110 protein-coding genes and 3 tRNA genes (1 of these 113 cut by a window edge) are annotated in these 113,167 nt (G+C 62.2%); 43 read left to right on the forward strand and 70 right to left on the reverse strand.

The genetic code is table 11. The annotated features are described in order from the left end of the window. Positions 1–189: 189 nt before the first annotated feature. The 3 genes from I6E73_RS00005 to I6E73_RS00015 all read right to left on the reverse strand — a co-directional run bounded on the left by I6E73_RS00005 (position 190) and on the right by I6E73_RS00015 (position 3,411). Entirely contained in the window at positions 190–924 is a 735-nt protein-coding gene (locus I6E73_RS00005) for an NAD(P)H-hydrate epimerase (RefSeq protein ID WP_197122005.1), read from the reverse strand. An 11-nt stretch (positions 925–935) separates the two neighbouring features. Continuing rightward, positions 936–1,718 carry a DUF427 domain-containing protein gene (locus I6E73_RS00010; protein WP_197122008.1) on the reverse strand — a complete coding sequence of 261 codons (783 nt, stop codon included), beginning with the start codon at positions 1,716–1,718 and terminating at the stop codon, positions 936–938. 124 nt (positions 1,719–1,842) lie between these two features. Further along, positions 1,843–3,411 carry a carbohydrate-binding domain-containing protein gene (locus I6E73_RS00015; protein ID WP_197122011.1) on the reverse strand — a complete coding sequence of 523 codons (1,569 nt, stop codon included), beginning with the start codon at positions 3,409–3,411 and terminating at the stop codon, positions 1,843–1,845. 161 nt (positions 3,412–3,572) lie between these two features. Here I6E73_RS00015 and I6E73_RS00020 point away from each other — a divergent pair, with 161 nt between their 5' ends. Continuing rightward, complete coding sequence (locus I6E73_RS00020) at positions 3,573–4,388, forward strand: dienelactone hydrolase family protein (RefSeq protein ID WP_197122014.1); 816 nt, start codon at positions 3,573–3,575, stop codon at positions 4,386–4,388. Positions 4,389–4,408: 20 nt separating this feature from the next. Here I6E73_RS00020 and I6E73_RS00025 read toward each other — a convergent pair whose 3' ends face one another. The 3 genes from I6E73_RS00025 to I6E73_RS00035 all read right to left on the reverse strand — a co-directional run bounded on the left by I6E73_RS00025 (position 4,409) and on the right by I6E73_RS00035 (position 6,164). Beyond that, positions 4,409–4,801, reverse strand: coding sequence for an HsmA family protein (locus tag I6E73_RS00025; RefSeq protein WP_197122017.1), 393 nt, complete (start codon positions 4,799–4,801; stop codon positions 4,409–4,411). A 110-nt stretch (positions 4,802–4,911) separates the two neighbouring features. Beyond that, entirely contained in the window at positions 4,912–5,214 is a 303-nt protein-coding gene (locus I6E73_RS00030; RefSeq protein WP_197109042.1) for a P-II family nitrogen regulator, read from the reverse strand. Between the two features lie 5 nt (positions 5,215–5,219). Further along, positions 5,220–6,164 carry a sodium-dependent bicarbonate transport family permease gene (locus I6E73_RS00035; RefSeq protein ID WP_197122020.1) on the reverse strand — a complete coding sequence of 315 codons (945 nt, stop codon included), beginning with the start codon at positions 6,162–6,164 and terminating at the stop codon, positions 5,220–5,222. Between the two features lie 134 nt (positions 6,165–6,298). Between I6E73_RS00035 and I6E73_RS00040 the strand changes: the two genes are divergently transcribed. Then, positions 6,299–6,583, forward strand: coding sequence for a winged helix-turn-helix domain-containing protein (locus tag I6E73_RS00040; RefSeq protein WP_197122023.1), 285 nt, complete (start codon positions 6,299–6,301; stop codon positions 6,581–6,583). Positions 6,584–6,975: 392 nt separating this feature from the next. Here I6E73_RS00040 and I6E73_RS00045 read toward each other — a convergent pair whose 3' ends face one another. From I6E73_RS00045 to I6E73_RS00105, 13 genes are all read right to left on the reverse strand, one after another. Continuing rightward, entirely contained in the window at positions 6,976–8,088 is a 1,113-nt protein-coding gene (locus I6E73_RS00045) for a Fic family protein (protein WP_231600488.1), read from the reverse strand. Between the two features lie 183 nt (positions 8,089–8,271). Further along, positions 8,272–8,643: a hypothetical protein gene (locus I6E73_RS00050; RefSeq protein WP_197122026.1), complete on the reverse strand. Its 372-nt coding sequence runs from the start codon at positions 8,641–8,643 to the stop codon at positions 8,272–8,274. Between the two features lie 187 nt (positions 8,644–8,830). Further along, positions 8,831–9,274, reverse strand: coding sequence for a lipoprotein (locus I6E73_RS00055; RefSeq protein WP_197122030.1), 444 nt, complete (start codon positions 9,272–9,274; stop codon positions 8,831–8,833). Positions 9,275–9,968: 694 nt separating this feature from the next. After that, a complete protein-coding gene (locus tag I6E73_RS00060; RefSeq protein ID WP_197122033.1) occupies positions 9,969–10,388 on the reverse strand; it encodes a hypothetical protein in 420 nt (139 codons plus the stop codon). A gap of 638 nt (positions 10,389–11,026) precedes the next feature. Then, positions 11,027–15,025, reverse strand: a complete 3,999-nt coding sequence (locus I6E73_RS00065) for a fibronectin type III domain-containing protein (protein ID WP_197122036.1) — start codon at positions 15,023–15,025, stop codon at positions 11,027–11,029. A gap of 186 nt (positions 15,026–15,211) precedes the next feature. After that, entirely contained in the window at positions 15,212–15,724 is a 513-nt protein-coding gene (locus I6E73_RS00070; RefSeq protein WP_197122039.1) for a hypothetical protein, read from the reverse strand. Positions 15,725–16,235: 511 nt separating this feature from the next. After that, positions 16,236–16,311, reverse strand: a tRNA-Arg gene (locus I6E73_RS00075). Positions 16,312–16,397: 86 nt separating this feature from the next. After that, positions 16,398–17,147 carry an SDR family NAD(P)-dependent oxidoreductase gene (locus I6E73_RS00080; protein WP_197122042.1) on the reverse strand — a complete coding sequence of 250 codons (750 nt, stop codon included), beginning with the start codon at positions 17,145–17,147 and terminating at the stop codon, positions 16,398–16,400. Continuing rightward, positions 17,144–17,992, reverse strand: coding sequence for a fumarylacetoacetate hydrolase family protein (locus I6E73_RS00085; RefSeq protein WP_197122045.1), 849 nt, complete (start codon positions 17,990–17,992; stop codon positions 17,144–17,146). The genes I6E73_RS00080 and I6E73_RS00085 overlap by 4 nt, the downstream gene beginning before the upstream one ends. After that, positions 17,989–19,095, reverse strand: a complete 1,107-nt coding sequence (locus tag I6E73_RS00090) for a Gfo/Idh/MocA family protein (RefSeq protein ID WP_197122048.1) — start codon at positions 19,093–19,095, stop codon at positions 17,989–17,991. Before I6E73_RS00090 ends, I6E73_RS00085 begins: the two co-directional genes overlap by 4 nt. A 208-nt stretch (positions 19,096–19,303) precedes the next feature. Further along, positions 19,304–20,332, reverse strand: coding sequence for an isopenicillin N synthase family oxygenase (locus I6E73_RS00095; RefSeq protein ID WP_197107069.1), 1,029 nt, complete (start codon positions 20,330–20,332; stop codon positions 19,304–19,306). A 90-nt stretch (positions 20,333–20,422) separates the two neighbouring features. After that, positions 20,423–21,877 carry a glyceraldehyde-3-phosphate dehydrogenase gene (locus I6E73_RS00100; RefSeq protein WP_197122051.1) on the reverse strand — a complete coding sequence of 485 codons (1,455 nt, stop codon included), beginning with the start codon at positions 21,875–21,877 and terminating at the stop codon, positions 20,423–20,425. 201 nt (positions 21,878–22,078) lie between these two features. Then, the gene (locus I6E73_RS00105) at positions 22,079–22,441 is read right to left on the reverse strand and encodes a DUF1801 domain-containing protein (protein WP_197122054.1); all 363 of its coding nucleotides are present in this window, start codon (positions 22,439–22,441) and stop codon (positions 22,079–22,081) included. A 62-nt stretch (positions 22,442–22,503) separates the two neighbouring features. Between I6E73_RS00105 and dgoD the strand changes: the two genes are divergently transcribed. Continuing rightward, positions 22,504–23,649 (forward strand): galactonate dehydratase, encoded by a 1,146-nt coding sequence (dgoD, locus tag I6E73_RS00110; protein WP_197122057.1) that lies wholly within the window; start codon positions 22,504–22,506, stop codon positions 23,647–23,649. 48 nt (positions 23,650–23,697) lie between these two features. Here the strand turns inward: dgoD and I6E73_RS00115 are convergent, their stop codons facing one another. The 11 genes from I6E73_RS00115 to I6E73_RS00165 form a co-directional block, all read right to left on the reverse strand. Next, a complete protein-coding gene (locus tag I6E73_RS00115) occupies positions 23,698–24,438 on the reverse strand; it encodes an SDR family oxidoreductase (RefSeq protein ID WP_307784185.1) in 741 nt (246 codons plus the stop codon). Further along, positions 24,438–25,187, reverse strand: a complete 750-nt coding sequence (locus I6E73_RS00120; protein WP_197122060.1) for a FadR/GntR family transcriptional regulator — start codon at positions 25,185–25,187, stop codon at positions 24,438–24,440. The genes I6E73_RS00115 and I6E73_RS00120 overlap by 1 nt, the downstream gene beginning before the upstream one ends. Positions 25,188–25,228: 41 nt before the next feature. Then, complete coding sequence (locus tag I6E73_RS00125; RefSeq protein ID WP_197107063.1) at positions 25,229–26,587, reverse strand: DUF1501 domain-containing protein; 1,359 nt, start codon at positions 26,585–26,587, stop codon at positions 25,229–25,231. Between the two features lie 78 nt (positions 26,588–26,665). Then, positions 26,666–28,561, reverse strand: a complete 1,896-nt coding sequence (locus I6E73_RS00130; protein ID WP_197122063.1) for a DUF1800 domain-containing protein — start codon at positions 28,559–28,561, stop codon at positions 26,666–26,668. Between the two features lie 180 nt (positions 28,562–28,741). Further along, positions 28,742–29,278 carry a redoxin domain-containing protein gene (locus I6E73_RS00135; RefSeq protein ID WP_197122066.1) on the reverse strand — a complete coding sequence of 179 codons (537 nt, stop codon included), beginning with the start codon at positions 29,276–29,278 and terminating at the stop codon, positions 28,742–28,744. 57 nt (positions 29,279–29,335) lie between these two features. Further along, entirely contained in the window at positions 29,336–29,875 is a 540-nt protein-coding gene (locus I6E73_RS00140) for a YaeQ family protein (protein WP_197107060.1), read from the reverse strand. A gap of 44 nt (positions 29,876–29,919) precedes the next feature. After that, positions 29,920–30,525, reverse strand: a complete 606-nt coding sequence (locus tag I6E73_RS00145) for a nucleoside/nucleotide kinase family protein (protein WP_197122069.1) — start codon at positions 30,523–30,525, stop codon at positions 29,920–29,922. A gap of 81 nt (positions 30,526–30,606) precedes the next feature. Then, positions 30,607–30,695: transfer RNA gene (locus I6E73_RS00150), tRNA-Ser, on the reverse strand. A 65-nt stretch (positions 30,696–30,760) separates the two neighbouring features. Next, entirely contained in the window at positions 30,761–32,050 is a 1,290-nt protein-coding gene (locus I6E73_RS00155; protein WP_197122072.1) for an LCP family protein, read from the reverse strand. A gap of 45 nt (positions 32,051–32,095) precedes the next feature. Then, positions 32,096–32,180: transfer RNA gene (locus I6E73_RS00160), tRNA-Ser, on the reverse strand. An 88-nt stretch (positions 32,181–32,268) separates the two neighbouring features. Beyond that, complete coding sequence (locus I6E73_RS00165) at positions 32,269–33,870, reverse strand: PucR family transcriptional regulator (RefSeq protein WP_197122075.1); 1,602 nt, start codon at positions 33,868–33,870, stop codon at positions 32,269–32,271. A gap of 131 nt (positions 33,871–34,001) precedes the next feature. On the opposite strand from I6E73_RS00165, the gene I6E73_RS00170 reads away from it, so the two are divergent. Continuing rightward, on the forward strand, positions 34,002–35,321 hold the full coding sequence (locus I6E73_RS00170; RefSeq protein WP_197122077.1) for an aspartate aminotransferase family protein: 1,320 nt from the start codon (positions 34,002–34,004) through the stop codon (positions 35,319–35,321). 82 nt (positions 35,322–35,403) lie between these two features. Here I6E73_RS00170 and I6E73_RS00175 read toward each other — a convergent pair whose 3' ends face one another. Beyond that, positions 35,404–36,225, reverse strand: a complete 822-nt coding sequence (locus I6E73_RS00175; RefSeq protein ID WP_197122080.1) for an HAD family hydrolase — start codon at positions 36,223–36,225, stop codon at positions 35,404–35,406. Continuing rightward, a complete protein-coding gene (serS, locus tag I6E73_RS00180; RefSeq protein WP_197107055.1) occupies positions 36,222–37,487 on the reverse strand; it encodes a serine--tRNA ligase in 1,266 nt (421 codons plus the stop codon). The genes I6E73_RS00175 and serS overlap by 4 nt, the downstream gene beginning before the upstream one ends. A 37-nt stretch (positions 37,488–37,524) precedes the next feature. Between serS and I6E73_RS00185 the strand changes: the two genes are divergently transcribed. After that, complete coding sequence (locus I6E73_RS00185) at positions 37,525–38,640, forward strand: diacylglycerol kinase family protein (RefSeq protein ID WP_197107054.1); 1,116 nt, start codon at positions 37,525–37,527, stop codon at positions 38,638–38,640. Here I6E73_RS00185 and pheA read toward each other — a convergent pair. After that, positions 38,624–39,589 (reverse strand): prephenate dehydratase, encoded by a 966-nt coding sequence (pheA, locus tag I6E73_RS00190; protein ID WP_197122083.1) that lies wholly within the window; start codon positions 39,587–39,589, stop codon positions 38,624–38,626. The two genes, I6E73_RS00185 and pheA, sit on opposite strands and share 17 nt — an antisense overlap. A 24-nt stretch (positions 39,590–39,613) precedes the next feature. Beyond that, positions 39,614–40,426, reverse strand: a complete 813-nt coding sequence (locus I6E73_RS14540; RefSeq protein WP_197122087.1) for a M15 family metallopeptidase — start codon at positions 40,424–40,426, stop codon at positions 39,614–39,616. A 76-nt stretch (positions 40,427–40,502) separates the two neighbouring features. Here I6E73_RS14540 and I6E73_RS00200 point away from each other — a divergent pair, with 76 nt between their 5' ends. Continuing rightward, the gene (locus I6E73_RS00200) at positions 40,503–40,787 is read left to right on the forward strand and encodes a GNAT family N-acetyltransferase (protein WP_197122089.1); all 285 of its coding nucleotides are present in this window, start codon (positions 40,503–40,505) and stop codon (positions 40,785–40,787) included. Positions 40,788–40,821: 34 nt separating this feature from the next. Here the strand turns inward: I6E73_RS00200 and I6E73_RS00205 are convergent, their stop codons facing one another. Genes I6E73_RS00205 through I6E73_RS00225 form a run of 5 tightly spaced genes read right to left on the reverse strand, consistent with a single transcriptional unit; the run spans position 40,822 to position 45,082 of the window. After that, the gene (locus I6E73_RS00205; protein ID WP_197107050.1) at positions 40,822–41,577 is read right to left on the reverse strand and encodes a heme ABC transporter ATP-binding protein; all 756 of its coding nucleotides are present in this window, start codon (positions 41,575–41,577) and stop codon (positions 40,822–40,824) included. Then, positions 41,574–42,632 carry an iron ABC transporter permease gene (locus tag I6E73_RS00210; RefSeq protein WP_197107049.1) on the reverse strand — a complete coding sequence of 353 codons (1,059 nt, stop codon included), beginning with the start codon at positions 42,630–42,632 and terminating at the stop codon, positions 41,574–41,576. The genes I6E73_RS00205 and I6E73_RS00210 overlap by 4 nt, the downstream gene beginning before the upstream one ends. Continuing rightward, a complete protein-coding gene (locus I6E73_RS00215) occupies positions 42,611–43,660 on the reverse strand; it encodes a biotin/lipoate A/B protein ligase family protein (protein WP_197124984.1) in 1,050 nt (349 codons plus the stop codon). The genes I6E73_RS00210 and I6E73_RS00215 overlap by 22 nt, the downstream gene beginning before the upstream one ends. A 33-nt stretch (positions 43,661–43,693) precedes the next feature. Beyond that, positions 43,694–44,155, reverse strand: a complete 462-nt coding sequence (locus I6E73_RS00220; RefSeq protein ID WP_197122092.1) for an HIT family protein — start codon at positions 44,153–44,155, stop codon at positions 43,694–43,696. Then, the gene (locus I6E73_RS00225; RefSeq protein ID WP_197122095.1) at positions 44,156–45,082 is read right to left on the reverse strand and encodes an alpha/beta fold hydrolase; all 927 of its coding nucleotides are present in this window, start codon (positions 45,080–45,082) and stop codon (positions 44,156–44,158) included. Between the two features lie 109 nt (positions 45,083–45,191). Here I6E73_RS00225 and I6E73_RS00230 point away from each other — a divergent pair, with 109 nt between their 5' ends. Both I6E73_RS00230 and I6E73_RS00235 read left to right on the forward strand, forming a co-directional pair. Then, positions 45,192–45,608: a MarR family winged helix-turn-helix transcriptional regulator gene (locus tag I6E73_RS00230; protein WP_197122098.1), complete on the forward strand. Its 417-nt coding sequence runs from the start codon at positions 45,192–45,194 to the stop codon at positions 45,606–45,608. Beyond that, a complete protein-coding gene (locus I6E73_RS00235) occupies positions 45,605–46,942 on the forward strand; it encodes an MFS transporter (protein WP_197107045.1) in 1,338 nt (445 codons plus the stop codon). The genes I6E73_RS00230 and I6E73_RS00235 overlap by 4 nt, the downstream gene beginning before the upstream one ends. Here the strand turns inward: I6E73_RS00235 and I6E73_RS00240 are convergent. From I6E73_RS00240 to I6E73_RS00250, 3 genes are read right to left on the reverse strand one after another with little or no spacing between them, the layout of a single operon-like run. Next, positions 46,939–47,787, reverse strand: coding sequence for a transglutaminase family protein (locus I6E73_RS00240; RefSeq protein WP_197122101.1), 849 nt, complete (start codon positions 47,785–47,787; stop codon positions 46,939–46,941). The two genes, I6E73_RS00235 and I6E73_RS00240, sit on opposite strands and share 4 nt — an antisense overlap. Beyond that, the gene (locus I6E73_RS00245; protein WP_197107043.1) at positions 47,784–48,716 is read right to left on the reverse strand and encodes an alpha-E domain-containing protein; all 933 of its coding nucleotides are present in this window, start codon (positions 48,714–48,716) and stop codon (positions 47,784–47,786) included. The genes I6E73_RS00240 and I6E73_RS00245 overlap by 4 nt, the downstream gene beginning before the upstream one ends. Next, the gene (locus I6E73_RS00250; protein ID WP_197122104.1) at positions 48,710–50,377 is read right to left on the reverse strand and encodes a circularly permuted type 2 ATP-grasp protein; all 1,668 of its coding nucleotides are present in this window, start codon (positions 50,375–50,377) and stop codon (positions 48,710–48,712) included. The genes I6E73_RS00245 and I6E73_RS00250 overlap by 7 nt, the downstream gene beginning before the upstream one ends. Before the next feature lie 85 nt (positions 50,378–50,462). On the opposite strand from I6E73_RS00250, the gene I6E73_RS00255 reads away from it, so the two are divergent. Beyond that, on the forward strand, positions 50,463–51,107 hold the full coding sequence (locus I6E73_RS00255; RefSeq protein WP_197122107.1) for an alpha/beta hydrolase: 645 nt from the start codon (positions 50,463–50,465) through the stop codon (positions 51,105–51,107). 36 nt (positions 51,108–51,143) lie between these two features. Here I6E73_RS00255 and I6E73_RS00260 read toward each other — a convergent pair whose 3' ends face one another. Both I6E73_RS00260 and I6E73_RS00265 read right to left on the reverse strand, forming a co-directional pair. Next, positions 51,144–51,842 (reverse strand): TrkA family potassium uptake protein, encoded by a 699-nt coding sequence (locus I6E73_RS00260; RefSeq protein WP_231600489.1) that lies wholly within the window; start codon positions 51,840–51,842, stop codon positions 51,144–51,146. Then, positions 51,835–53,193: a TrkH family potassium uptake protein gene (locus I6E73_RS00265; RefSeq protein ID WP_197122110.1), complete on the reverse strand. Its 1,359-nt coding sequence runs from the start codon at positions 53,191–53,193 to the stop codon at positions 51,835–51,837. Before I6E73_RS00265 ends, I6E73_RS00260 begins: the two co-directional genes overlap by 8 nt. Positions 53,194–53,428: 235 nt before the next feature. Here I6E73_RS00265 and I6E73_RS00270 point away from each other — a divergent pair, with 235 nt between their 5' ends. Then, on the forward strand, positions 53,429–53,902 hold the full coding sequence (locus I6E73_RS00270) for a CrcB family protein (protein ID WP_197122113.1): 474 nt from the start codon (positions 53,429–53,431) through the stop codon (positions 53,900–53,902). Beyond that, on the forward strand, positions 53,899–54,273 hold the full coding sequence (locus I6E73_RS00275) for a CrcB family protein (RefSeq protein WP_197109071.1): 375 nt from the start codon (positions 53,899–53,901) through the stop codon (positions 54,271–54,273). The genes I6E73_RS00270 and I6E73_RS00275 overlap by 4 nt, the downstream gene beginning before the upstream one ends. Positions 54,274–54,304: 31 nt before the next feature. On the opposite strand, the gene I6E73_RS00280 is transcribed toward I6E73_RS00275, so the two are convergent. Further along, positions 54,305–54,745, reverse strand: a complete 441-nt coding sequence (locus I6E73_RS00280; RefSeq protein ID WP_197122116.1) for a nitroreductase family deazaflavin-dependent oxidoreductase — start codon at positions 54,743–54,745, stop codon at positions 54,305–54,307. A gap of 94 nt (positions 54,746–54,839) precedes the next feature. Between I6E73_RS00280 and I6E73_RS00285 the strand changes: the two genes are divergently transcribed. Continuing rightward, the gene (locus I6E73_RS00285) at positions 54,840–55,331 is read left to right on the forward strand and encodes a hypothetical protein (protein WP_197109072.1); all 492 of its coding nucleotides are present in this window, start codon (positions 54,840–54,842) and stop codon (positions 55,329–55,331) included. Between the two features lie 36 nt (positions 55,332–55,367). Here I6E73_RS00285 and I6E73_RS00290 read toward each other — a convergent pair whose 3' ends face one another. Further along, positions 55,368–57,938 (reverse strand): LuxR family transcriptional regulator, encoded by a 2,571-nt coding sequence (locus I6E73_RS00290; RefSeq protein ID WP_197122119.1) that lies wholly within the window; start codon positions 57,936–57,938, stop codon positions 55,368–55,370. 90 nt (positions 57,939–58,028) lie between these two features. On the opposite strand from I6E73_RS00290, the gene I6E73_RS00295 reads away from it, so the two are divergent. After that, a complete protein-coding gene (locus I6E73_RS00295) occupies positions 58,029–58,985 on the forward strand; it encodes an NAD(P)-dependent oxidoreductase (RefSeq protein ID WP_231600491.1) in 957 nt (318 codons plus the stop codon). A gap of 66 nt (positions 58,986–59,051) precedes the next feature. On the opposite strand, the gene rhaS is transcribed toward I6E73_RS00295, so the two are convergent. Genes rhaS through I6E73_RS00315 form a run of 4 tightly spaced genes read right to left on the reverse strand, consistent with a single transcriptional unit; the run spans position 59,052 to position 63,681 of the window. Then, positions 59,052–60,077: a rhamnose ABC transporter substrate-binding protein gene (rhaS, locus tag I6E73_RS00300; protein ID WP_197107033.1), complete on the reverse strand. Its 1,026-nt coding sequence runs from the start codon at positions 60,075–60,077 to the stop codon at positions 59,052–59,054. A gap of 60 nt (positions 60,078–60,137) precedes the next feature. Continuing rightward, the gene (locus tag I6E73_RS00305; protein ID WP_197122122.1) at positions 60,138–61,181 is read right to left on the reverse strand and encodes an ABC transporter permease; all 1,044 of its coding nucleotides are present in this window, start codon (positions 61,179–61,181) and stop codon (positions 60,138–60,140) included. Then, positions 61,178–62,167, reverse strand: coding sequence for an ABC transporter permease (locus tag I6E73_RS00310; protein ID WP_197107031.1), 990 nt, complete (start codon positions 62,165–62,167; stop codon positions 61,178–61,180). Before I6E73_RS00310 ends, I6E73_RS00305 begins: the two co-directional genes overlap by 4 nt. Beyond that, entirely contained in the window at positions 62,164–63,681 is a 1,518-nt protein-coding gene (locus I6E73_RS00315) for a sugar ABC transporter ATP-binding protein (protein WP_197122127.1), read from the reverse strand. The genes I6E73_RS00310 and I6E73_RS00315 overlap by 4 nt, the downstream gene beginning before the upstream one ends. A 223-nt stretch (positions 63,682–63,904) precedes the next feature. On the opposite strand from I6E73_RS00315, the gene I6E73_RS00320 reads away from it, so the two are divergent. Beyond that, positions 63,905–64,243, forward strand: coding sequence for an L-rhamnose mutarotase (locus tag I6E73_RS00320; RefSeq protein ID WP_197122130.1), 339 nt, complete (start codon positions 63,905–63,907; stop codon positions 64,241–64,243). Here I6E73_RS00320 and I6E73_RS00325 read toward each other — a convergent pair. Then, the gene (locus I6E73_RS00325; protein WP_197122133.1) at positions 64,240–65,262 is read right to left on the reverse strand and encodes a LacI family DNA-binding transcriptional regulator; all 1,023 of its coding nucleotides are present in this window, start codon (positions 65,260–65,262) and stop codon (positions 64,240–64,242) included. The two genes, I6E73_RS00320 and I6E73_RS00325, sit on opposite strands and share 4 nt — an antisense overlap. A 210-nt stretch (positions 65,263–65,472) precedes the next feature. Between I6E73_RS00325 and rhaI the strand changes: the two genes are divergently transcribed. From rhaI to I6E73_RS00345, 4 genes are all read left to right on the forward strand, one after another. Beyond that, positions 65,473–66,639 carry an L-rhamnose isomerase gene (gene rhaI / locus I6E73_RS00330; protein WP_197122136.1) on the forward strand — a complete coding sequence of 389 codons (1,167 nt, stop codon included), beginning with the start codon at positions 65,473–65,475 and terminating at the stop codon, positions 66,637–66,639. A gap of 66 nt (positions 66,640–66,705) precedes the next feature. Continuing rightward, positions 66,706–67,467: a DeoR/GlpR family DNA-binding transcription regulator gene (locus I6E73_RS00335; RefSeq protein WP_197122139.1), complete on the forward strand. Its 762-nt coding sequence runs from the start codon at positions 66,706–66,708 to the stop codon at positions 67,465–67,467. A gap of 76 nt (positions 67,468–67,543) precedes the next feature. Further along, complete coding sequence (locus I6E73_RS00340; protein ID WP_197122141.1) at positions 67,544–69,580, forward strand: bifunctional aldolase/short-chain dehydrogenase; 2,037 nt, start codon at positions 67,544–67,546, stop codon at positions 69,578–69,580. Beyond that, complete coding sequence (locus tag I6E73_RS00345; RefSeq protein ID WP_197122144.1) at positions 69,577–70,974, forward strand: rhamnulokinase family protein; 1,398 nt, start codon at positions 69,577–69,579, stop codon at positions 70,972–70,974. Before I6E73_RS00340 ends, I6E73_RS00345 begins: the two co-directional genes overlap by 4 nt. 86 nt (positions 70,975–71,060) lie before the next feature. Here I6E73_RS00345 and I6E73_RS00350 read toward each other — a convergent pair whose 3' ends face one another. Continuing rightward, positions 71,061–72,053, reverse strand: coding sequence for a Gfo/Idh/MocA family protein (locus tag I6E73_RS00350; protein WP_197122147.1), 993 nt, complete (start codon positions 72,051–72,053; stop codon positions 71,061–71,063). Positions 72,054–72,172: 119 nt separating this feature from the next. Between I6E73_RS00350 and I6E73_RS00355 the strand changes: the two genes are divergently transcribed. The 3 genes from I6E73_RS00355 (at position 72,173) to I6E73_RS00365 (ending at position 75,523) form a co-directional block, all read left to right on the forward strand. Beyond that, entirely contained in the window at positions 72,173–72,823 is a 651-nt protein-coding gene (locus I6E73_RS00355) for a GntR family transcriptional regulator (RefSeq protein ID WP_197122150.1), read from the forward strand. 8 nt (positions 72,824–72,831) lie between these two features. Beyond that, positions 72,832–74,184 (forward strand): alpha-hydroxy acid oxidase, encoded by a 1,353-nt coding sequence (locus I6E73_RS00360; protein WP_197122153.1) that lies wholly within the window; start codon positions 72,832–72,834, stop codon positions 74,182–74,184. A 112-nt stretch (positions 74,185–74,296) separates the two neighbouring features. Further along, the gene (locus tag I6E73_RS00365) at positions 74,297–75,523 is read left to right on the forward strand and encodes an MFS transporter (protein WP_307784186.1); all 1,227 of its coding nucleotides are present in this window, start codon (positions 74,297–74,299) and stop codon (positions 75,521–75,523) included. An 18-nt stretch (positions 75,524–75,541) separates the two neighbouring features. Here I6E73_RS00365 and I6E73_RS00370 read toward each other — a convergent pair whose 3' ends face one another. From I6E73_RS00370 to I6E73_RS00385, 4 genes are all read right to left on the reverse strand, one after another. Continuing rightward, entirely contained in the window at positions 75,542–76,390 is an 849-nt protein-coding gene (locus tag I6E73_RS00370; RefSeq protein WP_197122156.1) for an endo alpha-1,4 polygalactosaminidase, read from the reverse strand. Between the two features lie 10 nt (positions 76,391–76,400). Continuing rightward, a complete protein-coding gene (locus I6E73_RS00375; protein WP_197121950.1) occupies positions 76,401–76,658 on the reverse strand; it encodes a hypothetical protein in 258 nt (85 codons plus the stop codon). A gap of 143 nt (positions 76,659–76,801) precedes the next feature. Continuing rightward, the gene (locus tag I6E73_RS00380) at positions 76,802–77,638 is read right to left on the reverse strand and encodes a M56 family metallopeptidase (RefSeq protein WP_197107013.1); all 837 of its coding nucleotides are present in this window, start codon (positions 77,636–77,638) and stop codon (positions 76,802–76,804) included. Positions 77,639–77,640: 2 nt separating this feature from the next. Continuing rightward, positions 77,641–78,003 carry a BlaI/MecI/CopY family transcriptional regulator gene (locus tag I6E73_RS00385; protein ID WP_197122159.1) on the reverse strand — a complete coding sequence of 121 codons (363 nt, stop codon included), beginning with the start codon at positions 78,001–78,003 and terminating at the stop codon, positions 77,641–77,643. 121 nt (positions 78,004–78,124) lie between these two features. Between I6E73_RS00385 and I6E73_RS00390 the strand changes: the two genes are divergently transcribed. The 6 genes from I6E73_RS00390 to I6E73_RS00415 all read left to right on the forward strand — a co-directional run bounded on the left by I6E73_RS00390 (position 78,125) and on the right by I6E73_RS00415 (position 85,460). Beyond that, on the forward strand, positions 78,125–79,723 hold the full coding sequence (locus I6E73_RS00390) for a cytochrome ubiquinol oxidase subunit I (protein ID WP_197122162.1): 1,599 nt from the start codon (positions 78,125–78,127) through the stop codon (positions 79,721–79,723). Positions 79,724–79,741: 18 nt separating this feature from the next. Further along, the gene (cydB, locus tag I6E73_RS00395; protein WP_197122165.1) at positions 79,742–80,803 is read left to right on the forward strand and encodes a cytochrome d ubiquinol oxidase subunit II; all 1,062 of its coding nucleotides are present in this window, start codon (positions 79,742–79,744) and stop codon (positions 80,801–80,803) included. A 15-nt stretch (positions 80,804–80,818) separates the two neighbouring features. Then, positions 80,819–84,193, forward strand: a complete 3,375-nt coding sequence (gene cydD, locus I6E73_RS00400; RefSeq protein WP_197122180.1) for a thiol reductant ABC exporter subunit CydD — start codon at positions 80,819–80,821, stop codon at positions 84,191–84,193. Between the two features lie 61 nt (positions 84,194–84,254). Further along, on the forward strand, positions 84,255–84,806 hold the full coding sequence (locus I6E73_RS00405) for a hypothetical protein (protein WP_197122183.1): 552 nt from the start codon (positions 84,255–84,257) through the stop codon (positions 84,804–84,806). Positions 84,807–84,922: 116 nt separating this feature from the next. Next, on the forward strand, positions 84,923–85,087 hold the full coding sequence (locus I6E73_RS00410; RefSeq protein WP_197122186.1) for a hypothetical protein: 165 nt from the start codon (positions 84,923–84,925) through the stop codon (positions 85,085–85,087). Further along, positions 85,071–85,460, forward strand: a complete 390-nt coding sequence (locus tag I6E73_RS00415; protein ID WP_197122189.1) for a hypothetical protein — start codon at positions 85,071–85,073, stop codon at positions 85,458–85,460. The genes I6E73_RS00410 and I6E73_RS00415 overlap by 17 nt, the downstream gene beginning before the upstream one ends. Positions 85,461–85,470: 10 nt before the next feature. Here I6E73_RS00415 and I6E73_RS00420 read toward each other — a convergent pair whose 3' ends face one another. From I6E73_RS00420 to I6E73_RS00455, 8 genes are all read right to left on the reverse strand, one after another. Next, positions 85,471–86,574 carry an acyl-CoA dehydrogenase family protein gene (locus I6E73_RS00420; protein WP_197122192.1) on the reverse strand — a complete coding sequence of 368 codons (1,104 nt, stop codon included), beginning with the start codon at positions 86,572–86,574 and terminating at the stop codon, positions 85,471–85,473. A 9-nt stretch (positions 86,575–86,583) separates the two neighbouring features. Continuing rightward, on the reverse strand, positions 86,584–87,525 hold the full coding sequence (locus I6E73_RS00425) for a nucleotidyl transferase AbiEii/AbiGii toxin family protein (protein ID WP_197122195.1): 942 nt from the start codon (positions 87,523–87,525) through the stop codon (positions 86,584–86,586). Continuing rightward, on the reverse strand, positions 87,522–88,055 hold the full coding sequence (locus tag I6E73_RS00430; RefSeq protein ID WP_197122198.1) for a type IV toxin-antitoxin system AbiEi family antitoxin domain-containing protein: 534 nt from the start codon (positions 88,053–88,055) through the stop codon (positions 87,522–87,524). The genes I6E73_RS00425 and I6E73_RS00430 overlap by 4 nt, the downstream gene beginning before the upstream one ends. 53 nt (positions 88,056–88,108) lie before the next feature. Next, a complete protein-coding gene (locus tag I6E73_RS00435) occupies positions 88,109–88,375 on the reverse strand; it encodes a HigA family addiction module antitoxin (protein WP_231600643.1) in 267 nt (88 codons plus the stop codon). 38 nt (positions 88,376–88,413) lie between these two features. Continuing rightward, positions 88,414–88,827: an antitoxin HicB gene (locus I6E73_RS00440; protein ID WP_197122204.1), complete on the reverse strand. Its 414-nt coding sequence runs from the start codon at positions 88,825–88,827 to the stop codon at positions 88,414–88,416. Positions 88,828–88,836: 9 nt separating this feature from the next. Beyond that, complete coding sequence (locus I6E73_RS00445) at positions 88,837–89,046, reverse strand: type II toxin-antitoxin system HicA family toxin (RefSeq protein WP_010204756.1); 210 nt, start codon at positions 89,044–89,046, stop codon at positions 88,837–88,839. Between the two features lie 149 nt (positions 89,047–89,195). Further along, positions 89,196–89,585, reverse strand: a complete 390-nt coding sequence (locus I6E73_RS00450) for a VOC family protein (protein WP_197122207.1) — start codon at positions 89,583–89,585, stop codon at positions 89,196–89,198. 133 nt (positions 89,586–89,718) lie between these two features. Then, positions 89,719–90,084 carry a DoxX family protein gene (locus tag I6E73_RS00455; protein WP_010204754.1) on the reverse strand — a complete coding sequence of 122 codons (366 nt, stop codon included), beginning with the start codon at positions 90,082–90,084 and terminating at the stop codon, positions 89,719–89,721. A gap of 107 nt (positions 90,085–90,191) precedes the next feature. Here I6E73_RS00455 and I6E73_RS00460 point away from each other — a divergent pair, with 107 nt between their 5' ends. The 3 genes from I6E73_RS00460 to I6E73_RS00470 all read left to right on the forward strand — a co-directional run bounded on the left by I6E73_RS00460 (position 90,192) and on the right by I6E73_RS00470 (position 92,416). Further along, complete coding sequence (locus tag I6E73_RS00460; RefSeq protein WP_231600492.1) at positions 90,192–90,611, forward strand: helix-turn-helix domain-containing protein; 420 nt, start codon at positions 90,192–90,194, stop codon at positions 90,609–90,611. Positions 90,612–90,713: 102 nt separating this feature from the next. Next, on the forward strand, positions 90,714–91,976 hold the full coding sequence (locus tag I6E73_RS00465) for an MFS transporter (RefSeq protein WP_307784187.1): 1,263 nt from the start codon (positions 90,714–90,716) through the stop codon (positions 91,974–91,976). After that, complete coding sequence (locus I6E73_RS00470; protein WP_197122227.1) at positions 91,973–92,416, forward strand: nitroreductase/quinone reductase family protein; 444 nt, start codon at positions 91,973–91,975, stop codon at positions 92,414–92,416. Before I6E73_RS00465 ends, I6E73_RS00470 begins: the two co-directional genes overlap by 4 nt. Before the next feature lie 155 nt (positions 92,417–92,571). Here the strand turns inward: I6E73_RS00470 and ddaH are convergent, their stop codons facing one another. Next, the gene (gene ddaH / locus I6E73_RS00475; protein ID WP_197122230.1) at positions 92,572–93,408 is read right to left on the reverse strand and encodes a dimethylargininase; all 837 of its coding nucleotides are present in this window, start codon (positions 93,406–93,408) and stop codon (positions 92,572–92,574) included. A gap of 104 nt (positions 93,409–93,512) precedes the next feature. Here ddaH and I6E73_RS00480 point away from each other — a divergent pair, with 104 nt between their 5' ends. The 12 genes from I6E73_RS00480 (at position 93,513) to I6E73_RS00535 (ending at position 105,751) form a co-directional block, all read left to right on the forward strand. After that, the gene (locus I6E73_RS00480; protein WP_197122233.1) at positions 93,513–93,950 is read left to right on the forward strand and encodes an Lrp/AsnC family transcriptional regulator; all 438 of its coding nucleotides are present in this window, start codon (positions 93,513–93,515) and stop codon (positions 93,948–93,950) included. 184 nt (positions 93,951–94,134) lie between these two features. After that, on the forward strand, positions 94,135–95,376 hold the full coding sequence (locus tag I6E73_RS00485) for an ABC transporter ATP-binding protein (RefSeq protein WP_307783737.1): 1,242 nt from the start codon (positions 94,135–94,137) through the stop codon (positions 95,374–95,376). A gap of 13 nt (positions 95,377–95,389) precedes the next feature. Next, positions 95,390–96,571 (forward strand): spermidine/putrescine ABC transporter substrate-binding protein, encoded by a 1,182-nt coding sequence (locus I6E73_RS00490; RefSeq protein WP_197122236.1) that lies wholly within the window; start codon positions 95,390–95,392, stop codon positions 96,569–96,571. Positions 96,572–96,594: 23 nt separating this feature from the next. Beyond that, positions 96,595–97,545 carry an ABC transporter permease gene (locus I6E73_RS00495; protein ID WP_231599610.1) on the forward strand — a complete coding sequence of 317 codons (951 nt, stop codon included), beginning with the start codon at positions 96,595–96,597 and terminating at the stop codon, positions 97,543–97,545. Then, positions 97,542–98,384 carry an ABC transporter permease gene (locus tag I6E73_RS00500; protein ID WP_197122239.1) on the forward strand — a complete coding sequence of 281 codons (843 nt, stop codon included), beginning with the start codon at positions 97,542–97,544 and terminating at the stop codon, positions 98,382–98,384. The genes I6E73_RS00495 and I6E73_RS00500 overlap by 4 nt, the downstream gene beginning before the upstream one ends. A gap of 55 nt (positions 98,385–98,439) precedes the next feature. Continuing rightward, positions 98,440–100,101: an amidohydrolase gene (locus I6E73_RS00505; protein WP_197122242.1), complete on the forward strand. Its 1,662-nt coding sequence runs from the start codon at positions 98,440–98,442 to the stop codon at positions 100,099–100,101. A 34-nt stretch (positions 100,102–100,135) separates the two neighbouring features. Next, positions 100,136–101,563, forward strand: coding sequence for an FAD-binding oxidoreductase (locus I6E73_RS00510; protein WP_197122246.1), 1,428 nt, complete (start codon positions 100,136–100,138; stop codon positions 101,561–101,563). A 124-nt stretch (positions 101,564–101,687) separates the two neighbouring features. Further along, the gene (locus I6E73_RS00515) at positions 101,688–102,413 is read left to right on the forward strand and encodes a TetR/AcrR family transcriptional regulator (RefSeq protein ID WP_197122248.1); all 726 of its coding nucleotides are present in this window, start codon (positions 101,688–101,690) and stop codon (positions 102,411–102,413) included. Between the two features lie 20 nt (positions 102,414–102,433). Beyond that, complete coding sequence (locus I6E73_RS00520) at positions 102,434–103,120, forward strand: hypothetical protein (RefSeq protein ID WP_307784188.1); 687 nt, start codon at positions 102,434–102,436, stop codon at positions 103,118–103,120. Continuing rightward, complete coding sequence (locus tag I6E73_RS00525) at positions 103,117–104,976, forward strand: YhgE/Pip domain-containing protein (protein ID WP_197122253.1); 1,860 nt, start codon at positions 103,117–103,119, stop codon at positions 104,974–104,976. The genes I6E73_RS00520 and I6E73_RS00525 overlap by 4 nt, the downstream gene beginning before the upstream one ends. A 4-nt stretch (positions 104,977–104,980) precedes the next feature. After that, entirely contained in the window at positions 104,981–105,337 is a 357-nt protein-coding gene (locus I6E73_RS00530) for a cupin domain-containing protein (RefSeq protein WP_197122254.1), read from the forward strand. Between the two features lie 45 nt (positions 105,338–105,382). After that, positions 105,383–105,751, forward strand: a complete 369-nt coding sequence (locus tag I6E73_RS00535) for a hypothetical protein (protein ID WP_197122001.1) — start codon at positions 105,383–105,385, stop codon at positions 105,749–105,751. A 35-nt stretch (positions 105,752–105,786) separates the two neighbouring features. On the opposite strand, the gene I6E73_RS00540 is transcribed toward I6E73_RS00535, so the two are convergent. The 4 genes from I6E73_RS00540 to I6E73_RS00555 form a co-directional block, all read right to left on the reverse strand. Continuing rightward, entirely contained in the window at positions 105,787–106,974 is a 1,188-nt protein-coding gene (locus tag I6E73_RS00540) for an MFS transporter (RefSeq protein ID WP_197122256.1), read from the reverse strand. 33 nt (positions 106,975–107,007) lie between these two features. After that, positions 107,008–107,517, reverse strand: coding sequence for a hypothetical protein (locus I6E73_RS00545; RefSeq protein WP_197122258.1), 510 nt, complete (start codon positions 107,515–107,517; stop codon positions 107,008–107,010). 164 nt (positions 107,518–107,681) lie between these two features. Beyond that, the gene (locus tag I6E73_RS00550; RefSeq protein ID WP_197122260.1) at positions 107,682–108,143 is read right to left on the reverse strand and encodes a hypothetical protein; all 462 of its coding nucleotides are present in this window, start codon (positions 108,141–108,143) and stop codon (positions 107,682–107,684) included. Positions 108,144–108,901: 758 nt separating this feature from the next. After that, complete coding sequence (locus tag I6E73_RS00555) at positions 108,902–109,105, reverse strand: hypothetical protein (RefSeq protein ID WP_197122262.1); 204 nt, start codon at positions 109,103–109,105, stop codon at positions 108,902–108,904. A gap of 511 nt (positions 109,106–109,616) precedes the next feature. Here I6E73_RS00555 and I6E73_RS00560 point away from each other — a divergent pair. Next, on the forward strand, positions 109,617–112,388 hold the full coding sequence (locus tag I6E73_RS00560; RefSeq protein WP_197122264.1) for a cell wall-binding repeat-containing protein: 2,772 nt from the start codon (positions 109,617–109,619) through the stop codon (positions 112,386–112,388). Between the two features lie 98 nt (positions 112,389–112,486). Here I6E73_RS00560 and I6E73_RS00565 read toward each other — a convergent pair whose 3' ends face one another. Further along, on the reverse strand, positions 112,487–113,167 hold the 3' portion of the coding sequence (locus I6E73_RS00565) for a hypothetical protein (protein ID WP_197122266.1). It continues 417 nt past the right edge of the window; only the last 681 of its 1,098 coding nucleotides appear in the window; its start codon lies beyond the right edge, outside the window — the gene reads right to left on this strand; the stop codon is at positions 112,487–112,489.

Genomic DNA, 113,167 nt, shown 5'->3' on the forward strand with positions numbered 1-113,167 from the left:
CGACCCAAACCTAAAAGATTTCGGAGGATGGTGGCCCCCACTTGAGGCCGGAAACCTAGCAGCAGAACTGCCCGGGACTTCCGCACCTTTGGGGTGACAAGAGGAAACATTACGTGCATTTCGCCCCCCTCGCCAACACCGCGTGCATCCCGGGCGTGTCGCAAAAATGAGGCCCCCAAAACACTGTGTTCAGGATGCTCGAAGTCGCACCCGGTATCCCGGAGCGAAGAGAGCAGGAGGCAGCTCGATACCTACGCGCCGATAGACCTCGCGAGGAATCCCAATGTCGGCTAGCCAGAGCGCGCCGACGGCTTCGGCATCCAACCCCGTCTTCGGAGCAGCGAGGGTCATCGTGTGGGTGGCGGTGACGTGATCCCCTGGCGCTACGCCGGTCGTGGAGTCGACCCCGGATGGGATGTCGAGAGAGACGACCGGGGCGGGGTGGCGCGACATCCATCTGATGAGTTCAGCAGCTGCCCCGTGCGGTGCACCACCGAGGCTGTAGCCCAACACGGCATCGACGAGCAGGTCAGCATCCACGGTGTCGAGGTCAGCGACCGTCGCAGCTCGTGCGCCAGTGGCGCGGTAGAGCGCGAGTTGGTCAGCAGGAACGCCCTTGAGATGAGACGGGTTAGAGATCACCAGAGTGACATTGCCACCGTGGTTGGCCAGATGACGGGCGGCGCAGATTCCGCCGCCACCATTGCCGCCGGTTCCCGCCAGCACCACGATCGGCGCTGACGGCCAGCGATCTCCGAGGAGCTCCATGCACAGCGACGCCAGATTGCGGCCCGCGTTCTCCATCATTTGATAGAGATTCGGCCCCAGCTCCTCGACCGCAATCCGATCGACCTCGCGCATCTGCGTCGTCGTAATAGCGGGCACGACAAGCCCGCTGTTCGTTCGAAAGCTGTTCGCTGCCATAACGCGCGCTGTTAGCTCGCAGAAGCCGACGGGAAGAAGTGCGTTTTGGCCTGCGTGAGCTCGACGCCATCGATGAAGATGTCGAGCTTCTCGTTGTAGAACGCCACGAGGCCGGCAATTGGCAACAGCTGTCGCGTGGGGAAGGAGTACGACCACGCCAAATCCTTGTGAACCGTGTCGCCCACCTTTACCGACCAATAATCGGTAGTGGTTCCCTTATAGGGGCACTCGGTGACGGTGTCGTTAGGCACGAGATGCTCAAAGTTGACCTCCGTACGATTGAGGTAATACCGCGTCGGCAAACCGGTTTCATAGACCATGACCGGAGACGACGACTCGGCAAGAACGGCCCCGTCGAGTTCAACCCGAACTGTGCGGGTCGAACGTACGGCATCCACTCGCGTATAGGGGTTGCGCGGGTGCACGAACACCTGCTCGTCTTCTTCGAACCACGAGTCGAGAGCATCCCACTCGAATCGAACCATGTCGGCAAGGCCCTCAAGCCCATCGCCAACATAAACCTTGGCGGCGGCCGGATGCTCGCGCTCCCCCACCGCGAGGCCCTTGCGGTGATAGCTGCCACGGGTCTCGTGATTCTCCTGCGCCTCGTCAACGAGGAACTCGGACTTCACGTCGGCGAGCGGAATATAAAACTGCGGATACGGTGCCCACTCCCACACGTAGAGCGCTGCCGTCGTGTCAAAGATGAGCTCGCCCGCGAAATAGCCGCGGATGCGACGCGGGACAGGCTGGATGAGGTTCTTCTCGGAAATCATTCCTGGATAGTCGTTCATCAGAACCCTCTCTCGTCAGTGGGTCCAGCCTGTCACCGTCGCCTGTGAGGGACAACAAAACAGCGGCTGCCGCTCAGCGAACGCCGCGACGGCGAACTCTGGCGGCAACCGCTGCTGCGTCAGATTACGGGCGAGGTGCTCCCCCGCCTCCGCCGCCGCTTTCGCTTCCCGCTGCTGCGACTCCGGCGGTCACGGTTCCGGCCGAGTCGCCGTCAACCGTGATCGTGTAGGTGTCGCCGTTCGTGATGGCGGCATCCGACAGCACGACCGACTGGAACGACTTGATCGACGTGAACTCGGCGACCACCGTGCCGCTGCTATCGAGCACCTGAACGGTCTGGTCGGCGCCGTACGCCTGCTCGAGCGAAGCGCTCACCCAGCCCTGCGAGGAGGACGTTTCGGGCGCGGTTGCCATGAAGGTCATACCGACCGCCAGGACCGTTCCGCCGTCGACCACGATGGTGCCGTTCGCATCGAGCGCACCCTCACGGTCTTCTGACGAACCGAACACCGTGGTCATACCGCCCGTGACGAGCATCGACCCGTTGGAGTCGATTCCGTCGCCGGCAGAGTTGACCGTAGTCTCGCCGCCGGTGATCGACACCATTGCTCCGTCATCCGCTTCGACGATGCCGCCGATGTCGGTCGTGGTGCTGGTGCCGCTCGTGGCGTTGATGCCGTCATCGCTCGCGTTGACCGCGAGAACGCCGCCCTCGATCGTGATGTAGTACGACTCAATTCCTTCGTAAGAATCGGTGACAGCGGTTCCACCGCCCGAGATCACGATGTTGACCTCAGACTTGAGCCCGTCGTCTTCCGCCGCGAGCGTGGTCGAACCACCGGCGATCACAATGTCGGTTTCTGCCTGGACCCCGTCATCCGCTGCCGTGAGCGCAACCGTGCCGCCCGCGATGTAGACGTAGCCGCGGGTCTCGTCTTCGTCGTTGTCTGACTTGAGAGCGTCGCCGCCGGCATCCACCGTGACCGTGCCGCCTTCGATGGTCAGCGAGTCTTTGCCGCGCAGACCGTCATCGCCGGCGGTGACCGTGATGTCACCGGAGAGGATGACGAGGTCGTCGTGGCTTGTGATGCCGTCGTTGACCGCGCTGCTTACCGTGAGCGATCCGTCGCCCGAGATGGTGAGGTCGGCGTCGCTGAAGAGCGTGGCGTTGTAGTCGGCGTCGTCTCCGGTGGAGGAGAGTGAGTTCGTTCCGCTGAGCGAAACGACGACATCCTCGGCGTTGGCGACCGCGATCGCGGCGCTCGTTGAGCTAGAGATTTCGGCACTATCGAGCACGAGGGCAACGACGTCTTCATCGTCGGTGTCGACGACTACTTGGCCATCGAACTGTCCCGAGAGAACGTAGGTGCCGGCCGCCGTGATGGTAATCGTGGAACCCGAGACGCTGACGCCATCGCCGTCGGCGGTCGCAGTGGATCCGTCGAGGGCAATCGAAACTGCGCCATCGAGGGTCCACTCGTCATCGTTCGTGGTCGTGGAGTTCGCGTTTGCCGCAAGAACTTCTGTCGCCACCGGGCCGAGGCTAAGCTCGACGCTCGCATCGCTGATCTCGGCGGTCACGCTGGAGGTGACGGCGGGAGTTTCAACGGCGGTCGAGCATCCGGCCAACAGCACTCCGCCAATCAAGAACGTGCTGACTGCGGCGGTAAGAGTGAAGTGATTTCGCTTCATGATCAAGCTCCTCTGGTGGGTGACGTGTTCCACTACACCGGGCTTCCCTATGACATTCCTATGAGCGAGATATGCGTGAGCCGTGGATGTCGAAACGGCGCGACTACCGCGTCTTCTCCTCGCTCAGGAGGGATCACGGTTTCGTGAGCGAAGATGTACGCATGACAGCCGTTAGCGCTTCCGCCGCACCGGTCGGCAACCTCCGTGGTTGGGTTCGCGCGCCGTTCGCCGCCGCGGGCCTGACCTATGAATGCTTCGAAAAGGGTTCGGGGCCAGGAGTGGTGCTCATCCCAGAGATCCCCGGAATCACACCAGAAGTGCTTGGCCTAGCCGAGCACCTCGTCGCTGCCGGTTTCACGGTCGTCGTGCCCTCACCATTCGGCCAGCCAGGCAAAGCAAAGACCGTGGGCTACATGACGCGGACCGTGCTGCGGTTGTGCGTGGCCGCCGAGTTCCGTGCATTTGCGACGAACTCATCTCGGCCCATCACCGACTACTTTCGAGCCGTTGCCTCCGACCTCGCTGCCCGCACTCCCGGGCGAGGTGTTGGCGTGATCGGGCAGTGCTTCACAGGCGGATTCGCCTTAGCCGCGGCGATCGACGACTCGGTGGCGGCATCCGTTCTCAGCCAGCCCGCCATCCCTTTTCCCGTCGGACGCGCGCGCCAGCTCGATGCGGGAGTCTCTACCGACGAGTTCGACCGCATTGCTGCCCGAGCGGATGCCGGCGATGTCTGCGCGCTCGGCTTGCGGTTCAGCGAAGATACCGCCGCCCCGCGCGCCCGCTTCGACACCATCAAGGCTCGTCTCGGCGATGCTTTCGAGATCATCCAGTTGGACTCGTCGCCGGGAAACCCTAACGGCTACGCCGCGACCGCCCACTCGGTGCTCACCGGCGAAGTGCGCGAGAATCCGGCCAACTCGGCGGCGGCGGCCCGCGACCGGGTGGTCACGTTCTTGCGCGAACGAATCGGGTGAGCGGCGTCTGCTGATCTGATCTAGCCGAGGCTCGATCCCAGGGCACCGACGATGTACGGGATAAGCCAGATTCCCCACACGATGACAGAGAACCGGTGAAAGCTGGTCTTCTCGGCTTCACGGTTGCGCACCAGCACGACGATTGCCCAAGCGAGGTGCACGGCCATGAGAACGATCGCGATAACTCCTGTGACGCCCATCAGCTGGTTCAAAGCGCTCTGCTCGATGCCGGCCGCACGACTCTCGGTCGCGATCAGGTTCATCAAGAACGTGCCCGTGGCATCCGCCGCCAATCCCAGCCCGAATAGCACGACGTGCCACGGCTTGAGCACCTTCTGCACTCGCTCGCTCCACACCCCGACGGTGTACAACACGAGGGCAAGAGTGATGAGGATGATCGCGGGAAGCAGCATCCCTCTAGTGTGGCCTGCTCACAGCTCGCGAGCGAAAGTGGTTCGGGCCATTCAGCACCGAACCTGCTCGAGCTCAGAGTGCGCCGTTGCGCGAAAGTTCGAACGGCGGCTTAGAATTTCGTGGGTCGCAGCACGTCGATATCGCTCATGAACAGGATCATGGCGTAGTCGGCGTAGTAGTGCTCCTGAAGGTACGCGGCGATTGCTTCGGCCGTCTCCGCGTCGCACACCACCTCGATGCGGATGTTGCTACTGGCCTCCCAGCCAGCATCGCGAACGCCGCGGTTACCTTTGCCGCGGGCATCTGTAATGGTGTACCCGTGGGCATTCAGCTGGTCGAGATCTCGAACAAGGGTGCTCTCGAGTGCGGCTTCAGTGATGACGGTTAACAACCTGCGGTGATAGCTCTGCATGGCTCTCATCCTCTCGCGAATGTATGTGCCCACACGGCAAGTGCGTGGTAGATCGGGATGCCGAGCAAGACGTTGAAGGGGAAGGTGATTCCCAGCGCCGCGGCGAGCGACAGCGTGGGGTTCGCCTCGGGCACGGAAATGCGCATGGCCGCCGGCACCGCGATATATGAGGCACTCGCCGCCAGCGTCGCCAGGATTGCTGTTCCGCCAACGGAGAGGTCAAGAACCCAGCCCAGCCAGGTGCCCACCAGCGCTGAGAAGAGTGGCATCCCGATTCCGAAGGCGACCAGAAATGGCCCGTAGCGGCGAAGGCTGCCGATCTGCTTCGCGGTGATCAACCCCATCTCCAGCAGAAACACGGCGAGGAATCCCTTGAAGAGATCGAAGAAGAACGGCTCTATCGGCTTCAACCCCTCCGCCCCGGCTGCCCAGCCAATGAGCAGGCCACCCAGCAGCAAAACAATTCCCTTGCCCAGGAATACCTCGTGGGCCACCGTCCGCCAGCGCGTCTCGCGCGAAAGGCCTCGAGCCAGCACGATTCCCACCAGGATGGCCGGCACCTCCAGCATGACCAGAAGCAGCGGCATGTGTTCTTCGAAGGGGATCTGCCTGCTGCCCAGATAGGCGACCGCCACCGCGAACGTGCCGACGCTCACGGAGCCGTAATGGGCCGCGATAGAGGCGGCATCCGCGCGCGCGAAGCGTCCCAGATAGCGCAGGACGGGGAAGGCGAGCAGTGTGAGGACGAAGCCCATGACTATCACTGCCCCCATGTGTGGCAACAGGGTGGAAAAGGGCTGCTTGGCGAGTTCGACGCCACCCTTGAGCCCGATGGAGAGCAGCAGCACGATGCTGACGAACTCGTACACTGCTGCCGGTAGACGCAATTCCGACCTCAGCAGGCCCGCGACGGCTCCGAGCAGGAAGAACAGGATGATGGGATCGATCACGCGGTGACTCTCTGGTTCGCTTACGGTCCGTAGCCCCCAGGAGGAGCCCAAGGGCCAACCTCCTGAATATACGCTGTGCAATACACGATAACCATAGCGTGTATTGCACAGCGCGTGTCGCCTAGGATGGAAAGATGAACAGCTGGACCTTCCTGACCAATCACGCACACGTTCTGTTGTGTGTTTCCAGGGATCCCACTATGCGGTTACGGGACATCGCCGAAGCTGTGGGCATCACCGAACGAGCCGCCCAGCGCATCATCGCCGAACTTGTCGAAGACGGGTACCTCACGCGCAAGCGGGATGGACGACGCAACAGCTACGAGCTCTACCCGGATCTGCCGCTTCGACACCCTCTAGAGCACCACCACCAGATCGGCGAACTACTCAAGACACTGGGGTCCGAACACCGCGCGTAGGTGCATGGCAGCCGAGGGCCTGCCTGTTCGCCCTGGCGCCGGGAGCCTTCGCCGCGGAGACTGGCCAAACAAAAAAGAAAGACCCCGCCAAAACAGGCGGGGCCTTTCTCGAGTGGTGCGCCCGGAGGGATTTGAACCCCCGGCCTATTGATCCGTAGTCGAAAGCCGTTCTCCCAGACCTATGCGGAAGTGCCCGAGATCCATGCAAAACAGTGGTGACTGGGCGCGACAGCGATGACTTGCGCTGACCACGATGGTCTCCAAGTGTGGGTGAAATGTGGGCACGCCCAGACTTCAGATCACCCTCACCCAGTGCCCCTGGTCGCGCCCTCCAAACGCGCGAAGCGCTCACAATAATCTGTGCCTAAGTGAAGCGGCCTCCCACTCTTCCGCTAGAAGAGTGTCTGCTCCGACTCTGGGGCACTCTCAGATTTCATCAAGAGCTCAAAGAACTTGGAGTTGATAAAGAGGCGCTCTCGCCCGGCCTTGACATCGACGAGTACACCCTCTCGGACCAGCGCATTCAACCAGTTGGTCGCTGTGGGCCGAGAAACACGGCAGTGTGAAACCACATTCGCGATACGACAATAGGGCTGCTCGAAGAGGACAGCCAAGAGATCCGCATTGGCAGCGGAAGTGATCTCTCTTATGGTGCTGAGTGTCTCATCTTGCAAGACTTGAATTCGGTCAATTTTCGATACCGTGCTCAAAGCTGTGAGACGGATTCCTTCAAGAACGAAGAGTATCCATTCTTCCCAGTTGCCGTCTCTCGTCACCTCAAGCAGCAATCGGTAGTACTTATCTTTGTTTTCGATGATGTACCGGGATAGATAAAGAATTGGCTGGTCGATTAGCCCCGCGCTCATCAGCATCAGCACGTTTAATATTCGACCGGTTCTGCCATTGCCGTCCTCGAAGGGATGAATGGCTTCGAATTGGTAGTGGGCAATTGCCATCACCACTAGTGGATCTAAGCCGCGCGACTCATGAAGAAAGCTCTCCCAATTGCCAAGCTTGTCGCGTATTACAGTTTCACCGGACGGTGGAGTGTAGATGGCAGCCCCTGTTGCCGGGTTACCGATGTAAGTTCCGGGCAGCCGTCGAACGTCCATCTCGCGGCCGTTGACAATCGTGCACACGTGGACCGCGGTCGTAGACGATAGCGGTCTCGACGCAATCAACCGGATCCCGGCGAAGAGCGCTGTTCGGTACTTGAGGGTCTCTTTTGTGGCGGGATTGGTTGCTGCCGATTCATCCTGAGCGAATCGGAAGATGTCGTCGGTGGTTGTAACGATGTTCTCTATCTCAGAACTCGCCTGCGCTTCTAGTAGAGGTATCGAGTTGATCAGCACGGTCGGGTTAGTCATTCGTCGCGCAGCTTGGTCCAGAGTAGCCAGAGCAGTCCGGGCTTCGATGACTGCTTTTAGCACTCGCTTCGTTTCTATCTCAACGCTTGGTGGCAGCTCGGGAAGTTCGTTGTAGGGGTGCGCTGGTTGCCAGGTCATGTGTAAAGCGTAGCAACATGTGTGCAAGACGTGTAAAAAAAGAGGCGAAATTTTTACACGTTGAGTTGATCTGTAAAATTTGCTTCATTCGAATCCATTAGTCGGGAGCCCGCGGCAGAAGGCTCTTAGTCTCTGGATGAAATAAGCCTGCGAGGCGAACACCGAACAGACCGTCAAACATGATCATGATTCCTTCTTCGTTCGAGTTGCGCTGCTAGTCGCTCCATCGATCAACACGATGCCGCCGATTATGACGAGGCTGATACCAAAACCCGCCGACACCGCCCCCAAATCCAGAGAGACGGTCGCGGACCTGCCCGGCGGCGAAACGTTGTAGATGCAATTGAGACGCAAAGGAAGGAGCGAGTACGTCGTTGTGATCGGAACTTCGGTCTTGCCTTGCATCGAAACCTCTGGAGGCATGGAAGTGCGCTGGTTGCAGACATTCCACGGCCCTTCAAAATTCGTCAACGCGACGTTGAGAACAACTCCCGCTAAGAGCGCTGCCCCCAGCGCGACCAGTACTAACCCCGTGACGAGTGTGGACTTTTTCATGCTCTTCCGATCACCACGGGCGCATCGTCATCGTCGGTAGATTGCAGATCAGCAGAGGCCCCGAGGTTTATTGACGGCGTGGAGAAGGCGATCCAACGAGAGTACATTTTGGCCCGTCATTGCTATTCGTGGATGAGGATCTGATTCTGAATCATCCTGGTGCCGCATCGTGCGCACCAACGCGGGGTCAAAGCGACGAGACGATCGACACCCTTACGTCCCCGACTTCCGCTCGATAGGCGTTTTCATCAGAGCCCGCCTCCGTGCCCGCATTCGCATTTTCTTCAAATTGTGAAACTCTGGCAGTAAATTTTCTACCCTCAGTTCGGAGAATATATGTCACCCCGAGCGCGGCGCCAGGCTGGAGCTCGAACCCCCCTTCTAAGAGCAACTCATCGACGCGGTCGACAACGCCAGGCCCGCGCAGCACAATTTGATGAGTATAAATTGCGTAAGAGGTACCGCTGCCGGACGAATACTCTGCGATGACCTGACCCGCTTGCGGAAGGTTGAACGCGGCAACCAATTCATCCACCTCGTCGATCTTGCCTTGGTCTGGACCGGACAAACCGCACGACGCCAGACCCGCGACTATCAGTGCCACGAGCGCTATGTGAAAAATTCTTGTCATGGCAGTCCGTCTCATATAGTCCGACCATTGAGATTGAGCATCACTCACAAGCGATGATACTGCCATGCCCCAGCGAGAGGGACGCGAGAGTGCTAGTCGTACTCCTGCTTGAGATTCACAATCGTTCGTCAGAAGAATTCGCAGTCGCGTAGAGCGTCCACAGCGGTCCGAGCACCCAAGTTGTTTGCATGTGCGCGGATACCAGTGGGTCGCCCTCGTCCCTAAGCTTCAGCGCCACTGAACCAAGTGGCAATGGTCAGATGGCCAACTTCCGCTGTCGCGCCAAAACCTAGACGAACACTGAATAGACCCAGTCCTTCGCCACTCGTTTTGGAGCAATTCTCGGCCCGAAACCTTGTGAAGTGTGGGCAAAGTGTGGGCAAACAAAAAACAGGCCCGACCGCACTCCACGAGAAAGTGCTGGTCAGACCTGTTTTAGCTGGTGCGCCCGGAGGGATTTGAACCCCCGGCCTATTGATCCGTAGTCGAAAACCATTCCCGCAGAACTATGCGGAAGTCGCGAAAATCACTGCAAAACACTGGTGACTGGGTGCGACTGTGATGCCGCGAGTTGACTGGGGTGCTCCCCAAGTGTGGGTGAAATGTGGGCACGGCGCCACACGAGATAGTCAGTGCCCTTCACGCCTCGGTCTCTTTCTCTGCGCTATCCGCGTTTTCAGACAAATACCCGAAGCTAACGGTTCGCAGTCCAGCTCTCGTCTTGATCGGGGGCGAAGTGCACGCCCAGCTCGTGTGCCAGTGCTCGCATTTGTTTAGCGAGAACGCGCCATCCTTTTGGGGTAATCTCGCCAATTTCGAAGCCTATTCCGCGCACTGCGCCGTCGGCGACGAAGATCGTTGCGGCAGCCACAGAACCGAGCGTGACATCGGCTTGCTCCGCAGAGAACCAGTCGGTGGGTTCGGTGGCGGTGCCGTCACCACCCAAGCTCGCATCCATCTCTCGGAGAGCTTGATGCACGACCTCAGAGTCCAACGCTTGGCCGGCGGCAAGATCGTCGGGGTCGTAGTCGCGGGGCGCGATCATGAACTCGTCGTCTTTCAGCTGCGCAAGGGCCGGAACCGTCTTGTCTGGCGCCACTCTGGGCTCAGACACAAACTCCGGCGGGTTGCGCAGCGAATCAAAGTCGCTTAGAGGTCGCTCGACTAACGGGGCGAGGATTGAGGGTCCGCGAGGCTCCTCCTTAACTAGGGCGTGCCAATCATCGAATTCGGTTGAGAACCAGGCATTAAACTGGTGGATATCAGAGTTTCTGCTATTGGTGCCGGCTCTTGCGCCCCACCTTCGCAAATCCACAAAGAGTGGCTCGCTACCCGACTGAGAACGAAATGCCAGCTCGTTGTAATCGACATGGTCTTTGCCTTCAGCGCTGGCAAGACAGAGACGTGTCGATGCGTCCAACCGGTGTAAGACCTCAAAAATGTAGCTCGGCCACGCCTGCACGATGTACTGGGTGCGCCGGTATTGGACCTCGGGGACAAAGCCAAATCCGATCGACTGGTCCGTCCGCCACTCGGCGGGGACTACCTCCGCTACCTCAGAGCTGATAAACGATTGAGTCCACTCCCACACGGTTCCCACACTCGCCCAAGACGCATCCATCTCATCAATAGGTCCGCCACTGGCGGCCATCCAATGCGCTAATTCGGTGAGCCGGAATTCGCGCGTGGCCTCGGCGTGCGCCAGATGGCGATTCGCCTGTTCGCGACTGAGATCTCGTGGGGCAAACTGGTTCATCCTATTGGCCAATGGATCACTATGGTCATGTTGTTGTCCTTTAACATTTTCAGCACTTGCTCGGAGGGCCCGATTCGTCCTGTGATTCCGCTGGCGAAAAAATGCCACTCTACGTCCTCGACGTTGTCTTTTCCTCTAATCGCGACATCCTTGAGTATTTGCGAACGCGCTAGTGCGGTGTTGACATAACCGACTTTCGACTCGAGCGGTACAGAGAAAATTTCACCATTTACTCTGGTCTCGAACACGCCATCGGGGTATCGGATGCCAGTGGTCCCCTTTCCCCAGTTTATTTTCTTGAAATTTGTGACGCCGTACAGCGCGTTCATGAATCTTTCCCCGGAGTTGCCGCCGATCATGAACGTTGGCAACGCATCCGCAGAATAGCTAACAGTCTTGGTGTGCTCGTACTTTATGAGGTCGCGCAGATGCTGTAGATCATTGCTTTCGACAAGCCTTGTTATTGCTTTCGGGTCCAGCCTCCGCAGTTCGAGCGCGTCGACCAGAGGAGCGTCTATCAGTCGAAGCGCTGCCACGAAATCGACGGGGTCGGGCGCGAGCGATCGAATCAAGACGATTGCGGCGCGCAGCCCCCACGGGGTAGTCGCGCGCTGAGCGAACTTGATCGCCTTACCAAGGGCGCCCGCGGCATCACCAACCCCAGGGATAAGTCCGACAGCAGAAAGCCCGAAGCCGACCCAGTCACCACGCAATGACTGCGCTAAGCCGTCTCTCAGATCTCCGAAAACGAGGATGCCGCTCGCGAGGTTTCCGCCAAACCAAGCAGCGGATTCTCGTTGGCAATACGTAACATCACCACAGAAAAAGCCCAAGAAGAACTCGCTCTTCCACTGGTCGGGTGTGATGGCCTCGTCGAACTCGGTGGGGATATAGCCATCAATCTGGTGTTGGACTTCGTAGAGGTCGGCGAATCCGTCGAGGTCTGTGTCCCAGCGGCTGGCGGAGGTGCCGTTGAGCTCTTCTAGACCATCGATGAGCCCATCGCCGTCAAAGTCTGGGTTGAGCGGATTGATCAATCCTTCGACTTCTTCGGTGTCTGGCAGCCCGTCGTAATCGCTATCGACTTCGGATGGATCTGAAATTACCGAGTAGGCAGTGACAGGATTGGCGCTCCAAGTCTGGGCACCGACGGGTGACGCATACGGCTCTCCAAGTTCCTCAGCGTCTGAGAGCCCGTCGCCGTCGGTATCTTCGAGGTATGGGCTACTAAAGAAACGCTTTGACGAGGCCGTCATACTTGCAGTGACGCCATGAATCTCTACCCAGTCCGGAATGCCATCCTCGTCCGTATCTACAGTTACGTCGCCGGGTTCGACAGTTGACGGAGGGGTTACCGCAGCGACCCAAGACGCAAGATCAACAGCTGTGGGGACGTAAGAGTAGGTGCCACCAGTGGCATCAGCCAATGCGATTAGCCAGGCCGATTCTTCAGGGGAGCCAGTGCCAACATCGAGTACGTGATACGGAACGTCGAGGTTGTCGGGGTCCAGCCAAAATTGCCAGTCTGGGCTGTCCTCGGGAGCCCATGGGCGGTCGGTGACGTCAGCGCCGATCTGTCCATCCGTGATGAGAAGCCGTGCTTTGTTCCTGCATTCAAATACTGGGGCATCGTCGACGTAGGGATTGGCTTCCGCATTGAAGAAGCCGGTGTCGTCCCAGTTCGTTCGAAGAAATGTATCGGAATCATCCTGAAGGAATCGAAGGACTTCGTCTGCGTACATGGATTCTTGGTCGAACCCTGAATAGTCCGCGCGGTCGCCGAGAGCCGCGGCCTTGAACTCTTGGACGGTGTAAGGCTCGTTCACTCTCGGCGCCCAACGACTGGGCTGACGCCAGGGAAAACTGCTATTTACAAGGGCGTTGCCTGGAAGCGGCGCGAACTCACTACGAGAGGCGCTTAGGTACTCGAAGCGGAAGGTGCGTGGCCATATTCGGTCTGATGGGTTGAGCTCGTTGACGATCGCGTCAACCGCAGAATAGCGTGTTTGCGAAGGGTCGTTGAGTTGAACACTTCCGGTCTCGTCATAAATGATCTCCAGATCTAGTGGTGCTCTGGTACCCGATCCAACATCACATTGCAGAGCGTTTGCACTCCACTCATCCAAGTTGACGACGCTGTAGGTGAGGCCCAGCTCCGGGTCAGTGATCACAATTACGTTCTCCGCAGTCGACACTGAGACGTCGTTGTCGACGAACTGCCAAGTACCGGAAGCATGGTCCCATCGCACTGGGGCGAGGTTCGCTAAGCGTGCTGCGGCCACGCCAGAGTCAATCGGGAACTTTACATCGACCAGAGTCACCGGAGCCGCTGAAGCCGCGGAGGCGGTGGTGCTGAATCGCAGCGTATCGCCGTTGTCCGGGCCAATTTCTGCCACGGGAGCGGCGACCTGGGCCGCTTGCACGAGCATGCCGGGAAGCATCGTCGAGTTCTGTGCGAGCACTTCGTAGGACTCAACATCGTGTGCAGCGCCCTGCAGCGTCGCGGAGACGCGACCGCCTTCGGCTGCAACTTGGCTCGCTCGGCTTTCGCCATCCGCTGGGCCGATGTCGCCACCATCGTCAATGCCGTTGGACGCGGTGGGGTGCGCTCGAATTGTGCCCACTAAAGATTCTTCTGCGTCTGCAGTTCCGTCGCCGTTCGTATCAGCTAGTAGCGGGCTGAATCCGTTGTGGAGTTCGAACGCATCCGTCAGTCCGTCTCCGTCAGAATCGTCGGAGGAGGGATTGGTGCCAAGAACGATCTCTTCAGCGTCTGAAAGCGTGTCGGCGTCGGTATCGATAGCACGCGGATCGATTCCTTCAGTGATCTCATAAAGGTTGCTGAGTCCGTCGCCATCAATGTCGTCATCGGCATCGGAAATGCCGTCCTCGTCCGAGTCTGCGTCTACTGGCGAGGTCAGTCCGGAGAGTAGATTGATTTCTTCGGAATCGCTGAGGCCGTCATTGTCGGTATCGGCAAGTAAGTGGCTAGAGCCAATTCGGTACTCGACAATGTCGGGCACCCCGTCAGCGTCCGAGTCGGTCAGCCCATCCAAAGGTGTCGCAGTGACGCTTCCACTTTCCAGACTCTGCCCGCCGACAGTTTGAGCAGAGACAGTAAACGTGTACTCCGTTCCATTTTGGAGATCGTCGATTTGCACTCCGGCGCGCGCGGATGGCGCTGTCATCTCGAACTCAAACTCGAGATCGCCCGGCATCACTCTTACTCGGTAAGAATCGATCGATTGGCCGAAGGTCTCAACTGGCGCGTTCCAGAAAACATCTACGAACCCTTCCCCCGCCCGAGATTCGACGCCGGCGGGAGCATCAGGTTCAGCGTAGGGATACACGCTGATTCCGTAGTGGCGGTTGCTATAGCCGACAGCATTTCGAGCCCGAACCCAGCCGTAATACGAACACCCCGCTTGCAAGTCTTGGAACGTGTGGCTTGTATCGGTCGTGTGCACTTCGGTGTCTGTGCCATCACAAGTGTTCTCGAGAGCTACCTCGTAATCGATGATTGCGGATCCACCGTCGGAATGTGGAGGTTCCCAGGACACCGCGCCTGACTTATAGCCAGAAGTTGAGTCTGCGTTCTGAGGACTCTTCGGAGCGGTCGGCTCGACAGTGATCGTCGCCGACGCAATAGGTCCAACCCCGCCAGCATTACTTGCTTGAACGGTCGCGGTGTATTCGCCCACAGGAACATCATCGAAGTCAACAGATTGCTCATAACCAGCCACGGTCTGCACAAAGCCACCCGGCTCCAGATGAACCTCGATGGAATCGACCGGTGGGTCATACGGGCCGGTCGCTATCCGGTTCCAACTCGCATCGATTCCCCACGAAGTTTGAGTGAGAGTGAAGCCGCCAATCTCGCGTGGGCTAGGTACTACCGTGAAGGTACGAAAATCTGACCAGCTAGAGAGTCGATCGCCTGTGAAATAGACTGCCTGCCAGCGGTAGAGGCCGTTAAGCGGCGTGCTCGAATTCATCGACGGAGTAATCGAAAAATTCCCGTCTGGGTCCACTGTGCCAGAGCCATCACCGACTTCAACAGGCGCCCCAAACTGCCACCCTGATTCAACTCGGACTGCCACATACACTTGCTGACCGGCCTCAAGGTCCGGGATATAGCCGGTCAACGGTGGCAGTGACTGATGGACCGAGTTATCCGCGGGTTAATGCAGCGCCGGCGGGGACGCAAGAGACGCGATACTGATATCGATTGTCGGTTCCCAGCCGCCAGCAACATCGTCAGAGACCAGACGATACCGAAGTTGATAGCTCTCACCTTCCGCTGCCGAACCCGGAGGAAACTCCCAATACCCGTACGCGTATGCGCCCGACGATTCCAACGGGAGAGAGGTCTCGGTGACAATTGCCGAATCGGACACCTTCACTAATTCGATGTCTATTTCAGAAGTCATAGAGAACGTGGCATCAGCGCGCTGGACCTCGGCCACCTCGAAATCAATCCTCGGGCTCGGCTGCGCCCCGTAAATCGTGTAGACACCATCAGATTCCACGGCGCGGTCAAACCAAAACATCGAACTCGGCGAAGACGAGTCCGCCGCAACTGCAGCAGCGGGCGCACTCAAGAGTGAGATGCCCAGGGCAAGCGCTAGGCCGATCGCAATCCACTGACGGAGACGAGGAGCCTGAGAATGCACGGAGGAAACAGAGCGACGCATGAGACTCCCCAACTTGAGTTTTGCGCAAGTTTATTGTTGCCAGAAGTAGGTTTGCAGTCCCCCTAAGAGAGGACTCGGTACCCCCAGTTCGAGTCAGAACGAAGGCGAAGAACCCTGACTACTGCAAGTTCGCAATCGCGGTCAGGCCTGACGAGCCCTGACGCGCGATAAGTGCGAGTCATCGGATTCGTTGGACCCTAGCGGCGCGAGTTAACGCGCACTGCGGGAGCAACTCACTTAGCGACGCGAGTGTCGCAAAGGGTGCTGCTTGGACTGTCACCCCAGGAAAAATAGAGGCCGACCATGCCCTGATCCCTTGATCAAAGGTCAATTGGTCAACTCGGCGGATCGCACCATAACCCAGACAAACACAGGGTTCCGAGTCGCAAGACAGGTCGATCTTCGGCCCAGAATTGGCCTTAAGCGTTGTGAAGTGTGGGCAAAATGTGGGCAAAAGAAAAACAGGCCCGACCGCGCTCCACGAGAAAGTGCTGGTCAGACCTGCTTAATTTGGTGCGCCCGGAGGGATTTGAACCCCCGGCCTATTGATCCGTAGTCAATTGCTCTATCCGCTGAGCTACGGGCGCATCTTGCTGACTTTCGCCAACCAGAAAACTATACCAGCGGATTCGGGCCGCCAGTGACACTTTTGACAGTCGGATGCCGCGAGCGCCTACTTTCTGACGCGGAGGTGCGCCACACCGCCATCAACTTCGAGCGCGGTGCCCGTGGTCGAGCCGGAGAGTGGGCTCGCCAAGTACGCGACGGCACCGGCAACTTCTTCGGGGGTGACCATACGTCCGGTGGCCTGGCGGGCATCCAGAGCGGCACGTTCCTTGACGGGATCGTCGAAGCCCTGCAGCATCCGCTCGACGAACGGGGTGGAGACCGTGCCGGGGCTGACCGCGTTGACGCGCACGCCATCCGCCACATGATCTGTCGCCATCGCGTAAGTCAGCGCGAGCACGGCGCCCTTGGACGCGCCGTAGAGCGCGCGCTGCGGGAGGCCGTTGAGGGCGGCGATGGAGCAGAGGTTCACGATCGCAGCGTGCTGCGACTTGCGCAGCCACGGCATCGCTGCCGCCGACACTCGCGCCATACCGATGACGTTGATGTTGAGAACGCGGGCCCACTCGGCGTCGTCGTTCTCTTCGACCGTTCCGATCGCGCTGATACCGGCGTTATTCACGACGATGTCGATGCCGCCCAGTTTCTCGGCGGCCGTCCCGACCGCGGCGTCGACGGAGGCACGATCAGATACGTCGGCGGTGAATCCGTGGAGGCGAGCATCCAACCCCTCAGTGTTGAGGTCGAGCACCGCAACCGTGGCACCCCGCTCTGCTAGCGCAAGGGCCGAAGCGAGGCCGATACCGGAAGCACCTCCCGTGACCACCGCGACGAGACCCGCGAACTCGGCGCTCATGCCTGCACCAAAGTCTGGCGAGCGCGACCGAGGCCGTCGATCTCAAGTTCAACGACATCGCCGGCACGCAGGTACGGCTGACCCTCGATGCCCATGGCGACACCTGCCGGGGTTCCCGTGTTGATGACGTCGCCAGGCTGCAGCACCATGAACTGGCTGAGGTACCAAATGATGTGGTTCACGCTGAAGGCCATGTTCGCCGTCGTGCCGTTCTGGCGTTCGACACCGTTCACCCACAGGCGCAGGCCCAAGGCTTGAGGGTCGGCCACCTCGTCGGCGGTCACCAGCTCGGGCCCGAACGGGTTGAAGGTCTCGCAGCTCTTGCCTTTGTCCCAGGTTCCGCCACGCTCGAGTTGGAAGGCGCGCTCGGAAACGTCGTGCGAGACGGCGTAACCGGCAATGACGGCGGCAGCGTCATCCGGCGACTCAAGGTAGCGAGCAGTAGCGCCGATGACGATGCCGAGCTCGACCTCCCAGTCGGTCTTCTCGCTCGTGCGCGGGATGAGCACGTCATCGAAGGGGCCGACCATCGTGCTCGGGTCCTTCATAAAGATGACGGGCTCGTCGGGCAGGGTCGCGCCGGTTTCTTCAGCGTGGTCGCTGTAGTTGAGGCCGACGCAGACGATCTTGCCGGGGCGAGCGATGGGCGCACCCACGCGCACACCCTCGGTGTCGACAGCCGACAGGGTGCCGGCGTCGAGCGCAGCACGCACCACGGCGACGCCACCGCTGGCAAAGAAGGCTCCGTTGATGTCGGCGGTGATCGATGTCAGGTTGAAGGCGCCGCCTTCATCGAGAACAACAGGAATTTCTGAGCCAACGGGGCCGAGTCGCGCGAATCTCACTGAGTGTTCTCCTTCGTTGCCAGCGCGATACCTTCGCGCTCTTGTGATTCATAGCCGGCCTCGACGACCGCCATGGTGTGCATGACGTCGTCGACCGAGGTCGGAAGTTCAGAAACTGAGCCCTCGAGATAGCGCTGCAGCGCGCTCATCGAACCAATGAAAGCATCCGGGAACCACGTTCCCTCGAAGGGTATCGGCTGCCACCCCAGCTCGGGCTGATCGGTGTACGCAATATCGAGAGCGTCTGCACCACCGCGGGGATAGTCGAGCATGAGGCCCAACTGCGCGCGAATGGCGCCCTTGGTGCCCTCCCACTTGACGAAGGCTTCCTCGAAGTCGCCGCCGAATCCGTGATCGTGGTTTGTGCTGATCGTGACCCGCAGTGGGCGATCGCGGTACCGCATGATGATCGTCGAGCGCGTGTTCGAGACCTGGGGCTTGGCCGGATGCCGCACCGTCGCCGCGCTCACACCGTCGGGGTCGCCCAAGAACGAACGCACCAGATCCATGTAGTGCACGCTGTGCATGTTGAGTTCGAGACGCTCGATGCCGAGCACGTGCGGGAAGATCTCCCACGGCGTCTCGGTCGCAACGCGGATCTCCATGTCATAGAGCTCGCCGATCGCCCCCTCGGCAATGAGTGTGCGGGCGGCGGCAATGTACGGCGCGAACCGCAGTTGCGTATTGACCGCAGCAACAAGGTTCTTGCGGTGACAGATCTCAAGCAGCACGCGCGCTTCGGCAAGGTTCTGACCGAACGGCTTCTGGATGAGCACGGCCGCGCCATCAGGCAGCTGGTCGAGCACCGCAGGGTACTGCTCGGGCATGAGTGCGAGGTCGTAGACGGCGTTGGCCGGGGCCGCGGCTACGGCATCCGACAGCGAGGTGAACACATTCGGGATGCCGAACTCGTCGGCGAGAACCTGCGCCTTAGCCGCCGTGCGGTTTACGATTCCCCACACCTCGAAGCCCGCTTTGCGGTAGGCCGGAAGGTGCGCGTCTTTCACAATTCCACCGGCGCCGATCATGACGATCGGGCGCGGGTGTTGCGGCAGCGCGAGAGTGTACGCCTCGGCTGGCTCACGTTCTGGAAAGTGCGACACGGGGTGCTCCGGCTCTCATAGACGGTAAAGCTCGTGATCAAACGATATATCAAACGTCTGCACGCGGCAACGCGGCGGCTGGATGTGGCAGCGGCGTGCGGTAGTCGCTGGGGGCTTGGGGCCGCAGCGGGGCACCACATCCGGACCAACGACAAAGTGCGGCTCCCCCGCAAGGGTGAGCCGCACTAGGTCGTGTCAGTAAGCAGGTTTAGATCGCACCCCGCGGGCCCTGAATCAGATCGTCGTGATGGATCTGGGCAACGTTGGGGTGCGCCCGCATTCGGTAGCGAAGCGCATTGTCTCCATACGTTTCAAGGATCGGGCTGTTCGTGGGGTCGAGCGACAGTCCGCGTGCTTGAGCGGCGAGCTCTGGCGGCAACTGCAGCTGGGGAATCACAGTGTCGAGGGCCGGATTAAAGAAGAACGGAATCGAGATGCGGTCATCACCAATGAGCGGCGAGATCACGCGGTGCAGAGTCGCCTTGAGGTAACCCTCAGTAGCGAGCTCGAGCATCTCGCCAATGTTGACGACGAACGCTCCCGGCTTCGGCGGAACATCGACCCACTCGCCTTGGTAGTCGACCTGCAGGCCCCCCTTGCCCGGCTCCACCATCAGCAGCGTGAGAACTCCACCGTCACGGTGAGCACCGACGCCCTGCTTGGGCTCCGGGTTGGACTCGCCGGGGTACCGCACGATCTTCAACTGCGGGAAAGGCTTGTCGGCAAATGCGTTGTCGAAGACGTCCTCCGGAGCGCCAAGGGCGTGAGCCCACGCGCGCAGAAGGCGCAGCGACACGGCGCTGAGTTTGTCGTTCCACTCATTGACCAACTCACGAAGCTGCGGCACGGCATCCGGCCACAGGTTGGGACCCTCAAGACGCCAATAGTCGGCGAGCCCGGCAGCGTTGTCGACAACGTCGCGCTCGGGGCCAACATCAATCTGTTCGCGCCAGTCGGTCTTGCCCTCAGTCAGTTCGCCGCCGACACGCGTGTAGCCACGGAACTGCGGACTGTTGATGTTTTCGACGGCCAACTTCTGCTCGGCGGGCAGGGCAAAGAACTCGCGGGATGCCGCAAGAAGGTCATCCATCAACTTCTCGTCGACACCGTGCCCGACAAGGTAGAAGAACCCCACATCGTGGGTGGCACACAGCAAATCGTCCCGGAACTTGGCAGCCGCTTCTGGGCCGCCATCAAGTAGCGAGAGATCAATTACTGGGAGCGCGGAATCGTTCATTTAACGATGGTCACACGCCAAGTCTGAGAGTTTTCCTTTGTTACGCTCACAGCGTGAAGCGCGGGCGTAACACGATCACAGTTCGGAAAATTATGCTCCGACTACGGCGCGTTCGGGAATAACTTGCGGGTGAGTTTGCCCCATATGTTCGATCACGCGCACCACCTGGCTGGTGTAGCCAAACTCGTTGTCGTACCAGACGTACAACACGAGATGCTTGCCGGTGCTGATGGTGGCAAGGCCGTCCACGATGCCCGCACGGTGCGAGCCGGTGAAGTCGCTCGAGACCACCTCGGGCGAATCGATGAAGTCGATCTGTTGCTGCAGGGTCGAGTCGAGCGAGAGGTCGCGCAAGTAGCGATTCACCTCGGCGCGCGTCGTTTCAGTCGTGAGATTGAGATTCAGAATCGCCATCGACACATTCGGAGTGGGAACCCGGATGGCGCTGCCGGTCAGCAATCCCGCCAACTCGGGAACCGCCTTCGCGACTGCTTTCGCCGCCCCCGTTTCGGTAATGACCATGTTCATCGGTGCCGAGCGTCCGCGACGGTCGCCGGAATGGAAATTGTCGGTCAAGTTCTGGTCATTCGTGTACGAGTGCACCGTCTCGACGTGGCCGTGCTCAATGCCGTACTGGTCACTGATCGCTTTCAGCACCGGCGAGATCGCATTAGTCGTGCACGACGCGGCCGAGAGGATGGCGTCGGTGTCGACGATCGAATCATGGTTGAGTCCGTAGACGATGTTCTTGATCTCGCCCTTGCCGGGCGCCGTGAGTAAGACACGCTTCACTCCCTGCGACTTGAGGTGTTGGCCGAGGCCCTCCTCGTCACGCCAGCGACCGGTGTTGTCGACGACGATGGCATCCGAAATTCCGTATTCGGTGTAGTCGATCGTGGCCGGGTCGTTCGAGTAGATCACCTGGATGAGGGTGCCGTTGGCCAGAATCGTGTTGGCCTCGGTGTCGACCGAGATCGTTCCCTCGAAGGGGCCATGAACACTGTCGCGGCGCAACAGGCTGGCACGCTTCACGAGGTCATTGTCTGACCCCTTGCGCACAACGATGGCGCGCAGACGGAGTCCCTCGCCGTTGCCGGCGTGTGCGATCAGGATGCGGGCCAACAGTCGACCGATACGTCCGAAGCCGTAGAGCACGACATCCGCTCCCGCTGGTTTCGTTTCGCTGCCGTTCTTGAGCACCGGCTCAAGCTCAGCCGCCAAGAACTCATTGAGCTCGCCGCCAACTTCGCGAAAACGGTTCACGAGCTTCGCCAAATCGATGGATGCCGAATTCAGCGGCATTGCAGAGAGCGCCACCATGATCGGCATAGTCTCTTCGATCGGCAATTCGCTCTCGTTGAGCTGCCGCGCAAAACGGTGAGCCTTGAGCACTTCGACGGGCGACTGGTTGATGAGACGGCGACCGTGAATCGAGGTCACGACACCGTGGTTGCGATACAGCCCACCAATGAGGGGGATCATTGCCTCGGCCAGTTCTTGGCGGGCATTCCACCGGTCAAATTCGTCGCTGTGTTCGCGTTGCATCAGGTTCCTTCCGACTGCGCTGTCTCGGGGCCGCGGGCGCGCTTGTAGCGCGGCTGGTCCCGCATCCATTCTCCCAGAGGGATGCTCGGCACGCGCGCTCAGGAAGCCACAGTTCGGGCAACACTTTAGAGATCGCTAAAGGGGGCGATTCTTAACGGTGCGGCTGGCGGCTCGCGGCTCGCGGCTCGCGGCTCGCGGAAGCTAGCGCGCTGAGTTCAGTGCGGCCGCAGCCCGGATTAGCGCGCGGAAAGCATCAGCGTCAATCGCGTCCCCCTGGTGGAGATCGATCGCTCGCCTGACCTTCGCATCAAGGCTGCTATTGAAGAGCCCGGCGGGGTCGTCGAGCGAAGCGCCCTGCGCAAACGTCAGCTTGACCTTGTCTTTGTAGGTTTCGCCGGTGCAGATCAGTCCGTCGAGGCTCCATGCTGCAACGCCGGCGGGATTGGAGGGCTTTCGCCACTTGACCTCTTCAACGACCGTGGGCTCAGCCTGAACGATCAGGGCGCGAACGCGGGCAAGCGTTTCGCCCCGCCAGTCGCTGTGATCCGGGGTGACGTCATCCATGATGCTCACTCTAGTTCGCTCCATTAGTAGGATAATAAGACTTACTAACGGAAGGGCCCGCCGTGAAGATTGCACGCATCGAAACATTCCTCGTTCCACCACGCTGGTTGTTCGTGCGCATCGAGACCGACAACGGCATCGTCGGCTGGGGCGAGCCCGTTGTTGAAGGCCAGGCCGACATCGTGCGGGCCGCCGTCGAACAGCACGCCGAATACCTCGTGGGGCTCGACGCCACCCGCATCGAAGACCACTGGCAAGTGCTCACCCGCGGCGGCTTCTACCGCGGCGGCCCCGTCGCCTCTAGTGCGATTGCCGGCATCGACCAAGCCCTCTGGGACATCGCGGGCAAGGCTCACGGCGTTCCCGTTCACGACCTTCTCGGCGGTGCTGTTCGTGACCGCATCCGCATGTACGGCTGGGTCGGCGGAGACGAGCCCTCCGAGCTGCGCGACAACATCGCCCAGCAGGTCGAGTCGGGCCTGACCGCAATTAAAATGAACGCAAGCGGGCGGATGTCGCCCCTCAGCACCGTGAGCGCCGTCGCCGAGGTCGTCGACCGGGCTGCGCTCGCACGCGAAGTTCTTGGCCCCGATCGGGATTTCGCGATCGACTTTCACGGACGAATGACCGCGGCGAACAGCCGCCGCATCCTTCCCCTTCTCGAGCCTCACGCTCCTCTCTTTGTGGAAGAACCTGTTGTACCCGAGAAGTCGCACTTGCTCGACGGCATCGTCGCGTCAACGTCGATCCCGATCGCCACCGGCGAGCGCCTCTTCTCTCGCAATGAGTTCTTGGGGCCACTGCAGGCGGGCATCGCCGTCGTGCAGCCCGACCTCTCCCATGCCGGCGGCATCTCCGAAGTGCGCCGCATCGCCGCCCTCGCTGACATGTTCGATGCTCAACTCGCGCCGCACTGCCCGCTCGGACCGATCGCTCTGGCGGCGAGTTTGCAAGTCGGGTTCAACACACCGAACTTCTTGATTCAGGAACAGAGCATCGGCATCCACTACAACGTCGGATCAGACGTGCTCGAATACCTGATGGATACGAGCGTCTTCGACTTCACTAGTGGCTACATCGAGCGACTCACTAAGCCAGGCCTCGGTGTCGACATCGACGAAGCCGCCGTGCGTGCCGCCGACAAGGTCGGGCACCAGTGGCGCTCCCCCGTGTGGCGTCGCGATGATGGGTCGCTCGCCGAGTGGTAACCGGTCGGCAACGCCAGCGATAGCCGAGCGCGCGGCCGCGAGTGCCCGCTAAGCGCCGAGCGTTGTTGTCATACCGCCATCAACGACGAGCGAGGCGCCGGTGATGTACGAAGCACCGTCACCGGCCAAGAACTGGATGACCGAGGCAACTTCTTCAGGCTTGCCCAGCCGCTGCAGGGTGGCCTGGCGTCGCGCCAACTCTTGCGCTTCAGGGGTTTGGTGATCCCACTGACGAGTCTCGATCGATCCCGGAAGAACGACGTTTACGCGCACATGCGGCGCATAGTCGAGGGACAGTTGACGGGTGAGCGAGATCAGTCCGCCCTTTGCGGCACCGTAGGCAGGTTGCTCGGCCCAGGACAGCACTCCGTGCACGCTCGACACATTCACCATGCTGCCGCGGGCGGCGGTGAGGGTGTCGTGGAAGGTGCGCATCGCCCGGTATACGGATGACAGCGTCACCGAGAGCTGTTGGTTCCAGTTGTCTTCGCTCTGTTCGTGTGCGATTCCCCCGACTTGGAAGAACGCGTTATTCACGATGACGGCGGGCGGGCGATTCGCGGAGCGCAACTCACGCGAGAGCTCCTGCCAGTGCTCGGATTCTGCGACGTCGAGGCGATGGGCGGTGGCGGCGCCACCGGCCGCGACGATCTCGGCGGCAACCGCGGCAGCGGCATCCACGTCAATATCGGTGACGACAACATCGTCGCCGGAGGCCGCGAAGAGGCGTGCAGCAGCGGCACCGATGCCGTGGGCTGCGCCCGTGATGAGCACCGTGCGGGCCGCCACTAGAGAGCCTGCTTGCGGTTGGCGACGAGCGCGGCGCCGGTCGGGTCTTTGCTCACGATCGTGTGCGAATCGAGGTTCGATTGGTCCATCAGGAGCTTCATCGCGGTGTGGGCGGCCTCGGCATCCTGCGCGACAATCGCCGTCACCACTGCGCGATGATCATCCAAAAATTGGGTTGTTGTTTCGTTCTCAAAGGCAAGCTCGTTGCGCGCATGCAGCGCGGGTTCCAGCACAACCTCAAAGCGAGCCAACAGTTCGTTGCCGGATGCCGCCAAGATCGCCCGGTGAAAAGCCAAGTCCGCTGCTACGTGTGACTTCAATTCGGTGCTCTCGAAGGTCGCAGCCAACGCCGTCATCGCTGCTTCGATCTCGGCACACTGTTCGTCGCTGCGGCGAACGGCAGCCAGTCGAGCCGCCGCGGGCTCGAGAACTAGCCGCACTTCGCTGAGTTCGAGCACGAGCAGCGGGTCGGGCATCCCTTCCGAGCGCCACGTCATGACATCCCGATCGAGCAGTTGCCAGCGCTCTCGCGCGGTGACGAAGGTGCCCAGTCGTGGCCGCGCATCCACAAGGCCCTTCGTGGTGAGCACCTTGAGGGCTTCGCGGATTACCGTGCGGCTGACCTGAAATTCGGTGAGCAGCGCATCCGGATCGATGATGTCTCCCGACGCCAGTTCACCGCGCATAATGCGACGGCCAAGCACATCAACAACGTGCCCGTGCAAACCTCGTCGAGAGAAAGTAGTCATCCCCGCGATAATACTGTGCCTGTCACGAGCGTGGGGCTGCGTTAGGCCATGACCCCTATCGGCGACACCTTCCACTCGGGGAAGATGATGCTGGCATCGGCTGCGCTGAGATCAAGGCGGTTCATGACGACCTCACCAAGAAGATCGCGGAAGTCGTTGCTGCCGGGAACGTCGCCGTGATCGAGCACATCGGCACCGAGGCCCTCCCACTTGCCGTGCACGCCCCCGGTGACGCCACCGCCGAGCACCATGGCGAGGCCGCCGTGACCGTGGTCAACACCTGAGCTGTCGTTCTGACCGACACGACGACCAAACTCACTCATGAGCACCACCGTGGTGGTGTCAGCCTTCGGACCAAGGTCGGCGAAGAATGCCGCGAGACCATTGCCCACAGCGCTGAGCATGTCGTGCATGTCGCCCTTGTCTGGCGTGCCGATGTCGGTGTGCATGTCCCAGCCACCAAGGTCCAACGTGCCAACTCGAAGTCCCACGTTCGCCCGGATGAGACTGGCCAGCGTCGCGAGGTCGCTCGAGAAGTTGTCGTCCCCATAGCCACGCGCTTTCGCATCACCAGCGGATGCTGCAATTTCGGATGCTTCGCTGGAGGCGCTCAAGGCGAGGTTGGCCTGCTGCGCGATCGGATGATCTAGCCCGGTGTAGAGGCTTGCAAGGGCCGTGCGAGTGGGCTCGAGGAGCGAGTCATCCACGTCGATCGCCATACGTTCGAGGTCGGGAACAACGAGCGCATTCGAACCACCCACGAGAGAACGAGCAAGACGATCGCTTGCCCCCACCCCGCGCCAGGTCGTTCCTGGACCGCTCTGCTCAAGAGCGCGGTTGAGCCACCCTGTCTGCGAAGCGCTGCCCGCGGAGCCACCGCGTTCGAGGCAATCCTGCGCCTGGAAATGGCTACGGGACAGGTCGGGGGTGCCAATCGCGGGCACGGCAGCGATCTTGCCTTGAGCCAACATTGGCTTCAAAGCAGACAACGCCGGGTGCAACCCGAAGCCGCGTTCGAACGGGATCAATCCCGAATTCTCCTTAACGGCAATACCGGGGCGCGCCTTCAAAAGGTCGGCGTCGGTTGCCGGAACGAGCACGGAGAGGCCGTCCATTCCTCCGCGGAGGAAGATGACGATGAGTGCGCCCGTGTCTGGCGAACCCGGAGCCGCGTAGGACGCCTGCGTGGTGACAATCTGGGAGCCGATAGCGGCGACTCCCGCCATAAGCCCGCCCTGCAGCATCCGTCGTCGAGTGAAGCCTTTCGACCACAACTCGCGTCGGGCCGCCTCTTCGGCCACCACGATTTCGCTATGGGCTCGCACCGCGGAATCTAAGTCGGTTGGCCCCAGCTGTCGCCAGTCGGGGCAGTCAGGGTGGAGGAAACGGGTCTCGGTCATTAGGAGGTTCTTTCTCGAGTCGGGTTCGAGCTACTGGGGAGGGTACTGCGGGTCAGTGCGGTCGATCAGCGCGGTTGATTAGCGCAATTGAAAATAGGGCGAGTCGAGCACGAGCGCCGCGAGAGCCGGAACTTGCCACGCATCGCCCGCCTCGGCCTCAGCCGAACCATCGGCACCGAGATAGGACAGCAGCACCGCACGATGCGTGTCGCTCAGAGGGCGGCCGATCATGTGCTGAGCAATGCTGTCGATCCATTGAGAGTTCGACTGGCCCACGGTGGGAGCCAACTCTTCACTGAGCTTGGCTGGCGGAGTAAGACCCTTCATCCAGCCACCGGTCAGGCCCCGGTGCAGATTCCAGCGCGAGACCGTCTGGCTGGCAGAAAGCCACGCTCCCGTGACGTCGGGGAATCCGTTAGGTGGGGTCCACGTGAGCGGCGCGTGACCAAGATTCTGCAGAACCCAGTAAAGATTCTTGGCACCATCGGCAAGCTTGTCGCTGGGCTTGGCACCAACAGCACGAGCCGAGCCCACCGCATCTTCGAGCGGACGACGTGCCTTCTCGCCGATTGCCGACCAGAACTCGTCACTGGCGAAAAGCTGCTTGAGCACCGGAAGGATCGCGGTGTCATTGTCGAGGTACGTCTGAGCCAAACGGTCGAGCAGGGCCTGGGGCGGTGAATCCGAAACGAAACGAACCGCGAGTTTTCTGACAACCGTTGCTGCTGTTGCCGGATGATGCGCCAGCACACTCACATAGCGGTCGCCCATGTCGAGCCCACCTTCAGCGGTCGCGTTCTCGTCGGCAAAGAACGAGGTGGCTACGGGGCCAACATAGTGACGGTCTGCGCGATAGCGAAATTCGCCGGTCTCGTAATCAATGCCGCGGCCCGAGAGGATCATGGCGCTGTTGCGCACATCGCCCTCGGTGTAACCGGAGGCGACCCCCAGCGTGTGCAGCTCAAGCAGCTCACGACCGAGGTTCTCGTTGACGTTTACCTTGTTTGACTTCTCGTTGTTGAGATAGGTCAACATGGCGGGGTGCCGCATCGCCGCGTGCAACATGGCGGCGTAGCTGCCGAGAGCGTTCGCCCGGATAACCGAGTTCGCATAGTCGGGACCGGTAGCCCAGACGCTGTCCGACGGAGTTGTGACATTAAGCAGGTTCGAAAACACGTCAACAACGACCTCGAAGAGCTGGCGCTTGCTGAAGACCTGAGCAGCCAGGGTCGCTTGACCCGTCTGTCGTGCGGCATCCCAGCTGTACTGCTTAACGGACGAGCGCACTTTAGCGGTGGACGACTTTGCCAGCGGGAAGGCAGCCCACGCGGCATCGCCATCCGGGTCTGCGATGGATGCCGGAGCGAGCTGAGCACCCAACCACTTGTCGATCCCCATGGTCGACACATCCACGAAGTCGCTGCTGCGGGGGCCAAACGTCGCACGCGCCAGTAGATGGGCGTGGGTTTGGTCGTTGTCTGCGACGCCGGTGGAGACGAACTCGGGAGCCGTTGAACCCTTCTGCGGGGTCGGCTTGGTCGCTGGCTTCGCGGCCGATGGCGTGTCGGCACGAGGGGTTGTGCCCGTTCCCGCACCCGGGTTTGCGTAACTCTGATCGCGGTCGGCCGGCGGGTTTGCCGTTGCCGGTGAGCGCGGGTCTTGAGTCGCGGGTGGGTTCGTGCCCCCGGTGGGATTCTTCGTGGCCGGCGGGTTCGTGGATGTCGCACTCGGCGTCGGAGTGGTCGGCACCGGGGTGTTGCGGGGAGCAGATCCCGTCGACGGCGGCGTGACGGGAGGGCTCGCCCCGTCGGGAAGCAGCGAGATTGTGCTCGCGGGGCCGAATGCGGCGCTGCTCGCCGCGGCCGCGCCCACAGCGGCAAGCGCTGCGACACCACTCGTGATGATCATGCGGCGAGCGAGTAGAGCCTCGCCGTCACCTCGCGGACGTACGTCGGGATCTACAGGAGGATTCACGCCAAAGTCCTTCGTCGGGCTCACGCACGCTGCTGCCGACTAGGTTTCGACAGCCCTACACGCACTACTGAATAACGATTCAGCATCGACCCTATGGCGAGAAACACCCCTCTGTCTACCCCCATCAGGGGGACACGCGGGTAATTGTGAAAAACTTTCGCCGAACGAGGCGTGCACGACTCAGTGCGCGGGCGCTACCGTTCCGCGCGCGGGATAATCGGTCTCGGTGACGTACTCGAGACCATGAATGATGGCCTTCACGGGCATCCGACCGAAAGGCATGCTGGAAACAGTACTCCAGAACACGGTGCTGTCGGCGTCAAGAATGAACATGCCCGGCTCGCTAAACAGCTCCGGTTCGCCCTTCTTGAAACCGCTCGAGAGGAAGAGACCCCACTCGCGAGCCTGTTCTTCGCTCAACCCATAAGCAATCGGAAGCCGACTGAGTTCCCAATCCTCGATCGATATCGTGGCGCGCTTGAGGGTGTCCATGCTGATGGCCACGACGCGACCCACCCCGGCTTCACGCAACGCATCCATGTTGTCGTCGAGTTCGCGAAGCTGCTTGCGGCACACCGGGCAGTGCAAGCCGCGGTAGAAGATGATGAGAGTGAAGCGCCCATCAACGCCCGTGCCGAGCGCGAGATCCTCAGTGGTGCCGCCTCGCGCGAGGGGCAGCGAAAGGGCAGGAGGCTGGGTGCGCGGCAGAATAGTCATCTTCTAGACCAACATAGTGGTGGGCCGCATTCATTCCACCACGTCGTGAACGTCTATTTATTCGACGTCGTGGGTGTGCAGCGCCGAACTCACCGTCGTGCCGTTGAGTTCCAAATAGAGTTGCCCCTCTGTCACCGACAGGGTGACGGCGTTGCGTCGTTCGAGAGCGGCCACAGCATCCTCGATGAAACCGGGATCAAAGCTGCGGAAGACGATCTCGCTTGCGTTGTGGATCTTCTTGCCCGCCCAGGGAGCAGCAACCTTCACCGGGTCGCGGTGCGTGTAGATGGCGACCCTGTCGGCCAGCTTGCTGCCGTAGTGAAGTCGCGCAGCATCCGGTGCCCCGATTTCAATCCAGGCCGTAATCGTGCCGGTGAGATCGCGCACGAGCACCGCAGGTTCATCGGTCGACGAGACTCCCTCGCTAAACACGATGCCCTCTTCATACTCGAGGCAGTACGCGAGCACCCGAGTAATCATGTACAGATCGGTTTCAGAGGGATGCCGTGCCACGCGAAGCGTGAAGTCGTCGTAGACACCGCGATCCACATCTGCCAGTTGCACCGTGAAGGTGTGGATCGTTGCGCCAGTTGCCATAACGCCCGAGCCTAGCCTGTGGATGCGACGGCGCCAGCCAGCCTTTACGTTGCCGTGACGACGGCGTCGGCTCGGTCACGCGTCGTGCGGATGAGCACGGCATTGGGTTCGTCGACGTCGGCAACCCAGCGGGCCGCATCCGTCGCCGACCGCCCGTAGCGTCGGTGGCGAGCGATGAGCCTGTCTCGACGCAGATCATCGTCGATGTCGAGATACCAAACCTCGTCGAGTAGCGGTCGAATCGCACCCCAGCCGTCTTGGTCGTGGAGAAGGTAGTTGCCTTCCGTCACAATCAACGGGGCATCACCGGGGAGCAGGATCGAGCCAGCAATTGAAGCATCGAGGTCGCGGTCAAACCGCGGAGCGACGACAGTGTCGCCCGCGCGCAGCCGGCGCAATGTTGAGGCGAAGCCCGCGGCATCGAAAGTGTCAGGGGCACCCTTGCGCGAACGAAGACCTAGCCGGTCAAGGTGTTCATTGGCGAAGTGGTAACCGTCCATCGGGAGGATGGGCGCCGCGAGTTGTTCAACGAAAGTGGATTTGCCCGCGCCTGGCGGCCCGACCATGCCGAGCAGAAAGGGCACGGTTGTGTCGCGCTGGGCAAGAACGCCAATTCGCGCGACAGCTTCGGCGACAGTGTAGGTCTCCACGAGGTCCCTTCACGCTGGCAAAAATGTGGTGGCGCTTAACGCAAGAAAACCCTTGAAAAATCAAGGGTTTTCTTCGCAGAGCGGAGACGGAGAGATTTGAACTCTCGGTACCCTTACGGGTACTCCACCTTAGCAGGGTGGTGCACTAGGCCGGACTATGCGACGTCTCCAGACGTACTCAGCAATCATAACCGCTCATGAGCGGAACGACGAACCGAGCCACAAATCGACTGATTTAGTAGTTGTTGGTTACCGAGCAGGTGTAGTCAGCAGCGTTCTGACCGCGGATGTCGAGAACGGGAAGATCTTCCTCGACCGGCGCTGCCGTAGCGCCGTCAGTCGGCTCTGGCGTAGCCTCGGCTTCGGGAGCGTTGGGGTCGGCGATAGCGCCAATCCCGTCGCCCGCATCTTCAAGCGTGAAGGGCTGATCTGCGGCGATGAGTTCCATCATCTGGTTGCCCAGGTACTCGTTGGGCTGAACCTTGCCGTCGTAGATTCCGGTTCCACCGGTTCCACCGGGGTACTGCACGAACTGAACACGTTCGAGCGGGATGTCTTTCAACGCGAGAGCGATCGACACCATGGTCGGAACATCCGCGAGGCTGTTCGAGAGCTGCATGTTGGCGATGGCAGCATCGGCGAGGTTGTACAGCTTCTTGTAGTCACTGAGCGTGTCTGAGCTCTTGAGCGTGCGCACGAGCGAGGAGAGGTAGACCTGCTGCGAGCTGATGCGCGTCAAGTCACTACCGTCGCCAACGCCGTGACGTGAACGCAAGAATGCGAGAGCCTTCCAACCCTTGAGGTTGTACGTGCCCGCCTTGGGAAGATCGATCCCGGTGTACGGGTCGACGAGAGGCCCATCCACACAGACGTCAACGCCACCGATAGCGTTCGTCATCTCAATAACGCCGTCGAAGGTGATGATTCCGGCGAACTGGATATCGAGGCCGGTGAATTCAGAAAGTGTCAGAACTACGCACGGAAGGCCACCGTAGGAAAGCGCCGTATTGAGGGGCTCAGTCGAGTAGTACTTGTTGTAGTCACCGTCAAGGCTCGGGCACTCAGGGATGCCCATCACCAAGTCGCGCGGGAAGCTAATGGCCACGGCAGACTGTCGATCTTCGGCAACGTGCAAAATCATGTTGACGTCATTGAGTTCGCCAGAAGCGTCCTCAACTGTTCCGCCGATTCCGCCCTGATCTGCACGCGTGTCACTACCTGCAATGAGAATGTTGAAGCCACCCTCAAAGCTGCCGATCTGAGGCGGTGGGCCTTCGGTCTCGCCAATGAGCGCAACAGTGTCGCGCTGACCGTAAATGCTGTCGAAGGCAACGGCTCCTACGGCCGCGCCACTCACCAAAAGAACGGCGAGCGTTGCAGCAACAACCTTGGCAATCGAACCCCACGGTCCCGGTTTCTTCAACCGACCGTGACGTGCCAGGCCTTGCACTTCAGGCTTTTTCTTAGAGTCAGTGCGGTCGACAGAGCGCGAACGCAACTCTGAGCGCGGACGAAGTTCACTCATCGCACTCCCCTTTCTATTACCGGAAACAAAACATGACACGCAGAGCGGAGGGCGTGGGATTCGAACCCACGAGACATTTCTGCCCACCAGTTTTCAAGACTGGCTCCATCGGCCGCTCGGACAGCCCTCCTTGCGTGACGCAAGTTCAGAGTGTATCTGATGCCCGCAATGCGTACCTGAATGGCAGGCTAGAAGGCTCGAAATGGGGGTAGAGAGGTCTACTCGCGCAACCGAAGCGCCGCCCACACCTCAAGTCGCCCCTCGAAGGACTCCAGATCGAGATTCAGGATGCTCGCCGCCTGGTCGATGCGCGAGCGCACCGTATGCCGGTGAACACCGAGCTTCGCCGCGGTCGCACCCCACGAACAATCGTTCGCAAACCAGGACAGCAACGTCTCCACGAGGGCAGCCCCCTGCTCAGCATCGAAATTGGTGAGCGGCGTGAGGACCCGGTGCGCTACCCGCTCAGCACCAGCAGACTGCAGCACCCCGAGCATCCCGGTGTCCGCAATTTCGGCGAAATCGGTGAGGCCAGCACGACCACCGCGGGAGTGGAGAGCACTGGATGCCTGCCCGAGCGCTACGGTCAACGCCGCGTAGTCGGTGGCCGCGGCACTGCCCGCTGCGAGATCGTGGTCGGTGATGAGTTGTTCCACCTCGCGCTGCACGTCGGTCTGTTCAGTGGGCCCGCCACCTGCCCGCTGAGCTGCAGCCTCGACGAGCACCACAATCACATCGCCACGGACAGCGAAGAAGGCACGACCGTCAGCGTCGAGGGCCAGTACATCGAGCGCATCGAGCACGAAATGGCTCTGGGTTTGCCGCGCAATCACCACGACGCTCAGCGGTTCCACCGGAAATGCTCCCCAGACTTCGCTCGCGATTGCCCGCGCTGCGCCGAGGTTGCCGGCAAGCACCAGTTCCAACAACGACGACCTCAGCTGCCCGCGTGTTGCATCCAGAGTGCGGTTTTGTTCCAGAGCGAGCGTTGCCATCGCGATCACGCTCGTCACCAGTTCATTCTCGGCACGGTCAAGCGGCACTCCGCGACCGAGGGCGAGTGCTCCACGCAACTCTCCATTTTGGCCGAGGGTCTGGATCGTCACCTGACCCGAATCGAGCGTGAGAGCCGTGGATGACCGGCCGCCCTTGCGCAGCGCCCGCGCCACCTCATCCCGCACCGGCTGCGCAAAACGATCGCCAGATCGCTGCTGCCCCGGAACAGGAACCGGATGACCAGTCGCATCGAAGAGCCCCACCCAACAGGAAAGCTGGCGCTCAAGCTCGATGAGGGTTGACCGCAGGCCCGTGGGCTTGAGGGCGGCGTACGAGATCGCCTTGTGCGCGGCAATCGACCAGGCCATTCGACGGCTGCGCTCGGCCGCGATCTGGTCGGCCACCTCGCGGATGACCGCAATAAAAGGCACGCGATCCGGAACGTCGATGAGAGGGAAGCCGGCACGCGCGCACGCTGCAGCAAGCCCGGTCGGCATTCCCTGATGCAGAAAGTGAGTCGCGAAGCCGAGCCCCACAAGACCGGCCTCGATGAGACGCCCCACATAAGAGTCGTAGTCGTAACGTTCAGCATCCGCACCAAAACCGAACTGCGCGCCATCGGTGAGCAAGACGTTGCCACGGCTGAGGAAGGGCGTCGGGTCATCGAGATCGGAGCTGTGCACCCACGTAATAGGAGCGGTCATTCGCGACGCGAGCGCGGTGTTGGCGATCAGGCTTTCGCGGGACTGCGTAGGGGTGCCGGCCTCGAGCACACTGAGCCGCAGCGTGCGCTTCGTGAGCAGCCATTCAATCGTCGGGAGCATCCGGTTCTCCACTCATCGCCCTGTAGTCACATTATGTCGAACTCTTGGCCCAACGGTATACATATTGGCAGCCATGGGCGATTGCGGGCGGACGATAGTGGAGACATCAGCTCCGTCATGAAAGGTGCCCTATGAACTCCGCGCCCGCAACACCCCAGCACAGCAACGCCGACACTGTCGCGCTCGACCGCGCCCACGTATTCCATTCCTGGTCAGCACAGGGCGCGCTCAAACCGCTCGTGCTCGAAGGTGGCCTCGGAAGCATGGTCTGGGACGACGAAGGAAACGAGTACCTCGACTTCTCGAGCCAGCTCGTCAACATCAACATCGGCCACCAGCACCCGGCCGTCATCGCCGGCATCAAGGCACAAGCCGACATCATGGCTACCGTCGCCCCGGCACACGCCATCAACATCCGCGGTGAAGCAGCCCGCAAGATCACCGACCACGCGCCCGAAGGTATGAACAAGGTCTTCTTCACCAACGGTGGAGCGGATGCCAACGAGAACGCCATGCGCATGGCCCGCCTGCACACCGGCCGCGACAAGATCATCTCGCGCTACCGCTCGTACCACGGCAACACCGGATCAGCCGTCGTCGCTACTGGCGACTGGCGCCGTATCCCCAACGAATACGCGCGCGCCCACGTGCACGTGTTTGGGCCCTACGAGTACCGCTCCGAATTCTGGTCGGACTCCCCCGAACAAGAATCCGAGCGCGCCCTGCACCACCTTGAGCGCACCATCCAAGCTGAGGGTGCAGAGTCAATCGCCGCGATCCTGCTCGAGAGCATCCCCGGTACTGCCGGCGTGCTGACGCCGCCGCCCGGCTACATGGCTGGCGTCCGTGCGATCGCAGACAAATACGGCATCCTGCTGATCCTCGACGAGGTCATGGTCGGTTTCGGCCGCACCGGAAACTGGTTCGCGTTCGAAGCATTCGACGTGAAGCCCGACCTCATCACCTTTGCCAAGGGTGTCAACTCCGGCTACGTGCCCGTCGGTGGCGTCATCATCTCCGACGAGATCGCCACCACCTTTGACGAGCGCGTCTTTCCCGGCGGCCTCACCTACTCGGGCCACCCGCTCGCTGCCGCCTCCATCGTCGCCTCCATCACCGCGATGGAAGAGGAAGGCATCATCGAGAATGCGGCCATGATCGGTCGCGACCACATCGCTCCTGGCCTCGCCGCCCTCGCCGAGAAGCACGACTGCATCGGTGATGTCCGCGGAAGCGGCGTCTTCTGGGCCCTCGAACTCGTCTCGAACCGCGAGACTCGCGAACCCCTGAGCGCCGCAGACATGGGCAAGGTCAAGGGCGCTCTCGTGAAGCGCGGCCTGCTGCCGTTTATCGCGGACAACCGCATCCACGTCGTACCGCCGGCCGTCGTGACTCCCGAGGAAGTTGCTCGGGCCATGGCGATCTACGACGAAGCGCTCAGCGAGCTCTAACAGAGTTCTGCGCCGAAGGGGTTCAGCGCAGAAAAGGGTGGTTTGGCCGGGCCCGGCGTTCGGGCTCGGCTAAACCGGCGCGTTACGCGTCGAACGCGGCAAGAATGAGCGCGGCACCGTCGTTGACATCGCTCTCAGTGACCTCATTGGCAACCGCACGCACGTCATCCGGAGCCTGCCCCATCGCGACGCCGCGGCCGTGACGTGACGCCCATTTGAGCATGTCGATGTCGTTGCGACCATCGCCCATAGCGAGCACTCGCGTGCGCGGGATGCCAAGACGCGAACGCACATTTTCGAGCGCCGTCGACTTGTTGACCCCATCGGGCGCGATGTCGAGCCAAGCCGTCCAGCCGACGTTGTAGCTGACCTTGTGAAGGCCCATCTTCTCGACAACCGAGAGGAAATCGTCAACCTGGTGCTGCGGGGAAATGACGACAACACGCGTGGCCTGCACCTTCACGAGCTCCTCAAAGGCCACGTCTTCGCTGATGGCACCGAGGGCGCCATCGGGGAATTTGCCGTTGACGAAGAACTTGCCCGTCGCATCCTCGACCGCATAGTTCGCCGACCCCAAGTGCTTCTTGATGCTCGTGAGCACCTCTTGGGGGTTGAACATCTCCACAAATTCGCGAGCGTAGCCGCCCTCGCCCAGCGGATCGCGCTTGAGCGTGATCGCCCCGTTGGAGCAGACCACGTACTGCGGCTTCAGGCCCAACTTGTGCAGAATGGGCAACGTCATGGCGACCGAACGACCGGTGGCCAACATGACTTCGTGGCCGGCATCCCGAACCTTCGCGACCGCCGCAATCACGGAGTCGTTCATCTCGCCCGACTCGAGCAGCACAGTGCCGTCGATGTCGAGTGCGATCATCCAGCGGTCATTCTGTGCTGCGGTTGTCACGCGATTGGCTCCAAAATCTCAAGGCCGCCCAGGTACGGGCGAAGTGCTTGCGGCACCACGACCGACCCGTCGGACTGTTGGTGGGTTTCAAGAATGGCAACCAGCCAGCGGGTGGTTGCAAGAGTTCCGTTGATGGTCGCTACCGGGGCAGTCTTGCCCGACTCGGTGCGATAGCGGGTGTCGAGACGGCGCGCCTGGTACGTCGTGCAGTTCGAGGTGGAAGTGAGTTCGCGATAGGTGCCCTGCGTGGGAACCCAGGCCTCGATGTCGTACTTGCGAGCAGCACTCGAACCGAGGTCGCCACCGGCAACATCAATCACGCGGTAGCTGAGCTCGCACGCCTGCAGCATCGACTCTTGGAACGACAGCAGCCGTTCGTGCTCGGCCTGAGCATTCTCGGGCAGCACGTAGCTGAACATCTCGAGCTTATTGAACTGGTGCACGCGCAGAATGCCGCGGTTGTCTTTGCCCGCAGAACCGGCCTCGCGGCGGTAACAGGTTGACCAACCGGCGTAGCGCAGCGGGCCCTTCGACAGATCGAGGATCTCATCAGAGTGGTACCCGGCGAGCGCCACTTCACTCGTACCCGTGAGGTACAAGTCGTCGGCGGGCAGGTAGTAAATCTCGTCGGAGTGCTCACCCAAGAACCCGGTGCCGGCCATCATTTCTGGGCGCACCAGCGTTGGCGTGATGAGCGGGATGAAGTCGCCAGCGATAGCGCGATCGAGGGCCATGTTCATGAGGCCGATTTCGAGTCGCGCTCCAACACCCTTGAGGAAGTAGAACCGGCTGCCCGAAACCTTCACGCCACGGGGGATGTCGATGGCTCCTAGGATTTCGCCGAGATCGGCGTGGTCGCGGGGCTCAAAGTCGAAGGTTGCGGGAGTGCCCACTTCGCGCACGAGCTCCCAGTCATCCTCGCCACCGACAGGCACGCCTTCGACAGCGATGTTGCCGAGAGAACCGACGATGCGAGTGAACTCAGCCTCCGCCTCAGTCGAAACCACCTGAGCAGCCTTTACCCGAGCGGCCAGCTTCTGCGCCTCAGCGACGAGTGCCTTCTTCTCCTCGGATGGCGCCTGAGCGACCTTCTTGCCGAAGCTATTTTGCTCGGCCCGCAATGCCTCGAATTCGCCAATGCTGGCGCGACGCTTCTGGTCGGCGGCAATAGCGTCGTCGACCAACTGGACCGAAGCTCCGCGCGCGATTTGCGACTGCCGCACGGCTTCAGGGTTTTCTCTAAGAATTTGGGGGTCAATCACCCCTACAGCCTACCGATTCATGGCGTAGCGTTTATCTGTGCCCACCCCTCGAAACTCAAAACCTAAAGTTGCGGTTGTTTACAACCCCATCAAGGTCGATCTTGCGAAGCTCAAGAAGATGGTCACTGCTGCCGCAAAGGCAGCCGACTGGGCAGCGCCGATCTGGTTCTCTACGACTGTGAAGGATGCCGGCCAAAACGTCACCGGCAGCGCCATCCGACGGGGAGCCACCGTCGTCATCGCGGCAGGCGGCGATGGCACCGTGCGCGCTGTGGCCGAGGCCCTGGGCGGCAGCGGAGTCGCGATGGCTGTCGTCTCGGCAGGCACCGGCAACCTCCTCGCCCGCAACCTTGAGCTTCCGACGAACAGCATCCGCGACAGCATTGAACTGGCCTTCCACGGCGCCGACCACGCCATCGACCTCGGCATGGTCGAGATCGTGCGCGACAACAACGACCACGAAAAGCATGCTTTCTTGGTAATGGCCGGCCTCGGGCTCGATGCCAGGATGATCAAGAACACGAGCACGAAGCTGAAGAAAGCTGTCGGCTGGTTGGCGTATGTCGACGGCATTGCACGATCCATCCCCGAATTGAGGCCCGTAAAACTGCGGTACAGCGTGGATGGCGGCCCCAACCGCTCACTCAGCGCCCACACCGTGATTATCGGCAACTGCGGATCGCTGCCCGGCGGGCTGCTTCTGCTGCCGGAAGCCCAACCCGACGACGGCATCCTCGACATGGCAGCCCTCGTGCCCCGCGGCCGCTTTGGTTGGCTCAACATTTGGAACAAGATCGCGTGGGAGAACGGTGTGCTGCGCAAGAGCGTCATCGGCCGCCGCATCATCGACCTCTCGAAAGACGTGCGCGACGTTCGCTACGCCAAGGGCAGTGACCTCAACATGATTGTCGACACTCCCGAAGAGTTCCAGCTCGACGGAGACGACTTCGGGCTCGCCAAGTCAGTGCACGCGTGGGTTGAACCCGGCGCCCTCATCATGCGGGTGCCGAAGGTGCACACCCGTGCCGAAGTGAGGGCGCACTCCAAAGCTCAATCGCAGGCGCGAACACACGCCCGCGCGACTGCCCGGACAACCGCTCGCACGACCGCTCAAGCCAAAGCGCTCAGCAAGAAGGCTACGGCTCGCGAGTAGCCGAAGGCTCACGGGCGGTGATGGCCCGCAACCAATCACGCGCCTCCACAAAGACGTCGTTGCCATAGCGCGGCGTCACCGTGGTGGCGAGCTTGTCGGCCCGCGGGTAGCTGCCCAAGAAAATCACGTTCGGGCTGAAGCGCTTGAGACCGAGTAGGGCATCTGCCACTCGTTCATCGAGGATGTGCCCTTCAAGGTCGATGACAAAACGGTAGCGACCGAGCTCGTCACCAATCGGTCGCGACTCAATCAAGCTCATGTTGACGCCTCGCGTCGCAAACTGCTCAAGCATTTCGAGCAAGCGACCAGGAGCGTTGTCGGGGAGTTCGACGATCACACTCGTCTTGTCAGCGCCGGTCGGCTCAGGCAGTTCGGTGTTCGACGAGACCAGCACAAAGCGCGTCACAGAATTCTGATTGTTGGCAATGTTCTCGGCGAGAACCTCGAGCGGGTAATGCTCGGTGATGCCGGGCGGGGCGACTGCGGCATCCGCAATGCTGTTTTCCAGCAAGGATGCGGCAGCGGCAACGTTAGAGGTCGCAGGGATGTAGCCGTGTTGCGGCAACTCTGCGTCGAGCCAGCGCCGAGTTTGCCCATAGGCGACCGGATGCGCGTTGACGGTGGTCACGTCGGCGAGCGCTGTTCCTGGCCTGGCCACGAGCACGAAGTTCACGGGCACCAAGTATTCGCCCATGATGCGGAGGTTGGGGATGTTGGTCAACGCATCCTGAGTCACACTGACGCCACCATCGATCGAGTTTTCGATCGCGATCATCGCGGCAGTGCTGCGGCCACTAGTGACATCGTCGAGAGCTTCGCCAACATTGTTGACGCTCCTCCAGCGGGCACCCACCGCTTCGGGAACCTGCTTAAGGGCGGCCTCCGTAAAGGTTCCGGCAGGCCCGAGGTAGCTGTAGCTCACAGTGTCGGGGTGCGGCGTCGAAGTCATGACACGAGTTTAGGGTGCCAGCGGCTAGCCATAGTTCGGTGCGGCAGGCAGCCCAAAGAACTCCTCCAGAGTTTCGATGCCCGTGCTGTGAAGTTCAGCGGCAAGTTCCTTGCCCACGTAGCGCATGTGCCATGGCTCGTACTCGTAACCGGTGATGTCGGTTTTTCCCTCGGGATAGCGGACAGTGAAGCCGTACTTCCACCCATTTGCCGCCAACCATTGCCCCTGCGGAGTGTCACCAAAGCACTGATCGAGGGTGCAATTCGCAGGCAACGCGCTCACGTCAATCGAGAGACCGGTTTGGTGTTCGCTGTGTCCTGGTCGCGCGCTCGTGAGGTCAGCTGCCTCCTGACCGAGGCTCGATACCCATCCCGCGTACACGCTCTCTTGCGACCAGTAGCTGCGGTACGAGCTCTGCGACTGCATCTGGAGCCCGGTTTCGGCGTTGAACGCGGTGAACATCTCGACCACGGCGGCTGCGGCATCCGACGTCAGATACGGCTCGTACGCATACGCGACATCGACGAACACGAGGTTTGGTTCGTAGGTTTGCGGGCTGAGCGGACGCAACTTGTTCGCGACGACCCAGAGGCTGGTCGCGTCGTCGTTGGAGAACTGAGCTTTGTCGAACGTGGGCGTGGGGGTAGGTGTCGGAGTCGGGGTGGGAGTGGGAGTCGGTGTCGGCGTGCGGGTTGCGGTCGCAACCGGCTCGGGGCTCGGCTCAAGCGCGACAAACGAAGCCACTGCGGCGATAACGATCAACACAAAGCCTGAGACAGCAATGATGATCAAACGTCGGCGTGACCCGCCGGATTTGGGGGGAGGAGAATCAGACACCCATCGATACTATTCCCATGCTTTGACGCGCCGCAGAACACATCCCCAGCAGAGACACCGCGACTAGGCTTTGAGAATGGCCAGCGAAGTTATCCACGACCCTGCAATGCACCGGTACGAGTTGCTTGTCGATGGCGTGCAGGCCGGGCTCGCCGACTACCAGCTGCGGGACGATCAGATCGTTTTTGTGCACACCGAGATTGATCCCAAATTTCGGGGCCGAGGTCGCGGCAGCGAACTAGCCCGCGGCGCCCTGAATCTGGTGCGTGCCGAAAGTGAAACCCGCGTTGTCGCAAAGTGCGAATTCATCAATAAGTTCATCACCGATCACCCCGAGTACCGCGACCTTCTCAGCCGCTAGTCACTCTTCGCGGCCGGTCTTCCTGTCGCTGCCGTCAGCGACGGGGAACGACTACCGGATGCCCACCAACGTCGTGCAAGTCGACGGCGAGACCGTACACGCGCTCTACCCGCTCGGCGGTGAGCACTTCGCTGGGAGTGCCAATCGCGTCGAGAGTGCCGTGGGCAATAAGGGCGAGTCGATCGGAGTAGGCGCCGGCGAGGCTGAGGTCGTGCAGCACGACCACGACGGCACGGCCATCGGCAGCTATCGAGCGAGCGACTCGCATGACGTCTTCTTGGTGGCGCAGGTCGAGGGCCGCGGTCGGCTCATCCAAGAACACGACAGGGGTGTGCTGAGCGAGAACCCGCGCGAGCGAGACGCGCGCCTTTTCGCCGCCGGAGAGCGTGGTGAACCGACGCTCCCCCAGATGGGCAACATCCGTCACGGCTAGCGCGTTATTGACAACGGCAACGTCGTCGCGGCTCTCGAGCGATCGCGACCAGGGACTGCGCCCCATCGCAACTACTTCAGAAACTCGGAACGGAAAACTCACCGTGTTCTCTTGAGTGAGCACGGCACGCAGGCGGGCGAGCTCCGCATGTCGGATGCCGCCAAGGTCCCGCCCATCAATGGTCACGGTTCCGCTGTCTGGCTTGCGGTCGCCGCTCAAGACTGAGAGCAGCGTCGACTTTCCGGCACCGTTGGGCCCGACGAGTGCGAGGACTTCGCCGGGGGCCACGTCGAGACTGACGTCGTCGAGGATGGCGCGAGAGTCGAGCCGAACGCTGACGTTGCGTGCACTAATCATGCCCAGCCTCCGCTCTGGCGGCGTTGGCGGAAGAGGAGGTAGAAGAAGAAGGGGCCGCCGACGAGCGAGGTGAGGAGGCCGATCGGCAGGTCACCACCGGGCACGACGGAGCGGGCGAGCAGGTCGGAGAGCACGAGCAGCACTGCGCCGCCGACAGCGCTCGCGACGATGAGTGGGCGATGGGCTGGCCCTATTGCCATACGCATCGCGTGCGGCACAACCAGACCGACGAAGGCAATGATTCCAACAAACGCCACGGCCACACCGGTGAGAAGTGCGACGATCACGATCGACACGATGCGCAGGCGCTCAACGTTCACACCGAGGTGACGAGCGTTGCGCTCCCCCAACGCGAGCAGGTCGAAGGGGCGCGCGAGCACCACGGCGGCAACAAGGCCGATCGCAGTGACGAGAGCGACGATGAGCACTTCGCTCCAGCGCGAACCATTGAGCGAGCCCAGTTGCCAAAACACGATCTGTTCGCGACTGCCCGAGTCGGCGACGAACAGCAAGAACGCGAGGCCTGCGCCAGCGAAGGCGTTCACGGCGATACCGGTCAACAGCAGCGTCACGACTTCGGTGCGACCGTTGGCCCGCGACACGAAGTAGACGAGCAGGGTCGCGAGCAGCCCCCCGACAAAAGCGAAGAGCGCAATCGCACTGTCACCGAGCGCGGCAACGCCCACCACGATGGCAATCGCGGCGCCCAGAGCGGCACCGGATGAGACTCCCACGACGCCAGGCTCCGCCAGCGGGTTGCCAAAGATGGCTTGCATCACGGCACCGGCAACGGCGAGTGCTGCGCCCACGACCATGGCCATCGCAATCCGCGGAAAACGCACCACCCAGAGCGTGGATTCCACGATCGAATCGGTGGGTGCCCAGGCGTTCTGGATGCCGAGCGAGCGCAGCAGAGATCCGCCAACTTCGGCGGCGCTCACGGGCAGTTGCCCGAGCACGGCCGACGCCACGATGCCGCCCAGCAGCAGCGCGGCAAGGGTGAGCGTGAGGGTCAGGCCGCGGAGAGTGGTGTTCACGGAACGCGCTGCAACCATTCTTCGGTGCCGAACTTTTCAGTCACGAGTTCTTCAGCGCGCGCGATCTCGTCACTGGTCAATTCGCTGTCGGTGAGACCGTGCAGCCCTCGGAAGGTGGCAACCATGGCGTCGATGATGTCGGCACGTTCCATGCCGGTCTGGCTGCGCAGCGGGTCGACGCGCTTGGCTGCCGACTTGGTGCCCTTGTCGCTCATTTTCTCGCGACCGATGCGCAGCACCTGCACCATCTTTTCGCCATCAATGTCGTAGCTCATGGTCACGTGGTGCAGCACAGCACCGGCGCCGAGACGCTTCTGGGCTGCTCCCCCGATCTTGCCGGTCGGGCTCGCGATGTCGTTAAGGGGTTGGTAGCTGGCGTCAATGCCGAGTGACTTGAGGGCGATGATGACCCACTCGTCGAGGAAGGCATACGAGTCGGCGAAGGTCATGCCCTGCACGAGTTCGACCGGCGCGTAGATCGAGTAGGTGATGACGGTGCCGGCTTCCATAAACATGGCGCCACCACCCGAGATGCGACGAACAACCTCGAAGCCGAATTTCTTCGCGTTCTCAAGGTCAACTTCGTTGCGCAGAGACTGAAAGCTGCCGATAACAACGGCGGGCTTGTTCCACTCCCAGATGCGCAGAGTGGGTTGGCGGCGACCGGAGGCTACCTCTTCGGAGAGCACCTGATCCATCGCCATTTGCATGCGCGGTTCGAGAGGCGGCCCGGTGACGATCTGCCAGTCGTAGTCTTTCCAGGTCGTGGCACGTTGCAGTGCACGGCGGATGGCCGTGGCGACCGACTCGGCAGAGAAGCCGAGCATCACGGTGCCCTCGGGCAGCGCCTGCTGAATCGCGGCCGTGATGGTCTTCGCGTCAGAGTTTGCGGGGAGCCCGTTGATGGCGGCGTTGATGTCTTCGAGAGCGTCATCCGGCTCGAGGAAGAAGTCGCCGGCGAGCCGGAAGTTGGTGATGGCGTCGTCGACAACGTCGAGATCGACCACTACGAGTTTTCCGCCGGGCACCTTGAATTCGCCGTGCATCACTCACCCCTGTCTAGTTGTACTGAATCCAGCCTACTGGGCAGTGTCAGCCTGCGGAATTGACCAGTCGAGTGGCGGCACGAACTCACCATGACCGTGCTCGATCATGCGGGCCCGCAATCGCTGAAAAGCCTCGTCGAGAGCCGCGGCACCCGGGTCACGGTTGATGCCCGTGTGGCTGTATTCATACACATTCCACGACGGCCAGACGTGCAAGTGCGCGTGTGGTACCCGGTAGCCCTCGAACATGAGCCCGACGCGGTCGGCATCCCACTCGTCGCGTTGCGCAAGACCAATAAGGCGCCCGACACGGAAAATGTGCATCGCGAGATCTTCGTCGAGCTCGCTCCACCGATCGACCTCGAGGCGCGGGATCACGAGCACATGACCTGGCTTGCGGGGCTCGATCGTGAGAATGGCAAAGACACGGTCATCCGCCCAGATAAAGCGCCCGGGCGAGCGGCCGTTCAGAATCTCAGTGAAAATTGATGCCATTTATTTAGGTTCGGTCGCCTCGGGGTGGGCTGGCGCCGGAGGCGTCGCATCAGGATGCACGGGCTTGAGCCGAGCATCGAGCCACACCACGAGGTCGGTGATGACGTCGTCTTTGTTGGTCTCGTTGAAGATTTCGTGGCGGGCACCCGGATACACGATGGCCTCAACGTCGGTGAGTTTGGAGCGCACCACGTAGTCTGCGGCGAGCGCCTCAATGCTTGCTTCGCCACCGAGCGAATCTTCGTCGCCGATCATGATGAGAATCGGGATGTCGCGCTTGAGGTGTTTGGCCGGACGACCGAGCAGACGCATGCCGTCGATGGGGCCGAAGAGTTTGAGAGCATCCGCATAGAAGGTCAGCGGATCGTGAACGAAGTCTTCAGCGATCTGCGGATCCCGGCTGAGCCATTCGTAGCCGGTGGTGCCGAGGTCTTTGTGCTTGGCGTTGAGGTTGCCGCTGTTCATGTGGGCGAAGGTGCGGTGGGCGGTGCCGGTAAGGATCGCTACTTCATATTCCGCGGAATGGTGGTTGATCACGTCTTGCACCATGAGCGAGCCCCACGAGTGGCCGAGGAGCGCCAGCGGAAGGTCGGGGTTTTCGGCCCGAATAATCTTCGTGAGGTCGCGGATATTTTCGGTCGCCGCCCGCAGGCCGCCCTTGCCGAGCTTGCCCAGCTTGCTGGCGTCGCCCGCGTTCTGGTCGAGACCGGTCGCACCGTGCCCACGGTGGTCGTCGGCATACACCGTGTAGCCGGCAGCGACGAGCGCTTGGGCGAGATATTCGTAGCGGCGGGCGTGGTCGCCGAGGCCGTGCGTGAGCTGAAGCACCGCATGGGCTTTGGGCGACTGCCACCCGTAATAGTGAATCGTCACTCCATGGGCATCCGTGTAGGAGTGATCAGTTCGTGGCACTGTGAACTTGGGCATTGGGCCTCCTTGCTGCACCCATTCTACGGCGGTGAAGTTCGAAGCAATATGGGTAAAGCCGGCCAGATTCACATTTAGTTAGCAAGACTAATTTGCTAAACTAACGAAAGTGCCAGACAAACTAGACGACGAGCTTCGAATCACTCTCATGCGTATCGCTCGTCGCATCCGCCAGCAGCGTCACGACGACACCCTCAGCGACAGCCAACTCTCCGTTCTCTACGTGCTGACTCACCACGGCGGCAGCACCCTCGCCGCCCTCGCCGAGCATGAACACGTCACCCCGCCCTCGATGAACCGCACCGTCAACTGCCTCAGCGACGAAGGCCTGATCACCCGCTCCAGCTCGCCAGACGACGGCCGCAAAGTGCTCATTGAAGCCACGGATGTCGGAGTTGAGTTGGTAGACAAGACCCGTCAACGCCGCGCAGCCTGGTTCGCCGCAGAGCTCGAGGGGCTCAGTCCCGAGGAGCATGCCGCCCTGCACGCTGCCATTCCCGTTCTACTGAAGTTGGCCAATTCGTGAGCGCTATGTTCCGCTCGCTTCGCCTCTTCAACTATCGCCTCTGGATCATCGGTGCTGTCGTCTCCAACACCGGCGCCTGGATGCAACGCACCGCCCAAGACTGGATCGTTCTCACCGACCTGACCGATTACGACGCCGCCGCTCTCGGCTTCACCATGGCGCTGCAGTTCGGCCCCATGCTGCTGCTGATGCCGCTCACCGGAATTATCGCCGACCGCTTCGACCGCCGCACCGTGCTGCTGTGGACCCAGTTCAGCCAGTTCGCTCTCGCTCTCGGGCTCGGCATCCTCGTGATCTCAGGTCACGTGCAGTTGTGGCAGGTCTACGTGTTCGCACTCCTGCTCGGAGTCGCGACCGCGATTGACGCTCCGGCCCGCCAAGCGTTTGTCTCCGAACTCGTGAGCGACAAAGACCTACCCAACGCGGTGGCGCTCAATTCGATGTCGTTTCAAACCGCTCGCCTCATCGGTCCCGCCGTGGCGGGCGTGCTCGTCGCCGCCATCGGTGCCGGGCCGGTGTTCATCGTGAACGCGGCATCCTTCGCCGGCGTGCTGGCGTCGCTCTGGTTCATGCGGCGCGGGCAGCTGTTCCCCGTGGCCAAGCTTGGCCGAGCGAAAGGTCAGATTCGGGATGGGCTGCGCTACGTTCGCGGTCGGCCGGACATCCTGATCGTGCTCGTCATGGTCTTTCTCGTCGGAACCTTCGGCTTCAACTTCCCGGTCTTCATCGCGACCATGGCCACGGGAGTCTTCGGCAAGGGAGCGGCCGAATTCGGCCTGCTCTCATCGATGATGGCGGTCGGTGCCGTCGTCGGCTCCCTGCTCGCTGCCCGCCGCGAGCACGCGCGCTTCGGGGTGGTCATCGTGGGTTCTGCCTTCTTCGGGCTCGCCTGTCTCCTCGCCGCCTTCGCCCCCAGCTATTGGACGTTCGGCGCCGCCCTCACCATCATTGGCGTTTTCTCGCTCACCATGATGACGACCGCCAACGCCTACGTGCAGACCTCGACAACACCCATCATGCGCGGTCGTGTCATGGCGCTCTACCTCGCAATCTTCGCGGGCGGAACGCCGATCGGCGCCCCCATCGTCGGCTGGGCAGCCAACGAACTCGGACCCCGCTGGGCACTCGGTATCGGCGCTCTCTCCGGCTTGCTTGCCGCTGCTGCCGCCATCATCTGGCTCGTCTACAGTCGTGGGATGCGCGTGGGCCGCGTGCCCGAAAGCCGCTTCCGTCTGCGCTTGCGCTTCCCACCCGAGCCCACGCCCGATGAAGAGCGTGAGCTCGCGACGCAAGAGATCGCGATCGTGGAAACCACGACCCGACGCACGAGTTAGGCCTCGCGGGTAATCTCCACACTCACGAACAGCTTTGAGCCGAAGGGGCCCGCATAGACACCACGCAGCGGCGGCACATCGTTGTAGTCGCGGCCGCGACCCACGAGCACGTGCCGGTCACCGATGTCGATGAGGTTGGTGGGGTCGTAGCCACGCCACTGCCCGTTGCAGAACCATTCGATCCACGCGTGGGATTCCCCGACGACCGTTTCACCGATTGCGGCATCCGGTTTCGGGTGCAGATAGCCAGACACATAGCGGGCAGGAACGCCAACGGAACGCAGCGCGCCCAAAGCGAGATGCGCGATATCTTGGCAGACACCCTTGCCTCCAGTCCAGGCCTCTGTCGCCGTCGTCGCTACCCCAGTGACACCGCTCATGTACTGAATCGCGTTACCGATGGCCATCGAAATTTCGAGGGCACCAGCACACGCATCATCTGACTTAGCCGCGATGTCTTTCGCGAGCGCAATCACTTCAGCGGGGGGCTCGGTGCGCAGGGTCTGGCTCAAGTTCTCGACAGCTTCCATCGAGAGCTCGGCCGTGGCTGCCATCTCCGCCCAGCCGATGGACTCGGAGTCGTGGGTGCGCTCGTGGACCTCGACCAGACTCGTCGCGGTGAGCGACAACTCCTTGTGGCCCGTCAGCACCTCGAACGAGGCGACGCGGGTTCCCCAATAGTCGACATAGTTGCTCTGGCTCGAGAGCGGCAAGATATCCAAGTTGGAGAACAACACGAGTTGGCCCTCAACGCTGGCAGGAAGCATCCGCGCCTCGTTATAAGAGGCCGTGACTTCTCCGCCGTAGCTAAACCCTGTGGAGTGAACGATCCTGAGACGCTTCATGAGATCTCTCCAACCCACTCGGGAGCAGCATTCGTGGGGAAGTAGCGCTGACGCACTGCCTCCGAAGCCGCACTCGTTGCTGCCTGCACACGATCCATGTGGTGCGGCAGGTCATCCAAAATTTCGGCAATCGGTCGATATTCGAGCTCACTGCGGATCTTGCCCAACAGTCGCTGAGCATCGTCGCCGACCCCCACCCGGTTCATGCGGCGCGGCTCAAGCTCACGCATGCAATCCTCTGCCCGCGACACCGAGAACAGGATGCTGCGCGGGAACAACCGGTCAAGCAGCAAGAACTCGGCCGCATTGCTCGCGCTCGGCACACCGCGGTAGGTGCGCAAGTAGGGCTCATAGGCACCACAGGAACGAAGGATGGTCGTCCACGACGGACCACTGGCCTCCGTGAGACTGCGGGTGGCCAGCAGTCGCGCCGTCATGTCTGCGCGTTCGAGGCTGCGACCGAGCGTGAAGAACTGCCACGCTTCGTCCCGACTCGTCGCGGACTCGATGATTCCCACGGCAAGAGCGGAGCGCTCGCGAACCCAGGCGAAAAAGTCACTGACTTTGTCTCCGGAAATGCGGCGCGGCATCCGAGCCTGCGTTGTATTGAGGCACTCCCACAGTTCGGTCGACACGATCTCGCGAGCACGACGAGCGTTCTCGCGGGCGGCGCCGAGCGAATACGCAATCGAGGCGGGCTCGGTGCGGTCAACGGCGAGGATCGACAGCACATCGCCGCGGGTGAGAACAGCGTCAGCCGGGGCCTCGCTGCCCATCACGCTCAAGAGGGCGCGGCAGGCATCGTCTTCTTCAATCCACGGGTCTTCAAGCAACAGCTGAAGGTGAACGTCGAGGATGCGGGCGGTTCCGTCAGCACGCTCAATGTAGCGCCCGATCCAGAACAGTGATTCTGCAATGCGGCTCAGCATGATTGACCTCCCTCGATGTCGACGTTTTGCTGTTGCTGCTCTTCTTGGCGCTGACGCTGAGTGAGCGTTCGCGTGCTGTCCTGATCTTCAACATGGTCAGCATGCCCGGATGCTTCGAGCAGCATTTCGGGAGTGATGACCGTGATCGCTTCGGTATCGGCCTGACGTTCGACAAGGCCCTGAAGCGTGCTCTCGGACTCCTGAACCTTTTCGCGACCGACAACCCAGGTGTCTTTCGAGCCACCACCCTGCGAACTGTTGACCACCAATTGACCCTCGGGCAAGGCGACGCGAGTGAGGCCACCCGGCAGCACCCAGACATCGTTTCCGTCGTTGACCGCGAAGGGGCGAAGGTCGGCGTGACGCGGGCGCATACCGTCGTCCACGACCGTCGGAATCGTCGACAGTTGCACGACAGGCTGCGCAATCCAGCCCCTGGGATCCTTGAGGAGCTGCTTCTTGAGCGTCTCCAATTCAGCCTTGGATGCCGCTGGGCCAATCACGAGGCCCTTACCGCCGGAGCCATCAACGGGCTTGATCACGAGCTCATCAAGACGGTCGAGCACTTCTTCGAGTGCTCCCGGATCTTCGAGCCGCCACGTATCAACGTTCGGGATGATCGACTTCTCGCCGAGGTAGTACTCGGTGAGATCGGGCAGGTAGGTGTACACGAGCTTGTCGTCGGCAACACCGTTTCCGACCGCGTTGGCGATCGTGACGTTTCCGAGGCGAGCCGCGAGCATCATGCCCGGGCTGCCCAACATCGAGTCGGCACGGAACTGCAGCGGGTCGAGGAACTCGTCGTCAACCCGGCGATAGATCACGTCGACGCGGGTGGGACCGGCGGTGGTGCGCATCCAGACCCGACCACCGGAACAGAAGAGGTCACGACCTTCTACGAGCTCGACGCCCATGAGGCGGGCGAGCAGCGTGTGCTCGAAGTACGCGGAGTTGTAGACACCCGGAGTGAGCACAACGACGTTGGGTTCATCCACGCCGCCCGGCGCACTGGCGCGCAGAGCCTGCAGCAGCTTGTGCGGGTAGTCGCCGACGGGGCGAACCCGCATCGAGACGAACAGTTCGGGCAGCGTCTGCGCCATCACTCGACGGTTCGAGATGACGTAGCTCACACCACTGGGCACGCGCACGTTGTCTTCGAGAACGCGCCACGCACCAACTTCGTCACGGATGAGGTCGATACCGCTGACCTGAATACGTACGCCATTAGCCGGCTCAATACCGGCCGCCTGCCGATGGAAATGACTGGATGAGGTGATCATCCGAGCGGGAATCACACCATCTTTGATGGCATTCTGGGGCCCGTAGATGTCGGCCAGGAATGCTTCGAGCGCTCGAACGCGCTGCTTAACCCCCGACTCGACCTGTTTCCACTCGGAGAGGTCAATAACTCTGGGAACAGCATCCAGAGGAAAGGGTCTCTCTTCGCCAGCAAAGTCGAAAGTAACGCCCTGGGCGAGGTAGCTGTCGGCGAGTGCTTCAGTACGTCCGCGCAGCTCTTCCTGCGTCATTTGCGCCAGCGCGTCATGAATCTCGCGGTAGGGGCGACGTATCTCGCTATCGGCAGAGAACATCTCATCCCACGCGGCTGGTCCGGTGCGTTTGGAGGCGCTTGATGTGTATCCGTCAAACAAATCTGCCATGTACAGACACTAGGCCGATTGTGTAATTTCCGCTCGCTAGTGCGTTGATTCAGCCGAAATGTCTTGCACAATTTACAGTTAAGTAATGGCTGCCAACCTCCCCACAATTCTTGTTCTCCCCGGCGGAGGGTATTCGCGACTCGCACCCCACGAAGGCGAGCCCGTTGCTGCCTGGTTGCGATCGATTGGCTGGAATGCCCGCGTCGTTGAGTACCCCGTCAGTTCGAAGCATCCAGCCCCTTTGCTGGCAATTCAGTCTGAAATTGCGAAAGAACGTGCGCTAGGAGCCCCGTTGGTGGGTGTTTTGGGGTTCTCGGCTGGCGGCCATCTGGCTGGTCACGCCGCCGTCGCGCCCGTCGCGAAGCCCGAGGAACGCCCCGATTTTGCGGTGCTCAGCTACCCCGTTGTCAGCATGATGACGCCAACGCACGCCGGGTCACGCGAAGAACTCATTGGGCTGGATGCCAACGACTATCTTCGGGAGGACACCTCCCTTGAGTTGCTGGTGACACCCGCCACTCCCCCGATGTTTATCTGGCACACCGCCGCTGACGAGCCCGTTCCGGTCGCAGAGCACTCCTACCCACTCGCTGCGGCATTGGCAGCAGCCGGAGTGCGCCACGAACTGCACGTCTTCGCCGACGGCAAGCACGGCTTGGGGCTCGCCGAAGGCACCCCAGCCGAAGCGTGGCAGGCACTCTGCGAGATCTGGTTGAGCTCGCTGCGCTAACAGCCGCTCGCGCGCACCGACTGCTTGGCCATCCCGTTAGCGACGGAGGCTGAACGCTTCCGCCTTGTTTGTGGGGCCGGAAACAAGAATGGTGTCGTCGGCGGCGATCAGAGTGTCTTGGTCGGTGTAGGTCCACGCCCCACCGTGCGGGCGCACCGCCGTAATTGTCACGCCCGCGGTGGCACGCACGCGGGATTCTCCGAGCGTCTTGCCAATGATGGCGATGGGCGGAGCCATCTTCACGAGCGAGAACCCGTCGCCGATCTCGAGGTAGTCCTGCATCGAACCGCGCACGAGATGAGCGACCCGGCGCCCCATCTCCTTTTCGGGATAAATCACGTGACTCACGCCGAGCTGCTCCAGGATTGTGCCGTGCGCATCGCTCACCGCTTTCGCCCACACGTGGGCAACGTTGAACCGCAACAGCAGTGAGGTCGTGAGGATGCTCGCCTGAATGTCACTACCGATCGCGACGACCACGCGGTCGAACTCGGGCACGGCCAGCTGCTGCAGCACCTCTTCGCGCGTGGAGTCAGCCGCAACAACATGGGTGAGGTGGCCGTTGAGTTCTTGCACGATTGACTCATCCAGATCGACCCCGAGAACTTCGGTGCCGTTGGCCATGAGCTCCAGCGCGAGAGCGCGACCGAAACGGCCAAGCCCGATCACCGCCACAGAATCTGCCGCAGCCACGGTAGAGGCATCCGAACCAGAAAACATGCGCAACTTAGCCAATGATCGGCCTTTCTTTGGGAAGTTCATACAGGACAGCGCGCTCACGCAGAGCGAGCGCGGTAGCAAAACCAATCGGGCCAAGGCGGCCCACAAACATGAGCACCGCAAGAATCAGTTGCGCCGCAATCGGCAGCTCCGGCGTAATGCCCTCCGACAGGCCCACCGTTCCGAAGGCCGACACCGTCTCGAACAGCACGGGGCCCAGCGGCAGCCCCGAGAGCAGCATGATGGCGATGGTGGATGTCGCGACGACGCCCACCGAGAGCAAGACCACCGCGATCGCTTGGCGGTGCACCGCGCGCGACAGTCGCTTGCCGAAAACGTTCACGACGCCGTCTCCGCGCACCTCCGCGAGGAGGATGAAGAACAGCACCGCAAATGTCGTGACCTTGATGCCGCCGGCGGTGCCGGCGGGGCCGCCTCCGATGAACATGAGCGCGGTCATCCCGAACTGGGTCGCTTCGCTCATGGCGCCGATATCGATGCTGTTGAAGCCGGCGGTGCGGGTTTGCACGGATTGGAAGAAGCCGGCCAGAAGCTTGGTGTGCCAGTCGAGCGGGCCGAGGGTCGCGGGATTGTTCCACTCGATGAGCGTGATGTAGGCGGCACCCGCGACAAGCAGCAGCGGTGTCGCGGCAACGACGATGCGCGTATTCATGCTCCACTTGAGGCGGTTGCCGCCAAAGCGCAGCAGTTGAATGATCACCGGGAAGCCGAGGCCACCCAGGATGATCTCGGCACACAGTGTGAGCGAGACCACCGGGTCGTCAACGAATGTCATCATGTTGTCGCTGAAGAGCGCGAAGCCGGCGTTGTTGAACGACGAGACTGCGTGGAAGGCCGCAAGCCACGCCGCCTCCCCCACGCTGTAGCCGTAGCGAAGCAAGAACCAGAAGAACAGGATGAGCGCACCGGCGCCCTCGATGATCAACGAAATCTTGAGCACACCGAGAACCAGTGACCGCACGTCACCGAAACCAACATTCTTGGTTTCGGCGGCGGCCGTAATCCGAGAGCGCAGCGAGAGGCGGCGAACCACCGCGATGCCGATGATGGAGGCGAAGGTCATGACACCGAAGCCGCCCACCTGAATGAGCACCATGATGACAACTTGGCCGAAGCCCGTCCAGTAAGTAGAGGTATCGACGATCACGTGGCCGGTCACACACATCGCTGACACGGCAGTGAAGAACGCCTCAACGAGAGTGGCGCCGCCGGGACCGGTACGCGAAATAGGTAGCGCCAGCAGGGCGGTTCCCGCTGCGATACCGATCAAAAACCCGAGAAGGGTGAGCTGCGCTGGGTGTACCAGTTTTCGCTTATTACCCGTCCCGCGAAGGATGTTGTGCACCGGCATACAGTACGCCTGTTTGGGGCCAAACGTAACGACTTCTCATTCGCTATTCTTAACGTCAACCACCGCAACGACCGGAGACCTCGCCGTGCCCCACGCCCCGGATGACCGGACTCGGGGCGAGCGCACCCGAACCGATCGAGCGCAGGCCGAACCCGACGAACTTCACGCGCCCCTCCGTCGACCGTGGTATTTTCCGCGCTGGCGCCGACGCCTTCGGGCGCGGCTGCCCATGAACAGCGACATTGAGATAACCCGCACCGTTGTGGGGATGCCGGAGATGATCCGCATCCGGCCCCGCCACCTTGCGCTCGCTGCCCTCGGCGGCGGTCTCGGTGCTGCAGTGCGGTTCATCATCGCGCAGACCACCCCGATTTGGGAGACCCTGTCGCTCGGCACCGTCGTCGTCAACATCGCCGGCCCATTCCTGCTCGGGCTGCTGCTGCAAACCCTGGCCGAACGTCAGGAATCGAGAAGGATGCGCGTCATCCGCCTGCTCACCGCCGTCGGCTTCTTGGGAGCCCTCACGAGCTACGCGCAGCTCGCGGTTGACATCGTGATCGTCTCGGAACACCACCACGTGCTGCTCGCTGTTGCCTATGGCAGCGCAACCCTCATCGCCGGAGCGGGAGCGGTCTGGCTTGGCGTCTTCACGTCGAAGAGCTGGTACCGCATTGTGCGCCAACACGAACGGTTGGTTCGATGATCATCGGGGCGCTCTTCATCACCGTCGCGGGTGGGATGGGCGCCGCTCTTCGACTGGCAGTGAACGCGTTCGTGCACCGCCGCATCCGCACCAACTATCCGGTGGCGATGTCGATCATCAACATCAGCGGATCGTTCCTGTTCGGCCTGATTACCGGGATGACAGCCGGGCACTTTGTGCCCGAAGAACTCGGTCTCTATGCCGGGGTCGGGATGGTCGGAGGCTTCACCGCGTTCAGCACGACGAGCTTTCAGACCCTGCGATTGCTGCAAGAAAACCGGGTGTGGCTCGCGATCGCCAACTCCTTCGGCATGCTTGCCGTTGCCGTACTGATGGCGGCACTCGGGCTCATGCTGGGTCGGGCACTCTGACCCGACCGTCCGCTCGGTCCCCACGGCGCACTTAGGCGCTGATCGGCTCCAACACGAAGACCGGAATCTCGCGCTCAGTCTTGGCCTGGTAGTCCGCATAGTCGGGGTACGCCGCGACCGAACGCTCCCACCAGAGAGCCTTCTCGTCACCGGCCACTTCGCGGGCCATAAAGTCGCCCTTGACACCCACATCGTGCAGCTCAACGTGCGGCTGAGCGACGATGTTGTGGTACCAGACCGGATGCTTCGGCGCCCCACCCAGCGAAGCAACAACGGCATAGTGGCCATCGTGTTCCACTCGCATGAGCGCGGTCTTGCGCAGCTTGCCAGATTTGGCGCCCACCGTGGTCAACACAATGATTGGCATCCCGCGCATGAGGTTGCCCTCATGGCCGTTGCTGTTCTCAAAAACGTCGGCCTGATTGCGGGCCCACTCTGACGTGCTGGGTTCGTATTCTCCTGTAAGCGGCATGCCTCAACGCTACCGCCCGAGCCTGAGCCTGTTACTCAGAGATAGGTAGTTTCTACTCACGCGCCCGAGCACGGCCGAGGAGTTTACTTGGCGCATGATCACTTCACAGCGCGCGCTGAAAAGCGCCATCGCCATCTCCCTTGCGGCAGGGCTCTCCGTCTCCCTCTCCGGTTGCTTCGGCAACCCGCTCGAGGACTTCACTGACAACCTCATCGAGAACACCGTTGAAAACGCGATTGAGGGCGCAACCGGTGTCGACGTGGATGTCGATGGCGACGGCACGGGAGGCTCGTTGCCGAAGTCGTGGCCTGCAGAAGTGCCCGCGCCAGACGGCGACATCCTCTTCTCGCTCGGCATCGATGATGGCTACAGCGCCACCATCAACGTGGGGGATGAAGCGGGCGCTCAAGCCGGCTACGACACGCTCATCTCCAGCGGCTTTGAAATGGTGTCCGAGATCTCTCTCGGCGACGAGGGATTCCTCTACGGTCTGCAAAACGACAACTGGATCATTCAATATTCCTGGGGAACCACCGAAGAAGACGGCACGATCGTGAACATGATCGTGTCTGCAAACGAAGGGTAACGACCCACCGCGTTCTCGCCGCAGCTACAGCTACAGCTACAGCTCGGCAAGAACCTCTTCAAGCTCAACCCGACCCTTGACACCCAGCTTGCGATAAATGCGAGCCAAATGGTTGTCAACGGTTCTGACAGACAACCCGAGCTGCTGGCCAATCTCGCGACTGCGTTTGCGGCCAGCAGCAGCCCGGGCAATTGTCCACTCCCGTTCAGTGAGCTCGGCAGCGTGTGACTCCCCCGGCACCTGATCCATATCGGCAGCGAGGCGGCGGGCGAGCAACGTTGCTTTGCGCTCCAACTCGCGCCGGTCTGCCTTGGCCGCGCAGCGCGCACCGTTGAGAAGACCATCGACCGCGAGCGCAGCCACTCCCGACGAGGCAAGGGCAGGGGCGAGCTCACAGAGGCGGGCGACATCCGCTTCGGCTGCCACCTCTGCCCAGTCGCGGATGCGGGCCACCAGCGGCGACGGCGAGAGGTGCGTCAGCAGTTCCAGTTGTTCGCGCGCAACAGCGGGATGCCCCACCCGAATCGCCACAGTAAGAGTCAGGGCGCTCAGCAGGAAGTGACCGAGGATGATGCCCTCAGCTGCGGCCGCGGCGATCACTCCCGCAGCTTCGTCGGTGCGCCCCTCGGCCGCGAGCAACCAGGCCTCGCACTCGGCCCGCTGCAAAATGACTTTGGCATCGCCGGCATTCTCTGGAGTGATTTCGGAGAGCAGCTCTCTGGCTGTTTCGGGCTCGCCCAACTGCGCGTCGACGGTCGCGTGCAAGGCGATAGCGGTGCCCAGCAATCCCGTGAAGTCGCGCCATCTCAATTGCTCAACGGCGAGAGTCGCGAGTGATTGGGCGTCGCTCAACCGCCCCTCGTGAAGGCGCACAGTGGCGAGCGCATAGGACCACACGCCTGCGGAGTCTGCGAAACGGTCGAGGCGGCGCTGGGCGGCAAAATCACGGGCTCGAACCATCTCCGCGGCGGCAACGAGTGCCAAAAACTCGGAAAGGTCGAGAAGCGAGCTCGCAAAGGGTGCTTCGAAACGGAAGGCGTCAGCAAGGGGGCGGGTGTGAGCGATTGCCGCAAAAGCATCCTCAGGGTTGCCCGCCATCGTTGCCATCATCGCCGCTGTGAGGCCCGCGTTGACGGCGCCGAGTCCGCCATCTGACGACACCGGGTCAGCGGCGTGGGCGAGGGCGTGAGCGTCTCCGGTCATGAGCTGCCACTTGGCCAGTTCTGGCCGCAGCACGGCCTGGCCGCGAGCATCCATTCTCGATAGTTCGCACGTGACCCGATCAACCGCATCGGAGGGCCGGGACAGCCGGTACACCATGTGCTGCCCCCAGCGGGCGAGCGCCATGGCACGCTGTTCGTCGTCATTCGCAAGACGGATCGCAGACTCAAACACCGCAGAAGAACGCTCAGACTCCGCTAGCGCAGAAAGCGCACTGGCCAACACGAGCTCGGGCGCAAAGCGCCGCTCAGTAAGCTGGGCGCGTTCCGCGAGTGAGGCCGCAACAGCATGGTCACCCGCCGCATGCGCGTAACTCGCTGCCCAATCAAGGTCGTCGTCGCTGATCGCGGCGTCGGTCGAGGTAAGCAGAACAGTCGCGGTGAATCGCAGTTGCTGATCGCCCATCGGCAGCAGTCGGCCCGCGATCTCCTTCACTAGTTCCGCCCGTTCGGCCTGCACGAGATCGATCGTGAGTGCCTCCGCGAAGAGAGGGTGGGCAAGCCGCACCAGCGGCGTGAGCTCATCGCCGGTGTCTTCCACGATGCCCTCGCTCGTGAGGAAGGCGAGCGCATCGCCTTCGGGCTCACGGATCACGGCTCGCGGAATCGGCTGCGCAATAGCAATGAGCTGAGCCAGACGACGCTGCACGGCGGTGAGCTGCTGAACTCGATCGGCAATCGTTGCGCGCACGTGCTTCGGTAGGGTCGCGACCGCCACCTCAACACCAAAATCACCGCTGCGGATGCCGCCAGCTCGCCCCGCCGCGAAGATCAGTTCGCGCAGCATCAGCGGGTTGCCGCGGCTCGCCTCGAACAGGGCGCGAAGGCTCTCGGGGCGCAGTGTTCCGCCCAAATACTGTTGGAGGATCGACTGGCTGTGTTCGAGACTCAACCCGTCAAGCTCGACAATGTCGATGAGATTCTCGTGCAGCAACCGGGCAAGGGGGCCGTCGACTTCGTGGGAGTCACGGGCGGTCAGCAGCGTTGTGACGCCGAAGACGCGCACCAGTTGGTAGAGCACGCTCGCAGAAACAGCATCCAAGAGCGGAGCGTCATCGATGACGAGAACGAACTTCTGCGGGTTCTCCCCCACCACTCCAACGAGCGCTTGAACACGATCGCTCACGCTCTCGATGTCGTGCCTGCCCGCACTGGCCAGCACCGGGGCGAGGGCCCCGAGGGGAACATCCACGAGCTCAGCGAGGCCAATGACGGGGATCACCGTGCGTCCATCGGCGCGCAGAGCCTGCGAGATGTGGGCGCCCAATGTTGTCTTGCCGACCCCACTCGGACCGCGCAACATCACCGAACGTGGTCGAGGGCCGCGAAGGGCCGCAAGCACAGCATCCCGCTCACTTTCACGGGGCAGAACCGGCCACCGTGCCATGACCTGCCTCCCCGCCTCGACCAATGATGTGGCCGCCAGCATAGTGGCCGGGCGTTACAACCTGAATAACCATCCATAAGGCATGCTGGAATGATCGCCGCCCGATGCCCCACTCAGGAGACCTGCGCCATGATCACCATCGCCCTACCGGACCAGCACACTCACGACCGACTGGCTCCGCAATTGCCCGACGTGAACGTCATTCTCTGGGGTCCAGCCGACGGTGCTCCCCCGGTGCACGTCGACCTCGCGCTCCTCGGCTACCTCGGCGCGAGTGGCGGTCTCGCATCCTTTGCCGGAATGGATGTCGCAGCACTCCAGTCGCAATCCCTCGGTTATGACGGCGTCGAGAGCCGTCTGCCGGCTGGCATCACCTACTGCAACGCCATTGGCGTGCACGAAGCCTCCACCGCGGAGCTCGCGGTCGGCATGATCATCTCTGAGCAGCGCGGCTTTCCTCAGCACTTCGCTCACCAACAGACCGGCATCTGGGACCAGCACGAACAGCCCGGAGTTGCGGGCACAACCGTCGTCATCGTCGGCGCCGGTGGCGTCGGCAACCAGATCGCCGACAAGCTCGCCCCCTTCGACGCCAACGTTGTGCGCGTCGCCCGCACCAACCGCAGCGACGCTCGCGGCGCCGTGCAATCCATGGATGCCCTGCCCGCGTTACTCGCCAAAGCCGACATCGTGGCGATCGCCGTGCCCCTCAGCGACGAGACCACAGGGCTCGTCGACGCCGCCTTCCTAGAGGCGATGAAACCCGGCGCGCTGCTCGTGAACGTGTCTCGGGGCAAGATCGTCGACACCGACGCCCTCGTGGCTGCGGCATCCACCGGTCACGTTCGCGCGGCGCTCGACGTCACTGAGCCGGAACCGCTGCCCAGCGATCACCCGCTCTGGTCGACGCCCGGCGTCACCATCACCCCGCACATCGGCGGCGCAACCTCAGCCATGCACGCCCGAGTGGATGCCGTCATGCGCGAGCAAGCGCGTCGGCTCGTCGCTGGCGAGCCGCTTGCCCACGTGGTGATTGACGGGCGCTAGCGCTTTAGCTACGCAAATGGCCCACCGGTTTCTCAACCGATGGGCCATTCGTGCGTTGCGGGAGACTTAGAAGTCGAAGTCCGCGATGTTGTCCTTGTTGAAGGTGTACGGGTCGCCCAACAGCACAACGCCGTCGGCGCCGACCGTGTAGCTTCCGAGCTTTCCAGCGTCGAATTCGTCGCCTTCTGCACCAGTAATGTCGCCCTCGATCAGTGCCTTGGCACCGTAAGCAGCAAGGTAACCGAGGTCACCCGGGTTCCACAGAGCGAATGCTGTGACGGTTCCGTCATTGACGAAATCGCGCATCTGGTTCGGGGTTCCGAGACCAGTCAGTTGAACCTTGCCCTTGAAGGACGAGTCCTGGAGGTAACGAGCCGCAGCCGAGATACCAACAGTGGTGGGCGAAACGATGCCCTTGAGCTCCGGGTAGGTCTGCAGCAGTGCTGCAGTCTTGTCGAAGGACGTCTGGTCGTCGTCGTCACCATAAACGACCTCGACGAGCTCGATGTCGGGGTGGTTGGCGGCGAGCTCAGTCTTCATGAGTTCGATCCACGCGTTCTGGTTCGTGGCGTTGGCGGTAGCCGAAAGGATAGCGATCTGTCCTGCGTCACCGATCTGCTCAGCGATCAGGTCAACCTGAACCTTAGCGATTCCTTCGGAGTCGGCCTGGTTGATGAAGAGGTCGCGGCAGTCGGCGCTGGTGTCAGCATCGAACGTGACGACCTTCACTCCAGCATCCCGTGCTTCGCCGATGGCGTCGCAGAGAGCCGAGGGGTCGTTAGCCGAGAGAGCGATCGCTCCAACACCCTGCTGGGTAAGCGTGTTGATGTAGCTGACCTGTCCGTCGGGGCTTCCCGTTGCGGGGCCAACTTCAGCGAAGGTTCCACCGAACTCGGCGATGGCTTCTTCTCCACCGGCATCCGAAGTATCGAAGTAAGCGTTTCCGAGGTTCTTGGGCAGGAAGGTGATGGCCAAGTTGCCATCGCCGTCGCCGCTGCTGTCGCCACCGGTTGCAGCACAACCTGTGGCCACAAGCGCGAAGCTCACTGCGAGTGCAGCGAATGCTCCGGCGCGCTTTGAAGAGTTAAACATCGTCGTTCTCCTTTGGGGATGTGAGTCGATGACTGTGACACCGACACTGGTGCAAGAAACTCAACCGGTCGCGGTCGGTGAGCTCCCTTTGGTTCCTCCAGGACGAGCGCGCTTATTGCGCACCCAAGCCAAGAAGCTTGTTCCCACCACAGACGCGATCAGCAGCGTTCCTGTGATGACGTTGATGACGTCAGACGTGACGTTGGCGAGCCGAAGTGCGCTCGCGAGGGTTCCGATGAGCAGCGCTCCGGCGAGTACACCGGGAAGAGCCCCACGACCACCGAAGATCGAGACCCCACCGAGAAGCACGGCGGCGATGACCGACAGCTCAAGGCCCGTCGCGTTGTCGCCACGAGCGCTGCCGAAGCGAAGGGTGTAATAGATCCCCGCGAGTGCCGAGACGATACCGCTCAGCATGAAGAGGATGAACTTGGTGCGTTCAACGTTCACGCCCGAGAAGCGAGCTGCCTCAGGGCTGAGCCCGATCGCGAAGATGCCCCGGCCGAAGGTAGTGAAGTGGAGCAGGATGCCGAACACCAGTGCCAGCACCACGATCAGAATCACCACACTGGGGATCGCAGTCTCGCCGATCTTGGACTTAGCGAGGTCAGTCCAGAACTTGTTGAACTCGGTGACTGCTGTCGTGCCGAGGAGGCCCACAGCGAGCCCGCGGTACAGCGCGAGCGTGCCGATGGTCACGGCAAGAGACGGAAGCCCCACCATAGTGATGAGCGCTCCGTTGATTGCACCGGCGATGAGACCCACCAAGAGCGCGACCAGCGCAGCAGCAGGAATCGGCACCCCATTTTGGTGAAGCACACCGACGGTGACGCTCGACAGGCCGACAATGCTGGCCACCGAAAGGTCAATCTCGCCGGTGATGATCACCAGAGTCATGGGCAGTGCGATCAAAAGAATGGGCGCAATGTCGAGGAACAGGTAAGTGATCGTGATCGGCTGAGCGAAGGCCCGCACGGAGATCATCGAGACGATGATGACGAGGGCGAGTGCGCCGATGACGGCGGCTTCGCGGGAGATGAGGAGACGGCGCCAGAGGGGCTGAGAGTAGTCGCGGTACGTACGTGCCGCTGTGGTGCCGGTCATGACTCGTCCCTCATTTCCAGTAGTTTGCGAGATTGTCGAAGCGCGAGGACGCGGTCAAGCACGATCGCGCCGATGATGAGAACGCCGACCACCGCTCGTTGCCAGAAATCCTGAACTCCCAAAATCGGCAGCGCACGGTTGATGGTGAGCAAGAGGAACGCACCGATTGCGGCACCCCAGACCGTTCCGCTGCCGCCGAAGATGGCGACACCACCGATCACCGCAGCACCGACGGCCTGCAGCTCAAGGTTGACTCCGGCTTGGGAACTCACGGTTCCATAGCGGGCGGCGTAGAGAACACCGGCGAGCCCGGCAAGAGCTCCCGAGAAAACGAACGCAACGAGAACGCGCTGAGTGACCTTGAGCCCGTAGAGGTTCGCGGCTTCAGGATCGGACCCGATGGCGTACAACTCGCGTCCGGCGCGCTGCGTGCGCAGGAACCATCCGGCAGCCACCAGCACAACGAGGGCGATGATGGTGAGCCAGGGGATTCCGAAGAGCGAACTCGTGCCGAGGCTCAAGAACGCGGTCGGAAGGTCCGAACCGTTGATGCGGTCGCTACCGGTCCACAACACGTTGATACCGCGGTAGGCATACAACGTGCCCAGAGTAATAACGAGTGCCGGTACTTTCGCGAACGCCACCAAGGCACCGTTGATAAGCCCTAAGAGGCCACCGAAGACGATTCCAATGAGAAACACCGCGATGATCGGGATGCCAGGCAGATCAATGAAGAGACGGCCGGTTAAGTAGGCCGTGAGCCCCAGCACTGAACCCACCGAAAGGTCGACGCTGCGCGTGATGATGACGATCGCCTGGCCGACCGCGAGAAGCAGCAGGATCGACGGTGTCAGCAGCAGGTCCCGAAAACCGTCAGGGCTGAAGAGGAACGTAGGGTTGCGCGCTGTCGCGACAACCACCACGAGGATGAGCGCGATCATGATTCCGGTCTCGCGCGCCTTGATCAGTTTGCTGAGGACTCTCATGAGGCCACCTCCGCGTGGGTTGCGGCGAACATGACGGACTCAGCCGTGGCATCCGCTCGATCAATTTCTGCCGTGATGCGACCTTCGTGCACCACGAGAACTCGGTCGGCCATGCCCAATACTTCAGGCAGTTCGCTCGAGATCATGATGATGGCGAGGCCCTCAACGGCGAGTTCGGAGAGCAGACGGTGCACTTCGGCTTTCGTACCCACGTCGATTCCACGGGTTGGTTCGTCGACGATGAGCAAGCTCGGGTTAGTGGCAAGCCACTTAGCCAGCACCACCTTCTGCTGGTTTCCCCCACTGAGGGTGCCGACTTCGGTATCGAGCGCCGATGTCTTCACTTCAAGTTTTTGAGCCCAGGTGCGGGCGCTCGCGTTCTCCACGGCACTCGTAATAAAACCGAACTTGGCCAGTGCTGAGCGAATAGCGAGCGTCGCATTCTTACCGACGGATGATTCGAGAACGAGCCCTTGGCGACGACGATCCTCTGGCACGAGCGCAAGCCCGAGGTTCATGGCTGCGGCCGGATTGCGTTTCGGAACGCGCACTCCGTTGATGGTGACGGTGCCCGCCTTGTAGGGATCGACTCCGAAGATGGCTCGTGCGATCTCGCTGCGGCCGGCCCCGACGAGCCCCGCCAGCGCGACGATCTCACCGGAACGAACCGAGAAGCTGATGTCGTGGAACTCGCCCGGCTCGGTGAGCCCGGAGACCACAAGAACTTCGTCTCCGATGGGAGCATCAATCTTGGGGAACAACTCTGCGACATCGCGGCCGACCATTTGACGAACGATCTCGTCTACGGTCGTCTCGGCAATGGGGCTGGTAGCGATGTAGGCACCGTCGCGCATGATGGTGACGGTGTCGCAGAGTTCGAAGACTTCCTCGAAGCGGTGCGAAATGAAGAGGAGCGCCCGGCCTTCGTCGCGCAGGCTGCGAGCGACGGCGAAGAGCCGTTCAACCTCAACGCCACTGAGGGCGGCGGTCGGCTCATCCATCACGAGCACTTTGGCGTCAAGGGAGATGGCTTTTGCGATCTCAATGATCTGCTGATCAGCGATTGAGAGCCCCTGGGTGGGGCGATCAGGATCGATGCGCACTCCAAGGCGTTCAAAAAGGCCGAGTGCTTCGGTATGCATCCTCTTGCGATCGATGCGCCCGAGCGACTTGACGGGCTGGCGACCCATGAAAATATTCTCGGTCACCGACAGGTCAGGAAAAAGCGTCGGCTCTTGGTAGATGACAGCGATGCCCGCGCTCTTGGATTGAGCGGTCGAGGTGAAGTCGACGGTTGTGCCTTCGAGAGTGAAGTCGCCGCCATCCCGTTGGTAGAGACCGGCGATGATTTTCACCAGGGTGGACTTGCCCGCGCCGTTTTCTCCGACGAGAGCGTGAATCGAACCGGGGTGCAGCGCGAGGGTTCCGTCGGTCAGCGCGACGACAGAACCAAAAGTCTTGGCGATGTGTGAGAGCTCAAGCGTCGGTGCGCTTGGCTTCGTGCTTATCGACATCGTTGTCTACCTCGTTGTAATAGATGAGCTTAAGTGAAACGATTCACTGCTGTTCAGAAACGATAGGTGGCGATCACTGTTCCCGTCAAGTCCAGCCATCGAATTGGGCATACTCTGTGATCAGAAATGCCGGAACTGCGGGTATCCTCGAGCCTTTTCGCGGGATAGCGCCGCACGCCCCGCTGCGGCCGAGGGCGCCAACCGATCTACCAGAAGGAACAAAATGACTCGCGTGTGCTTCCAATTACAGGTTCGACCAGAGCGACTCGACGAGTACCTCGAGCGCCACACCGCGGTCTGGCCTCGAATGCTCAAGGTGATCGCAGCATCCGGGCGCCGCAACTACTCGCTCTTCGTGCGCCAAGACGGAATGCTCATCGGCTACTACGAAACGGACTCCGTAGAAGCGTCGCAGGACTACCTCGATCGCAGCGAGATCGCGGCCGAGTGGGAAGCCGAAATGGCCGAGTTCTTTGTCGCGCTCGACGGGCGGCCCGACCAAGTCGCGACGACACTCCCCGAAGTTTTCAACCTCGAAGACCAGCTCGCCGCCGCGCTCTAGACAGCGTCGACAGCGCTAGCCGAGGTAGAACGACGCACAACGAGCTCCGGCTGAAACTCGACGTGACGCGGAGCAGCATCAGGGTCTGCGACCTCTTCGAGCAGGATCTCAAGCGCAGTGTGCCCGATCATCCCGGCCGGCTGACGGATCGAGGACAGCGGAACCACTGCGGCTGACGCGAAGTCGATATCGTCGTAACCAATGAGGGCGATGTCCTCAGGAACGCGAACGTTCGACCCCTGCAGCATCAGCGCTTGCAGCACTCCCATTGCCACCAGGTCGTTCGCCGCAAAGATGGCGTCAGGTTGCTCAGAGCGGGCAGCAATAGCCGCGCCGGCCTTGCGCCCCGCAATCACGCTGAGCGAGTCGAGCGCGACTACCTCGAGAGAAACACCCGCTCGCGACTGCACTGCACGTTCTGCACCCTCAAGTCGGTCAGCGACCTGGCGGATCGAGAGTGGCCCACCGACGAACACGATGCGAGTGCGGCCTTCGGCAATCAGATGTTCGACCGCCATACGGCCACCGGCTACGTCATCGACCGTGACCGAGCTAAAGCTTCGATCGGGGCTTGCCCGGTCTACCAGAACGGCGGGAATGCCGCGCGCACGCAGTGCCCTGAGACGCGCGCTAATGTCACCAATCGGCGAAATCAGCACGCCATGGGAGCGCTGCTGCTCGAAGAGTTCTAAATAAGCTTGTTCACGCGCCGGGTCTTCATCGCTGTTGCCGAGAATGACCGAGAGGCCTTCTTGACTTGCCCGCGTTTCTGCGCCGCGGGCGACATCCGTAAAGAAGGGGTTGCGCACATCAAGAACGACAAGGCCAACAGTCTTGCTGTGGCCATCGCGCAGTTGCCGGGCCGCGTCGTTCCGGACGAAACCGAGCGCCTCGATCGCATGCTGGACTTTCGTGACGGTTGCTGGTGCAACTTTCGACGGGTGATTCATCACGTTGGAGACAGTGCCCACCGACACTCCCGCATGCCTGGCGACATCTTTTACGCTGACCCCGCTCATGCACTCCCACTTTCTCAGCCGCGTTGCTGACTAGCTTTTTGAATCGTTCAATAGTGGCACGAAATCGAACCGCCTTGACGAAAACCCACACAAGACCTTATTCTCGATCTGAACAGTTAAAACGATTCAATGAAGAGTTGATGAGTGAGACATAGCCACTCGCTGCCCGAGTGTGCCCCGTCATCGCTTCGCAAGAACAAAGGACCAGCAGTGACCAGCTTCAGCTCAATCGCACCCCGCCTCGAAGAGCAGGCCATCGAGCTCCCGTCATGGGCCTTCGGCAACTCGGGCACACGATTCAAGGTTTTCGGCACCCCCGGCACTCCCCGCACTCCAGAAGAGAAAATCGCGGATGCCGCCCAAGTCAACAAGTACACGGCTCTGTCGCCTACCGTTGCCCTGCACATCCCGTGGGACAAAGTCGAGGACTACAGCGCCCTGCGCTCTTTCGCGCAGGACCACGGCGTTGGCCTCGGAACGGTGAACTCGAACACGTTCCAAGAGGACGACTACAAGTTCGGTTCGCTCACGAACGTCGACCCCACGATTCGCCAGAAGGCCATCGACCATCACTTCGAGTGCATCGATGTGATGGACCAGACCGGCTCGCGCGACCTCAAGATCTGGCTCGCCGACGGCTCCAACTACCCGGGCCAGGCCGACCTCCGCGGGCGTCAGGATCGTCTCGCTGACTCGCTCGAGAAGATTTACGCCCGCCTCGGAGAAGAGCAGCGCATGGTGCTCGAGTACAAGTTTTTCGAGCCCTCGTTTTACCACATGGATGTTCCGGACTGGGGAACCAGCTACGCCCAAGTAGCAGCCCTCGGCGAGCGCGCTCTCGTGTGCCTCGACACCGGCCACCACGCGCCGGGTACCAATATCGAGTTCATCGTGATGCAGTTGCTGCGCCTCGGCAAGCTGGGTTCGTTCGACTTCAACTCGCGCTTCTATGCCGATGACGACCTCATCGTGGGGGCGGCTGACCCGTTCCAGTTGTTCCGCATCCTGTACGAAGTTGTTCGCGGCGGCGGCTACGGCGCCGACAGCGGTGTGGCCTTCATGCTCGACCAGTGCCACAACGTCGAAGACAAGGTGCCCGGCCAGATGCGTTCGGTGCTCAACGTGCAGGAGATGACCGCGCGTGCGCTGCTCGTCGATTCGGATGCTCTGACCGCAGCTCAAGAGGCGGGCGACGTTCTCGGTGCCAACGCCATCATGATGGATGCCTTCTATACCGACGTGCGTGCTGACCTTGCTACTTGGCGCGAGTCGCGTGACCTCCCGGCAGACCCGATGGCTGCCTATGCGGCATCCGGCTACCAGCAGAAGATCGCAGAAGAGCGCGTTGGTGGCGTTCAGGCTGGATGGGGTGCCTAACTAACGGCCCGGTGTGAGATTTCGTGGGTTGTAACATGAAATCTCACACGAACACCGAGGAGCACCATGGCCACTGTCGGCACCCTGGGCGCACAACAACGCAGAGCGATGCTGCAAGAGCGCCTCAACCACGACGGCGCTCTGCGTCTCGACGACATCGCAGACGAACTCTCGGTCTCCGCCATGACCGTTCGGCGCGACCTCGACGACATGGAAGCCGAAGGCCTCCTGCGTCGCGTACGTGGTGGCGCGATCTCTATCGCCGGGCCCCGCCCCTTTGACGAACGCCGGGCAGTGCGCTCCCGCGCCAAGCAGGTCATCGCTAGCAAAGCCGCCGCCCTCATCCCCCAGTCGGGCTCGATTGCGCTCGACGCCTCCACCACCACCGGCACCATCGCCAGCACACTTGGCCAACGCGAAGGCCTCTCGGTGGCGACCAACTCCCTCGAAAACTTTGTGGTGCTGCGAGCGATTCCCGGCGTCACCGGAATGGTGACCGGCGGCGAATCAGAGCCGAACACCGAAAGTCTGGTGGGGCTCCTCGCCTGCCAGGGTGCGGCATCCGTTCTGTATTCGCGTTTTTTCTCCTCGGCGAGCGCCGTTGACCCGGTACTCGGCAGCTCGGAGGTTTCGCTGGCGGAGAGCCAAGTGAAGCAAGCGTTCGCTAGTGCTGCGCGCGAAACGATCCTCTGCGTTGATTCGTCGAAGCTCGATGACCGCTCGATCTCTGTGAGCTTCAATTTGCGCGACGTGGCCATGCTCATCACTGAACTTGACCCGCGCGACTCTCGTCTCGATGCGTACCGCGAGCACGTTGAGTTGCTGTGATGCCCCCTTGCGCTCCAGCGTAAGTTATTGTTAGATTTCACAAATACTTACAAACGCGACGACACAGGACACTCGGATGACAAACCCCACTGCAGCTGAACTCATCGCACGCTCGAACCGTCTCGGTTCCGATCCGCGCGTCACCAACTACGCCGGCGGCAACACGTCGGCCAAGGGCACCGAAACGGATCCCGTGACCGGCGAGCCCATCGAACTCATGTGGGTCAAGGGTTCCGGTGGAGACCTCGGCACGTTGAAGGAAGCTGGCCTCGCTGTACTGCGCCTTGACCGCCTGCGCTCGATGACCAACGTTTATCCCGGCATCGACCGCGAAGATGAAATGGTTGCCGCGTTCGACTACACGCTTCACGGTAAGGGTGGCGCCGCGCCCTCCATCGACACCGCCATGCACGGACTCGTGGATGCTGCGCACGTCGACCACTTGCACCCCGACTCCGGTATCGCCATTGCGACCGCCAAGGATGGCAAGAAGCTCACCAAGAAGGCGTTCGGCGACAAGGTTGTCTGGGTTGACTGGCGCCGCCCCGGCTTCCAGCTCGGACTCGACATCGCTGAGATCAAGGCAAAGAACCCGAAGGCGATCGGCTGCATCCTCGGTGGTCACGGCATCACCGCGTGGGGCGACACAAGCGACGAGGCAGAAGCGAACAGCCTCTGGATCATCACCACCGCCGAAGAATTCATCGAGGCTAAGGGTAAGAAGGCCCCGTTCGGTCGCACCGTCGCCAAGAACGCCGCGCTGCCCGAAGAGGAGCGTCGCACCAAGGCCGCCGCCCTCGCCGCCACCGTCCGCGGCATCGCCAGCCACGACCGCCCCATGGTCGGCCACTTCACCGACGCGGATGTCGTTCTCGACTTCCTGGCCTCCGCCAATGCCCCCAAACTCGCCGCCCTCGGCACGAGCTGCCCCGACCACTTCTTGCGCACCAAGGTGAAGCCACTGCTGCTCGACCTGCCCGCGAACGCCTCGATCGAGAAGAGCATCGAGCGTCTGAAGGAACTCCACGAGGAGTACCGCAAGGACTACACCGCGTACTACGACAAGTACGCCACCGACGACTCCCCCGAGATCCGTGGCGCCGACCCGCTCATCGTTCTCGTTCCCGGTGTCGGCATGTTCAGCTACGGCGCCAACAAGCAGACCGCCCGCGTGGCTGGCGAGTTCTACGTGAACGCCATCAACGTCATGCGCGGCGCCGAAGCCCTCTCGACTTATGCGCCCATCAGCGATGCCGAGAAGTTCAACATCGAATACTGGGCACTCGAAGAAGCCAAGCTGCAGCGGATGCCGAAGCCCAAGTCGCACGCGACGCGCGTCGCTCTCGTGACGGGCGCAGCATCCGGAATCGGCAAGGCCATCGCTACTCGCCTCGCAGCGGATGGCGCCTGCGTCGTCATTGCTGACCTCGACCTTGAGAAGGCCCAGGCCGCTGCCGCCGAAATCGGCAACACGGATGTCGCCATCGGCCTCAAGGTCAACGTGACCGACGCCGCAGCGATCGAGCGCATGGTGCAGGATGCCGTCCTCGCTTTCGGCGGTATCGACATCGTCGTGAACAATGCGGGCGTTTCGCTCTCGAAGCCCCTACTGGAGACCACCGAGCAGGATTGGGACTTCCAGCACGACATCATGGCCAAGGGTTCGTTCCTGGTCTCGAAGGCCACCGCGCCGGTTCTCATCGAGCAGGCCATGGGCGGCGATGTCATTTACATCTCGTCGAAGAACGCGGTCTTCGCTGGCCCTAACAACATTGCGTACTCGGCCACGAAGGCTGACCAGGCTCACCAGGTGCGACTGCTCGCGGTCGAGCTGGGCGAGCACGGCGTGAAGGTCAACGGCATCAACCCCGATGGCGTTGTACGCGGTTCGGGAATCTTTGCGGCAGGCTGGGGCGCTAACCGCGCCAAGACCTACGGTGTTGAAGAAGAAGACCTCGGCAAGTTCTACGCTCAGCGCACGATCCTCAAGCGTGAGGTTCTGCCCGAGAACGTTGCCAACGCCGTCTCGGTGCTCACGGGCCCCGACCTCAGCCACACCACGGGACTTCACATCCCCGTTGATGCTGGTGTTGCGGCGGCCTTCCTCCGATGAACGCGAAAGTTGTCGCCGCGGTCGATCTGGGTGCGACCAGTGGCCGAGTCATGCTCGGCCACGTGGGTCACAACGAGCTCACGGTTCGCCCCGTGGCACGTTTTCCCAACGGGCCAGTACGTCGCGTCGATGGCTTGCACTGGGACATTGATGCGCTCTACTCGAGTGTTCTCGCCGGTTTGGCGGCTGCAGTTCGTGACGAGCCGCAGTTGTCGAGCATCGGCGTGGACTCGTGGGCGGTTGACTATGCGTTGATGGCGGGCGGGCAGATGGTTGCTCCTCCCTTCCACTATCGCGACGATCGCACGGCGGCAGGAGTAGAGCGTGTGCACGCGATTGCCGATCACGCCGAGCTCTATGCCTCCAACGGGTTGCAGTTTCTCCCCTTTAATACGCTGTACCAGTTCGCCGCGGAGCAGAACCTTGCCGACGCCGATGGTTTCTTGCTCGTGCCCGACCTCATCAACTACTGGTTGACAGGCCGTCAGGTTGCCGAGCAGACCAACGCCTCGACCACGGGATTGCTCAACATTGCAACCGGCGAATGGGATGACGCGCTCATCGAGAAGCTCGGATACTCCCGCAGCCTCTTCCCTGAGTTGGTCACTCCCGGCACGACGCTGGGACCGGTGCGCGACGAACTTGGCATCCGTGCCGACGTGGTTGCGGTTGGATCGCATGACACGGCATCCGCTGTCGTCGCGGTTCCGGCAACGAACGACGACTTCGCGTACATCTCCTGTGGAACGTGGGGTCTCGTGGGCGTTGAGGTGAACTCCCCCGTGCTCACCGAAGCCAGCCGCGCCGCCAACTTCACCAACGAGGGCGGCGTCGACGGACGGGTGCGCTACCTGCACAACGTCATGGGCCTGTGGCTGCTGAGCGAATGCGTACGCGAATGGCAGCAGGATGACGCCAGCGTCGACCTTCTCGAACTGCTGGCTGCGGCATCCGCTCTCACGACGGCGGTGCCGATCTTTGACGCCAACGACCCACGCTTTCTCGCCCCCGACGGCATGCCGGAGCGCATCGCCGCCTGGTGCACCGAACACGATGTGGCAGCACCGCAATCGCGCGTGGAGTTTGTGCGCAGCATCATCGAAAGCCTCAGCGTTGCTTTTGTGGATGCCGTACGCACGGCATCAGACCTCTCGGGAAAGTCGGTGTCGGTCATCCACATCGTCGGCGGTGGCTCGCAGAACGAGTTACTCTGCCAACTAGTGGCAGACCGCAGTGGAATGCCGGTGCTCGCCGGCCCCGTGGAAGCCACGGCGATTGGCAACGTGCTCGTTCAGGCGCGCGCCCAAGGTTTCGTCGAGGGCTCGTTGGAGGCGTTGCGTTCGCTCGTCACCACCGCGTTCTCGCCCAAGCGCTACCTTCCGCGCTCGCGCTAGGGTCCGCGCTTTCGTTTAACAACACAGCGCCTGCCACCGTTCGATTCGGCAGCAGGCGCTGTGTTGTTAAACCGCGTTACCGCGCGCTAGCTTTCGTCGAGCATCGGGTAGGTAAGCCCGATCTGGCGGCGGATCTCGTCGAGCGTGCGCATGATCTCGATGGTCTCGGTCGGCGACAGAATGTCGTTGGCGATCTCACCTGCAGCGACGAGTCGTTCAAGTTCTGCGGCCTGGAATTGCATGCCGCGGCCGGTGACGCTGCCGTCGAATTCTTCGACAACGTTCCCCTCGCCATCGAAGCGCGTGTAAGTCGTGGGCGCGTACCAAGTCTCGTCGATTTCGATGCGGCCTTCGGTTCCGACAATCACGGCGCGTGTGGGGCCGGCGAGGTCGAGCGTTGTCTGCAGCACTGCTTGAGCTTCGGTGCCGTAGCTGAAGATCATCGACGTCTGGCGGTCGACATCCGTCACTGTCTTGGTGGCGACGGCCACGATGCTCGTGGGAGCGCCGAGGATGTCGTAGGTGAATGACACGGGGTAGATACCGAGGTCGAGCAGCGCTCCGCCGCCAAGCAACGGGTTGTTGAGGCGGTGCAGCGGATCCATCGAGATGTTCTGGTTGTGGTCGGCCATCACACTGCGGATCTTTCCGAGCGCGCCCTCGGCGATGAGCTGGCGGATGCGCACCATGTGTGGCAGATAGCGCGTCCACATTGCTTCGAGCACAACAAGGTTCAGTTCGGCTGCCCGGGAGACGACGTTCTCGGCCTGAGCCGCGTTCATCGTGAACGCCTTCTCGACGAGCACATGCTTGCCGGCGTTCAGAGCCAGCAGCGCGTGCTCTTCGTGGAAGGGATGAGGCGTCGCGACATAGATAGCGTCGACATTCGGGTCAGCAACCAGGTCTTCGTAGCTGCCGTGCGCGGTCGGGATGCCGTATTCCGCAGCGAACTTGGCGGCCGATTCCGCAGTGCGTGATCCCACCGCAACGACGTTGTGGCCGTGCTCAATGAGGTCACTGGTTTGCAGGCCCGCGATCCACCCGGTGCCCAGAATTCCCCATGCCACTTGCTTCGTCATGCCATCTCCTTTGTTGTGCACGAAAACATATGAAATCAATCTAACAGGTGTCTATTTTGCTTTGTCTTACATTCTGTTAGATTGTTTGACAATCCAAGTCAACGAAGAGGGAGCGCACCATGATTGAGAACGCTGCAGTGCTCCCCGAGACCGTTGCTCAGAAGCTTCGAGCCGACATCATTACCCAGCGCGATGCCCCCGGCTCGGCCATCACGGAGTCGGCCGTCGCTCTGCGGTTCGGCGTTGCCCGCCCCACCGCGCGCATCGCCATCGACCGCCTGGTCGCCGACGGCATCCTGCGTCGCGAAGCCCACCGGGCCGCGCGCGTTCCCGAGCTCAGCTACGACGACGTGCTCGACCTCTTTGACACCCGTTCCATCGTGGAGACCGCCGCGATGGTCGCGCTAGCCGAAGCCGGCGCGATTCCGGCGGAGGCGCTGGCAGCCCACCGGGCGCTGACTGCTACCGATGATTTCGCGCACCACGACATCCAATTCCACCGCGCGCTCGTCGCCGGTCAGCCCAGCTCACGCCTCACTCGCCTGCACGAACTGCTCATGGGCGAAGTCGAGTTGTGCATTGGGCAGGTTCAATCCGCCCAACTCATTACCGCTCACGAGGTGGCCGAACAACACCAGGGCGTCCTCGATGCCATCACCGCCGGGGATGTCGCAACGGCAGAACGCCTTACCCGCGACCACATTCTGGGGGCGCGCGATCGCCTCCTCACCCACCTCGACACCGACACCAACCTCGACACCAACAACTAAGGCAGACCATGGTTAAGCGTCAATTTCCGAACCCCGTAGAGCTCGCGAAGCTCATGAAGTTCAAGGCACCCGAGCTCAACGGCAAGAAGCGTCGCCTCGACAGCGCGCTCACGATCTATGACCTCAAAGGCATCGCTAAGCGCCGCACCCCCAAGGCCGCCTACGACTACACGGATGGCTCGGCCGAAGGCGAAATCTCGCTCAGCCGGGCGCGCCAGGCCTTCGAAGACATCGAGTTTCACCCGTCGATCCTGCGCGATGCCTCGAACGTCTCGACCACAACCCAGATTCTGGGCGGCACCTCCGCGATGCCCTTCGGCATTGCGCCAACGGGATTCACGCGCCTCATGCAGACAGAGGGCGAGATTGCGGGCGCGGGCGCCGCAGCGGCAGCAGGCATCCCGTTCACTCTCTCGACGCTCGGCACGACATCCATTGAAGACGTGAAGGCCGCGAACCCGAACGGTCGCAATTGGTTCCAGCTGTACGTCATGCGCGAGCGCGAAATCTCGTACGGACTCGTCGAACGTGCGGCTGCTGCCGGCTACGACACCCTCATGTTCACCGTCGACACCCCCATCGCCGGCGCCCGTCTTCGGGACACCCGCAACGGATTCTCGATCCCGCCGCAGCTGACGCTCGGCACGATCGCTAATGCGATCCCCCGCCCGTGGTGGTGGTTCGACTTCCTCACGACTCCCCCGCTGGAGTTTGCCTCGCTCTCCTCGACCGGCGGTCGCACCGTTGGCGAACTGCTCAACTCGGCGATGGATCCGTCGATCAACTACGAGGACCTCAAGGTCATCCGCGCCATGTGGCCGGGCAAGATCGTCATCAAGGGAGTGCAAAACCTCGAAGATTCGAAGCGCCTTGCTGACCTCGGCGTTGACGGTATCCTGCTCTCGAACCACGGTGGCCGCCAGCTCGACCGCGCGCCCATCCCGTTCCACCTGCTGCCCGAGGTCGCCCGCGAGGTCGGCAACGACGTCGAAGTGATGGTCGACACCGGCATCATGAACGGTGCGGATGTCGTGGCTTCGATGGCGCTCGGCGCCAAGTTCACGCTCATTGGCCGTGCCTACCTCTATGGCCTCATGGCCGGAGGCCGCGAGGGCGTCGACCGCACGATCGAGATTCTCTCCAGCCAAATCGTGCGCACCATGAAACTGCTGGAAGTCACCAGCATCGAAGAGCTCGAGCCCAAGCACGTCACCCAGCTGCAGCGCCTGGCTCCCCGAGCCGTCGCGCCGAGTGCTGCCGCCGCGGTTCCGGCTAAGCGCGCTGCCCCTCGCACGGCTGCTGCCACGTCGGCTCCGGCCGCAGCGAAGCCCGTCACCAAGAAGGCTGCCGTAAAGAAGTAAGGCCACTCGCGCCGCAGGTTGTGGTGGGCTGCCGCGCGAGTTCTCTACCCCCGCCGAGTCTGGCTTCTGACGTGAGTCAGTCACGACCCGGCGGGGCATAGGGTTGAATACCGTGACTCAGAACTCCCTCGATACCCCTCCGCCTGTCTGGCGCGCTCCCGGAATGCCAGCCTTGCTGGTGCTGACGGCGGCAGGCTTCGGGGGTTTCGTTGTGCTGATTCCCGTCGCTCCCTTGTGGGCCATTCAAGGCGGTGCGACAGAAGCAGGCTCCGGTCTCGTCAACGGTTTGTTGCTGCTCGTCACCGTCATGACGCAACCCTTTGTTCCACGCCTGCTTGATCATTTCGGCACTGGGCGCGTACTGGCCGCCGGGCTTGCGCTCCTGGGGGCTCCCCCGCTGCTGCTGCTTCTCTCTGATCAGCTGGCATGGATTCTCACTATCTCGGCGGTGCGCGGGGTTGGCTTCGGCATCCTGACCGTCACAGGTTCGACCGTGGTGGCAAACCTCGTCGATCGCGCTCAGCACGGTGCCGCCGTCGGAATCTACGGTGCTGCGATCGCTATTCCGCAAATTCTGCTCGTGCCGACCGCAACGCTGCTTGCCGATTCCGTCGGCTTTTGGGCCGTCTTCGCCCTCGGTGCGCTCCCCCTCCTCGGCATCAGTTCTGCACCACGCCTTGCACGCATTCTTCGTGGGCAGGCCGCCGAACGCGACCTTCTGCCGCCCACCGGTTCGACGCCGATCGTGTCGACTGACGGCGGAAGATCTCGGCGACGGATGCTCGCCATCAGCCTTCTACGCCCAATGATGTTGCTCAGTGGTGTCACCCTCGCCGGTGGCGCACTGCTTACCTTCGCGCCGCAGATGAGCTCCTCGCCGGCAGCAACAGCCGGTGCGCTCGCGCTGTTGACCCTCAGCGCCGCCGTCACGCGCTGGGCCATCGGTGGGCTCTCCGACCGCTACGGCGCCCACCGCTTTCTGTGGCCGCTCGTCGTCATTTCGGTCGCGGGCCTCCTCGCGATCGCCCAAGCCGTGCAGAGCCCAGATGCGACCGGCATCCTGCTGTTCCTCGTTGGCATGACCCTCGTTGGCATCGCCTACGGCGGGCTGCAAAACCTCACCCTCGTGATCTCGCTCGCCGCCGTGCAACGCAAGCAGTACGGCACCGCTAGCGCCGTGTGGAACATCGGCTTCGATCTCGGAACAGCGCTCGGCTCCGTGCTCGTCGGAACCCTCGCGACCGCGTTCGGATTCCCGCCCGCCGTTTTGGTCGCAGCCGCAATCTCGCTACTGACCCTGCCACTCGCGTTTATGCGCAGACCAAAGGTCACCGACTAGCTAACGCGCGGGGCGCGATCAGCAGTGCTCGAAGGTGTACTCGGCTGAGCCGGGCGACGTGAGATCGCGATCCCGCAGCATCGTGATGGGCGGTGTCGCGGCATCCGCACACACTTCAGTGAACGGGCGTCGCAGCTCATCGGTGTACTCGACGTCGATAACGGCGTCCCCATAAAAGTCGGTGAAGTCGCCGCACTCTGAGTACTGGTCGCACTCCTCCACGATCGCGAAGTCGAACCCGATGGCGGATGCCGCCTCCCCCAGCAGCTCGGCCGAGTTCTTCTGGGCTACCGCGAGTCCGCTGCTGTGGCCGAGCTGCACGAACAGCGTCGCCATTGCCACCGCCTGCTCGCGCTCAAGAACCCCGTCGGAGCGCGTGTAGCTGTCGAGGTTATCGAACTCGACTGCTGCGAAATCCTTACCTGCGCAGCTCTCAATCAGCGACGCCATCCGCTCGGCGATAGCGTCGCGATTGCTGGCGGTTCGGATGTCGAGCAGCGTTTCATCCGGCCAGTTCGCATCGATAACCGGGTCACCTTCGGCATCGTGCAGCAGCAGGTCGCTCGGCCACGACTCCCCCGGTTGCGACTGGAAACCGTTGAGGTAACAAATGGAATAGGCGCCGGCGAGCGGTTCTTCGCTGGCGTCGCGCACGACGACGGTGACGGCAGCGTCGGGCTCGTACGCTCCGCCGAGCTGGTAATCCGCGATGGCGCCCGCGGCGAAAAGGCCCGGCGAGGCGATAGCGGCGGGAGGGGCGCTGGGCTCAGTTGTTAGCGGAGCTGAGGCCGAGCATCCGGCCAGCACGACGAGCACGGCCGTGACACAGAGCGCAGGCAGCAAGGATCGCCGCGCGCGCACTGTCATGCCGTCGAGCTTAGGCCGCTCCGGTGCGACGCGAGATGTACGTCGCACGCATGTGGGAGCGGTGAGGTGGCAACTCTGCCCGAATGAGCGCGAAGCTCGAAACGATTGCCAGCAGAGCAGAAAGACCCAACACCAGGGTCGGAAGCGGCGGGATGCCCGCGGCTACGTCAAGCCCGGTGCCGGCCACGATCAGCCAGACGGCGGCTGCCGCAGCGGCGGTAAGGCTCGCCAGAAGAACCACTACCCACCCGAATACTTTCCTGTTCATAATTGCCCCCGTGCTTTCAGCTCTGCCTGGTTAATGCGACTGTGTAGCGTGAGCGAAAGCCTGAGGCTTTCTCTCTACTTGAACGCTAGACCCCAAATGGGGGCCAATCTAGTCGTCATTAAGGCGGACTAGCTTGTGTCGCTCTAGGCGAGACGAAGCAGTCGAGCGCGCAACTCTTTAGGCGTCGATTCGGGCATTGCTGAGGAGAGTTCGCTGCGCTGGGGTAGCGCTCCGCCTTCGGAGACAATCGTGATGGCGCGGGCGAGGCTGCCACGGCCGACGTGCACGAGGGCGTTGTCATCGGCGTGCATTTCGAGCAAGAGGGCGACTTCGCGGGAGGCGTTGCGGGCGGTCGGCAACCACGGCAGGGAGACTTTCCACGCGGTGAAGAAAATCAGCACGATGTCGTGGCGCAGACGAACATGGGCACGTTCATGCTCGATGACCGCTTGAAGTTCTTCTTCGTCGAGCAATTGCAGCAGCCCAGCGCTCAGCACAGTGATGGAGGTGAGTGCGCCGGGGAGGCAGTACGCGACGGGAGCGGGGGTGTTGATGACTCGCGTGCCGGGGCGATCAGACATCGGTTCGCTCAGCAGGGTGATGAGTTGGGAGTGCCGCGCGCGTTCACGCTCCGCGTAGACGACGGTGACGAGGAGATTGAGCAGCAGGTGCGCGGTGAGGAAGAGAGCTCCCGAGAGGGCGAGTAACGACCACACCGAGGAGCCTTCGGGGAGTTCGTTGTGGGTGACGAAGCGCCACATGCCGGTTGCGGCATCCGGAAGGTCGGTTGCGAAAGTCGCCGCACCGAGCAGCACGAGTGAGACGATCATGCTGAAACCACCGACGAGCGCGACAAGTTGCCACACCAGCAGACCGAGGGTGGGGCGACGGTAGGCCCAGGTTGCTCCGGCCAGCAGTGCGGGCAGAGGCCACGCCAGCAGGATTGCGATGAGGCCGAGCGTGATCGCGGCGGCTACCACGGCTAGCGTCCGGCGAGAATGCGGCGGAGGGTTTCGGCTTCTTCGTTCGTGACCTGCCCGACGAAGCGCTCAAGAACAGCGGTGCGGTCGTTGGCCCCGCCCAGCACTTCGTGCATGAGGTCGGCCATGTGTTCAGCACGAACAGAGGCGGCGCGGTAGCGGTGGGGGCGCACCTCTCGTTCACGCACCACGAAGTTTTTCTTTTCGAGACGGGAAAGAACGGTGAGCACCGTCGTGGCAGCGAGCTCGCGGCCCGACGATTCAGGGGATGCGAGTGCGGCCTGCAGGTCGTAGGCCGAGAGGCTTTCGCTATTCGCCCACAGCAGGTCCATCACGCTGCGTTCGAGTTCACCAAGGGAATTCATGAGCCAATTCTACCCTAAGTAGAAATAATTTCTACGAGGGTGTAGAAATGTATCCACAGCAGTTCTACAGAATGTAGAACTAGAGCGCCGTCACACAGCAGCAGCAGCAGAAAGGTCCGGAGTGGATCCCCTAGAAATCGCCAGATGGCAATTCGGAATCACCACCGTCTACCACTTCATCATGGTTCCGCTCACGCTCGGCCTCGGCCCTGTCGTGGCGCTCATGCAAACCCAGTGGGTGCGCACGGGCGACGAGAAGTGGCTGCGCATGACCAAGTTCTGGGGCAAGTTATACCTCATCAACTTCATCATGGGTGTGGCCACCGGCCTCGTTCAGGAGTTCCAATTCGGCATGGCCTGGAGCGAGTACTCCCGCTACGTCGGTGACGTCTTCGGTGCCCCTCTCGCCATGGAGGGACTGCTCGCCTTCTTCTTCGAATCCGTCTTCCTCGGACTCTGGATCTTCGGCTGGGATCGTCTCGGCAAGAGGCTTCACCTCGCGACCCTCTGGATCGCCGTTGCCGGTTCCGTCGTCTCCGCCTTCTTCATCATCGTGGCCAACTCGTGGATGCAGCACCCGGTTGGTGTTGAGCTCATCGACGGTCGCCCCGTCATGACCGACATCTGGGCCGTGCTCACCAACAACACCGCCCTCACCGCCTACGCGCACACCGTCACCGGTGCGATCGCTGTCGGCGCGGGCTTCGTCGTCGGCATCTCCTGGTACCAGCTCTGGCAGCGTCGTCGCGACAACATCGACACCGTGGATGCCACGGGCCGTGTCGTCATCGGCGAGAACCTCAGCATCCCGGGCCGCGATCGCAAGGACCACTCGGTCTGGCTCACGAGCATCCGCGTCGCTGCGGTCATCGCGATCATCGGATTCGGCGGAGTCGCGATCACGGGCGACTTGCAGGCCAAGCTCATGTTCGAACAGCAGCCGCTCAAGATGGCCGCAGCCGAGGGTGCCTGCCACGATGGCACAAGCTTCTCGGTGCTGTCGATCGGAAACTTGGGTTCTGAGAACTGTGAAGATGTTGTCGCGATCATCGAGATCCCCGGCATCCTGTCTTTCTTGGCTCACGGTGACTTCGACACCAATATCAAGGGCGTAAACACGCTCATCCCCGAGTACCAGGCGCTCTACGGCACCAACCTGCCGGATGACCCGCTGTACGGCGAGCGTGCCGGCCAGGAGATCAACTACCTGCCCATCATGGAGGTCACCTACTGGGGCTTCCGTCTGATGATCGGCTTCGGAATGCTCGCGGCAGCGTTTGCCGCCCTGACCCTGTGGATTGTTCGCAAGGGAACCGTTCCGCAGTCCAAGTTCCTCATGGGAACCGCTCTGCTCAGCATTGCCGCCCCCTTCGGCGCCAACATCGCCGGCTGGGTCTTCACCGAAATGGGCCGCCAGCCCTTCGTGGTCGTGCCCAACCCCACGCCCGGCGGAGTTGACGGCGTGTACATGTTCACCGCGGCTGCCGTCTCCCCCGGAGTCAGTGGCGAAGAGATCATCTTCTCGCTCGCGACGCTCGCTCTCGTCTACGCCTTCCTGCTGGTCTTCGAGGTCAAGCTGCTCATCAAGTACGTGCGCGGTGGCGTTGCCTCAGCGATGCCCGAGCTCGGGCATCCCGAAGGCGACAGCGGCGATGGCAGCGACCCAGACGATCCCAACAAACCAGACAAGCGCGACGACGTTCTCGCGTTCGCCTACTAAGCAGAAGGGCAGCTACTCATGGATCTTCCTACACTCTGGTTTATCGCGATCGCCGCTTTGTGGATCGGCTACCTCCTTCTCGAAGGCTTCGACCTCGGTGTCGGCATGCTGTTGCTCTTCAGCACCCGCAAAGACCGCGAACGTCGCCTCATGCTCAATGCCATCGGCCCGGTCTGGGACGGCAACGAGGTCTGGCTCATCACGGCCGGAGCCGCCACGTTTGCTGCATTCCCGTTTTGGTATGCATCCCTCTTCTCGGCGCTCTACATCCCGTTGACGATCGTGCTTGTGAGCCTGATCTTCCGCGCGGTTGCCATTGAATACCGCGGCAAGGGTTCCACCGACAAGTGGCGCATGTGGTGGGATCGCGCTCTCGGGCTCGGCTCGCTCGGTTCCGCTTTCGGCATCGGTGCAGCGCTCGCGCTGACCACCACGGGCCTGCCGATCGACGCCAACGGTGACCGCGTCGGCGGTGCCTTCGCTTGGTTCACTCCCTATGCCGTCCTCGGCGGACTCGCGGTGGTCGGCTTTGCGCTCGTGCACGCTTCCGTCTTCCTCGGACTCAAGACCGATGGCGACGTGCGCGTTCGTGCCCGCAAGTTCGTCGTGCGCTGGAGCCCCGTTGCTCTGCTACCGATCGTGGCGTGGGTGCTGATCATTCAGTTCCAGAACGGCACTCTCATCACGTGGGCGCTCGTGGTTGTCGCGGTGGTTGCGGTCGTCTTCGGCTGGATCAGTGCGCGAGCCGGGCGTGAAGGCTGGGCCTTCGTGGGTATCGCAGCGTTCTTGGTCGCTGGTGCGTCATCCATCTTCGCCGCGGTCTACCCGGTGGTGCTGCCGTCGACGATTGACCCCGCGTTCAACCTGACGATTTCCAACGCGGCGAGTGGCGAATATACGCTCGGCGTGATGAGCGTCGTGACCGCGTTTGGGCTGCCGCTGGTGTTCGTCTACCAGGGCTGGACCTACTGGGTGTTCCGCAATCGCCTGAGCGACAAGCACATCCCCGAGGCTCACATCGTGAAGCCCGCGGTTGCCCCCGCTTCGTCAGCCAGCGCCTCCTCGTCTTCAGCTAGCTAGGGCACGATGGAGGGCATGAGAGCCAAACTCCAGGAACGACTTGCGGCAGGCTTCGGCCCGGGCGGTGTGCACACACTGTTCGGGCTGGGTTTGCTGGCTTCCCTCAAGGGGTTGGCCCTCGTGCTTATGGCCGAGGCTGTCGCTCGCGGTGTCGTCGGCGTTATCGAAGCGGATGCCGCAGCCTGGCAATTTGCGATCGTTCTGGGTATTGCAGCCGGCCTTCTCCGCGCGGCTACCGCCTGGGCTACAGAGAGTTTCGCGACCCGCGCCGCGTTAGGCGCCAAGGAGTCTCTGCGCCACGAACTCGCGGAGCGAGTACTCACCGGCTCCGACGCCCGCTCGGGCGCGAGCACCGCGATTGCGACCGTGGGGCTCGACGAGCTCGACAACTACTTTCGCGTGGTGCTGCCGGCGATCGTCACGACCGCAACGGTTCCGCTGTTGATTGGCGCCCGCATCCTCTCGGTCGACTGGGTGAGCGCGCTCATCATCGTGTTAACCGTTCCGCTTGTGCCGGTGTTCATGATTCTTGTGGGCGGGCACACTCGGGAGCGTGCTGATGCCGCCAGCGCAAGCCTCGAACGCCTCTCGGATCATTTGGTTGAATTGGCCCGCGGCCTTCCGGTTCTCGTTGGCCTTGGTCGCGTCGGCGAGCAGTCGAAGGCGCTGCGATCGATCTCCGCCGAGAACCGCACCAAGACGATGGAGACCCTGCGCACTGCATTTCTCTCCGCTCTCGTTCTTGAACTTATCGCCACCATTTCGGTCGCGGTCGTTGCTGTTTTCGTCGGCGTTCGACTCGTGGATGGTCAGCTCTCCCTCACCGTCGGCCTCATCGCTCTCGTGCTCGCGCCCGAGTGTTTCGCACCCTTCCGCGAGTTGGGTGCCGCGTTCCACTCCTCCGAGAATGGACTCACCGCTCTGCGCCGCGCCCGCGCGATCATCGATGCGCCGCGCGCTCGGGAGCACCGCCAAAGTGCTGGTGGTTTCCGGGTCGTGAACCTCACGATCGCGTATGAGGGTCGTGCCGTTCCCGCGGTCGACGAGCTCAGCTTTCGCGCCGCCCCCGGCACCATCACCGCTCTGGACGGACCAAGCGGCAGCGGAAAATCCAGTGTTCTCGAGGTGCTCGCGGGCAATCGCGAGCCCAGCGGCGGCAGTGTGTGGGGCATCGACGTTTCCCGCGTGGCGTGGGTTCCGCAGCATCCGCACACCGTTGCTGACACCGTGCTCGACGAACTTCGCCTGTACAGCAGCGACGAGAAAGCGATCAAGTCGGTGCTGCTCGACCTCGGCCTCACCGGTGTCGCGGATGCCGACCCTCGCCAGGTAAGCCCCGGCGAGTTGCGCCGCATTGCCGTCGCGCGCGGACTGCTGCGCGTCGAAGCGGGCGCCACCCTGTTGCTGCTCGATGAGCCGACCGCTCACTTGGATCCGGCATCCGCTGCCCGCGTTGAAGCCACGATTGCTGAGCTGCGCGGTCGCCCCGTCACCGTGCTGGTTGCTTCGCACGAAACGGGAATCGCCGCGTTGGCCGATCAGGTTGTTGCAGTGGGCGCTTCGGGCGGGACCCGCGCTGTCGAGGCTCGCATTGACCCGCTGACCGTTGACGGCGACGTGGATGTTGACGCTCTCGACGCGCCGCGAACCACCCGCGCGACTCTCGCCAGCCTGCTCGAGTTTGTGCGCCCCACCCTCGGAACCCTCGTCGGAGCGATCGCTCTCGGCACCGGCGCAAGCCTCTTCGCTCTCTCCCTCACCGCCCTCTCGGGCTGGTTGATTGTACGGGCCAGCGAGCAGCCGCCGATCATGTTCTTGCTCGTCGCCATTGTGGGCGTGCGGTTCTTCGGAATCGGTCGCGCGGCGCTACGCTACGCCGAACGCCTCGCCACCCACCGCGCTGTGCTCGGTTCGGTCATCGAGCTGCGGGTTGCCCTCTGGAACGGTCTGGGTGCTCGCGCTCTGGGCTCGCGCGCTCTCGCCAATGGCGGAGTCGCCCTCGATTACCTCGTTGCGGCCTCTGACCGGGTGCGCGATCTCGTTCCCCGCGTCGTGCTGCCGCCCGCCGTTGCCTTGGGCACCTCGCTCGCCGCGCTCATTGCGGTCGGCCTGCTGCACGCTCCCGCGGTTCCCGTGCTGCTCGCCGGTCTCGCCGTCGGGCTCGTGGCGGCGCCCATCATTGCCGTGATCGTGGACCGCTCGGCCGCCAACGGCATCGCCGAAGTGCAGTCGCGCGTCGTGCGCGCCTTCGCCGCCATGACCGGTGCCGCGGCTGACCTGCGCGCCAACGGTGTTGGTGGGCGGATGCTCGCCCGCCTCGATCACATCGACGCCGAAGCCGGAGCACTCTCCCGCCGCAGCGCCCGCGCCCTCGGAATCGGCAACGCCGTCGTCGTGCTCGCCTGCTCGGTGACCGCCGTCGCGATGCTGCCCGTCGCCGCGCCCGCCGTTATCGCCGGCACCCTCCCGATCGGCATCGTCGCGGTGCTCGTGCTCATCCCCATCGGTCTCGTCGATTCCCTCATCGCGTTCGTCGACTCCGTGCAGCAGTGGCCGGCGCTGAGTGCCGCGCTGGCGAAGGTGCGCGGGGTTACGGCGGGGGTTGAGCGTGCGGATCGTGCTGGCGGTGCTGCTTCCGGCGGCGCTGCTGCGGGAACGCGCCGCAGTAACCGAGCGCAGGCCGGAGCCGCGAGCGCAGACCGACCACTCGGTGACGTGACTGTTCTCGAACTGAGTGAGCTCGACATCCGCTGGCCTTCGAGCCCGACGCTGGCGTTCTCGGGCGCGACCGCTCGGGTTGAGCGCGGCGAGTGGCTTGTCGTGGAGGGTCCGTCGGGCGCGGGCAAGTCGACGTTGTTGGCGGCGCTGCTCGGCTACCTTCCGGCGGCCGCAGGTTCGTGGAGCCTCAATGGGGTGGATGCGCGCGAGCTCTCGCCCGAGCAATTGCGCGCGGCGGTGACGTGGTGTCCGCAGGAGTCGCACCTCTTCGATTCAACGATTCGTGCGAACCTGCTGTTGGGTCGCGCCCACGACGATCAGCCGACCGAGCAGGAGCTCATTGCAGTGCTGCGCCAGGTGGGTCTTGGCCCGCTCTTCGATTCGCTCGACCGCGGCCTCGACACTCGAGTGGGCTCAGCGGGCGAAAGCCTGTCGGGCGGTGAGCGTCAGCGCTTGGCCGTTGCCCGCACCCTGCTCACGCGGGCAGATGTCGTGCTGCTCGATGAGCCGACCGCCCACTTGGATGCCGCGAGCGCCGAGCAGCTCATCACCGACCTGCGCACAGCTCTCGCCGACAAGATCGTGGTGCTCGTGAGCCATCACGATGATGAGCGTCGCGACGACGATGTGAGCTTGCGACTCGGGGTGCGCGAGCAGGTTGCTTCGTTGTAACCTCGAGTGAGGACGAGTCACATTTAGAGGTGGCTCGAGGGGCTCGACGGGATGGGGACCAGTGACGACATCGGCACCTGAACAGCGCACCGATAGTGTTCCGATCCCAGCGAACACCCACCCGCACCGAAATATCAAGGACATCGCCGCCATCCTCGGCTGCGTTGCGGTGGCATTGGCTCTGGGCACTGCGCTCGTAGTGTTGGGAACTCCCTATTACGGCTCGACTGGCTCGGAGTTGCTGCACGCTTTCGCCCGCGCCACTTCAGTGGGCCTCCCGGTAGCGGCCCTGTTCGGCGTGCCATTGTGGTTGTGGCTGAGCACACGGGTTCCCGCTCGAGCACTCCCCATCGCGCTATTCATCGCGCTAAGTCCGCTCGTCGGGATCGTGCCCGGTCTCGCGGTCTTGGTGACGGGGCTCATTTTCAACCTTGACACTCCCGTGTTCCTGGGCATGTTCATGATCGCGGCGGGAGCGTGGACCGCCCCGATCGCGACTGCGCTGTACTACCTGGTTCTGGGCAAGCGTCCGAGTATCGCGATCTCGCTCGGCGGCGTCGCTATCGTTCTTGCGCTCGTGGGCTGGGTGAGTATCGCGATCAACGGCGGCTAGCACTCTCGACGGGCGGCTACTCTCCGCCCTCTTCGGCGAAGAGCTCGCTTACACGTGCCATAGTCGCTCCATCTACTAGTCACAGCCGTCATGAAAAACGCGGGAAGGAGAGCAGCATGAAACGCAGGACGCAACCTCTCGTGGTTCTCGTGACTGTTCTGGCGATCATCATTCTCGCGGCCGGGCTCCTCGTTACTTCAGGGGTCTTCGGCCTCGTACTCGACACCGACAACGCATCGGTTGGCCATGGTACGGTCAAGCCTCATGAGCATAACTCGTAAAAAAGGGATGTGGATCGGCGTAAGCGTCGTCGTCACTGCATTCGTGATCGTGTATTTGCTGCGTCTCGCATATCTGACCGTTGCCATTTCAGAGTGGGAAGTTCCGCCGACTTCCTCGATCGCCCTCCCTCAGGGAAGTGAGATCGTTGCGGTCGACGAAAAGTGCGCCTCGGGCGGATGCTGGTCTCTAATCTCGGTGAGGCCACCGGACGGGATGACACCCGACGAGCTCTCCAGCGAGCTAGGAACAACGCCGCGAGAGTACATCGCAGGTTCGTTCTGGACTCCGTTCACCACCGAGCTAAGTTCCGAAGTTCAAGGTCAGCTTCTCGTCATCACCGCGGGCTACGCGCCCGATAGCTACATCCCCTGAGCCCTCGCGCCTAACTCCCAAACAGGTCGCTAGCGACCGTCTTGTACACCGATTCCGGGTTCGAGGGGTGGTAAATGCCGGCGAGTACATCACGTTGCAGGCGCGAGAGTTCGCTCGTGCTGCGGAAGGCTCCTCCCCCGGCTGAGCGCATGACCTGGTCGACGACGTGGCGTGCGGTTTCGATGCTGCGGTGCTTCACCCCGGTCAGCTTGCGGAACCACCCAGCCCCGTGATCCACGAGTCCATCAACGTCATCGACGATGCTGTGCAGCTGGGGTTCGATCGCATCGAGCGCAAGGGCGGCATCCGCCATGCGCCAGCGCAGATCCGGATGCTCGGAGTACGCCTCTCCGCTGATGGCCGAGCTGCGCTGCTGCAGTGCTTCGACCCCGAGCTCGAGGGCGCGGTCGGCGAGGCCCGCATAGACGGAGGCGATGAGCGGCAAGAAGTTGGCGAACACCGCGAAGATGAACGGATCGGCGTTGGGGCCGACGGGCAGCACGCGGGCGACGCGATTCGCGGGAACGAAGGCGCCATCCAACACCGTCGTATGGCTTTGGGTGGCGCGCATGCCGAGGGTGTCCCAGTCGCCGAGCGAACACCAGCCGGGCTCATCGCGAGAGATGAAACCATGCACGAGGGTTTCGGTGCCATCGTCGGCGGTGTGCTTGCCGAAGAGGCCCAGCTGGGTCCACGCCGGAGAGAGTGAGGTGAAGATCTTGGTGCCCGTGAACGCGTAACCGCCCTCGACGGTTTCGGCGGTGGTGAGGGAGTCCCCCATGACGAGATCGTTGCCGGGTTCGCTCAACCCGAAGGCGAAGACTTCGCCGGCTTCGGCATCCGCCAACAGCCAGTCGAGGCTCGAGTCGCCGCGTTCGCGCAGAGCCCAGGCGACGCCGATCCACACGAGGTGCATGTTGATGGCGAGTGCCGTGGCGGGAGCGTATGCGGCGAGCAGGCGCTGGTCATCCGACAGCTCACGCAGACTGCGCGGCTTCAGGTAGCCGACGGCACGCAACTCTTGCAGGTCTTCGGTGAAGAAGATGTTCTCGCGATCGTAGCGTTCGGCGCGCGAGCGGATGCGATTGAGCAGTGCTGGGGTGAGTACCGTCATGGGTTCACGCTACCGCGCCGCGGCCTGCTCTATCTCTTTAACCCACTCGTTGAGCGTAGCCAGAGCCTCTTCGAGGCTCGCCTTGATCGCGGCTTGATCGGCCGGCTTCTGCCATCCTTCTGCCCAACTTTTCCATGTCGTGATTTCGGGCGGCCACCTACGAGGCGTGAACCCGAGTTTCTCCGCTTCAGCCGCGCGCGCTTCAAAAACGTCCTCGGCAGCTGCCTTCACCGTGGAAAGTTCACTACCGGCGGGAAAGAAGGCGTCACGAAGCAAAAGCAAGTCGACCACGTCGCGAACCCGGTCGTTGAAGAATGGTTTGCCGCCGCCTTCTGGGGTTGGGTCATCGGGATCGGTGCAGGCGTGGAGTTTCTGCGCGACCTGGTAGGCCATTGTTATTCCCGCAATCTCGTCGGGAATACCTAGATCCAAAGCGCTGAGGTCGGGAGCCGTAAAACGCTCGTCGCCCTCCCCAATCTTGCCTTCGGAAAATGACACTTCAACTTTGATTTTGCGGAACACCTGTCCGCGGATCTTAAGTTGGATGTGAAACCGCCGAGGCTTGTTAGTCGTGCGTGCGTTCTCAACTGTCTCAATCTCAGTTCGGGTCAACTCGAACGGCTCCCACGGCTCCGCGAGGACTGAATCGAGTGCGGACTCGAAGTCCGCTATCGCACCCCGGTAGACAGTGTCCACGTCCTTTGTCGCACGCGCACCAATTTCAAGACGATGTTCGAGATAAGCGCCACCCTTGATCAGAAATTCTGGGCGACCATCGGCGCCCAGAGCCCTTTGCAGCACCGCCATCACGATCACGGAGCCAGCGAGCCAGCCAAGACGGTCAACCGCCTGATCGGTCTTTTTCGCAGCCGCATTAAGAAACGAATTGAGAGCCGCTGTGTTCTTGGGCAGGGCGTCACGCGGCGGCAACCCTTCGAAGGTGCTCTTCACAGGTTGCTCTCTAGCTCGATCAGCTCTTCCGCGGTCAGCTGCCCGCGTGCGCGCGCGGTCTCGATTGCCTGATGCAGAAGATGCCGGGGAACCTTTGTCTCAATTCCTTGTTCGATTGCCGCGAGCACCGTGACTACGGGGATTCCCTCCCACCAACTTCGTTCGCGTGGGGAGAGGTGGTCGCTATGGAGTTGCACACCGGCAATGTTGCGGCGCACTCGCGTCTTCCCGATGTTGACGTGGATGATGTCGGGATTGATATCGCAGAGGTCGTGCACCAGCAAGGCCGTGTCGTGCGACAGGATCGCGTCGGGAGCACCGGTGGCGAGCACAGCACGCATGTAGTCATCGCGTTCAGTGTGAGGCAGCTCAGGGAACCGGTAGAGCCCGTGCGAGACGCGTTCCAGCTTTTCTCGTGATGCCAACTTGGCCAGCTCCACAGCCGAGAAACCCAGCTCTCGTGCATCCTGAGTGGTCACGAATCCGTACTGCGTTGTAGCGATTGGCCAGAGCTCTGTTCGCAAGGTCATGGTTCCTCCGTGCCAAAACTATACCAAAATTAGTATAGTTTTGACACTCCGCATCACCTGGCCTTCAGCTGAATAGTGGGGTGCGGTTTTTGGCGCTCGACCCACAGGTCGTACGCGGTCTGCATGCCGAGCCACAGCTCAGCGCTGGTGCCGAGCAAGATTCCGAGGCGGACCGCCATATCGGCGGTGACGGACGCATGACCATTACGGATGCGCGACAGCGTCGCCCGCGTGACGCCAAGTCGACGGGCGGCTTCAGCGAGGCTGGTGTCACCGAGATAATCTTCCAGCAACATGCCGGGGTGGGGTGGGTTGTGCATGCTCACTATTCCCGCCCCTTTCGAAACCGCGTCCGGCGCTAAGCGCTTTTCTGCAACTCGTCTGTGTACTCAGCCTTGCTGAGTTGCTGCACGCGCTGGGGCGAAAGGCCCAACACGATTCCGGCATCCTTGTAGGTGAGTCCGTCTGCGCGGAGGCTAGCGACTGCTCGCCTCGCAAAGATGGCCGCTTGAGCACTCTCTTTGCGGGCGGTAGCCTCGAGGCTCTTTGCCCGCTCCCACGCTTCGCGCGCCTCACCGGGGATCTCGACATCGAGTTGGACGTCGAATGTGTTGGGTTCGACATCGAGCCAGAGCCCGATGATTTCTCGGGCGACCTCTTCGACTTCCGAGGCGTTGCGCGCTTGGCCAACAGCGTCGAGCTCGGGAACGCTCACGAGCCACCAACGGCCATCTTTACGCGCTGAGACACCGTATGTCTTCTGGTCTGACATGACTTTCCCCTATCGCCAGTTCTGCGGGATCTCCGGCAAATTCTTCATCAACTGCCCAACGACTCCGGCGCTCACTTCTCCATGACGCGGAATCACTGCTTTTATCGACCCATCAGGCAGTCCCCACAGTTCGTGGCTGCCTTTTGCGTCGCGCAGGAATACCCAACCGTTCGCTCTCACTACCTTGATCACATCGCGGTACTTCTGCGGCTTCGGCATCAACTTACTCTAGCCCCTCTTGATTTTTCCATCAAGCCCCGCTAGAGAAAATATTTACATGCTCTACTTTCACGCAACGGGACGAGGGTACCCGTCACTCACACTCGGCGCTCCTTAGCGCGACGACCGGCACGATAAAGCTCCCGAGGCTACGCCGGAATAACCGAAAGCACGTTCCCAGCGGGATCCTTGAACCACGCAATCTCAGCCCCGTGCCCGCGCATGATGCCCTTCGCGTCGGTACCCATGCTGCCCAGGAGATCACCGTCGCTATAGATCTTGGTGACCACGCCACGCTCGTTGAGCGCATCGACAGCAGCTTCGACATCCTCCACCGCAAAGTTCAGGATGGTGAAGCTCGCTGGTTCGTGGTTCTCTTTGGGGTAAATTGTCACCTCGGCGCCGCCCGGGAGCGTGAGGCGCAGAGTGCCCATCCCGCCATCGACGACCGCGAGGCCGAGGCTGTCACGGTAGAAGGCCGCAGCGGCATCGAGATCGTTGACACTGAATCCAGAGAATGCGTTCTTCGGAGCGAACATCGTGCACCATCCTTGTCGCAATTAGCGCGCACCAATGGGGCGCTGGGGCTAGCGTGCGTTCACAGTCCACACCCGCCGCGAGTCAGGCGCAACCCTCAGTCGGCGCCCATCGACCCCGAACGGCAACGACCGCCTAGACCCCGGAGAACCGTGCGATCGCGACGAAGAGAGCGAGCAGCAACAGCACCGCGTTCACGGGGAGCGTCTTGAACTCACCACGGCGAACGTGCAACACCACAGCGACGACCTGCACGAGCACGAGGCCCACGGCAGCAATCGGAGTCAGGATGGGCAGGATGCCGATGAGCGCCGGCAGGATCAGCCCGAGAGCGCCCAGAACCTCCACGGCACCGATCGCGCGCAGCATGCCGAGCCCACCGCGTTCAGCCCACGGGAACGTCACGAAGGCTTCGTCTTTCGCGATTCGCACTTTCTGGCCGCCAGCGGCGAGGTAGGCGAGGGCGAGGAGTCCGGAGGCGATCCATACGGCAATGATCATTGATGCTCTTTCTGAGTTGGTTATGATTAGTGCCTAAGGCACGATCAGTAACCTAGACTGGTTCGAGCAGCCTCACAAAAGGCACACCGAGGTAACCAAGGAGCAGAATGCCCAACCGCGAGCTCGATGAAATGTGCCGTTCCAACGATGGCATTGTCGTGCGCGAAACCTTCGACCGCATCGGCGATAAATGGACGCTGCTCGTCGTCGGCATGTTGGCCGAAGGCCCACTCCGGTTCACTCAGCTGCGCCATCAGGTTCCGGGAATCTCGCAGCGCATGCTCACCCGCACTGTTCGCCACCTCGAACGCGATGGACTCCTCACTCGCACCGCCTACCCCGAGGTTCCCCCACGCGTCGAATACGAACTCACGGCACTCGGGCAAGGACTCCTCCCGCCGGTACGCGCTCTCGCCGAGTGGGCGCTCGCTAGCTCTCTTCAGGTTGAAGAGCATCGGCGTGCCTACGACCACTCAGAAGCGCAATCGCCCGCAAACACCACCGCAACCGCAGCCCCACGCACCTAACCCTCAGCATGCAAGAGCCGAGTACGATTTTGGCTAAGCGTTGCGGCAGAAGCAGCAACGTCACGCGCTAGCCCAACGGTGGCTTCGAAGGGTTGAGTGGTTGTGGTTTCCTCTGACGTGAACGTAGTTCGCACGGGTCGCCGTTCGCCGGCACGGTGGTTGCCGTGGGTGAGCGTCGTCGCTGCCGCGGGCGTGATCTCGGTGATGACCGCTCCGGGCCAAACCGCCGGAATCTCCGTCTTCACCGACCCTCTCATTTCCGAGCTCGACGTCTCCCGCACCGGCATCTCGGTCAGCTACTTCTTTGGCACGCTCGCCGGCGCCTCGGCTCAACCGTTCATCGGCCGCGCTCTCGACCGCTTCGGCGCCCGCTACGTCACGATCGTCATCGGCGCCCTCTTCGCGGGCGTGCTGCTCGCCCTCAGTTTCGTCGACGGCATCGCCGGTCTCACCGCCGGCTTTGTGGGGGTGCGGATGCTCGGCCAGGGCGCCCTCAGCCTCGCTGCCACCACGGCTGTCGCCCGCGCCATCACCCATCGCCGCGGTCTGGCGCTGGGCATCACGGCCGCCATCGGATCCGCCGGAATCTCCCTCGCCCCCGTCGGCCTCGAACGGCTGATCTCGGCCTTGGGCATCCACGCCGCCTGGCGCTGGGAAGCCGCGATCGTGCTTGCCGTCGTCGTACCCCTCGCGTTCATCCTGCCGAAGCGCCGCCGGGTCGTTGCCAGCGACGACGATCTCTCGACGGCACAGATCGTCATCCAGAAGGAATCGTGGATGCTCGGCGAAGCAGCCCGCACCGGCATGTTCTGGGTCATCGCGGCCTCCCTCGCCGTCTCGGGCATGCTGAGCACCGGCCTTGCCTTCCACCAGATCGCGATCCTCGGCGAGCGCGGGCTCACCCCGTTCGAAGCGGCCGCCAACTTTCTGCCGCAAACCGTCACCGGCATTGCCGCGACTCTGGTCGTCGGAGCATTCGTTGACCGTGTGAGCCCCAAACTCTTCGTCGTCTTCTCGATGCTCACGCTCGCGGGTTCGCTGCTACTGCTCTCCGTAGTCGGCCCTGACGGCACCGCCGTTCTTTACGGCCTCGTGCTCGGCGCTGCCGGCGGCACTCTACGCGGGATGGAGGCGGCCGCTTATGTGCGCTACTACGGCACCGCGCACATCGGCTCCATTCGCGGCGTCACGACCGCGATCGCTCTGGGCTCCACCGCTCTCGGGCCCATCGCCCTCGCCCTTGCCGTCGACGTGAGCGGCAACTTCACCGAGCCCGCCGTCTGGTTTGCGAGCCTGCCGATAGCCGTCGCGGTGCTCGCGCTCTTCGTGCGCCCACCGCAGCGCCGCGCGAGAATAGAACCATGAGCACAAGCAACCGCCTTAGCGACCTCGGCATGAAACTCATGAACGGCGTGCACCGCGCGATCCTTGGCGTCTCTGGCGGTCGCCTGGGCTGGACTCTGGGCGGCATGCCCTCACTTGAGCTTCACACCACCGGGCGGGTGTCGGGCATCCGCCGCTCAACCATGCTGACGGCGCCCGTGCACGGGAAGGGCCGCTGGGTGATTGTGGCCTCGAAGGGCGGCGACGACCGCGACCCGCTCTGGTACCGCAACCTGCAGGCGAATCCGGATGCCGAAATCACAACAGTACGCGGGCGCACTATCCCCGTGCGCACCCACACTGCGGATGCCGCCGAGAAGGCCGACTTGTGGCCGCAGATTGTGGCCGTGAATTCTCGCTACGCCGAGTACCAGACCAAGACGACGCGCGATATCCCAGTCGTCATTTGCGAAGAGCGCTAAGCGCGAGAACGCTCCACCTCAGCGGAAACACGAATGGCCCGCGCTCGTGGCGCAGGCCATTCGTTCTGTTCAGTGCGCCAGGCGCATCTCGCCGCGTAGCGGCGAAGCTATAGGTACCGTGTCGCTAAGCGACGAAGCTAGAGGTACCGCGCTGTCTACCGGCGAAGTTCCAAGGTGCAGCACTTCACGCCGCCGCCGCCGAGCAGCAGCTCGGAGAGGTCGACGCCGATGGGGTTGTAGCCGCGTTCCTTGAGCTGGCGCTCGAAGTCTTTGGCGCGCGAGGCGATGACGACGTTGTAGCCGTCGCTGTAGGAGTTGAGTCCGAGCACTGCCGCATCCTCTTCAGTGGCGAGGATGGCGTCGGGGTACAGTGCACGAAGCTTTTCGAGGGAGGGCTCGTCGAAGGCGCTCTCCAGGTAGGCGATGTTGGTCTCGTCGAGCTTCGCGATCGCCGTGTCGACGTGGTAGAAACTCGGGTTAATGAGGTTGAGGGAGACAACGTTGCGGCCCGAAAGCTCTGCAAGCTCCCGGTGGCTTTCGACCGAAGTGCGGAAGCCCATGCCTGCAAGGATGTTGTCGCCGACAAGGAGGAAGTCGCCCTCACCCTCATTAACGTTCTCGGGGGAAGCAACCTCGAGGCCGTTGGCGCCGAACCATTCCATGTAGGCGGGGCCTTCAGCTTTGCGCTCGTCGTAGGTGAAGAGGGCGCCGTAGGCCTTGCCGTCGATCACAAATCCGCCATTGGCGGCGTAGACCATGTCGGGGAGGCCATCGATGGGGTCGATGAGTTCGACGGTAAAGCCGAGGTCGATGTAGGTGTCGTACAGGGTTTGCCACTGCTTCACAGCGAGGCTCGTGTCGGTGGGGTCGTTAGGGTTCATCCACGGGTTGATGCTGTACGTGACCGTGAAGAAGTCGGGACGGCACATCAGCACTGTCTTCGGGATTGCCTGGCGAGCAGGTGTGGTCGAGTCGGTGTCAGTAGTCGTCATAGACTCCAGTGTTTCACGCACCTATCCGCAATGTCTCGGCAATATGCGCACTATTTGCGCGCAAACACTGGTAATTGCACAACAATTCACCGTACTGTGGGCAGATGGACAAGCTGGACGCTGGAATCATCGACATGCTCCGCCTCAACGCCCGCGCAGGCTACGGAGATATTGGAGACGCGGTGGGTCTCTCTGCCTCCGCCGTTAAACGTCGCGTCGATCGCCTCGTCGCCAATGGCACCATCCGCGGCTTCACCGTGCAGGTCGATCCGGCGATCGACGGCATGGGCACCGAAGCGTATGTTGAGCTCTTTTGTCGCGGCAACGTGGCTCCGCACGAACTGAAGCGAATCCTCAGCGCAATCCCTGAAGTGGTGGATGCCGGAACAGTCAGCGGATCGGCCGACGCAGTCGTGCATATGCGCTCGCGCGACATCCACTCTCTTGAGATCGCTCTTGAGCGGCTGCGCACCGCCACGAACATCGACAACACCCGCAGCTCTATCGTGTTGTCGCGCCTGATTCACCGTCGTTACGAGTAGCAGTCTGCCTCGTTGTCGTTCTTGGCAATCTCTTAGATTTGCGCCGTGAAATCGACGCAAAACGACGAAATCCGTTCCGTAACACGATCTTAACCATGTAAACCGTTGCGTCTCACCCGTTTTTCCGGTTGACTACACCCACAGTCGCGAATAAGTTTTCGCGATCTTGGAGGTACGTAGCGTCGTGACAGAGTCATCCCAGAACACAGCCCCCGCCGGTTCAGCCGCAGTGGGTTCCAGTGCACAAACGACGAATGCTAGCGAGCCTGAGGGTTCCGTCGTCCTCGAGGGTGTGACCAAGAAGTTTGGTGGCGCTGTCGCTGTCGACAACATCAGCTTGCACGTGCGTCCGGGAGAGTTCCTCTCCTTGCTCGGCCCTTCCGGTTGCGGAAAGACAACAACCTTGCGCATGCTCGCCGGCTTCGAAGAGCCGACCTCGGGCAGCATCCGCATCTCTGGTCAGGATGTTGTGGGCATTCCTCCCCACAAGCGCAACGTCAACACGGTGTTCCAGGCCTACGCTCTCTTCCCGCACATGAGCGTTGCCGAGAACGTGGCCTACGGGCTTCGCCAAAAAGGCACCCCCAAGTCTGAAATCCGCGAACGCGTCACCGAGTCACTTGATCTCGTGCAAATGCGCTCATTCGCCGATCGCAAGCCCACCCAGCTTTCGGGTGGCCAGCAGCAGCGCATCGCGTTGGCCCGGGCCCTCATCAACCGCCCTGCCGTTCTCCTTCTCGATGAGCCGCTGGGTGCCCTCGACCGCCAGTTGCGCGAAGAAATGCAGATCGAGCTCAAGCTTCTGCAGTCGCGCCTCGGCATCACCTTCATCTTTGTCACGCACGATCAGGGCGAAGCACTTTCGATGAGTGACCGCATCGCGATCATGCGCAAGGGACGCATCGAGCAGCTGGATGACGCGGACTCGATCTACGATTCGCCCGCGAGCGCCTATGTTGCCGGCTTCATTGGCCAACAGAACTTCATCCCGGGCACGATGACAAGCAGCCTCACCGTCATGGAATCGCCGTTCGGCATTATTCATGCGGCCGAGCCGCACGACGACGTTGACCCCGGGATGGCAGCGCAGGCCGCCGTGCGACCCGAGGCTGTGTCCGTAGCGCTCGCCTCGGCATCCGCAAGCTCAGCCCCCACGGCAGAGAATCAGATTCCGGGCACCGTTATTGGTGTCTCGCACCAGGGCGAGACCCTGCAGTTTCTCGTCTCTATTGGTGAAGACCAGACGTTGCTCTCGCGGGTTCCGCGCCCGAATGCGCCCCGACTGGCGATTGGTGACTCCGTGCTCTGCACGTGGGACACCGCATCCGTTCATGTTTTCCCGAGTGAGCAGGCGACTCAGGCTCAGGCCGACATTGCTCGTGCGGTCTCCAACCCAGCACCACCAACAAGTTCAATTTCCCTTTAGAAGGAGCAGCCCGATGTCCCACGAAACTCCCATTCGCATTCTTGCGTCAACGTCAGCAACGAAGATCATCAAGAGCCAGTTGAACCGCCGCCGTTTCCTCGCGCTTTCTGGCGCGGCAGCGAGCGCTGCGGCACTCGCGGCCTGCAGCACCGATTCAGGGTCTAGCTCTTCGCCGCAGGCTACCGGTGGCGCACTCGAGGGTTCGCTCTCGGTCTACAGCTGGGGCGACTACGACGACCCCGACCTGGTCACCGAGTACACCGATGAGCTCGGCCCCACGGTCACGTTCGACGCCTTCAACTCGAATGAAGAGCTCATCTCCAAGCTTGTCGCTGCACGAGGCACCAGTGGCTACGACATCGTCGTTCCCACCGGCCCGTTCATCCCGCAGATGATCGAGAACGGCTTGCTCAGCAAGCTCAACCTCGACCTCATCCCGAATATCGCCGACATGGATCCCGACTTCCTTGGTCGCGACTGGGACCCCAACAACGAGTACTCCATCTGCAAGGCCTGGGGCACGACTGGTTTCGTTTACGACAAGACCAAGATCACTCGCGAACTCACCAACTGGGCTGACTTCATCGACGCGGCCCAGAACGAGGCCAGTGGCAAGACCTCGGTGCTCGACGACCCCGCTCCCCTTCTCGGTATCTACTACTGGGCTAACGGAATCGACTGGAATACCACCGACGAGGCCGACCTTGCTGCCGCGGAAGAGTTCCTGACCACTCAGCTCGCCCCGCACATCTCCGCATTCGACTCCTACCCCGGTGGAGCCGCCATCCCGCAGGCGCAGCACATGCTCATGCAGTCGTGGAACGGTGACGCTCGCATCGGCATCATGGAGAGCGACAACCCCGACCGCTGGCAGTGGGTGCTTGGTTCGCCTGACACGGAACTGTGGATGGATAACTGGGCTATCGCTGAGGGTGCACCCAACCCTGAAGCGGCTCACGCCTTCATTAACTACGTGCTCACACCAGAGGCATCGCTGCGCGAACTCGACTACATCGGCTACCACACCGGCGGAACGGGCATCGAGGACACAGCGCGTGCCGAGGGCCTCGAAATGCTCGACCTCGTGTTCTTCGATGAGGCCCAGGTCAGCACCATGCACACTCAAACCATCGGCGAGGCACAGCAGCGCATCGTTGAAATTTGGGACAAGACGAAGGCGTCGGCCGGCGCCTAACCCGCGACCATCCGGAATTTACTATGACCACTACCGTTGAAGGCCGAACGGCCCCACCGCGAAAGGCGCCCTCGAAGCGCCCTCGCTGGTTGAAGCTGCCCAGCTTTGCCCTCGCCATCCCGGCGTGGGCTTGGCTGTTCGCCTTCTTCGTTGCGCCCGTCGCGCTGGTGGTCTGGTTTAGTTTCGGATACAAGCCGGGCATTTTCGGAACCCACGCCAACGACGTGCTGTCTTTTGACCGCTACGCCGAGGCGTTGTCTCCGACGTTCTTTACAACGTTCCAGAACACACTGTGGGTGGGGGTGGTCGGCACCCTGATATGCCTGGCCATCTCCATCCCGTTTGCATATTGGCTCGCCTTTAAGGCTCCGGTCGCACGACGTGGCATCCTGCTCGCGATGGTCATGATTCCGTTCTGGACGAACTTCCTGGTTCGCACCATCGGATGGCAGATCATCCTGGCGCCGAGTGGAATCCTTTCGGACGCCCTTCAGTCGATCGGCATGCTGAACGAGCCCCTCGAAATTCTTTACACCCGCACCGCCGTGCTGATCGGTGTGGTCTACAACTACTTGCCGCTCATGATCCTGCCCATGTTTGTGGCATTCGACCGCGTATCGCTCCCGATGCGTGAAGCAAGCAAAGATCTTGGTGCTGGCCGCTGGTCGACCTTCATGAACGTGACCCTGCCGTTGGCCAAGCCGGGCATCATCGTCGGCATCCTGCTTGTGTACATCCCACTCATGGGTGACTACATCACGGCAACGGTGCTCGGTGGAGCAAAGGGAAACATGGCGGGCCAAATGGTCGCCAACCAGTTCCAGACCGCTCAGAACTGGGCGCTGGGATCAGCAATGGCTGTTGTGCTCGTGCTCACGATTCTCACCACGGTGGGAATCGCCGCGCTTGTCACGTGGCTTGCGGCATGGCCCCTGCGCGCCAATCAAAAACTCGTGTTGGGAGACAAGTCATGAAGCGACTCGCCCTGACAGATATTTCGCTCAAAGTATGGGCCGTGATCGTCTTCGCGTTCCTCTTTGCGCCCATCGCCGTCATCATCATCTACTCGTTCAACGAGGGCCGCCTTTTGGTCTCGTGGGATCAGTTCGGTTTCGGTTCGTTCGCGGCGATCGTCACAAAACCAGCGATTACGGATGCCGTGCTGGTGTCGATCCAGACCGGTTTCATTGCGGCGCTCATTGCGACCGCTCTCGGAACAATGGCGGGCGTTGCACTGGCTCGTCGGGCCGGCAAGTGGGCACCCGCGTTCCTGATTCTGCTCGTGCTTGTCACCGTCACCCCTGAAATCGTGGATGCCGTTTCACTCTTGCCGTGGATGGTCTTCCTCGGTCAGGATGTCGGCCTCAGCATGTTCGATAACGGAATCGTGCGACTCGTCGTTGGTCACTCCCTGTTCGCCACCGCTGTTGTTGCCTACATTGTGCGCTCGCGCCTCGTCGGAATCGACGAGAGCTTGGAGGAGGCCGCTGCCGACCTTTACGCTCCCCCGTTCAAGCGCTTCACGCAGATCACTCTCCCGCTCGTGATGCCGGCTGTACTCGCCGGTGGCCTTCTCTCGTTCACCCTCAGCCTCGACAACACGATCGTTTCTGCCTTCGTGCAGGTATCGGGTTCAACCCCGTGGCCCGTCTACGTGCTGAGCGCTGTGCGCACCGGGCTCCGCCCCGAGATCGCCGCCGTCTCCACGATCATGCTGCTGCTCACGCTCGCGGCACTCGGTCTCGTCGCCTACGTCTTGCGTCGCGCTGGCGACTCGGCCACCGACATCGCCAAGACTGTGGGTGGCGGCTAGGTCGCTCCCCCGCTCCTGACCGCAGCAGTTCGAACGAACCAGAAGGTGCACGACCATGACGTTTGCTGACCTCGTTTTTACCGGTGGCCCCGTCTTCACGGCTACCGGCGATGAACCGTGCCGCGGAAGCGTGGCCGTGCGCGACGGCCGCATCATCGCTGTCAGCAGCGTCGACGCCGACATCCAGCCCTTCATCGGTCCCGCTACCGAGGTTGTTGACCTTGATGGCAAGCTCCTTATTCCCGGATTTCAGGATGCTCACGTGCACGCCGTGTGGGGTGGGCTCGACCTCATCCGCTGTGATCTCTCCGGGGACTCAACACGCGATGAGTATGTAGCGCGGCTGAAGAACTATGCCGCGGCGAACCCTGAGCTCGAGTGGATTTTGGGCGGTGGCTGGAACATGTCGGCCTTCCCCGGTGGCACGCCAACGGCATCCGATCTTGATCTGGCTGTTGCCGACCGCCCCGCGTTCATTCCGAACCGCGACGGCCACGGTGCCTGGGTGAACTCGCGCGCGCTGGAGATTGCCGGCATCACCGCCGAGACGCCCGACCCCGCCGATGGCCGCATCGAGCGCGACGCCGACGGCAATCCCACCGGCACGCTGCACGAGGGCGCGATGTCGCTCGTGAACACGCTGCTGCCCGAAACGTCGCCCGAAGATTACAGTCGCGCGCTTCTGATCGGGCAAGAGTATTTGCACTCCCTGGGCATCACCGCGTGGCAAGACGCCATCTTGGGCGGCTATGGGGATGCCGGCGATGCCACTCCCGCGTACATGGCGGCGGCCGAGTCTGGTGAGCTGACCGCGCGCGTGGTCGGTGCCCTCTGGTGGGATCGCACGCGTGGGCCCGAACAGATTCCCGAGCTTGTGATGCGCCGGGACAAGAACGCCACCGGTCGCTTCGCCGCGACGAGTGTGAAGATCATGCAAGACGGCGTCGCCGAGAACTTCACCGCCGCGATGCTCGAGCCCTACCTCGATGGTTGCGGCCACCACACCGACAACTCCGGCATCTCGTTTGTGGATGCCGCCCAGCTCATCTCGAACGTCACTGAACTCGACGCCCTCGGCTTCCAAGTGCACTTCCACGCCATCGGCGACCGCGCCGTGCGCGAGTGCCTCGACGCGGTTGAGGCAGCGCGAGCGATCAACGGCCCCAACGACAACCGTCACCACATTGCGCACCTTCAGGTCGTGCATCCGGATGACATTCACCGCTTCGCTGAGATAGGCGTGACCGCCAACCTGCAGTCGTACTGGGCCGCGCTCGAGCCGCAGATGGTCGACCTGACACTGCCATTCTTGGGCGACCCGCGCAGTTCCTGGCAGTACCCGTGGGCCGACCTGCACCGCGCCGGAACGCACTTGGCGTCCGGCAGCGACTGGTCGGTGTCGAGCCCTGACCCGATGGCGGCCATCCATGTTGCCGTTAATCGCAGGGCAGCTCCCGGCCACGAAGAGGGCGACTACGACGCGTTCTTGCCCGAGCAGAGCATTGATCTGCTCACCGCGATGACCGCCTACACCGCCGGTTCAGCGTTCACCAACCATCTCGATGCGACGGGCACGATCGCGGTCGGCAAGCTTGCCGACCTGGTCGTTCTCGATCGCAACCCCTTCGCGGGTGCCACGGCCGACATCGGCCGCACCCGCACCGAGCAGACGTTCGTCGAAGGCGAGCGCGTGTACCGCGCGCCCGCCCAACCATAAAGCTCGCCGCCACGGCGAGAGAGGAAAGTGCCCCATGGGCAAGATAGTGTTCGAAAGAAATGTGCCAGCGGCATCCGTGATCAGCCACTCCCTTGAGGGTTCGATGCACAAGCCGTTCTGGATTGACGATGTGAAGGATGCCCGCACCTTCCCCGCGCTGGCTGGCGATGTAACCGCCGACCTCGCCATTGTGGGAGGAGGATATCTCGGCCTCTGGACCGCGGTGCTCGCCAAGCAACGCAACCCCGATGCGCGCGTCGTGCTGCTCGAAGCCCGCGAACTCGGCTGGGCAGCGTCGGGCCGCAACGGCGGTTTCTGCGAAGCGAGCCTCACCCACGGCGAAGAGAATGGTCTGAGCCGCTGGCCGAAAGAGTACGAACAGCTCGATCGCCTGGGCCTGCAGAACCTCGATGAGATCGAGGCGACCGTGAACTCGTTGAAGCTTGATGTCGACTTTGAGCGCACGGGCTCGCTCGACCTTGCGATCGAAGAGCACGAGATCGAGTGGCTGAAAGAGGCAGAGACCAACGACGACACTGTCTTTCTCGACGAGGCTGCCATTCGGGCCCAGGTCAACTCGCCCACCTACCTCGCCGGCGTCTGGAACAAGCGCATCAACGCGCTTGTCCATCCCGCGAAGCTGGTTCGTGAACTGGCTCGAGTCGCGAGCGAACTCGGTGTCGAGATTTTTGAGAACTCACCGGTTCGTGAGGTCGAGACATCCGGTGGCCCAACGGATGCCGCAGTCGTGCACACCAAGAAGGGTCGCGTTCACGCGGCCAGGGTTGCGCTCGCGACTAACGCTTTTCCGTCGTTGCTGAAGCGTGCGCGCCTGCACACGGTTCCCGTCTATGACTATGTGCTCATGACGGAACCCTTGAGCCCCGAGCAACTCGCGTCGATCGGCTGGTCGAACCGTCAGGGTCTTGCCGACATGGCGAACCAGTTCCACTACTACCGCCTCAGCGCTGACAACCGCATTCTGTTCGGCGGCTATGACGCGGTTTACCATTACGGCCGCAAGGTTCGCGATGAGTATGAGAACCGTCCGGAGAGCTTCGAGCGCCTCGCAAGTCATTTCTTCACGACGTTCCCGCAGTTGGAGGGCCTCAAGTTCAGCCACCGCTGGGCAGGCGCCATCGATGCGTCGACTCAGTTCAGCGCGTTCTTCGGCCTCGCTCGCAATGGGCGTGTGGCGTACTCGGCTGGCTTCACGGGGCTCGGTGTCGGGGCGACTCGCTTCGCCGCGCAGGTGATGCTCGACAAGCTCGACGGCCTCACGACGGAGCGCACCGAGCTGGAGATGGTGAAGAAGATGCCGCTTCCGTTCCCACCCGAGCCGATTGCCTCCGTGGGCATTCAGGCCACGCGCTGGTCGCTCAATCGTGCCGACCACAACCAGGGTCGCCGCAACGTGATTCTCAAAACATTGGATGCGCTGGGGCTCGGTTTCGACTCCTAGCCAGGCGTTCGTGCGGCCGGTGCTTTCGCGGCTCCGGTCGCGCAACAACCCGCGCCCCGCGACCGCACCTGTCAGTCACCTGTAATAACTTGCACACTTATGTGCAAGTTATTACAGTGGCGGAATGACCACTTCCGCTCCCCGTCGCCCGCGACAGGACGCAGTCGATAACCGCGCCGGCATTCTCAGTGCCGCCACCGCCGCTATTGCCCACGATCCCCAGGCGTCGATCAACACCATCGCCCGCAGCGCCGGGCTCTCTCGCCGCGCTCTCTACGGCCACTTCGCCGACCGCAACGCACTTCTCGCCGAGATCATCGATGCTGGCGCCAAACGTTTCAACCGCATCGCCCTCGACGTCACCGACGCCAACGCCCAAGTCGCGCTTGCCCGCCTCACCTCACTGCTGTGGCAACAGGCCGCCCACGTGCAGGTTGCCGCCTCCATCGCCCTCGATGACGCTCACCTCGAAGCCACCGGAAAAGCACTCGCACCGCTACGGCATGCCGTTGCCGCCATCCTTCAGCGCGGCCAGAATGACGGCACACTGCGCACCGATGTGGATGTCACCACCCTCGCCCGCCTTGTCGAAGAAGCAGCGCGCGCCGCCATCACTCGCGTCGATGCGTCTCTGCCCGAAGCTCGTTCCCTCGCCGTGCGCACGACGCTCAGCATGGCTGGCCTCTCATGGCGCGAGACGGTAGCGCTGCTCGAGGCGCATCCCGATATTCTCGGCGCTCCGGCCGCTGATGGCGCTGCCCCCGCCGACACCGCTCCGGCTGCTGGCGATGCTGCGACGGCTGGCGATGCTGCGACCGGCGATACTCCCGCGGCTGGGGCCAAACGCTGATGCGCGTCGAGCTGAGCGGAGTGACGAAGGGTCACGACGCCGAAGACTTGCCTGCGACATCCACCACCTTTGACAGCGGCACAGTCACGCTGGCTGTTGCCGAGACCGAACAGCGCCCGACCGTGCTCGGCCTTATTGCCTCTGGTCGCATGCGGCCAGACTCGGGCACCGTCACGATCGATGGTCGAGCGGATGCCCGTGCACTCCGCCGGAGCGTTGCTCTCGTTGATGCGCCCGGTGTTTCTGACCCGGATGCCGGAGTGCCGCTCGTCGGTGTCGTCGCCGAAGAGCTCATGTTCGCTGGCCGTCGCGCTGACCCGCTCTCGGCCCGACGCTGGCTCGACGCGGCGGGCTTTCGTTCCCTTGCCTCGACCGCGATAGCCGACATTGAGCCGATCACGAGACTGCGGGTGCTGTGCGAGCTGGCCGTTCTGCGGCCCCACGTCGAAGCCCTCGTCGTGACCGCACCTGACCGCCACGGCGGTCAACCCCTCGACTGGTGGGCCCTCTTGGGCGAGTTTGCCGATCGCGGCCTCGCCGTTCTCGCGGTCGCCGGTCGTGCCTCCGAATGGGCCATTACCCACGCCGATGTGATCGAGCGTGCCGAATCTGCCGAAGCATCTCTGCGCAACAGCCTGGGAGCTTTCGACGAACGTAGCGCTGCCTGGGCCCAAAGTGGCGGCGGCGTAGGAGTAGACAACGTATGAAGGTTCCCGCAATGATCGCCGCTGAACTGCGGCGACTCACTTCGTCACGCATGGCGATGCTCGCCTTGCTCGCGCTCATGGCCGTGCCCGTGCTCTATGGCGGCGTGTACCTCTGGGCCAACCAAGACCCCTACGGCAGCTTTGCCGAAGTGCCGGTCGGGTTGGTCGTCAACGACGATGGCGTGCCCGCAGACGGCGATGACGAGGCTGTGAACTACGGCCAGCAAGTCGCCGACGATCTGCTCGAGGGCAATGACTTCGAATGGCACGTGCTTTCCCCCGGCGACGCTGAGACGGCGCTGGCCGACGGCGATGTCGACTTCACGGTGACTATTCCGCACGATTTCTCGGATGCCCTCACCTCCATCGCAGACACCGATCCCCATCAGGCTGAGATCGACCTCGAAACCAACGATGCCAACAACTACTTGGCGTCCACGATCGGCAAACAGGCCGTCGAACAGATCCGGCGGTCGGTAGCGGAACTCGTGGGAGAAGAAGCGGCCGGCACTCTGCTGACGGCGATCTCTGACATCCGGTCGGAGCTGTCGGATGCCGCCGATGGCGCGTCCCAACTTCTCGACGGCTCGCACGACGCCGTCTCTGGTGCTGGTGAGCTCTCGGATGGCGCGAGCACTCTGACTTCGGGACTGACCGAGCTCAGCACCGCCACCGACACCCTCGCGAGCGGAGCCGACCAGGTCGCCGCCGGAGCAGCCCAGGTCGCCGCCGGCAACACCGAGCTTGCCGGGTACGCCGATCGTGCAGGCACGGCGGCCCAAGGCATCGCAGATGCCCTCCCCACCGCTCGCGCCGACCTCGTGACCGCGCTTACCGAGCAGGGGCTCGACGCGACTGAGATTGATGACGTGCTCACGGCACTCGACCCGCTCAGTGATCGCATCGCGGAGGGCAATGGCACCGTGCAGTCCGCGGTGTCTCAGGTCGATGAACTTGCCGCCGGCGCGAACACGCTCGCGGGTAGCGCAGCTCAGCTCGCCTCGGGGGCACAGCAGATTGCCACAGCGACCGGCTCCGCAACATCCGGAGCATCAACACTCAGCGATGGAGTGAGCACCCTCAAAGACGGCCTCGGCACTCTCGCCGACGGCACCGCCGAACTGCGCGACGGCCTCGCGAGCGGCGTCGAGGAACTGCCCAACTCGAGCGAAGCACTGCGTGCCCTTCAGGCCGAAACGATTGCTGACCCGGTCGCGGTTGAGACCAGCGCCGTGACGACCGCCGGCAACTATGGTGCCGGCCTTGCCCCATTCTTCACGGCTCTGGCGGGCTGGATCGGCATCTACGCCCTCTTCCTCATTGTGAAGCCCGTCTCCAAACGGGCCGTGACCGCTCTGCGATCACCGATTCGCGTGACCCTGGCCGGCTGGCTCACGCCCGCCATGCTCGGTGCCCTTCAAATGGTGGCGCTGTTTGGCGTGCTTGCTATCGCTCTCGGCTTCAACTTCACGCATCCCGTCGGCACCCTCGGGGTGATGATCACCGCGAGCTTCACCTACGCGGCCATCATTCTGGCCCTCAACATCTGGTTCGGCTCCGTCGGTCAATTCTTGGGGCTCGTACTCATGGTGCTGCAACTCGTGACCGCGGGTGGCACCTTCCCGTGGCAGACCCTGCCCGCTCCTCTTGCCGCACTGCACCACGTTCTGCCGATGGGCTACGTCGTGGATGCCATGCGTCAATTCATGTACGGCGGCGACATCGCCCGAGTCGGCACCGACGCCCTCGTGCTCGGCGCCTGGCTCGGTGGCGCGCTCATCCTTTCTGCCATCGGAGTGACACGCATGACCCACCGCCGCACCCTGCGCGATCTGCAGCCCAGTCTCATAGGCTGAGCCCATGACCGAACCCGCAGCACTCCTCAGCCCCGGCACGCCCCTCGCGGCGAGCGCCGTGCCCGTCGCCCACGAAGCCCTTGACGCAGACGAGGTGGTGGAGGGCACTCCCACCGCGGGTTACGCCGTGCTCGACACCCTCGGCGACAGTGAGATCGGCATCTGGGAAATGACGGTAGGCACCGCAACAGACACCGAGGTCGATGAGGTCTTTGTGGTCATTAGCGGGCGCGCCAGCATCCACTTCGCTGCGGATGATCGCACCGTCGTTGTCGGCCCCGGCGATGTTGTGCGGCTCACCGACGGCATGCAGACCACCTGGACGATCACCGAAACGCTGCGCAAGATCTACATCAGCTAGCTCGCGCGCGCCGCCAAGCACGGCTGCGTCGCGTACCGTAGGAGCATGATCACACGCCGGGAAGTTGCACTCCGCCTCGACATTCCTTTGGAGATGGCGAGACGGCATGACCTCCCGAATCGCATGTCGGATGCCGAGTTCGAAGAGCTACAAGCCAACCCACCAGCGTGGCTGGTTCAGTCGCTCGCCAACCGCACCGGCAAGCGCCCCGTCTGGATGCAGCTCACCTGCACGGTCTGCGGCTTCACGGAGGCAGCCCGCCCCAAGAAGTGGTGGCCAGCATTCACGTACCTGACGTGCGATTGGCATGACGCAGATGAGCTGCCCGCTCCCGCTGAGGGCGTGTTCCGCTCCGAGGTCGACGGCATTGGCAGTCGCTTCGTCGGCATCGTCGACGAAGCCGTTAAGTCCTGAGCTGACTCCCCGGCGGCGTTCGCGCGGGCACTGAACTACTTCGTCGGTAGTGGTTTCGCTGCGCCGGCGAGCACGAGTGCCACCACAATCGGCACTCCGATCGCGAGCAAAGCGCCCCTGATTCCGACGGCGTCACCGAGGAAGCCCAGTAGTGGTGGTCCGGCAAGGAATGCCACGTAGCCGATAGTGGCAACGACAGACACTCTGGCCGCAGCGTGTTTGGGGTCGTCGGCTGCTGCCGACATCCCCATCGGGAAGGCGAGCGCGGCCCCGACCCCCCAGAGGGCGACCCCGATCAGGGCGAGCCAGAGGGTGGGCGCGAGCACGAAGATGGTGAGACCGATAGCGGCGGCGGCCATGCTGCCCCGCAGCACCGGAACGCGACCGAAGGCATCGATCGCCCGGCCGCCGAAGAAACGCATGGCCGTCATCGCGAGCACAAAGGTAGCGAACATGAAGGCACCGTTCGCTTCGGTGACCTCGAGTCCGTCGACGGCGGCCTTGGCGATCCAGTCGTTTCCGGCACCCTCCGTGAGGGTCGCGCCAAGCACGACTACTCCGATCAGCAGGGTACGGCGGTCGGTCCAGGCGCTGCGCACTTTCGGCGAAGCAACGTCGTTCTCGGGCTGAGCTGGCTCCGGGATGCGCGGCGCAAAGTAGCGCGGCAGCCATTGCGTCGCCACCGCTACGACTACGGCGATGACAAAGAGATGCGCCGGCAGTCCCACGCCGAGGTTGGCGAGGCCCGCGCCGATGATGGCGCCGAGGAATGCTCCCCCGCTGAAAGCGGCGTGCAACTGCGGCATGATGGTGCGCCCCAGCCTGTGTTCAACGTCGGCGCCCTCGATATTGATGGCGACGTCCCAGAGCCCAATTCCGATGCCAAAAACGAAGAGAGAGATTGCGGTGCCGACGGTGGTCTCAGCAGAAAGCGAGAGCGCAATGCCTGCCCCGGCGAGGGCGGCAAACAATCCCCCGGCGCGCACCGTGTTGGCGGCGCCGATCCGCTCGGTGATGTAGCCCGCCGTCGGGAGGGCGACAAGAGAACCCACCGCGAGGCACAGCAGCAGTCCGCCCATCTGGCCCGGCGTGAGGCCCAGCGTCTCGGTGACGGCCGGAATACGGGCCGCCCAGCTGGCAAACACCAACCCGTTAATTCCAAAGACGACGAAGGTCGCAATCGTGGCAGCGCGAAGGCGAGCCGGAGTGGCAGGAGCGGTCATGGGCCAATTCTCTCAGCAACCCTCCTCCGCGAATTACGGCAGCGGCATTGGCGAGATGTCGACGTCTACCGCCCCGAACGGGAAGGGGAAGAAGAACGTGCCGCCACCATCCCAGTCCATAATCGGAATCAGCGAAAACCAGACGTAACTGATGATCAGGGATGCGACCGCCAGAATGACGATGCCGGCGGCGGCACGGTCGAGATAGCGCACCGCGTCTGCAACCGTGTTCGCCCGGCGATGCACTGCGCGAATCGCAAGAATCGTGATGACAGCGATAGCGATGTAGATAATGCCGCTGGGCCCCAGAGTGAGAGAGATGCACTGCGGCACACCGTCGGTGACGTTGCCGTCCGCATCGAGTACGTCGCCGTCTCCGTTGAATCCGCCAGCACAATACCCTTTGCCCGCCGTAAGAAACGCGCCGTAACCGAACGCCGCGAGCGCCGCCGTGGTGATCAGTCGCTGGATGCGCGCCACGATTATCTTGGCCTGCGACAAGTCGGTCGACTCCACCGTCTCGGTCATCGACTCCTGGGACATGGGAACCTCCTCGCGTTAATTCGTGGTCCCCCTAGGCTAGGGCGAAAGTCGAGAAAAAGTCGAGCGCATCGATCAACTAACTCAGCTCTCGCAGCGCGGAGGTTCGTTGGGGCCGAGCACGACGACTCGATGCGCCGAAATCTTGAGGTCTACCGCGCCGAGGGTCACGGGAAGAGGAACGTGCCGCCGCCATCCCAGTCAGTGCTCGGAAGCAGCGAGAACCAGGCATAACTGATGACCAAGGATACGACCGTCAGAATGACAATGCCTGCGGCGGCACGGTCGAGATAGCGCATCGCGTCCGCAACCGTGCTTGCACGGCGCTTCACTGTGCGGATCGCAATAATTGTGGTGACAGCGATCGCGAAGTAGATGACGCCGCTGGGCGCCTGAGCCAGAGAGACGCACTGCGGCACGCTGACGACGACGTTGCGGTCCGCGTCGACAAAGCCGCCTTCGCCATTGAGCGCGGCCGCACAAATCCCCTTGCCCACGAGAAGAAATGCCCCGTAGCCGACCGTCGCGAGCGCCGCCGTGACAATAAGTTGTTGGGTACGCGCCACAATCACCTTGGCCTGCGACAGGTCGGCCGACTCCGCCACCTCGGTCATCGAGTCCTGTGACATGAGAAAATCCTCGCGATCGAACGTAAGCCCCTTCCCCGGCCTTAGGTTAGGCCGAAAGCCGAGAAAATGTCGAGCGACTAACGGGCAAGCGACAATTAATCGCCTCAAACTTGGACAGCCATAGTGCAGTCAGACATGTACTGAGTAGGGGCAACCCTACGAAGCGGAGAACGTGATGGACCGAATAACAGAACTGCTCAACGCGAGCGCACAGCTCAGTAAACGCCGTTCCGCCCAGCCGCGTTCTGCGATGCGGGGCGCAACGCGGGCCCCCACCGGCGCCACTTATCGGAATGCTTGACGAGCGAAGATAAGGCTTTCCTCGATAATCGACACCACGGCATCCACCTCGTTGATTGATCGCGGCCCGTAGATAAGAAACTCTGTGCCGAAGTCCTCATACTGGTGCGGCTCACCCCACCCCAATCTGGCGAGCTCGTGGCCCCTCTCAGCCGGGAGGCACAGATGAAGACTCGTGTCAGAGACCCCATGGAGGTGGACAGGCTCCAGGCGCTGGCCGGGTGCTAGCGACGTCTCGGGGGCGCGCTCGGGGTGCTTATCGCCGAAAAACACCGCACGCGAGGATGCCGGAGAGACTTGGCTGTGGCCTTCAACGACGTGAGGTAGAGCGAAGGTTCGCTGCACCAGCAGCCCCCAAAGTTCCGGCGTCGAACACTGAGTGAGTTGGGTTTGTGGGCCGACGCTGGACACCATGGGGCGCTCACCGACGCGCGGCACGACAAGCACGGGCCGTCTCCCTACTCGGTGTATTCGATCGCCGCGAGAAGCTGGATGTTTTGCGAAAAGATGCCAGCCCACATGCTGGTCGAGCGCTGTGTCAGCGCCGTGACGCGAACGTCGGGATATTCGGCCAGCTTCTCCCGCAGTGCCGCCGCCGCGGCCTCCATGTCAGTGCCGGGGACGGTGACGGTGATCAACTGGCGACCCAAAAAATTAGACATACGCTCAGGTTACGTGAGCGATAGTCGCAACGCTAGGCACCCCATAGCCCTCGGTGAACCGTTTTGTCTACCCACCCAGAAGGCGAGCGGGCAGCCACGGGTAGACCAGTTTGTCCACCGTGTTAGCGGAGCCCGGCGCCATGAACCGCTCCAAACCGCGAAATTGCCTCCCAGATCACCCTCACTGCGGCCCTCGCATTTCTTGCGTGTAGACCACTTGCGGGCAGCTAAGAGTCTTCTGAGAAAAAACCACTTAGAAAACATCCCCGGAATTCCGGAGTTTCGCTCGATACCACTTTCTGTGGCTCTTTTGCCCTCGGCACCTCGCCGATAGTGTTTCGCCGTATCGCGGGTGGCCGATCACCACGCGTCGATTCGCTTTACCCGGATCACCCTGCACGACCCGGATTACCCTGCACGACCCGTCTTACCCGATTCACTAGCCTTACCCGGCTTACCTGCACGGCCCGATTTACCCTTTCACCCTCCGAACTCGAATCTGGAGAGTTTCATGTTGTTGACCCATAAATTTCCGCCAGCCCAAAAACGGTTTGACTCCGTTGCGGCACACACGAAGAAGCCGCTTGCGGTCGCATCCACGATGCTGTTAGCGATCGGTATCTCTGTAACCAGTGCGATTCCTGCCACCGCATCGCCCGCCCCAGCGGGCACCACCGAGGTGTGCAGCGCAGTAACCCAGGGCCCGGTCGCCACTAACCAGATCTCGCAGGGCTGGACATTCGCCGACACTCGCGCCACTGGCCACAACGACTTCACCGCGGCTGGCCTCCACGTCTGGACCGAGGGTGCAATCTCCTCCGACAAGGCCGCCGCCTACAAGAGCGTCGACATTGCTCTCACGGATGTCGGCATCCCCGCCTTGCACCTGGGCGCAACGACAGGAACTCAACCAAGCCTTCAGCTGATCACTGACTTCAACAACGATGGCACCGCTGACGGAATCCTCGTCGGCGAACCCGCGGCGTACCCGGGCGGCGGATACTGGGTTCCCAACAGTGCAGCAACCTTCGTGAAAGATGCCGCACCATCACATGCTGGCGGCCACGGAAGCGCTAACCACGGAACGCTCGACGAATGGCTCGTGCCGTTCCCCGATGCTCGCGTGCTGCAGATCGGCTACAGCCTTGGCTCGGGCGTTCATGGGGATGCCATCATCGAATCCGTCGAGGTCGGCTGCGTCAACTACGCCTTTGGCATCGACGACGCCTATGCCGCCACCACCACTGTTCAGGTGACGGATGTCGACATCGCGCCGTTCGAGGACAGCAATCCGGTCTCGCCGACGTACAACTACGACACCTGGCATGAAGGTTACAACAACGCCACCCGGGCCTACTCAACCGAGGCAGATGGTCTTCACTTCGGAGACCCCACGCCGTCGCAAGTCATGTTGGGAACCCCCGGCGCTGTCTCCGCAGTTGAGTTGGAAGCACTCTTGACGAGCGCAAGCATCACTGCGCTCAACGGCAACGTGACCTTTCAGGTTCCGGTGACGTACGGCACGAACAACACCTTCACGACCCTCCGTTCCGAGTTCCTCGCCGTCGGCGCCGAGTCACACTTCTCGGTCTCCGATAACTGGAACTCCAGCAAACCGTTCAAGAACAACAACGGCACTACGTACACTCCGTCGAATGCACCCACGATCGCCGACATCGTCGCGTTCATGGGAGCGCAGGGCAACATCACGCTGCTCGGCTTCGGAGTGCAGGCAAGCCACGCTGCCATCGTGCAGGATCTCGTCTTCAATGACACGAAGTACACCTTCGCTCCGACGGGTCTCGAAGCAACCACGAAGCATGTCTACGTTCTCGAAAACGAGATTGCACTGTTTGAAGACAGCGATCCAGCTTCGTCGGGTTACAACTACACCGACTGGCACGAGGGCTACAACAACGCGACTCAGTCGTTCTCCGTCGAGAATGATGCCCTGAAGCTGGGCGACCCGTCACACTCTCAAGCCCTCAAGGGCTTGGAGACACCGCTCGACGGTAGCGAGCTGTACACCCAGCTCACCGAGCACGCTGCGATTACCGTCGACAGCGGCACCGTCACCTACCAGGTCGCGTTCACTCACGATGGCCCCATCGGCTGGGGCACGCTGCGGTCAACCAGCTTGAGCGCGGGCACCCACACGTTCTCGCTCTCCGACTCGTGGGTCTCGAGCAAGGCAATCGGTAGCTCCATCAGCGCGAACACGATGTACCCGCTGGGCGACATCCTCGATGCCTTGATCGAGCAAGGCGACGCAAAGGCCGCGGGCTTCGGTGTCCAAGCCGATCACGCCGCACAGATCTCGAGCATCACGTGGGGAGACACCGAGTACACGTTCGGCCCCAAGCCGCCGCCCGTTGTTCCGACCGTGACGCGCCTTGCCGGTAGCAACCGCTACGAGACCGCCGCTCGAATCGCTCAAGAGTGGACCAGCGCATCCGTCGTCTACATCGCGACCGGACGCGGCTTTGCTGACGCTCTGAGCGCGGGCCCCGCTGCAACATTCAACAACGCACCGCTGTTGCTGACGGACCCGAACTCGCTGAGCTCCGCCACGAAGGCAGAGCTCGTGCGACTGCAGCCCAGTCAGATCATCATCGTCGGTGGCTCTGGTGCAGTATCGGATGCCGTGAAAGCCAAGATCGGGATTCTCTCGTTCGCCTCCACCGTCACGCGCATCGGCGGAATCGACCGCTTCGAGACATCACGGATGCTCGCTGAAGCAACGTTCCCCGCCGGAACCGTCAACTCTGCCTACGTGGCCAACGGCTACAACTTCCCGGACGCGTTGACGGCGAGCCCCGCGGCCGGCGCCTTCAACGGCCCCGTGCTGTTGATTCGCGGAAGCGCGAGTACAGTCGACTCCACCACTCTGGCATTGCTCCACACGCTTGGCGTGGACACCGTCAAGATTGCGGGAGGCGGCGGCGTTGTCACCGACAGCATCGTGACCCACTTGGGCACAGAGTTCCCCGACGTCACCCGCAACGGTGATGCCAACCGCTACTCAACCGCCGTCGCCATCAACGTTGACCAGTTCACCTCGGTATCAACGGTGTATCTGGCAACAGGAGGCAACTTCGCGGATGCTCTGGCCGGAGCCTCCCTTGCTGGCTCGCAGAACGCGCCGCTGTTCCTCAGCCGCGCGAACTGCATCCCGCACTACGTGATGACTGCCATTACCGACCTAGGCGCCACGAACGTTGTGCTGCTGGGCGGCACAGGGGTGCTCGGTTCCGGAGTAGCAAACCTCACGGTCTGTAGCTAGTCCTCCGAGAACGAATAAGAGTGAGTGCGGCCCGCGAAATGCAGGCCGCACTCACTCTGTGGTTAATACGTCAGGTTCTCAGATCCACGTGAGCTCGATCACAAACGCGCAATCGGATGCCAGCGCAGCGTTCGCTCATCCCGCATCCAGCTCGTCTCCGAGAACTCACCGCGCACGACGTCGGTCAGCCAATAGGTCTCGTCCGGGTTCCACCCGGCGATGACGCTCGCGACATCATCGTCGACAGGGATGGCAATGCCCGCCGAGGAAAGGTAGGCGGCGACAGAAAGGTGCACCGCGTCGTAGTCGCGGGCGACCAGCGACCAGTTCGGCATCATCCATTCTCCGATGCGGCCCGTCGTTTGGTACCAGTCATGACGTCGACCCGCCGTGACACTGAGCGGATAGGAGCGGCACAGTTCGGCCCAGGATTCGGAGCCGAGAATCTCGAAAACCCGCACCGTCGGCGCATAGTGCACACGCTGGGCATCGGCCGGTTCGCTGTCGAGACGATCCTCAACCAACCACACGCCAACGGGCCCTGCCTCCGGCACAGCGCGCGTTGTCACCGCAGGATCGTCCGGCGGCCGAGACCACCACGTGCCCGACAAGGCCGCGGTGGCATCGCTCGGGCGATCGCGAACCGCAATCCGTTCTTCTTCCACCGCTGCGGTATGCCACTGCTTGAGCGCCAGTGCAGCCACGGGCGGCGGCGGCCGCTGAAGGAAGAGATCCCGGAACGTGACAGCCCACTGCTCGGTGGCAATAGACGAACTCAA

The sequence above is a fragment of the Salinibacterium sp. SWN248 genome (assembly GCF_015864575.1).
Classification (GTDB): Bacteria; Actinomycetota; Actinomycetes; order Actinomycetales; family Microbacteriaceae; genus Rhodoglobus.

Bases quoted from the DNA above. Each gene is read 5' to 3' on its own strand.
- I6E73_RS00350 (WP_197122147.1), bottom strand. From the start codon at position 72,053: ATGACGAAGCAAGTGGCATGGGGAATTCTGGGCACCGGGTGGATCGCG.
- I6E73_RS00435 (WP_231600643.1), bottom strand. From the start codon at position 88,375: ATGCACAACCCACCCCACCCCGGCATGTTGCTGGAAGATTATCTCGGT.
- I6E73_RS00220 (WP_197122092.1), bottom strand. From the start codon at position 44,155: ATGGCATCAATTTTCACTGAGATTCTGAACGGCCGCTCGCCCGGGCGC.
- I6E73_RS00310 (WP_197107031.1), bottom strand. From the start codon at position 62,167: ATGAGAGTCCTCAGCAAACTGATCAAGGCGCGCGAGACCGGAATCATG.
- I6E73_RS00490 (WP_197122236.1), top strand. From the start codon at position 95,390: ATGTCCCACGAAACTCCCATTCGCATTCTTGCGTCAACGTCAGCAACG.
- I6E73_RS00535 (WP_197122001.1), top strand. From the start codon at position 105,383: ATGATCACACGCCGGGAAGTTGCACTCCGCCTCGACATTCCTTTGGAG.
- I6E73_RS00170 (WP_197122077.1), top strand. From the start codon at position 34,002: ATGAACTCCGCGCCCGCAACACCCCAGCACAGCAACGCCGACACTGTC.
- I6E73_RS00225 (WP_197122095.1), bottom strand. From the start codon at position 45,082: ATGCCCAAGTTCACAGTGCCACGAACTGATCACTCCTACACGGATGCC.
- I6E73_RS00335 (WP_197122139.1), top strand. From the start codon at position 66,706: ATGGCCACTGTCGGCACCCTGGGCGCACAACAACGCAGAGCGATGCTG.
- I6E73_RS00105 (WP_197122054.1), bottom strand. From the start codon at position 22,441: ATGGATGACGTCACCCCGGATCACAGCGACTGGCGGGGCGAAACGCTT.
- I6E73_RS00515 (WP_197122248.1), top strand. From the start codon at position 101,688: ATGACCACTTCCGCTCCCCGTCGCCCGCGACAGGACGCAGTCGATAAC.
- I6E73_RS00070 (WP_197122039.1), bottom strand. From the start codon at position 15,724: ATGCGTCGCTCTGTTTCCTCCGTGCATTCTCAGGCTCCTCGTCTCCGT.
- I6E73_RS00430 (WP_197122198.1), bottom strand. From the start codon at position 88,055: ATGACCTTGCGAACAGAGCTCTGGCCAATCGCTACAACGCAGTACGGA.
- I6E73_RS00375 (WP_197121950.1), bottom strand. From the start codon at position 76,658: ATGAACAGGAAAGTATTCGGGTGGGTAGTGGTTCTTCTGGCGAGCCTT.
- I6E73_RS00305 (WP_197122122.1), bottom strand. From the start codon at position 61,181: ATGACCGGCACCACAGCGGCACGTACGTACCGCGACTACTCTCAGCCC.
- pheA (WP_197122083.1), bottom strand. From the start codon at position 39,589: ATGACTTCGACGCCGCACCCCGACACTGTGAGCTACAGCTACCTCGGG.
- I6E73_RS00290 (WP_197122119.1), bottom strand. From the start codon at position 57,938: ATGGCACGGTGGCCGGTTCTGCCCCGTGAAAGTGAGCGGGATGCTGTG.
- I6E73_RS00500 (WP_197122239.1), top strand. From the start codon at position 97,542: ATGAAGCGACTCGCCCTGACAGATATTTCGCTCAAAGTATGGGCCGTG.
- I6E73_RS00325 (WP_197122133.1), bottom strand. From the start codon at position 65,262: ATGAGCGGGGTCAGCGTAAAAGATGTCGCCAGGCATGCGGGAGTGTCG.
- I6E73_RS00385 (WP_197122159.1), bottom strand. From the start codon at position 78,003: ATGAATTCCCTTGGTGAACTCGAACGCAGCGTGATGGACCTGCTGTGG.
- cydB (WP_197122165.1), top strand. From the start codon at position 79,742: ATGGATCTTCCTACACTCTGGTTTATCGCGATCGCCGCTTTGTGGATC.
- I6E73_RS00245 (WP_197107043.1), bottom strand. From the start codon at position 48,716: ATGCTGAGCCGCATTGCAGAATCACTGTTCTGGATCGGGCGCTACATT.
- I6E73_RS00445 (WP_010204756.1), bottom strand. From the start codon at position 89,046: ATGCCGAAGCCGCAGAAGTACCGCGATGTGATCAAGGTAGTGAGAGCG.
- I6E73_RS00250 (WP_197122104.1), bottom strand. From the start codon at position 50,377: ATGGCAGATTTGTTTGACGGATACACATCAAGCGCCTCCAAACGCACC.
- I6E73_RS00215 (WP_197124984.1), bottom strand. From the start codon at position 43,660: ATGCACGGCGAATTCAAGGTGCCCGGCGGAAAACTCGTAGTGGTCGAT.
- I6E73_RS00100 (WP_197122051.1), bottom strand. From the start codon at position 21,877: ATGCAACGCGAACACAGCGACGAATTTGACCGGTGGAATGCCCGCCAA.
- I6E73_RS00025 (WP_197122017.1), bottom strand. From the start codon at position 4,801: ATGCTGCTTCCCGCGATCATCCTCATCACTCTTGCCCTCGTGTTGTAC.
- cydD (WP_197122180.1), top strand. From the start codon at position 80,819: ATGAGAGCCAAACTCCAGGAACGACTTGCGGCAGGCTTCGGCCCGGGC.
- I6E73_RS00165 (WP_197122075.1), bottom strand. From the start codon at position 33,870: ATGCTCCCGACGATTGAATGGCTGCTCACGAAGCGCACGCTGCGGCTC.
- I6E73_RS00460 (WP_231600492.1), top strand. From the start codon at position 90,192: ATGCCCAACCGCGAGCTCGATGAAATGTGCCGTTCCAACGATGGCATT.
- I6E73_RS00020 (WP_197122014.1), top strand. From the start codon at position 3,573: ATGACAGCCGTTAGCGCTTCCGCCGCACCGGTCGGCAACCTCCGTGGT.
- I6E73_RS00480 (WP_197122233.1), top strand. From the start codon at position 93,513: ATGGACAAGCTGGACGCTGGAATCATCGACATGCTCCGCCTCAACGCC.
- I6E73_RS00560 (WP_197122264.1), top strand. From the start codon at position 109,617: ATGTTGTTGACCCATAAATTTCCGCCAGCCCAAAAACGGTTTGACTCC.
- I6E73_RS00125 (WP_197107063.1), bottom strand. From the start codon at position 26,587: ATGACCGAGACCCGTTTCCTCCACCCTGACTGCCCCGACTGGCGACAG.
- I6E73_RS00410 (WP_197122186.1), top strand. From the start codon at position 84,923: ATGAAACGCAGGACGCAACCTCTCGTGGTTCTCGTGACTGTTCTGGCG.
- I6E73_RS00280 (WP_197122116.1), bottom strand. From the start codon at position 54,745: ATGCCGCTTACAGGAGAATACGAACCCAGCACGTCAGAGTGGGCCCGC.
- I6E73_RS00135 (WP_197122066.1), bottom strand. From the start codon at position 29,278: ATGACTATTCTGCCGCGCACCCAGCCTCCTGCCCTTTCGCTGCCCCTC.
- I6E73_RS00545 (WP_197122258.1), bottom strand. From the start codon at position 107,517: ATGTCCCAGGAGTCGATGACCGAGACGGTGGAGTCGACCGACTTGTCG.
- I6E73_RS00295 (WP_231600491.1), top strand. From the start codon at position 58,029: ATGATCGCCGCCCGATGCCCCACTCAGGAGACCTGCGCCATGATCACC.
- I6E73_RS00120 (WP_197122060.1), bottom strand. From the start codon at position 25,187: ATGACTACTTTCTCTCGACGAGGTTTGCACGGGCACGTTGTTGATGTG.
- I6E73_RS00055 (WP_197122030.1), bottom strand. From the start codon at position 9,274: ATGACAAGAATTTTTCACATAGCGCTCGTGGCACTGATAGTCGCGGGT.
- rhaS (WP_197107033.1), bottom strand. From the start codon at position 60,077: ATGTTTAACTCTTCAAAGCGCGCCGGAGCATTCGCTGCACTCGCAGTG.
- I6E73_RS00415 (WP_197122189.1), top strand. From the start codon at position 85,071: ATGAGCATAACTCGTAAAAAAGGGATGTGGATCGGCGTAAGCGTCGTC.
- I6E73_RS00525 (WP_197122253.1), top strand. From the start codon at position 103,117: ATGAAGGTTCCCGCAATGATCGCCGCTGAACTGCGGCGACTCACTTCG.
- I6E73_RS00210 (WP_197107049.1), bottom strand. From the start codon at position 42,632: ATGGTTGCAGCGCGTTCCGTGAACACCACTCTCCGCGGCCTGACCCTC.
- I6E73_RS00315 (WP_197122127.1), bottom strand. From the start codon at position 63,681: ATGTCGATAAGCACGAAGCCAAGCGCACCGACGCTTGAGCTCTCACAC.
- I6E73_RS00450 (WP_197122207.1), bottom strand. From the start codon at position 89,585: ATGTTCGCTCCGAAGAACGCATTCTCTGGATTCAGTGTCAACGATCTC.
- I6E73_RS00275 (WP_197109071.1), top strand. From the start codon at position 53,899: ATGATCATCGGGGCGCTCTTCATCACCGTCGCGGGTGGGATGGGCGCC.
- I6E73_RS00010 (WP_197122008.1), bottom strand. From the start codon at position 1,718: ATGAACGACTATCCAGGAATGATTTCCGAGAAGAACCTCATCCAGCCT.
- ddaH (WP_197122230.1), bottom strand. From the start codon at position 93,408: ATGACGACTACTGACACCGACTCGACCACACCTGCTCGCCAGGCAATC.
- I6E73_RS00200 (WP_197122089.1), top strand. From the start codon at position 40,503: ATGGCCAGCGAAGTTATCCACGACCCTGCAATGCACCGGTACGAGTTG.
- I6E73_RS00205 (WP_197107050.1), bottom strand. From the start codon at position 41,577: ATGATTAGTGCACGCAACGTCAGCGTTCGGCTCGACTCTCGCGCCATC.
- I6E73_RS00240 (WP_197122101.1), bottom strand. From the start codon at position 47,787: ATGAAGCGTCTCAGGATCGTTCACTCCACAGGGTTTAGCTACGGCGGA.
- I6E73_RS00355 (WP_197122150.1), top strand. From the start codon at position 72,173: ATGATTGAGAACGCTGCAGTGCTCCCCGAGACCGTTGCTCAGAAGCTT.
- I6E73_RS00495 (WP_231599610.1), top strand. From the start codon at position 96,595: ATGACCACTACCGTTGAAGGCCGAACGGCCCCACCGCGAAAGGCGCCC.
- I6E73_RS00270 (WP_197122113.1), top strand. From the start codon at position 53,429: ATGAACAGCGACATTGAGATAACCCGCACCGTTGTGGGGATGCCGGAG.
- I6E73_RS00065 (WP_197122036.1), bottom strand. From the start codon at position 15,025: ATGAATTCGAGCACGCCGCTTAACGGCCTCTACCGCTGGCAGGCAGTC.
- I6E73_RS00155 (WP_197122072.1), bottom strand. From the start codon at position 32,050: ATGAGTGAACTTCGTCCGCGCTCAGAGTTGCGTTCGCGCTCTGTCGAC.
- I6E73_RS00505 (WP_197122242.1), top strand. From the start codon at position 98,440: ATGACGTTTGCTGACCTCGTTTTTACCGGTGGCCCCGTCTTCACGGCT.
- I6E73_RS00470 (WP_197122227.1), top strand. From the start codon at position 91,973: ATGAGCACAAGCAACCGCCTTAGCGACCTCGGCATGAAACTCATGAAC.
- I6E73_RS00540 (WP_197122256.1), bottom strand. From the start codon at position 106,974: ATGACCGCTCCTGCCACTCCGGCTCGCCTTCGCGCTGCCACGATTGCG.
- I6E73_RS00530 (WP_197122254.1), top strand. From the start codon at position 104,981: ATGACCGAACCCGCAGCACTCCTCAGCCCCGGCACGCCCCTCGCGGCG.
- I6E73_RS00370 (WP_197122156.1), bottom strand. From the start codon at position 76,390: ATGACAGTGCGCGCGCGGCGATCCTTGCTGCCTGCGCTCTGTGTCACG.
- I6E73_RS00285 (WP_197109072.1), top strand. From the start codon at position 54,840: ATGATCACTTCACAGCGCGCGCTGAAAAGCGCCATCGCCATCTCCCTT.
- I6E73_RS00455 (WP_010204754.1), bottom strand. From the start codon at position 90,084: ATGATCATTGCCGTATGGATCGCCTCCGGACTCCTCGCCCTCGCCTAC.
- I6E73_RS00095 (WP_197107069.1), bottom strand. From the start codon at position 20,332: ATGAACGATTCCGCGCTCCCAGTAATTGATCTCTCGCTACTTGATGGC.
- I6E73_RS00440 (WP_197122204.1), bottom strand. From the start codon at position 88,827: ATGTCAGACCAGAAGACATACGGTGTCTCAGCGCGTAAAGATGGCCGT.
- I6E73_RS00045 (WP_231600488.1), bottom strand. From the start codon at position 8,088: ATGACCTGGCAACCAGCGCACCCCTACAACGAACTTCCCGAGCTGCCA.
- I6E73_RS00030 (WP_197109042.1), bottom strand. From the start codon at position 5,214: ATGCAGAGCTATCACCGCAGGTTGTTAACCGTCATCACTGAAGCCGCA.
- I6E73_RS00510 (WP_197122246.1), top strand. From the start codon at position 100,136: ATGGGCAAGATAGTGTTCGAAAGAAATGTGCCAGCGGCATCCGTGATC.
- I6E73_RS00345 (WP_197122144.1), top strand. From the start codon at position 69,577: ATGAACGCGAAAGTTGTCGCCGCGGTCGATCTGGGTGCGACCAGTGGC.
- I6E73_RS00555 (WP_197122262.1), bottom strand. From the start codon at position 109,105: ATGTCTAATTTTTTGGGTCGCCAGTTGATCACCGTCACCGTCCCCGGC.
- I6E73_RS00015 (WP_197122011.1), bottom strand. From the start codon at position 3,411: ATGAAGCGAAATCACTTCACTCTTACCGCCGCAGTCAGCACGTTCTTG.
- I6E73_RS00360 (WP_197122153.1), top strand. From the start codon at position 72,832: ATGGTTAAGCGTCAATTTCCGAACCCCGTAGAGCTCGCGAAGCTCATG.
- I6E73_RS00080 (WP_197122042.1), bottom strand. From the start codon at position 17,147: ATGAGCGCCGAGTTCGCGGGTCTCGTCGCGGTGGTCACGGGAGGTGCT.
- I6E73_RS00140 (WP_197107060.1), bottom strand. From the start codon at position 29,875: ATGGCAACTGGCGCAACGATCCACACCTTCACGGTGCAACTGGCAGAT.
- I6E73_RS00255 (WP_197122107.1), top strand. From the start codon at position 50,463: ATGGCTGCCAACCTCCCCACAATTCTTGTTCTCCCCGGCGGAGGGTAT.
- I6E73_RS00040 (WP_197122023.1), top strand. From the start codon at position 6,299: ATGAACAGCTGGACCTTCCTGACCAATCACGCACACGTTCTGTTGTGT.
- I6E73_RS00420 (WP_197122192.1), bottom strand. From the start codon at position 86,574: ATGACGGTACTCACCCCAGCACTGCTCAATCGCATCCGCTCGCGCGCC.
- I6E73_RS00320 (WP_197122130.1), top strand. From the start codon at position 63,905: ATGACTCGCGTGTGCTTCCAATTACAGGTTCGACCAGAGCGACTCGAC.
- I6E73_RS00340 (WP_197122141.1), top strand. From the start codon at position 67,544: ATGACAAACCCCACTGCAGCTGAACTCATCGCACGCTCGAACCGTCTC.
- I6E73_RS00550 (WP_197122260.1), bottom strand. From the start codon at position 108,143: ATGTCACAGGACTCGATGACCGAGGTGGCGGAGTCGGCCGACCTGTCG.
- I6E73_RS00005 (WP_197122005.1), bottom strand. From the start codon at position 924: ATGGCAGCGAACAGCTTTCGAACGAACAGCGGGCTTGTCGTGCCCGCT.
- I6E73_RS00050 (WP_197122026.1), bottom strand. From the start codon at position 8,643: ATGAAAAAGTCCACACTCGTCACGGGGTTAGTACTGGTCGCGCTGGGG.